The 115,343-nt window shown below is 47.1% G+C and carries 110 protein-coding genes and 1 tRNA gene (2 of these 111 cut by a window edge); 39 read left to right on the top strand and 72 right to left on the bottom strand.

All coding sequences use genetic code 11. From position 1 onward, the window contains the following. The 12 genes from HZF10_RS04830 to hemA all read right to left on the bottom strand — a co-directional run. A protein-coding gene (locus HZF10_RS04830) for a hypothetical protein (protein ID WP_176005053.1) crosses the window boundary here: on the bottom strand, positions 1-230 show its 5' portion. 136 nt of this gene lie to the left of the window's left edge; the window shows 230 of its 366 coding nt (coding positions 1-230); its start codon is at positions 228-230; its stop codon lies beyond the left edge, outside the window. A gap of 151 nt (positions 231-381) precedes the next feature. Continuing rightward, positions 382-759 (bottom strand): c-type cytochrome, encoded by a 378-nt coding sequence (locus tag HZF10_RS04825; protein WP_176005052.1) that lies wholly within the window; start codon positions 757-759, stop codon positions 382-384. 27 nt (positions 760-786) lie between these two features. Next, complete coding sequence (locus HZF10_RS04820; RefSeq protein ID WP_176005051.1) at positions 787-1,257, bottom strand: hypothetical protein; 471 nt, start codon at positions 1,255-1,257, stop codon at positions 787-789. 46 nt (positions 1,258-1,303) lie between these two features. Beyond that, entirely contained in the window at positions 1,304-2,281 is a 978-nt protein-coding gene (hemB, locus tag HZF10_RS04815) for a porphobilinogen synthase (RefSeq protein ID WP_176005050.1), read from the bottom strand. A gap of 31 nt (positions 2,282-2,312) precedes the next feature. After that, positions 2,313-3,218 (bottom strand): oxygen-dependent coproporphyrinogen oxidase, encoded by a 906-nt coding sequence (gene hemF, locus HZF10_RS04810; RefSeq protein WP_176005049.1) that lies wholly within the window; start codon positions 3,216-3,218, stop codon positions 2,313-2,315. 10 nt (positions 3,219-3,228) lie between these two features. Further along, positions 3,229-4,998 (bottom strand): hypothetical protein, encoded by a 1,770-nt coding sequence (locus HZF10_RS04805; RefSeq protein ID WP_176005048.1) that lies wholly within the window; start codon positions 4,996-4,998, stop codon positions 3,229-3,231. Beyond that, positions 4,991-5,542 carry a GNAT family N-acetyltransferase gene (locus HZF10_RS04800; protein WP_176005047.1) on the bottom strand — a complete coding sequence of 184 codons (552 nt, stop codon included), beginning with the start codon at positions 5,540-5,542 and terminating at the stop codon, positions 4,991-4,993. The genes HZF10_RS04805 and HZF10_RS04800 overlap by 8 nt, the downstream gene beginning before the upstream one ends. A 1-nt stretch (position 5,543) precedes the next feature. Beyond that, positions 5,544-5,963, bottom strand: coding sequence for a hypothetical protein (locus tag HZF10_RS04795; protein ID WP_176005046.1), 420 nt, complete (start codon positions 5,961-5,963; stop codon positions 5,544-5,546). 1 nt (position 5,964) lies between these two features. Beyond that, a complete protein-coding gene (gene hemE, locus HZF10_RS04790) occupies positions 5,965-6,990 on the bottom strand; it encodes a uroporphyrinogen decarboxylase (protein WP_176005045.1) in 1,026 nt (341 codons plus the stop codon). Then, complete coding sequence (locus tag HZF10_RS04785) at positions 6,987-7,667, bottom strand: uroporphyrinogen-III synthase (protein WP_176005044.1); 681 nt, start codon at positions 7,665-7,667, stop codon at positions 6,987-6,989. The genes hemE and HZF10_RS04785 overlap by 4 nt, the downstream gene beginning before the upstream one ends. Next, complete coding sequence (hemC, locus tag HZF10_RS04780; protein ID WP_176005043.1) at positions 7,664-8,581, bottom strand: hydroxymethylbilane synthase; 918 nt, start codon at positions 8,579-8,581, stop codon at positions 7,664-7,666. Before hemC ends, HZF10_RS04785 begins: the two co-directional genes overlap by 4 nt. After that, a complete protein-coding gene (gene hemA / locus HZF10_RS04775; RefSeq protein ID WP_176005042.1) occupies positions 8,578-9,834 on the bottom strand; it encodes a glutamyl-tRNA reductase in 1,257 nt (418 codons plus the stop codon). The genes hemC and hemA overlap by 4 nt, the downstream gene beginning before the upstream one ends. Positions 9,835-10,060: 226 nt before the next feature. Here hemA and HZF10_RS04770 point away from each other — a divergent pair, with 226 nt between their 5' ends. The 7 genes from HZF10_RS04770 to HZF10_RS04740 all read left to right on the top strand — a co-directional run bounded on the left by HZF10_RS04770 (position 10,061) and on the right by HZF10_RS04740 (position 16,933). Then, positions 10,061-10,933, top strand: coding sequence for an AraC family transcriptional regulator (locus tag HZF10_RS04770; RefSeq protein WP_176005041.1), 873 nt, complete (start codon positions 10,061-10,063; stop codon positions 10,931-10,933). A gap of 178 nt (positions 10,934-11,111) precedes the next feature. Continuing rightward, entirely contained in the window at positions 11,112-12,143 is a 1,032-nt protein-coding gene (gene hemH, locus HZF10_RS04765; protein WP_176005040.1) for a ferrochelatase, read from the top strand. Then, positions 12,143-13,486 carry an MATE family efflux transporter gene (locus tag HZF10_RS04760; protein WP_176005039.1) on the top strand — a complete coding sequence of 448 codons (1,344 nt, stop codon included), beginning with the start codon at positions 12,143-12,145 and terminating at the stop codon, positions 13,484-13,486. Before hemH ends, HZF10_RS04760 begins: the two co-directional genes overlap by 1 nt. After that, a complete protein-coding gene (locus HZF10_RS04755; RefSeq protein WP_176005038.1) occupies positions 13,473-14,018 on the top strand; it encodes a CopD family protein in 546 nt (181 codons plus the stop codon). Before HZF10_RS04760 ends, HZF10_RS04755 begins: the two co-directional genes overlap by 14 nt. 48 nt (positions 14,019-14,066) lie before the next feature. Beyond that, the gene (locus tag HZF10_RS04750; protein WP_176005360.1) at positions 14,067-15,479 is read left to right on the top strand and encodes an ATP-binding protein; all 1,413 of its coding nucleotides are present in this window, start codon (positions 14,067-14,069) and stop codon (positions 15,477-15,479) included. A 62-nt stretch (positions 15,480-15,541) separates the two neighbouring features. Beyond that, the gene (locus HZF10_RS04745) at positions 15,542-16,324 is read left to right on the top strand and encodes an enoyl-CoA hydratase/isomerase family protein (RefSeq protein ID WP_176005037.1); all 783 of its coding nucleotides are present in this window, start codon (positions 15,542-15,544) and stop codon (positions 16,322-16,324) included. Between the two features lie 18 nt (positions 16,325-16,342). Further along, positions 16,343-16,933 (top strand): hypothetical protein, encoded by a 591-nt coding sequence (locus HZF10_RS04740; RefSeq protein ID WP_176005036.1) that lies wholly within the window; start codon positions 16,343-16,345, stop codon positions 16,931-16,933. A gap of 52 nt (positions 16,934-16,985) precedes the next feature. Here HZF10_RS04740 and HZF10_RS04735 read toward each other — a convergent pair whose 3' ends face one another. Further along, positions 16,986-17,876, bottom strand: a complete 891-nt coding sequence (locus HZF10_RS04735; RefSeq protein WP_176005035.1) for an NAD(P)H-binding protein — start codon at positions 17,874-17,876, stop codon at positions 16,986-16,988. Positions 17,877-17,957: 81 nt separating this feature from the next. On the opposite strand from HZF10_RS04735, the gene HZF10_RS04730 reads away from it, so the two are divergent. Next, positions 17,958-18,398, top strand: a complete 441-nt coding sequence (locus HZF10_RS04730) for a winged helix-turn-helix transcriptional regulator (protein ID WP_176005034.1) — start codon at positions 17,958-17,960, stop codon at positions 18,396-18,398. An 85-nt stretch (positions 18,399-18,483) separates the two neighbouring features. On the opposite strand, the gene HZF10_RS04725 is transcribed toward HZF10_RS04730, so the two are convergent. The 3 genes from HZF10_RS04725 to HZF10_RS04715 are packed head-to-tail and all read right to left on the bottom strand — an operon-like array spanning position 18,484 to position 20,866. Next, positions 18,484-19,131 carry an HD domain-containing protein gene (locus HZF10_RS04725; protein ID WP_176005033.1) on the bottom strand — a complete coding sequence of 216 codons (648 nt, stop codon included), beginning with the start codon at positions 19,129-19,131 and terminating at the stop codon, positions 18,484-18,486. Then, positions 19,131-20,123 (bottom strand): acyl-ACP desaturase, encoded by a 993-nt coding sequence (locus tag HZF10_RS04720; protein ID WP_176005032.1) that lies wholly within the window; start codon positions 20,121-20,123, stop codon positions 19,131-19,133. Before HZF10_RS04720 ends, HZF10_RS04725 begins: the two co-directional genes overlap by 1 nt. Before the next feature lie 11 nt (positions 20,124-20,134). Next, positions 20,135-20,866 carry a lysophospholipid acyltransferase family protein gene (locus HZF10_RS04715; protein ID WP_176005031.1) on the bottom strand — a complete coding sequence of 244 codons (732 nt, stop codon included), beginning with the start codon at positions 20,864-20,866 and terminating at the stop codon, positions 20,135-20,137. A gap of 329 nt (positions 20,867-21,195) precedes the next feature. On the opposite strand from HZF10_RS04715, the gene recA reads away from it, so the two are divergent. From recA to HZF10_RS04695, 4 genes are all read left to right on the top strand, one after another. Further along, a complete protein-coding gene (gene recA, locus HZF10_RS04710; RefSeq protein ID WP_176005030.1) occupies positions 21,196-22,200 on the top strand; it encodes a recombinase RecA in 1,005 nt (334 codons plus the stop codon). Between the two features lie 91 nt (positions 22,201-22,291). Further along, positions 22,292-22,696 carry a hypothetical protein gene (locus tag HZF10_RS04705; protein ID WP_176005029.1) on the top strand — a complete coding sequence of 135 codons (405 nt, stop codon included), beginning with the start codon at positions 22,292-22,294 and terminating at the stop codon, positions 22,694-22,696. 19 nt (positions 22,697-22,715) lie between these two features. After that, the gene (locus HZF10_RS04700; protein ID WP_176005028.1) at positions 22,716-23,264 is read left to right on the top strand and encodes an RNA polymerase sigma factor; all 549 of its coding nucleotides are present in this window, start codon (positions 22,716-22,718) and stop codon (positions 23,262-23,264) included. Beyond that, positions 23,261-24,952, top strand: a complete 1,692-nt coding sequence (locus tag HZF10_RS04695) for an outer membrane beta-barrel protein (protein ID WP_176005027.1) — start codon at positions 23,261-23,263, stop codon at positions 24,950-24,952. The genes HZF10_RS04700 and HZF10_RS04695 overlap by 4 nt, the downstream gene beginning before the upstream one ends. 57 nt (positions 24,953-25,009) lie before the next feature. Here HZF10_RS04695 and HZF10_RS04690 read toward each other — a convergent pair whose 3' ends face one another. Continuing rightward, positions 25,010-25,786: a lysophospholipid acyltransferase family protein gene (locus HZF10_RS04690; protein ID WP_176005026.1), complete on the bottom strand. Its 777-nt coding sequence runs from the start codon at positions 25,784-25,786 to the stop codon at positions 25,010-25,012. A 69-nt stretch (positions 25,787-25,855) separates the two neighbouring features. On the opposite strand from HZF10_RS04690, the gene trpS reads away from it, so the two are divergent. Further along, positions 25,856-26,833 (top strand): tryptophan--tRNA ligase, encoded by a 978-nt coding sequence (gene trpS, locus HZF10_RS04685; RefSeq protein ID WP_176005025.1) that lies wholly within the window; start codon positions 25,856-25,858, stop codon positions 26,831-26,833. On the opposite strand, the gene dprA is transcribed toward trpS, so the two are convergent. Next, the gene (gene dprA, locus HZF10_RS04680) at positions 26,834-27,931 is read right to left on the bottom strand and encodes a DNA-processing protein DprA (protein WP_176005024.1); all 1,098 of its coding nucleotides are present in this window, start codon (positions 27,929-27,931) and stop codon (positions 26,834-26,836) included. Positions 27,932-28,033: 102 nt separating this feature from the next. Between dprA and HZF10_RS04675 the strand changes: the two genes are divergently transcribed. Both HZF10_RS04675 and HZF10_RS04670 read left to right on the top strand, forming a co-directional pair. Beyond that, positions 28,034-28,969, top strand: a complete 936-nt coding sequence (locus HZF10_RS04675) for an HU domain-containing protein (protein ID WP_176005023.1) — start codon at positions 28,034-28,036, stop codon at positions 28,967-28,969. Between the two features lie 63 nt (positions 28,970-29,032). Continuing rightward, complete coding sequence (locus HZF10_RS04670) at positions 29,033-29,545, top strand: acyl-CoA thioesterase (protein ID WP_176005022.1); 513 nt, start codon at positions 29,033-29,035, stop codon at positions 29,543-29,545. Positions 29,546-29,646: 101 nt separating this feature from the next. Here HZF10_RS04670 and HZF10_RS04665 read toward each other — a convergent pair whose 3' ends face one another. The 21 genes from HZF10_RS04665 to HZF10_RS04565 all read right to left on the bottom strand — a co-directional run bounded on the left by HZF10_RS04665 (position 29,647) and on the right by HZF10_RS04565 (position 49,093). Next, entirely contained in the window at positions 29,647-30,906 is a 1,260-nt protein-coding gene (locus HZF10_RS04665; protein ID WP_176005021.1) for a murein hydrolase activator EnvC family protein, read from the bottom strand. A 16-nt stretch (positions 30,907-30,922) separates the two neighbouring features. Continuing rightward, positions 30,923-31,702, bottom strand: a complete 780-nt coding sequence (gene lolB1 / locus HZF10_RS04660) for a lipoprotein insertase outer membrane protein LolB1 (protein WP_176005020.1) — start codon at positions 31,700-31,702, stop codon at positions 30,923-30,925. Beyond that, positions 31,699-33,042 (bottom strand): tetratricopeptide repeat protein, encoded by a 1,344-nt coding sequence (locus HZF10_RS04655; protein WP_176005019.1) that lies wholly within the window; start codon positions 33,040-33,042, stop codon positions 31,699-31,701. The genes lolB1 and HZF10_RS04655 overlap by 4 nt, the downstream gene beginning before the upstream one ends. A gap of 4 nt (positions 33,043-33,046) precedes the next feature. Next, positions 33,047-34,054 carry a sugar phosphate nucleotidyltransferase gene (locus HZF10_RS04650; protein ID WP_176005018.1) on the bottom strand — a complete coding sequence of 336 codons (1,008 nt, stop codon included), beginning with the start codon at positions 34,052-34,054 and terminating at the stop codon, positions 33,047-33,049. Between the two features lie 78 nt (positions 34,055-34,132). Beyond that, entirely contained in the window at positions 34,133-34,516 is a 384-nt protein-coding gene (locus tag HZF10_RS04645; protein ID WP_176005017.1) for a four helix bundle protein, read from the bottom strand. 71 nt (positions 34,517-34,587) lie between these two features. Beyond that, on the bottom strand, positions 34,588-35,022 hold the full coding sequence (gene dut, locus HZF10_RS04640) for a dUTP diphosphatase (protein WP_176005016.1): 435 nt from the start codon (positions 35,020-35,022) through the stop codon (positions 34,588-34,590). A gap of 33 nt (positions 35,023-35,055) precedes the next feature. Beyond that, positions 35,056-36,552, bottom strand: coding sequence for a lipopolysaccharide biosynthesis protein (locus HZF10_RS04635; RefSeq protein WP_317171592.1), 1,497 nt, complete (start codon positions 36,550-36,552; stop codon positions 35,056-35,058). Between the two features lie 96 nt (positions 36,553-36,648). Then, a complete protein-coding gene (locus HZF10_RS04630; RefSeq protein ID WP_176005015.1) occupies positions 36,649-37,089 on the bottom strand; it encodes a hypothetical protein in 441 nt (146 codons plus the stop codon). Between the two features lie 55 nt (positions 37,090-37,144). Continuing rightward, entirely contained in the window at positions 37,145-38,008 is an 864-nt protein-coding gene (gene atpG, locus HZF10_RS04625; RefSeq protein WP_176005014.1) for an ATP synthase F1 subunit gamma, read from the bottom strand. A gap of 74 nt (positions 38,009-38,082) precedes the next feature. Next, positions 38,083-39,660, bottom strand: coding sequence for a F0F1 ATP synthase subunit alpha (gene atpA / locus HZF10_RS04620; protein WP_176005013.1), 1,578 nt, complete (start codon positions 39,658-39,660; stop codon positions 38,083-38,085). Positions 39,661-39,670: 10 nt separating this feature from the next. Beyond that, the gene (locus HZF10_RS04615) at positions 39,671-40,174 is read right to left on the bottom strand and encodes a hypothetical protein (protein ID WP_176005012.1); all 504 of its coding nucleotides are present in this window, start codon (positions 40,172-40,174) and stop codon (positions 39,671-39,673) included. Beyond that, positions 40,174-40,701, bottom strand: a complete 528-nt coding sequence (gene atpH / locus HZF10_RS04610) for an ATP synthase F1 subunit delta (protein WP_176005011.1) — start codon at positions 40,699-40,701, stop codon at positions 40,174-40,176. Before atpH ends, HZF10_RS04615 begins: the two co-directional genes overlap by 1 nt. A gap of 1 nt (position 40,702) precedes the next feature. Next, positions 40,703-41,203, bottom strand: a complete 501-nt coding sequence (locus HZF10_RS04605; protein WP_176005010.1) for a F0F1 ATP synthase subunit B — start codon at positions 41,201-41,203, stop codon at positions 40,703-40,705. An 83-nt stretch (positions 41,204-41,286) separates the two neighbouring features. Beyond that, entirely contained in the window at positions 41,287-41,475 is a 189-nt protein-coding gene (locus tag HZF10_RS04600) for an ATP synthase F0 subunit C (protein ID WP_176005009.1), read from the bottom strand. A 34-nt stretch (positions 41,476-41,509) separates the two neighbouring features. Beyond that, positions 41,510-42,667 carry a F0F1 ATP synthase subunit A gene (gene atpB, locus HZF10_RS04595; RefSeq protein ID WP_176005008.1) on the bottom strand — a complete coding sequence of 386 codons (1,158 nt, stop codon included), beginning with the start codon at positions 42,665-42,667 and terminating at the stop codon, positions 41,510-41,512. Positions 42,668-42,830: 163 nt separating this feature from the next. Beyond that, positions 42,831-43,217, bottom strand: a complete 387-nt coding sequence (locus HZF10_RS04590) for a hypothetical protein (protein ID WP_176005007.1) — start codon at positions 43,215-43,217, stop codon at positions 42,831-42,833. Beyond that, positions 43,207-43,443 (bottom strand): AtpZ/AtpI family protein, encoded by a 237-nt coding sequence (locus HZF10_RS04585; RefSeq protein ID WP_176005006.1) that lies wholly within the window; start codon positions 43,441-43,443, stop codon positions 43,207-43,209. Before HZF10_RS04585 ends, HZF10_RS04590 begins: the two co-directional genes overlap by 11 nt. Continuing rightward, on the bottom strand, positions 43,406-43,816 hold the full coding sequence (locus HZF10_RS04580) for a bactofilin family protein (protein ID WP_176005005.1): 411 nt from the start codon (positions 43,814-43,816) through the stop codon (positions 43,406-43,408). The genes HZF10_RS04585 and HZF10_RS04580 overlap by 38 nt, the downstream gene beginning before the upstream one ends. Continuing rightward, positions 43,816-46,752 (bottom strand): type IX secretion system periplasmic lipoprotein PorW/SprE, encoded by a 2,937-nt coding sequence (porW, locus tag HZF10_RS04575; protein WP_246282473.1) that lies wholly within the window; start codon positions 46,750-46,752, stop codon positions 43,816-43,818. The genes HZF10_RS04580 and porW overlap by 1 nt, the downstream gene beginning before the upstream one ends. 117 nt (positions 46,753-46,869) lie before the next feature. After that, positions 46,870-47,565 carry an ABC transporter ATP-binding protein gene (locus HZF10_RS04570; protein ID WP_176005003.1) on the bottom strand — a complete coding sequence of 232 codons (696 nt, stop codon included), beginning with the start codon at positions 47,563-47,565 and terminating at the stop codon, positions 46,870-46,872. A 61-nt stretch (positions 47,566-47,626) separates the two neighbouring features. Continuing rightward, positions 47,627-49,093, bottom strand: coding sequence for a DUF5687 family protein (locus tag HZF10_RS04565; protein ID WP_176005002.1), 1,467 nt, complete (start codon positions 49,091-49,093; stop codon positions 47,627-47,629). 126 nt (positions 49,094-49,219) lie between these two features. On the opposite strand from HZF10_RS04565, the gene HZF10_RS04560 reads away from it, so the two are divergent. Next, a complete protein-coding gene (locus HZF10_RS04560; RefSeq protein ID WP_176005001.1) occupies positions 49,220-50,275 on the top strand; it encodes a ferredoxin--NADP reductase in 1,056 nt (351 codons plus the stop codon). On the opposite strand, the gene HZF10_RS18130 is transcribed toward HZF10_RS04560, so the two are convergent. The 3 genes from HZF10_RS18130 to HZF10_RS04545 are packed head-to-tail and all read right to left on the bottom strand — an operon-like array spanning position 50,272 to position 52,698. After that, on the bottom strand, positions 50,272-51,051 hold the full coding sequence (locus tag HZF10_RS18130; protein ID WP_306454588.1) for a GNAT family N-acetyltransferase: 780 nt from the start codon (positions 51,049-51,051) through the stop codon (positions 50,272-50,274). The genes HZF10_RS04560 and HZF10_RS18130 overlap by 4 nt on opposite strands. Continuing rightward, complete coding sequence (locus tag HZF10_RS04550) at positions 51,048-52,043, bottom strand: glycosyltransferase family 9 protein (protein WP_176005358.1); 996 nt, start codon at positions 52,041-52,043, stop codon at positions 51,048-51,050. Before HZF10_RS04550 ends, HZF10_RS18130 begins: the two co-directional genes overlap by 4 nt. 49 nt (positions 52,044-52,092) lie before the next feature. Then, the gene (locus tag HZF10_RS04545; protein WP_176005000.1) at positions 52,093-52,698 is read right to left on the bottom strand and encodes a DUF4254 domain-containing protein; all 606 of its coding nucleotides are present in this window, start codon (positions 52,696-52,698) and stop codon (positions 52,093-52,095) included. A 103-nt stretch (positions 52,699-52,801) separates the two neighbouring features. Between HZF10_RS04545 and upp the strand changes: the two genes are divergently transcribed. Next, on the top strand, positions 52,802-53,455 hold the full coding sequence (gene upp / locus HZF10_RS04540) for a uracil phosphoribosyltransferase (protein WP_176004999.1): 654 nt from the start codon (positions 52,802-52,804) through the stop codon (positions 53,453-53,455). Here the strand turns inward: upp and HZF10_RS04535 are convergent. Then, the gene (locus tag HZF10_RS04535; RefSeq protein WP_176004998.1) at positions 53,450-54,379 is read right to left on the bottom strand and encodes a hypothetical protein; all 930 of its coding nucleotides are present in this window, start codon (positions 54,377-54,379) and stop codon (positions 53,450-53,452) included. The two genes, upp and HZF10_RS04535, sit on opposite strands and share 6 nt — an antisense overlap. 49 nt (positions 54,380-54,428) lie before the next feature. Between HZF10_RS04535 and HZF10_RS04530 the strand changes: the two genes are divergently transcribed. Next, complete coding sequence (locus HZF10_RS04530) at positions 54,429-54,653, top strand: DUF6341 family protein (protein WP_176005356.1); 225 nt, start codon at positions 54,429-54,431, stop codon at positions 54,651-54,653. Here the strand turns inward: HZF10_RS04530 and purD are convergent. Next, positions 54,645-55,922: a phosphoribosylamine--glycine ligase gene (gene purD, locus HZF10_RS04525; protein ID WP_176004997.1), complete on the bottom strand. Its 1,278-nt coding sequence runs from the start codon at positions 55,920-55,922 to the stop codon at positions 54,645-54,647. The two genes, HZF10_RS04530 and purD, sit on opposite strands and share 9 nt — an antisense overlap. Positions 55,923-56,052: 130 nt before the next feature. Between purD and HZF10_RS04520 the strand changes: the two genes are divergently transcribed. From HZF10_RS04520 to HZF10_RS04510, 3 genes are read left to right on the top strand one after another with little or no spacing between them, the layout of a single operon-like run. Then, entirely contained in the window at positions 56,053-57,372 is a 1,320-nt protein-coding gene (locus HZF10_RS04520) for a phenylacetate--CoA ligase family protein (RefSeq protein ID WP_176004996.1), read from the top strand. Further along, entirely contained in the window at positions 57,372-58,469 is a 1,098-nt protein-coding gene (gene wecB, locus HZF10_RS04515; protein WP_176004995.1) for a non-hydrolyzing UDP-N-acetylglucosamine 2-epimerase, read from the top strand. The genes HZF10_RS04520 and wecB overlap by 1 nt, the downstream gene beginning before the upstream one ends. Continuing rightward, positions 58,454-59,629 carry a glycosyltransferase family 4 protein gene (locus HZF10_RS04510; RefSeq protein WP_176004994.1) on the top strand — a complete coding sequence of 392 codons (1,176 nt, stop codon included), beginning with the start codon at positions 58,454-58,456 and terminating at the stop codon, positions 59,627-59,629. Before wecB ends, HZF10_RS04510 begins: the two co-directional genes overlap by 16 nt. Here the strand turns inward: HZF10_RS04510 and HZF10_RS04505 are convergent. Genes HZF10_RS04505 through HZF10_RS04490 form a run of 4 tightly spaced genes read right to left on the bottom strand, consistent with a single transcriptional unit; the run spans position 59,626 to position 64,346 of the window. Further along, positions 59,626-60,993: an undecaprenyl-phosphate glucose phosphotransferase gene (locus HZF10_RS04505; RefSeq protein WP_176004993.1), complete on the bottom strand. Its 1,368-nt coding sequence runs from the start codon at positions 60,991-60,993 to the stop codon at positions 59,626-59,628. The two genes, HZF10_RS04510 and HZF10_RS04505, sit on opposite strands and share 4 nt — an antisense overlap. A 1-nt stretch (position 60,994) precedes the next feature. Then, the gene (locus HZF10_RS04500; RefSeq protein WP_176004992.1) at positions 60,995-61,978 is read right to left on the bottom strand and encodes a UDP-glucuronic acid decarboxylase family protein; all 984 of its coding nucleotides are present in this window, start codon (positions 61,976-61,978) and stop codon (positions 60,995-60,997) included. A 3-nt stretch (positions 61,979-61,981) separates the two neighbouring features. Further along, positions 61,982-63,277 carry an O-antigen ligase family protein gene (locus HZF10_RS04495; RefSeq protein ID WP_176004991.1) on the bottom strand — a complete coding sequence of 432 codons (1,296 nt, stop codon included), beginning with the start codon at positions 63,275-63,277 and terminating at the stop codon, positions 61,982-61,984. Continuing rightward, the gene (locus HZF10_RS04490) at positions 63,252-64,346 is read right to left on the bottom strand and encodes a DUF1972 domain-containing protein (protein WP_176004990.1); all 1,095 of its coding nucleotides are present in this window, start codon (positions 64,344-64,346) and stop codon (positions 63,252-63,254) included. Before HZF10_RS04490 ends, HZF10_RS04495 begins: the two co-directional genes overlap by 26 nt. 188 nt (positions 64,347-64,534) lie before the next feature. On the opposite strand from HZF10_RS04490, the gene HZF10_RS04485 reads away from it, so the two are divergent. Together HZF10_RS04485 and HZF10_RS04480 are read left to right on the top strand one after the other, a co-directional pair. Then, complete coding sequence (locus HZF10_RS04485; protein WP_176004989.1) at positions 64,535-65,311, top strand: 2OG-Fe(II) oxygenase; 777 nt, start codon at positions 64,535-64,537, stop codon at positions 65,309-65,311. A gap of 9 nt (positions 65,312-65,320) precedes the next feature. Beyond that, complete coding sequence (locus tag HZF10_RS04480) at positions 65,321-66,484, top strand: glycosyltransferase family 4 protein (protein WP_176004988.1); 1,164 nt, start codon at positions 65,321-65,323, stop codon at positions 66,482-66,484. Here HZF10_RS04480 and HZF10_RS04475 read toward each other — a convergent pair. The 8 genes from HZF10_RS04475 to HZF10_RS04440 form a co-directional block, all read right to left on the bottom strand. Then, the gene (locus tag HZF10_RS04475; RefSeq protein WP_176004987.1) at positions 66,474-67,715 is read right to left on the bottom strand and encodes a hypothetical protein; all 1,242 of its coding nucleotides are present in this window, start codon (positions 67,713-67,715) and stop codon (positions 66,474-66,476) included. The genes HZF10_RS04480 and HZF10_RS04475 overlap by 11 nt on opposite strands. Further along, positions 67,712-68,980, bottom strand: a complete 1,269-nt coding sequence (locus tag HZF10_RS04470) for an oligosaccharide flippase family protein (RefSeq protein ID WP_176004986.1) — start codon at positions 68,978-68,980, stop codon at positions 67,712-67,714. Before HZF10_RS04470 ends, HZF10_RS04475 begins: the two co-directional genes overlap by 4 nt. Before the next feature lie 125 nt (positions 68,981-69,105). After that, positions 69,106-69,648 (bottom strand): hypothetical protein, encoded by a 543-nt coding sequence (locus HZF10_RS04465; RefSeq protein ID WP_176004985.1) that lies wholly within the window; start codon positions 69,646-69,648, stop codon positions 69,106-69,108. An 80-nt stretch (positions 69,649-69,728) separates the two neighbouring features. After that, on the bottom strand, positions 69,729-71,585 hold the full coding sequence (locus tag HZF10_RS04460; protein ID WP_176004984.1) for a glycosyltransferase family 39 protein: 1,857 nt from the start codon (positions 71,583-71,585) through the stop codon (positions 69,729-69,731). A gap of 81 nt (positions 71,586-71,666) precedes the next feature. Next, the gene (rffA, locus tag HZF10_RS04455; RefSeq protein ID WP_176004983.1) at positions 71,667-72,800 is read right to left on the bottom strand and encodes a dTDP-4-amino-4,6-dideoxygalactose transaminase; all 1,134 of its coding nucleotides are present in this window, start codon (positions 72,798-72,800) and stop codon (positions 71,667-71,669) included. Then, positions 72,800-73,432, bottom strand: a complete 633-nt coding sequence (locus HZF10_RS04450; RefSeq protein WP_176004982.1) for an acetyltransferase — start codon at positions 73,430-73,432, stop codon at positions 72,800-72,802. Before HZF10_RS04450 ends, rffA begins: the two co-directional genes overlap by 1 nt. Beyond that, a complete protein-coding gene (locus HZF10_RS04445) occupies positions 73,425-74,351 on the bottom strand; it encodes a glycosyltransferase family 2 protein (RefSeq protein ID WP_217703345.1) in 927 nt (308 codons plus the stop codon). Before HZF10_RS04445 ends, HZF10_RS04450 begins: the two co-directional genes overlap by 8 nt. Then, a complete protein-coding gene (locus HZF10_RS04440) occupies positions 74,348-75,454 on the bottom strand; it encodes an ATP-grasp domain-containing protein (protein WP_176004981.1) in 1,107 nt (368 codons plus the stop codon). The genes HZF10_RS04445 and HZF10_RS04440 overlap by 4 nt, the downstream gene beginning before the upstream one ends. Positions 75,455-75,738: 284 nt before the next feature. On the opposite strand from HZF10_RS04440, the gene HZF10_RS04435 reads away from it, so the two are divergent. Together HZF10_RS04435 and HZF10_RS04430 are read left to right on the top strand one after the other, a co-directional pair. Beyond that, positions 75,739-79,083 (top strand): CotH kinase family protein, encoded by a 3,345-nt coding sequence (locus HZF10_RS04435; protein ID WP_176004980.1) that lies wholly within the window; start codon positions 75,739-75,741, stop codon positions 79,081-79,083. A gap of 165 nt (positions 79,084-79,248) precedes the next feature. Next, positions 79,249-87,537, top strand: a complete 8,289-nt coding sequence (locus HZF10_RS04430; RefSeq protein ID WP_176004979.1) for a putative Ig domain-containing protein — start codon at positions 79,249-79,251, stop codon at positions 87,535-87,537. A gap of 49 nt (positions 87,538-87,586) precedes the next feature. On the opposite strand, the gene rfbD is transcribed toward HZF10_RS04430, so the two are convergent. The 8 genes from rfbD to HZF10_RS04390 form a co-directional block, all read right to left on the bottom strand. Next, positions 87,587-88,432 (bottom strand): dTDP-4-dehydrorhamnose reductase, encoded by an 846-nt coding sequence (gene rfbD, locus HZF10_RS04425; protein ID WP_176004978.1) that lies wholly within the window; start codon positions 88,430-88,432, stop codon positions 87,587-87,589. Next, positions 88,426-88,977 carry a dTDP-4-dehydrorhamnose 3,5-epimerase gene (rfbC, locus tag HZF10_RS04420; protein ID WP_176004977.1) on the bottom strand — a complete coding sequence of 184 codons (552 nt, stop codon included), beginning with the start codon at positions 88,975-88,977 and terminating at the stop codon, positions 88,426-88,428. The genes rfbD and rfbC overlap by 7 nt, the downstream gene beginning before the upstream one ends. Position 88,978: 1 nt before the next feature. Beyond that, positions 88,979-89,839, bottom strand: a complete 861-nt coding sequence (gene rfbA / locus HZF10_RS04415) for a glucose-1-phosphate thymidylyltransferase RfbA (RefSeq protein WP_176004976.1) — start codon at positions 89,837-89,839, stop codon at positions 88,979-88,981. Then, positions 89,839-90,810: a hypothetical protein gene (locus HZF10_RS04410; RefSeq protein WP_176004975.1), complete on the bottom strand. Its 972-nt coding sequence runs from the start codon at positions 90,808-90,810 to the stop codon at positions 89,839-89,841. The genes rfbA and HZF10_RS04410 overlap by 1 nt, the downstream gene beginning before the upstream one ends. A gap of 3 nt (positions 90,811-90,813) precedes the next feature. Beyond that, on the bottom strand, positions 90,814-92,517 hold the full coding sequence (locus tag HZF10_RS04405; RefSeq protein ID WP_176004974.1) for a DUF6909 family protein: 1,704 nt from the start codon (positions 92,515-92,517) through the stop codon (positions 90,814-90,816). Between the two features lie 224 nt (positions 92,518-92,741). After that, the gene (locus HZF10_RS04400; RefSeq protein WP_176004973.1) at positions 92,742-94,226 is read right to left on the bottom strand and encodes a GH3 auxin-responsive promoter family protein; all 1,485 of its coding nucleotides are present in this window, start codon (positions 94,224-94,226) and stop codon (positions 92,742-92,744) included. Between the two features lies 1 nt (position 94,227). Continuing rightward, positions 94,228-94,575 (bottom strand): SdpI family protein, encoded by a 348-nt coding sequence (locus tag HZF10_RS04395; protein WP_176004972.1) that lies wholly within the window; start codon positions 94,573-94,575, stop codon positions 94,228-94,230. Next, positions 94,572-95,438 (bottom strand): M23 family metallopeptidase, encoded by an 867-nt coding sequence (locus HZF10_RS04390; protein ID WP_176004971.1) that lies wholly within the window; start codon positions 95,436-95,438, stop codon positions 94,572-94,574. The genes HZF10_RS04395 and HZF10_RS04390 overlap by 4 nt, the downstream gene beginning before the upstream one ends. Positions 95,439-95,598: 160 nt before the next feature. Between HZF10_RS04390 and tatA the strand changes: the two genes are divergently transcribed. After that, positions 95,599-95,781, top strand: coding sequence for a twin-arginine translocase TatA/TatE family subunit (gene tatA / locus HZF10_RS04385; RefSeq protein ID WP_176004970.1), 183 nt, complete (start codon positions 95,599-95,601; stop codon positions 95,779-95,781). 77 nt (positions 95,782-95,858) lie between these two features. On the opposite strand, the gene HZF10_RS04380 is transcribed toward tatA, so the two are convergent. From HZF10_RS04380 to HZF10_RS04365, 4 genes are all read right to left on the bottom strand, one after another. Beyond that, complete coding sequence (locus HZF10_RS04380; protein WP_176004969.1) at positions 95,859-96,488, bottom strand: TMEM175 family protein; 630 nt, start codon at positions 96,486-96,488, stop codon at positions 95,859-95,861. Between the two features lie 77 nt (positions 96,489-96,565). After that, entirely contained in the window at positions 96,566-98,689 is a 2,124-nt protein-coding gene (locus HZF10_RS04375) for a Tex family protein (protein WP_176004968.1), read from the bottom strand. An 87-nt stretch (positions 98,690-98,776) separates the two neighbouring features. Further along, positions 98,777-99,208: a ribose 5-phosphate isomerase B gene (gene rpiB, locus HZF10_RS04370; protein ID WP_176004967.1), complete on the bottom strand. Its 432-nt coding sequence runs from the start codon at positions 99,206-99,208 to the stop codon at positions 98,777-98,779. A 611-nt stretch (positions 99,209-99,819) separates the two neighbouring features. After that, positions 99,820-100,059, bottom strand: a complete 240-nt coding sequence (locus tag HZF10_RS04365; RefSeq protein WP_176004966.1) for a DUF2007 domain-containing protein — start codon at positions 100,057-100,059, stop codon at positions 99,820-99,822. Positions 100,060-100,206: 147 nt separating this feature from the next. Between HZF10_RS04365 and rnr the strand changes: the two genes are divergently transcribed. From rnr to HZF10_RS04340, 5 genes are all read left to right on the top strand, one after another. Then, a complete protein-coding gene (gene rnr, locus HZF10_RS04360; protein WP_176004965.1) occupies positions 100,207-102,477 on the top strand; it encodes a ribonuclease R in 2,271 nt (756 codons plus the stop codon). Beyond that, on the top strand, positions 102,474-103,139 hold the full coding sequence (locus HZF10_RS04355) for a head GIN domain-containing protein (RefSeq protein ID WP_176004964.1): 666 nt from the start codon (positions 102,474-102,476) through the stop codon (positions 103,137-103,139). Before rnr ends, HZF10_RS04355 begins: the two co-directional genes overlap by 4 nt. 89 nt (positions 103,140-103,228) lie before the next feature. Continuing rightward, a complete protein-coding gene (locus HZF10_RS04350) occupies positions 103,229-103,915 on the top strand; it encodes a LysE family translocator (protein WP_176004963.1) in 687 nt (228 codons plus the stop codon). A gap of 76 nt (positions 103,916-103,991) precedes the next feature. Next, positions 103,992-104,062: transfer RNA gene (locus tag HZF10_RS04345), tRNA-Cys, on the top strand. A 168-nt stretch (positions 104,063-104,230) separates the two neighbouring features. Then, positions 104,231-104,875, top strand: a complete 645-nt coding sequence (locus tag HZF10_RS04340; protein WP_306454587.1) for a phytanoyl-CoA dioxygenase family protein — start codon at positions 104,231-104,233, stop codon at positions 104,873-104,875. On the opposite strand, the gene HZF10_RS04335 is transcribed toward HZF10_RS04340, so the two are convergent. Both HZF10_RS04335 and folB read right to left on the bottom strand, forming a co-directional pair. Further along, complete coding sequence (locus tag HZF10_RS04335; protein ID WP_176004961.1) at positions 104,850-105,461, bottom strand: HD domain-containing protein; 612 nt, start codon at positions 105,459-105,461, stop codon at positions 104,850-104,852. The two genes, HZF10_RS04340 and HZF10_RS04335, sit on opposite strands and share 26 nt — an antisense overlap. After that, positions 105,461-105,820, bottom strand: coding sequence for a dihydroneopterin aldolase (gene folB, locus HZF10_RS04330; protein WP_176004960.1), 360 nt, complete (start codon positions 105,818-105,820; stop codon positions 105,461-105,463). Before folB ends, HZF10_RS04335 begins: the two co-directional genes overlap by 1 nt. A gap of 92 nt (positions 105,821-105,912) precedes the next feature. Here folB and HZF10_RS04325 point away from each other — a divergent pair, with 92 nt between their 5' ends. The 4 genes from HZF10_RS04325 to HZF10_RS04310 all read left to right on the top strand — a co-directional run bounded on the left by HZF10_RS04325 (position 105,913) and on the right by HZF10_RS04310 (position 109,228). Continuing rightward, the gene (locus HZF10_RS04325; protein ID WP_176005354.1) at positions 105,913-108,009 is read left to right on the top strand and encodes a glutamine--tRNA ligase/YqeY domain fusion protein; all 2,097 of its coding nucleotides are present in this window, start codon (positions 105,913-105,915) and stop codon (positions 108,007-108,009) included. A gap of 299 nt (positions 108,010-108,308) precedes the next feature. Continuing rightward, a complete protein-coding gene (locus HZF10_RS04320) occupies positions 108,309-108,635 on the top strand; it encodes a YtxH domain-containing protein (protein WP_176004959.1) in 327 nt (108 codons plus the stop codon). Position 108,636: 1 nt separating this feature from the next. Then, a complete protein-coding gene (locus HZF10_RS04315; protein WP_176004958.1) occupies positions 108,637-108,987 on the top strand; it encodes a phage holin family protein in 351 nt (116 codons plus the stop codon). 1 nt (position 108,988) lies between these two features. Continuing rightward, positions 108,989-109,228, top strand: a complete 240-nt coding sequence (locus HZF10_RS04310) for a DUF6327 family protein (RefSeq protein ID WP_176004957.1) — start codon at positions 108,989-108,991, stop codon at positions 109,226-109,228. A gap of 27 nt (positions 109,229-109,255) precedes the next feature. Here the strand turns inward: HZF10_RS04310 and HZF10_RS04305 are convergent, their stop codons facing one another. Next, positions 109,256-110,239 (bottom strand): SPFH domain-containing protein, encoded by a 984-nt coding sequence (locus HZF10_RS04305; RefSeq protein ID WP_176004956.1) that lies wholly within the window; start codon positions 110,237-110,239, stop codon positions 109,256-109,258. A gap of 71 nt (positions 110,240-110,310) precedes the next feature. On the opposite strand from HZF10_RS04305, the gene HZF10_RS04300 reads away from it, so the two are divergent. From HZF10_RS04300 to HZF10_RS04290, 3 genes are read left to right on the top strand one after another with little or no spacing between them, the layout of a single operon-like run. Further along, positions 110,311-110,952, top strand: a complete 642-nt coding sequence (locus HZF10_RS04300) for an outer membrane beta-barrel protein (RefSeq protein ID WP_176004955.1) — start codon at positions 110,311-110,313, stop codon at positions 110,950-110,952. Beyond that, complete coding sequence (locus HZF10_RS04295) at positions 110,952-111,521, top strand: hypothetical protein (RefSeq protein WP_176004954.1); 570 nt, start codon at positions 110,952-110,954, stop codon at positions 111,519-111,521. The genes HZF10_RS04300 and HZF10_RS04295 overlap by 1 nt, the downstream gene beginning before the upstream one ends. A gap of 1 nt (position 111,522) precedes the next feature. Continuing rightward, entirely contained in the window at positions 111,523-112,095 is a 573-nt protein-coding gene (locus tag HZF10_RS04290; RefSeq protein ID WP_176004953.1) for a hypothetical protein, read from the top strand. A gap of 31 nt (positions 112,096-112,126) precedes the next feature. Here HZF10_RS04290 and gltX read toward each other — a convergent pair whose 3' ends face one another. Continuing rightward, positions 112,127-113,632: a glutamate--tRNA ligase gene (gene gltX, locus HZF10_RS04285; RefSeq protein WP_176004952.1), complete on the bottom strand. Its 1,506-nt coding sequence runs from the start codon at positions 113,630-113,632 to the stop codon at positions 112,127-112,129. A 154-nt stretch (positions 113,633-113,786) separates the two neighbouring features. Here gltX and HZF10_RS04280 point away from each other — a divergent pair, with 154 nt between their 5' ends. Beyond that, positions 113,787-115,343, top strand: partial view of a DUF4175 family protein gene (locus HZF10_RS04280; RefSeq protein ID WP_176004951.1) — the 5' portion only. The gene runs 1,857 nt beyond the window's last position; the window shows 1,557 of its 3,414 coding nt (coding positions 1-1,557); its start codon is at positions 113,787-113,789; its stop codon lies off the right edge, out of view.

Below are 115,343 nucleotides of genomic sequence, written 5' to 3'. Positions count from 1 at the left end.
GTCCAGTTATAATCTGTCGTAAATGTGTCCAAACTTGGGCTTGGTTGTAAGAAATAGGTCGTGCGCTGTTCCATCATGATCAACCTTGGCATTTCTATGCTATCCTTAGATTTCGGGAAAAGCTCACGTGATAAGGCCATTTCGGGAGAAATGAACGACCTGCGTTGTTGTGCGTTCGCGCCGATTGTAACCAGCAACAAACCGACTATGGAAAGTGAAAATAACCGCATGATGAATGATTTCCATAAAGATAGGAAGATTCATCGTAGGAATTTTTAAGAAAATATACAGAAAATCTGTACTTGACAAATTCGTTTTTCGGGTAGGTTTACAGACCTAACAGATTTTGAAAATCTGTTAGGTCATGTAACCTCTAAAAAATCACTTCGAAAAGCTATAGATATACGCTTCCAAAGCCTTCAATTCCTCATCGCTCATACGCTTGGTGATCGCGAAATTCACTTTCATCGCCGGATATTGCGCCGGATCGACGATCGGATCGGCTTTCTCTTTCAAGAATTCGACGATGTTCCCGTTCTTGTCTTTGTAGATTTTACCGATTTCCAAGAGCGACGGCCCGATGATTTTCTGCTCCGGATTATGGCACGAATAGCAGTTTCCTTTGCCGTTGAACAGTTTCTCGCCCAATTCGACAGGCGTTTGTTTTTCTTCGTATTCGAAGCTGTCTTCGGTCGGGGCTTCTTTCGTGGCGCACGAAAACAACAGGCCGAGTAACAGAAAAGTGGATATGGTTTTCATTGTATTGATGCCTTCAAGGCAAACTGATTAATCTTCCGGCTCGAACGTGATGTCGATGCCGTCCACGTTCATTCTTTGTATTGGTTCGTCTTTGGGTAACGATGCCCAGAAATCGATCAGATAGGTTCTGGTTTTACCCGCTTTTAGTACCATCTCGAACTTTTCGACTGTAGTGCTCAACTTCTTGTTCTGCAAAACGGACTCAACTTTGTATCTTTTACCGTCTTTATCTATGAGGAAAATCTGTGTAAAATCGATGATTTCATCCTTGTCCGACTTACTCGAGAATTCCATGGCCACACTTATGAACCTCTTGCCTTTTTCGGCTATGTACATGCGATGGTCGTCCCCATTGCCGTATTGCGTGAACTTGTTGCGTATGACCCTGACGACGGAATATTCGACACCATCGGCATATTCGTGCATCTCGGGTTTCATCTTTTGGGCATCCATGTTAAGTGAAAATCCGAGTAAAAGCAGCAGTAAAATTTCCTTCATGTTTATTTGGTGATTTGGGTGTTTCGATCAGTTTCCAAAACGGAAATCATTTGTTCAACAAAATAGCGGCTTCCTTAGCGAAATACGTCGAAATGATATCGGCACCCGCACGTTTGATCGATGTGAGCTGTTCGATCATCACCTTGTCGTGGTCGATCCAACCTTTTTCGGCCGCGGCTTTCACCATCGCATATTCGCCCGAAACGTTGTAAACCGCGACCGGAACGTGTACCGCATTGCGCACTTCGCGCACGATGTCGAGATACGCGATTCCCGGTTTTACCATGACGATATCGGCTCCTTCCTCGACGTCGTGGAGCGCTTCTTTTATGGCTTCGGTACGGTTACAGAAATCCATCTGGTAGGTTTTTTTGTCTCCGAATCCGGGCGCGGAATCGAGTGCGTCGCGGAACGGCCCATAATGTGAACTCGCATATTTCGCGGCATAACTCATGATCCCGACATTGTGGAAATTGTTTTCTTCAAGCCCTTTTCGGATAGCGAAAACACGCCCGTCCATCATGTCGGAAGGCGCGACGAAATCGGCACCGGCTTCGGCATGTGAAATGCTCATGCGAACCAACGCGTCGACCGTTGCGTCGTTGATGATCTGACCGTTTTCGACGATTCCGTCGTGTCCGTAAATCGAATAAGGGTCGAGCGCGACGTCTGGCATCACGATCATTTCGGGAACGGCCGCCTTGATCGCACGGATGGCTTGTTGCATCAATCCGTCTTTGTTCCAGGCTTCTTTTCCGGTGTTGTCTTTGAGATTGTCCGAAACCTTGACATACAGGTTCACGGCTTTTATTCCGAGTTTCCACAATTCCTGCACTTCTTTGACCGTCAAATCGAGCGAACGACGGTAAATTCCGGGCATTGACGGGATTTCGATTTGGGTGTTCGTGCCTTTGCAGATGAACATCGGGAACATGAAATCGTTGGTCGTCAAAATGGTTTCGCGAACCAGTGAACGAATGGAATCGTTGGTGCGCAATCTTCTATTTCTGTGTATCGGATACATATCTTGAGCAATTATAAACGTTGTGGATAATTTAAGCGAGCCAGTTTTTCGGATTTTCGAGCACCGAAACGAGTTCGGCTTCGGGGCTTCCGGGTTCCGGATGATGGTCGTAAACCCATTGCACATGAGGCGGCAAACTCATCAAAATCGATTCGATGCGCCCGTTTGTCTTGAGCCCGAAAAGCGTGCCTTTGTCGTGCACGAGATTGAACTCGACGTAGCGTCCGCGACGGATTTCCTGCCAAGTGCGGTGTTTTTCCTCGTAAGGCAAATCCTTGCGTTTTTCGACAATCGGAATGTAAGCCGAAGTAAAACTGTTTCCGACTTCGGTCACGAAATCATACCAATCCTGCATCGAACGGGTTTCGGTCGCCTTGAGATAATCGAAAAACAAACCGCCGATGCCGCGCGCTTCGTGTCTGTGCGCGTTCCAGAAATACTCGTCGCATTGTTTTTTGTACTTCGGATAGAAATTTCCGTCGTGCCTTTCGCAAGCGGCTTTCGAGATCTTATGGAAATGGGTCGCGTCTTCCTCGAACAGATAGTAAGGCGTCAAATCCTGTCCGCCGCCGAACCATGAATCGATCACATTTCCGCTTTCGTCGTACATCTCGAAATAACGCCAATTCGCATGGACGGTCGGAACCATAGGCGATTTCGGATGGATGACGAGACTCAATCCGCACGCGAAAAAATCGGCTTCCCCCACGTTGAACAACTGACGCATCGAATCGGGCAATTTCCCGTGGACTGCAGAAATGTTCACGCCGCCTTTTTCGAACACTTCACCATTTTCAATTACGCGTGTGCGTCCGCCGCCGCCTTCGGGTCTTTGCCAATTGTCTTCGCGGAATTTGGCAACGCCGTCGACTTCTTCCAAAGCAGAAACGATGCGGTCTTGGAGGTTTTGGATATAGGCGTAAAATTGATCTTTCATCGGGTTGGTTTTATTTGATTTCCCAAGAATTCCTGAGTTTGTAATCGTTTCGGAGCTTTTCGATTTTTTCCGGTTCGCCAAATACGTAAAACGAATCGTTTCCTCCGGAAATGCTGTAGAATCTGTCTTCGATTTTGGCGTCCGAAGTCAATCTGTCCAACAATTTGTCGAAGGTTTCCATATCGTACCAATCGCCTTGGTCTTGGGTCACGACGATGTAACTTTTCTTTCCGTCGGAAACCAGAAAACGATATTCATAACCTGAACCTTGTCTGTAATTTCCTGCCTGGACATACGATTTGATGCCTTTCAGTTTGCCTTTTGAAATAGCGACGAATTCGGATAAAAGTGTGCTGTAATCATTTGGGATTTCGCTTTCGGCATCGAAAGAAAGACCAATTTTGGCAATTTGCGTAGTGGTTTTTATGTCGTTGATTTGCTCGTCGGGTTCATAAAAGTTGGCTTTTTTGAAATCCTCGATCATTTGCGGTGTGATCGGTGTATCGATAAAGCCGTTTTTGAACAAATAATCACTGTGATCCTGCACCGTTTTCTTGCTGATGGCGAAATCTTCGGACAAATCGCGACGTTTCTTCCCGTCGGGAATCGATTTTAAAACCAGCGCATCGAATTCAACTTGATTTTTGTCTTTAAAGTACGATACGATAGTTAAATTCGAAGCGTATTTCTGATTGAACCAATGCGAAACCAATGCCTGTGCAACCTCTTCGTCGTTTCGCAAAACTTCATCGGAACGGACTTTCTCGAACGCGTCGCCCAATACCATTTTTTTTGACAACAGATCCAGGAAAACAGCCTTTCTTTCGGCTGGCGCCTTGTAATGAAGCGTGTTTATTTGGACTATTGCGGAAATTTCTTGAGGGTCGACGTTGGGCAATTTTTCTATCGCCAAAGCGGAAAAGGTTTTTTCTAAAAAAGCAATGGATCTTTTGTCTCCGTGCGCTACGATGTTCGCAAACAATTCGCTTCTCGCCGCTCTTTCGTCTGCCATGAATTCTCCGATTACCGGATGCGTAATGTCATCGACAGTAATTGGATTTTTGGAGAAATAGGCATAAATCAAGTCGCGTAACTTCTTTTTTTGCTGGTCGTTCCCGTGAACCAGAAACCTATCGGAAGCGCCCCAACCAATCGGCGCGATGCGACCTTGTTCAAGTTCTCGCGCCATATAATCGAACGCGACCTGGCTTTTGGCTTTAGCCAGCCAAGGCATGATCAACCGTGGATTTTGGGAGATGCCCATCCGGATGTTTTCCTCGAACAGCGCGACAAAGCCATCTATATTGTTCTCTCCAAGATACCTGGTGGCCGCAAAATCGACACTGTCGTTAGACACAAGCTTAAAAATGCGCTCTTTGAGTTCGGGCTCCAGATAATGGACAGGTTGGTTGTCGGTGTAATCGTAAGACATTTCTTCAAGGACTTTTGCAATTGCCTCATAGTTGTCATTGCCCAGTATCGTCAGGATTTCAGGAATCGCGGACTTGTCGCCGTTTCGGTATCGTCTGCCCAAAGTATTTTCATCGATAACAGATAAAGTCTTGATTTCGGGTTTTATCGTTTTGTTTCTAGCGGAGATATAACCCGAAACGAATTTGATGTCTTTCGGTTCTTTTACCTCGTAAATTCCCGGCGCAGTTGAGTTCCCAATCGTTTTCCTGATGATTTTCTGCAACGCGATGCTGTCTTTGGCAAGGTTCTGTGAACTTGCTGTCAAAGCGAAAAGCGCCGCGAAAATGATGCAAAAAATCCTATTCATGATCGTATTCCGATTTTAGAAGCCCGAAGTATTTAACGTCTTCGAGTTTTCCTTCGCCATTTTTGAATTCCTGACGCAAAACGCCTTCCTCGACGAAACTGTGTTTGGTTGCGATGCGTTGGCTCGCGTGGTTTACAAGCGAAGTGCAGATAAAAATCTTGTTCATTCCCAATTCGCGGAAACAGAACGAAAGCGTGTTTGAAACGGCTTTTGAAATGATGCCTTTCCGTTCAAAATCCACATCGACGAAATACGCGAGCTCGCACTTCATGATTTTGCGGTCGACGTTTTTGATGCACACGTAACCGATAAGTCGGCCCGTTTCAAGGTTTCGGATGTAGAAATAATAACCGTCTCCGTTTTCTTCCTTGTCGATGTTCTCACCCAAAAATCGGATGGTTTGTTCAAGATTTCGGCAATTGCCGAGCGTTCCCGGAAACGTCTTTTTGATGTGATCTGCGTTGCGTTCGATCAAAGCAAAAAACTCTTCGGCCGAAATATCTTGCAGCCTGTCGGTTTTCCAGTTTTGAAAGATCGCTTCCATGCTATTGTTTCACATAGATGTTTTCGCGTCCAGAACTGTAGATCAATTCATTCTCGGGATAAACCGGGATGAACGACAGTTTTTGGGTCGACGCGCTATCGGTGATTTTGATGCGGAAATATTGGTCGAACGGCCGATTGGATTGCGTACCGGTAGTCATCGTATGCAGAATCTCGTGCTGGCCGTTTTGCACCACTTCGTATACGCCGTTGTAGTTTTCTCCGTCGGCGACGAGCTCCAACTTGTGGTCGTCCTTGAACGTGTAGACTTTGCCGTTCGCGATTTTCTCGACGGAAAGCTTTTCGCCATTATTGCCGCCGTAGCGTTGTTCGGTTTCTTTCCATTGGCCAAGCAACGCTTTTTCTTTCGAATTGCATCCGATGAACAAAACCAACGCGAAAGCCAGAACTGCTATCTTCATTTTACTTTCCATATTCTTTGACCGCGTCGATGAACGCTTTGGCATGATCGACCGGAATGTTGGGCAAAATCCCGTGTCCGAGGTTTACGATGTAATTGTCTTTTCCGAATTCGTCTATCATCTGGTGCACCATTTTCTTGATCGTCGGAATCGGTGACAGCAAACGCGAAGGATCGAAATTCCCTTGAAGCGTGATTTTTCCGCCAGACAAATAACGCGCGTTTCTCGCAGAACACGTCCAATCGACGCCCAATGCAGACGCTTTCGATTTGGCCATGTCGTTCAACGCGAACCAACAGCCTTTTCCGAACACGATGACTTTTGTTTCAGGCGCCAAAGCCTCGACGATCTGGTTGATGTATTGCCACGAAAATTCCTGATAATCGACCGGCGAGAGCATTCCGCCCCACGAATCGAAAATCTGTACGGCGTTTACTCCGGCTTTAACTTTCTCTTTGAGATAGGCGATTGTCGTATCGGTGATTTTTTGCAAAAGCGCGTGTGCGGCTTCGGGTTGCGAAAAGCAGAAACCTTTTGCCGTGTCGAAACTTTTCGAGCCTTTCCCTTCGACGGCGTAGCAGAAAATCGTCCACGGAGAACCCGCGAAACCGATAAGCGGAACCTCATCGTTGAGCATTTCCTTTGTCAATTTGATCGCGTCGAAAACATAACCCAAAGTCTCGTTGACATCGGGAACGATGACTTGTTCGACATCTTTCGCAGAACGGATCGGATTCGGCAAAAACGGCCCGACGCTTTCCTTCATGAGCACCTCGATGTTCATCGCCTGAGGCACGACGAGAATGTCACTGAACAAAATCGCGGCGTCAGGTTTTACGATCCGTATCGGCTGCACCGTGATTTCGGCGGCCAATTCCGGAGTCTGGCAACGCGTGAAAAAATCGTATTTGTCGCGCAACGCACGGAATTCGGGCAAATAGCGCCCGGCTTGGCGCATCATCCACACAGGCGGACGTTCTACGGTTTCGTTGTTCAGGGCACGTAAAAAAAGGTCGTTCTTTATCATATTTCTTGGTTGAAGTGATTGATGCACTTCGCGATTGTACTTTCTATTGTGGGTTGTTTCGAGATTATCATGATCGCAGAAGGATTCGCTCCTTCGACCGCGCTCGCCGTTGTTTTTCCGATACAAAAACAGACTTGGTCGGTCAATTTATTTTTTCGCAGATAGCCCTCGACTGCGCTCGGGCTGAAAAACAAAATCCCGTCTATTTCAGAATTGATTTCAATCGGTGTCAATTCCGTTTCATAGACTTCGATTTCGTTCATTTCGACATCGGCTTCCATGAGCGCCATCGGCAATTCGTTGCGGCGGATGTTTCCCGAAAAGAACGTAAAATTTTCAGTTGCGTAATCCTTTATGATGACGTCCGCGAGTTCCTGTGCGTTGTTCGCGGTTTCCTGGACCGTGAATCCGAGTTCGTCGAGCAAATCGGCGGTTTTCGATCCTACGCAAAACACCGGATTTCGCCTGATGTCCTGAACTTCGGGATGCGTGGCCAATGCTTTCGCGGCATTCTGGCTCGTGACGATCAGGTTTTCGGCAACGTCCGTCAAGCGGAAAGGCAATTCGGTCACGCGGATAAAATCGGCATCAATTATAGAAAATCCCGCATTGAGCAAAAATCGCTTTTGGTCGGATTTGAGCTTTTTCGTTGACAATATGCGGATATCGCGGCTCATTTGTTCAATTCCGAACGGATTTTCGCCATCAGGTCGTCTCCTCCGTTTTTGAGGATTTCGAGCGCACATCCGCGTCCGAAGGTTTTATAATGTGTCGTTTCGGACGTCTTTTCAATCGCAAGTTTTTCTTTTCCGTCAACCGACAAAAGCGCGCCTTCAAATCGGATCTCGTTGTCGATGATTTCGGCGAAAGCCCCGATCGGTGCGGTACATCCGCCTTCGAGCGTTCTCAGGAAATCGCGTTCGATATGCGTGCAGATTTCGGTCTCGAAATGGTTCAGTTTCCCGACGGCTTCGCGGCAAAAATCGTCATTTTCCATAGCCACGACGACCATCGCGCCTTGAGCCGGAGCGGGCAGCATCCAATCCAAATCGATAAAATTTTCGGGTTTTACGCCGATTCTGTCAAGTCCTGCCGAGGCGAAAATCGCTCCGTTCCAATCGTTGTCGGCCAACTTTTGCAGACGCGTGTTCACGTTTCCTCTCAAATCGACGACTTTGTGATGCGGATATCGGTGCAGCCATTGTGCCTGACGACGCAAACTTCCCGATGCGATCGTAGCGTCTTCGTGGTAAAAATCGTTGTTGTGTTTGTAGACGAGAATGTCTTTTTCTGAGGCGCGTTCCAAAACCGCAGCCTGTACGATACCTATCGGAAGCGCGGTCGGCACGTCTTTCATCGAATGTACGGCAATGTCGATTTGGCCGTTGATCATCGCCACGTCTAATGTTTTGGTGAAAATTCCGGTGATGCCGAGTTCGTACAAAGGTTTGTCGAGAATCAGATCGCCTGTAGATTTAACGGCTACGATTTCCGTCTGATAACCTAAATCGTTTAATTTTTTCTCGACCGTATGCGCTTGCCACAAGGCGAGTTGGCTGTCGCGCGTGCCGATTCGTATGACTTTGCTCATTTTACCGGAGTTTCGATCTTGAAGACTTTTTCGATCCATTCGATGCTTTCGTCGACGGGCGTGTTCGTGTCTTTAAGATGGTTGGCAAAATGGGTCGTGATCTTCTGTATGATGCGGTTCGAGATGATTTCGGCCTGCTCTTCGTTGAAATTCGAGAGTTTTTTGCTTTGGAAATCGAGTTCCGAATTCTTGATCTCGTTGAGTTTTTCTTTCAATGCGTTGATTGTCGGGGCGAATTTGCGTTCGTGCGTCCAGGCCGTGAACTCGTGTCTGATTTCCTCGATGATCGCTTCGGCCGCCGGAATGTGTTTCTTGCGGTTTTCAAGTGTATCGTCCGTGATCTGCGACAAATGATCCATGTGGATGAGCGTCACTTCGGGCAATTCGGTGACGTCGTCGGCAACGTTTTTCGGAATCGACAAATCGAGGATCAAAAGCGGTTTCTTGAGGTTCAAAACGGCTTTGTCGATCGTCGGATTCTGCGCTCCGGTGGCCACTACAAGAATGTCGGCTTTTTGCAGTTCGGTGTGCAGTTCGGCGTAATCCTTAACGATCAAATGCAGTTTGGACGCGAGCTTCTCGGCTTTGTCCTTCGTGCGGTTGATCAACGTAATATGCTCGTTCTTGGTATGCTTGACGAGGTTTTCACACGTGTTTCGCCCGATTTTCCCGGTTCCGAAAAGCAAGATGTTCTTATTCTTGATATCGGCCACGTTCTTCATCATGTATTGAACCGACGCAAATGAAACCGAAGTCGCGCCCGATGAAATCTCGGTTTCGTTCTTGATGCGCTTACTCGCCTGGATCACGGCGTTCGTCAATCGTTCCAAAAATGCGTTCGTCAACCCTTTCTTGCGCGATTGGGTAAATCCCGTCTTAAGTTGGCTGATGATTTCGAAATCGCCAAGAATCTGACTATCCAATCCTGTCCCGACGCGGAACATGTGGTGGACGGCCTCGGCGTTTTTATGCACGTAAGACACGCGTTGGAACTCGTCCACGCTGCCTTGGCTGTTATCGATAAGCAATTTGATGAGTTGGTACGGATGTTCGGCGAAACCGTAAATCTCGGTGCGGTTGCACGTCGAAGCCACGACCATCCCGGTTACGCCTTCCATGGCGGCCTGGCTCAAGAGTCGGTCTTTGGCAGTTTCGTCGAGACTGAATTTTCCCCTTATCTCGGCATCGGCTTTTTTGTAGCTCAATCCTACGACATAAAACGTCTGATGCTTCGATGCGTGAATAGTATGCATGTTTGTCCTCAAAATCTGCCACAAAAATATTTCAGAGCATTTGATAAAAATAACGCTCGAAGGACTTTTTGTGTCGCTGTCGGAGATTTTAGGCGCAAAAGGTTCACTCAACGTTATTTTGTGCTAAATTTGCAGCGTTGACGGGCATTCCGAACGATGTTATATAGAATCATTCTAAATAAAATACGCTTCAGATTCCGAAAACCAACTTCAAAAAAATATCGCTATGGGTTCACAGGAAGTCATTAAGATAGAGGACGATTTTTACCTGCTTCGTTTCCAGAACGATGGCACCGAAACGTTTCGCGTCGAACGCCAGATCTCTCAAGGTTTGATCCAATTCCACTACGGATTGAAAGGCAAGGCGAAATTCATTTTCAATCAAGGCACATACGCTTTGGATCTGCGTGAGGAGAAGTCGCTTTTACTTTACAATCCACAAAAGGAATTGCCGCTTAACCTTGAATTGGCGCCGAATTCGTGGGTGATTTCGGTCATCATCTCGATCAAGAAATTCCACGCTTTGTTTTCGTCGGAAGCCGAACACATCCCGTTTTTATCGGCCGGAAACCAGGACAAGAAATATTACAACGAGGCCGACATTTCGCCTTCGATGGCCATCGTGCTCAACCAGCTGTTCCATTTCAACCTGCATCCTTCGATAAAAAATCTCTATTACAAAGGCAAGGCGTACGAACTGCTCAGTTTGTACTTTAACCGAACCGAAGATCCCGATGCCGAACAATGCCCGTTTTTGATCGATGAGGAAAATGTACTCAAAATCCGAAAAGCCAAAGACATCATCATCGCGAATATGGCCGAACCGCCCGGATTGCAGGAACTGGCCGATCAGGTCGGACTTAACCTCAAGAAACTCAAAGTCGGTTTCAAGCAGATTTACGGAGATTCGGTGTATGCGTTTTTGTTCGATTACAAAATGGAATTCGCGCGAAAATTGCTCGAGGACGGAACACACAACGTGAACGAAGCCGGCTTGAAAATCGGGTATTCGACGGCAAGCCATTTCATTTCGGCTTTTCGAAAAAAGTTCGGGACGACGCCGAAGAAATATTTGATGTCAATCAATGTTTCGGCTTAAGACAAAAAGATAATAGACGGATAGATAATAGACTGTTTACGGTTAGTTCAAGATTCGTCTACAATACAAGTAATAAAAACGATAAAAAACTGATGATAATTAGGATGATTTTTTTCGGATGACACAAGAGTGTCTATTATCTATCCGTCTATCATCTATTATCCAAAAATAAATCTTCATGAAAGGAGTGCTCCTTGTCAATCTCGGCTCGCCCGATTCCCCAGATCCAAAAGACGTAAAACCGTATCTCGACGAATTTTTGATGGACAAATACGTGATCGACGTACCATTTTTGCTGCGCGCGTTGCTCGTCCGCGGCATCATTTTGAGAAAACGCCCTGAAGATTCGGGTCACGCGTATTCGAAAATCTGGACCGAAGACGGATCGCCACTGATCGTCATCTCGAAAAAATTCCACGAAAAAGTCAAAGCCAAAACCGAAATTCCGGTCGCGCTTTCGATGCGTTACGGAAAACCGAACATCGAATCGGGATTGAAGGAATTGTCCGATCAGGGCGTGACCGAAGTGTTGCTTTTTCCGCTTTATCCGCAATACGCGATGGCTTCGACGAAAACGATCGAAGTCTTGGCCGAGGAAATCCGCAAGAAAAAATTTCCTCAGATGAAGATTACCGACGTTCCGGCGTTTTACAACCGCGCCGATTATATCAAGAACCTGTCCGACCTCATCAAGAAAAACCTTGAGCATTTCGAATACGACCATTTGCTGTTTTCGTATCACGGCATTCCCGAGCGACACATCCGCAAGACCGACATCACCAAATCGCACTGTAAAATCAATGCGACGTGTTGCGTCACGCCGTCGCCTGCGCATAAATTCTGTTACCGCCACCAATGTTACGAGACGACAAGACTCGTCGTTGAACAGCTTGGAATTCCAGAAGAAAAATATTCGCTCACGTTCCAATCGCGCCTTGCCGGAGACAAGTGGCTTGAACCGTACACCGACATCGAAATCAACAAAATGCCCGAAAAAGGCATCAAGAAACTCGCTGTCGTCACGCCTGCTTTCGTGGCCGATTGCCTCGAGACTTTAGAGGAAATCGCGATGCGCGCCAACGAGGATTTCAAGGAGCACGGAGGCGAGGATTTCCTGGCGATTCCGTGCCTTAACGAAAACGACGATTGGGTTGGAACCGCTTCGAACTGGATCAATTATTGGGCAAAAACCGATAAAATCTTCGCTTGATGGAACAGGCCGCAGAAGACTTCGGCACAGGCGACTTGAAAAAGTTGCTGCTGCGGCAAGCGGTCCCGGCTTCTGTGGGCATTCTTTTCCTGACGGTGAACATGCTCATCGACACGATCCTCGTCGGAAGATGGATCGGATCTATCGCGATTGCGGCTTTAACGGTCGTGACACCGATCATTTTCCTCATGGCTTCGGTCGGATTTGCGATCGGCGTGGGCGGAAGTTCGGTGCTGTCGCGGGCTTTGGGCGCTAAAAATATAGAGAAGGCGAAAAAATCGGTAGCGCACCAAATCGTGATGACGTCGGTTTTGACGATTCTTCTGATGCTCGCCGGACTGCTTTTCACCGATTGGATGCTCAAACTTTTCGGCGCGCAAGGCGATATCGTCTCACCTGCAAAAACATTCTTTTACCCGGTGCTTCTCGCCGGACCTTTGCAAGCTTTGGGCGCGATGGGGAACAGCATCATGCGTGCCGAAGACAAGGCCAGATACGCGATGATCGGCATGATCACGCCATCTGTGATGAACCTGGTTTTCGACGTCGCCTTCATCAAATTCATGGACATGGGCGTGTTCGGAGCGGCACTTGCGACCTCACTTTCGTTCCTCATGGGCTTTCTTTACCTGTTGTGGTATTTCATCTATAAAAGCGACATCAAACTCGAATTCCGTCACTTTTTGCCCGATTGGAAATTGACCGGTGAAATCGGCGCGTTGAGCTTTACTACATTGGCGCGCCAAAGCGTGATCAGCGCGTTGTCGGTGTTGTTGAACCATCAATTGTTCGAACACGGAGGCGAAACTTCGGTGACGGTTTACGGAATCGTCAGCAAAATGCTCATGTTCGCTTTGTTTCCGGTAAACGGCATCATGCAAGGCTTCCAGTCGATTGCGGGATTCAATTTCGGAGCAGAAAAGTACGGGCGCGTCAAGGAAATCGTGAAAATCTCGGTGTGGTCGGCATCGATTCTGGCCATTGTCGTTTATACGCTGATCTTGATTTTCGCCGAACCCATCGCCAAGCTTTTCATAGACGACGCACAAGTCATCGCGCAAACACCGAATGCGCTTCGTTGGGTTTTCGCGGCCTCGCCCGTAATCGCGATCCAATTGATCGGGTCGACGTATTTCCAGGCCGAAGGAAAAGCCGTGAAATCGTTGTTGCTTACGTTGACCAAACAGGGATTTTTCCTGATTCCGCTGATCCTGATTTTGCCCGATAAATTTGGTATTTTTGGAATATGGGTCGCGTTCCCGATCGCCGACGTGCTTGCCACGCTGGTCACCGGAAGCTTCCTGTTTTTCGCCATGAAGAAACTATCCGATGGAAAGCTATAACTACCTCAAATCGCTTCACTTGATATTCGTGATCACTTGGTTCGCGGGACTTTTTTATATCGTAAGATTGTTCGTGTACCAAATCGAAGCCGCATCGAAACCCTCGCCCGAGAAGGAAATCCTGCAAAAGCAGTACAAAATCATGACGTACCGGTTGTGGTATATCATTACGTGGCCGTCGGCAGTTTTGGCGATCTTGTTCGCGATCTCGCTTTTGTACCTGATGCCCGAGTGGCTCAGCCAACCGTGGATGCACGTGAAATTGGGATTCGTGTTTTTACTGATTCTGTACCAGTTGAAATGCCAGCAAATCTTTAGTCAACTGCAACGCGACGAAGTGAAATACACCTCGAATTTCATGCGGTTGTGGAACGAAGGCGCGACGATCATCTTGTTCGCGGTCGTGTTTTTGGTCATCCTCAAAAACGCTTTGGATTGGATTTACGGAGTCGTCGGAATCATCGCGTTTTCGGTTCTGATCATGCTCGGATTCCGCTTCTACAAACGTATCCGCGAGAAAAACAACAGTTAGATGGCCGGAATCTTCAACATATCGCTGCGTATCAGGATTTTCCTGTCGATGATCGTCCTGATCGTGATCGCGTCGGTTTTGTTGGCCACGATTTCGATCATCCAATTCAAGAACGAGGCGAAAGAATACCATCAGGAACGTCTTGAAAACAAGGAAAAGGCGATTACCGAACACATCAATTACGTGTTGTCGACCACGACATATCCGCTTACGACGCGCAATCTTCCGTTGATTTTCAAGGATCGGATCCACGAATTGAGCGACATCCACAACCTCGAGATAAACATTTACGGACTTAACGGAAAACTGCTGATTTCGTCCAAATCGTCGTTTTCGATCGACAGCATACCTCCTCCGGTGCCGCCTTTGGTACTCAAGCTCGTACAATCGTCTATCGAGAAACGCTACGTGAACATCACCAACAAGGACGGCGTAAAGAACCGCTCGTCGTACACCATAATCAAAGACGACAAATTCAAACCGCTCGGGATCTTGAACATCCCGTATGTAGAAGACGACAGTTATTACGAAAGCGAATTGCGCAATTTCCTGCTGCGTCTGAGTCAGGTTTACGGATTTACGCTCGTGATCGGATTCGGGCTTGCGTATTTTCTTTCGACGTATATCACGCAGACGCTCAAGACGATTTCAGACCGCATCAACGAGACGAGTTTCATGCAGAAAAACCAGCGCATTTATCTTAAGGCGAACAGCACCGAAATCGATTCCCTGATAAAAGCCTATAACGCGATGGTCGACGATCTCGAGGAAAGCGCCGTCAAGCTCGCCCAATCGGAACGCGAGGAAGCCTGGCGCGAAATGGCGAAACAGGTCGCGCACGAAATCAAGAACCCGCTTACGCCGATGCGCTTGACGGTGCAGAGTTTCCAGCGCAAATTCGATCCGAACGATCCCGATCTCAAGCAAAAACTCAACGATTACAGTCAGACGTTGATCCAACAGATCGATACGATGAGTGCAGTCGCCTCGGCATTTTCGAACTTCGCGTCTATGCCTGCGCAACAGAACGAGACGCTGAATGTCGTTCAGGTCGTCGAATTGGCGCTCGACATTTTCAACGAGGATTTCATCGCATTCGAAAGTTCGGAAGACGAAATCATTTCGGTGATCGACCGCACGCAGCTCATCCGCATCATCACGAATTTGGTCAAGAACGCGATACAGGCGATTCCGGAACACCGCGAAAACAAACTGGTTTCGGTAAAAGTACAGCGCGAGGACGAAAATGTGATGATTTCTGTACAAGACAACGGATTCGGCATAGAACCGTACAACGCGCCCCACATTTTCGAGCCGAAATTCACGACCAAAACCAGCGGTATGGGACTTGGTCTGGGCATCATCAAAAACATCATAGAGAATTATAAAGGAAGCATTACCTTTGAAACCGAACCCGGAAAAGGCACGGTTTTCACGGTGCGCCTTCCGATAAAGAATTAAATTCCAAAGAGATTCCTCCTTCGTCGGAATCCCCAAAACAAATCATAAAACAACAAATCACTATGTCTTTCGAAAACATATTGGTCGAGAAAAACGACAGGGTCGCAACCGTTACCATCAACCGACCGACCAAACTCAACGCGCTCAACAAAGCGACGATAAAGGAACTCAACGAAGCGTTTACAGAATTGCAATCGGATGATTCAGTGCGCGCGATCATCGTGACCGGAAGCGGCGAAAAAGCGTTCGTGGCCGGAGCCGATATTTCTGAATTCGCCGATTTCGACGACGAACAAGGCGCGGCTTTGGCGGCGACCGGACACGATTTGCTGTTCAATTTCGTAGAGCATCTTTCGAAGCCCGTAATCGCTGCCGTAAACGGATTTGCGCTTGGCGGCGGATTAGAATTGGCGATGTCGTGCCATTTCCGCATCGCATCGGACAACGCCAAAATGGGCTTGCCCGAAGTGACTTTGGGCGTGATTCCGGGTTATGGCGGAACACAGCGTTTGCCACAACTCGTCGGCAAAGGGAAAGCCATGGAAATGATCATGACCGCCGGAATGCTCACGGCCGAAGAAGCGAAAACCTGGGGATTGGTCAATCATGTCGTGCCTCAGGCCGAATTGCTCGGTTTGGCGAATGACCTGGCGCAGAAAATCGCGAAGAATTCACCGGTCGCACTCGCGAAAGCCATAGAAACCGTAAACGCCGGTTTTGATAAGGACGCCGATGGCTTCATGACCGAAATCCGTTCATTCGGATATTGTTTCGGCACCGAAGATTTCAAAGAAGGAACGACGGCTTTCCTTGAAAAACGCAAGCCTGAATTCACCGGACGTTAATCGTTTGAACATGGTCAAATGAAAAAAGCGCTGTTTGTTCTTTTTGTGGGTTTGGGCTTGTCGGCTTTCGCTCAGAAAAAGAGCGAACAGGCTTTGTTTTTCGATCAATTGGTAAAAAGCGGCACCGATGTGACCGTTTATACCGAATCTGTCGAAGAGCATTATCTCAAGGATTTGAAGAAAATGCTCCAAAAACACAAAACCATGACTCGGCCCGACTATGGCGAATGGCATAACTTGAAGACATCTGCACCAAAATCGATTACGCTTTCCAAGTCTGAGATCGATTACGTGATGGTGCAATTGGAAAAGGCGAACAAAAATCCGGGTTGGTCTAAAGGCTTGATCAAGAATTCACGCTTGGTGACTTCGGCAGAAATCGATTCCGTTTTTATGGACCAAAACAAAAGCTGGCCGTATTTCAAAAAGCATTACGGCAAAAGCTTGAGCACTTTTTCAAAACCTGTTTTCTTGAGAAACAATACGTTTTGCATTTTCTACAAAGCCGGAAGCGGCGGAGAACTTAGCGGCGGCGGCGGATTCTCTCTTTACGCCAAGGACAAAGGCGTTTGGAGATTGTATGGCATGTTGACCATGTGGATCAGTTAAAAAACAAAAAGCCCGGAAGTTACCGGGCTTTTTCAATGCATCGAATTTCTATTTATTGATTGTAAACGGGTGAGAAAACCTCTTTCGCGAAATCTTCGAACGAGCGTTTTCCTTTTACGATTTTATCGGGATTCGAATCGGCTTCGGCAAAACCACGACCATCGCGGAACGCTTCTCCCATTTCGATGAACGCTTGGGCCGCGCTTGCAGAAAATCCGTTTTGGAGCAAACCGTTTCGGTAGTCTTCGTTTGAAAACTGTACCCATTGTAAGTCGGGTTTTCCTATCGCATTTCCGAGGATCGAAGCGATCTCTTCGTTGGTTTTTTCGGCGCTTACGATAAAACGCACCAAGTTTCCGGAAACTGGGTTGAGGATTGCATCTGCCGCGACATCGGCAATATCGGCCGGATGCGTAATCAGGAAACGCGTTTCGGGCAAGGTGTTGTCGCCTGCGATTCCCGCGTGTTTGATAAGACCGATTTGGGCGAGATAGTTCGTAAAGAATCCACCGGGACGCAAATAGGTGAAATCGACGTCCTTGAGTTCGGCGTAATGTTTTTCGGCCAAGGCCAGTCCGCTCAAAGGCCCATTGCCCAATGGCAAATGCGCTCCCATACTGCTCAAGGCCACAATTCTTTTCACGCCCGATTGCGCTATGGCATCGGCATAGATTTTTCCGGAATCGGCAATATATCCGACCATGTCCTCGGCTTGGTACGATGGCGGAATCATGAGATAGATCGCGTCGGCGCCCGTAAAAGTCCTGACGAGGAAATCGTGGTCGGCAATATCGCCGATGGCTGGTTTCGCTCCTAACTTCTCGATTTCGGCAACCTTGCCGGAAGACCGGCTGATGACCGTTATGTCGTTTCCTTTTTCTGCCAATTGTTTGACGAGCGGACGACTGATATTTCCCAAAGAACCTGTGATGATGATTTTCATGATAAAGTGTTTTTAAATTCAGGAAACAAAGTTATCTTTGTACTTACTTTTTTACAAGTACTTACCCTAAAGTATGTAGTTATGACGGCGATAAAAGAATCTTCGGTAATTCAGGAAAACAAAGCGGCGGCAATCATCGAATGTCCCGTGACGTATGTGATGGATCGAATCGGCGGATATTGGAAACCGATTATTTTGTTCCAGTTGATGTCGGGTGAAAAACGTTATAATGAAATCAGGAAAGGCATTCCTCCGATTACCGAAAAAATGCTGATCCAAAGCTTGAAGCAACTCGAAGCTGAAGCCTTGGTCATACGCAAAGCACAACCTGTCGTGCCGCCAGTAGTAACTTACAGTTTAAGCGATTCGGGCAGAAGATTGCAGGGAGTACTGCATGCGATGGCCGAATGGGTTATAGAGGAAAGCAAGATCAAAGACATTCCGTTGGGTAAGGAATTAAGCGATTTTCCGGAAGTTGTGGCGCGTTGGGAAAGCCAGCGGGAAACGGGTCAGCCGAGTTGATGCGCTATCGCGCCCACCCATCGCGAAAATACGCCCAAAAACCCAACCTCAATTACAGTAAATCTATACCAAATCCTAAAATCGATTACCTCAACCCTTCCCATTCCGCATAGAACTGCGAAAGGAAACCTTCCATATACCGATGGCGCTCTTCGGCCATCCGCTTTCCGGTTTCGGTATTCATCTTGTCCTTCAACAACAGCAATTTTTCGTAGAAATGGTTCAACGTAGGCGAAACGGAATTTTTGTATTCCTCTTTCGACATGCCCAGATTCGGTTTGATTTGAGGATCGTATAACGGTCGGTTCTTGAATCCGCCGTAATTGAAACAACGCGCGATACCGATGGCGCCAAGTGCATCCAAACGGTCGGCATCTTGCACTACGTCGAGTTCTTTAGAAGAAAACGTCTTTTGGAAATTACCGCCTTTAAACGAAATGTTCTCGATGATGTTGATTACGTGAACGATGGTTTCTTCATCCGCATTTTGGCTTTCGAGGAATTTACGCGCGGTTTTCGGACCAACGGTCTCGTCACCGCCGTTGAATTTGCTGTCGGCGATGTCGTGAAGCAAAGCCCCGAGTTGCACGACTGTCAAATCGCAACGTTCGGATTCGGCAATATGCAATGCATTTTTCCAGACGCGTTCGATATGGAACCAATCGTGTCCGCCTTCAGCGCCTTTCAATTGCTCTTTGACGTAGGTAACTGTATTGGCAATCAGGTTTTCCATCAAACCCCGATGCGAGCCGGTTCAACCCATTTGAAGATGTGCGATTCCGCCGGAATGACGAGCCTTTCCGAAACCCTTGTCATACGCGCCGGCAATTTCATCAGGAAATCGCGTGCTTTTTCGGCTTCATCGGTAAGGTTGGTGATCGAAGCGATGTTCCAACGATCGATGAGCTTCTGCAAAATATCAACGTAATCTGCCGAAGTGTAAACCCCGATGCGCTGAGCGGAATCTGAAAAATGTTCGAAAGCCGCGCTGATCTTCTCTCCCGATTCACGCAGGAACTGGGCCGGCATGACGATCTTGAGCTTCATCATGTGCTGGAAAGCCAACATCATCTCGCTCGGATCGATCTGGAAAATGCGGTTCACGAATTCAGAATACGCATGGTGGTGGCGCATTTCGTCTCCCGCGATCATCTTACACATTTTGGCAAGGTCTTTCGCGCCGTGCTGTTTGGCGATTTGCGAAACGCGGTTGTGGGAAACGTATGTGGCGAGTTCCTGGAAACTCGTGTAGACGAAGTTCTTGTACGGATCGGTGTCGGTGCCGATGTCGAAACCGTCCGACAGCAAATGCTGCGTCGTCATCTCGATCTCGCGCATGTTCACACGCCCCGAAAGGTAAAGGTATTTGTTCAAAAGGTCGCCGTGGCGGTTTTCCTCGGCCGTCCAATGACGTACCCATTTCGACCAACCGTTGGGCTCGATCTGGTCGATGCCTTCTACGGTCATCAGCCAGGATTCGTAAGTCGGGAGCGCCTCTTCGGTAATCATGTCACCGATGAGCACGATCCAGAAATCGTACGGCAAATCTTTCGCGATCTCACGCAATTCCTTCACGTCTTCAAAAAAAGTGTCCTTTTCTGAATTCGGAAGAAAGTCGGTAGGCTGCCAGATTTTCTCGACCGGGATCAAATACTGATCTACAAAACCATCGATTTCTTTCTCGAGGAACTGCATTACTTCCAGACGTACGTTCTTTATTGACATTGCGCGGTATTTTAATATTTGATGGATCCGGTGACGGCTTTTTCGGTATACTCCATGATTTCTTCGAAGGAATGACCCGAAACGGCCATCGGCTCGTGAACCGTGAATTTGAGGTGGTTGCCCAACCCAAGCGGGAAATAGCCGAATTTAGCCATCTTCCAGGAATTGTTGATCGTAAGCGGAACGACATAAGCCGAAGGTGCCGCCTTGCATAATATTTTGAGCCCGGTTTGGGCAAATTCTTTCGGTTTTCCGTTTTTGCTGCGCGTGCCTTCGGGGAAAATCACCGCCGAACGGTTGTGCTGCTCGATATAGTCGCCAAGCCCTTTTATGACCGGAAGCGCCTGTCGCGGGTCTTTCCTGTCGATGAGCACCGATCCGCCGTGGCGTAAATTGAATGACACGCTCGGAATGCCTTTTCCTAATTCCTGCTTACTGACGAATTTCGGATGTACTTTTCTCAAAAACCAAACGATCGAAATGATGTCGTACAGGCTTTGGTGGTTCGAAACGATGATCAGCGGTACGTTGGCCGGAATCTTCTCGCGTCCTTCGAACGTGTAGCGCGTCCCTAGAATATAGGTGCACCAAGTGAGCAGCAGGTTCAGGACATCGACACTTTTCTTGTGTGCCTGATATCCGATCTTAAGGCAAGCCCATTGTACCGGATGAAACACCAGCAGGCAAAGCCCGAAAAAGAAATAATACACGAACGATATCGGATACGAAATGATTTTCTCCATGCCTTAGGTAAATCCCGCCAAAAGTACGCATAAAATATCGTTTTTGCCCATAAGCCCGTAAGGTTTTAGCAAAACTTTTGGCCGAATCAATTTTAACATTATGTGTAGAAAATCTATCGCCGAAAATGAAAAGAAGGGCCTAATTTTAATCTTCCGCGGAACTTGCAAAACAGCCCAATTTTATCCGCCATACAATTGAATATAAGCCATTTGGACCATTGGGTTGTTTTTGCCTTTCTTATGTGGAAAAGTAACGTTCAGGTTGCCATTCACGAAGAGGAAAAAAGACTACATTTACGAAATTTTACTAACGATCAGAAGCCGAAAAAATGAGTTCAGAGAAAGAAGCGAAATTAAAAGCACTACAGTTAACATTAGACAAATTAGATAAGACATACGGCAAAGGAACGGTCATGAAAATGGGCGACAAAGCCGTCGAAGAAGTAGAAGTGATCCCGTCCGGGTCGCTTGGCGTAGACCTTGCACTCGGCGTGAACGGATACCCGAAAGGACGTATCATCGAAATCTACGGACCGGAATCCTCTGGTAAGACGACACTTACTCTGCACGCGATCGCGGAAGCCCAAAAAGCTGGCGGAATCGCAGCGTTCATCGATGCCGAGCACGCTTTCGACAGAAGTTATGCCGAAAAGCTCAACGTGAATATAGAGGAACTTATCATCTCACAGCCTGACAATGGGGAACAAGCTTTGGAAATCGCCGAGAACCTGATTCGTTCGGGAGCGATCGACGTGGTCGTGATCGACTCGGTCGCAGCACTTACGCCAAAAAGCGAGATCGAAGGCGAAATGGGCGAATCCAAAATGGGATTGCACGCGCGTTTGATGTCGCAAGCCTTGAGAAAACTTACGGCAACGATCAGCAAGACGAACTGTACGGTTTTCTTCATCAACCAGTTACGCGAGAAAATCGGGGTTATGTTCGGGAATCCGGAGACGACTACCGGAGGAAACGCGTTGAAATTCTATGCTTCGGTCCGTTTGGACATCCGTCGCCAGTCGCAAATCAAGGATGGCGACAATGTGATCGGAAACCGAACCAAGGTAAAAGTCGTAAAGAATAAAGTGGCGCCTCCGTTCAAGTTTGCCGAATTCGACATCATGTACGGCGAAGGCGTTTCCAAAACAGGCGAAATCCTCGATTTGGCCGTGGAATTTGAAATCGTGAAGAAATCGGGTTCGTGGTTCAGTTACGGCGACACGAAACTCGGGCAAGGGCGCGATGCCGTCAAAGTCATGATAAAAGACAATCCGGAACTCGCCGACGAGCTCGAGCAAAAGATAAAGGCGCTCATAAAAGAGCAAAACAATTAAACCGAAAAGCCCACTGCGGGCTTTTTTTTATTTTTATGACGCAACCTTTTTAAATATCCTGCATCTGATGGAAAGATTAGTAAAAATGAGAATGAAAAAGCTGCTGTTCTTTTTCTTATTGGCAATTACCGTTGTCTCATGTAGTGTCAGTGATGACCCTGGATCGCAAGAGTTCATGCTTCCGGTCGAAGATGCGACAGTGCCCGAGACATTGGTTTTAGGTCAAAATGCAAGCATCCTGGTCAAATACAGAAGACCGACGGATTGCCACATCTTTAACGGATTTTACACGGATTCCGACGGATTTACGCAAACTATTTCCGTTAGGACATTAAAATTCAGCGAGGACAATTGCATGGATGATTCGGCCACCGTTTATGAAGCTCCTTTGAATTTCATACCTGGCATGCCCGGAACATACCATTTCCGATTTTGGACCGGAAACGATTCAAACGGAGCGCCACAATTCCTAGAGTTTGAATCTGTTGTAGAATAACGTTAAAGCTGCCCGTATTTTGAGTTTAGAACAGCTCATAGATGATTGCAGGAATAACGACAGGAAAGCCCAGGAACAATTGTACAAATTGTACAAATCGAAATTGTTCGCGGTTTGCCTCAAGTATTCCAGGAACTACGCCGAGGCGGAAGATAACTTCCAAGACGGGTTCGTGATCATTTTCAATAAGATCGGGCAATACAATTTCAAAGGCTCTTTCGAGGGCTGGATGAAGCGGATCATGGTAAATAACGTACTCCAGCAATACAGGAACGTCACTTACCTGGACATGGTGAACAAGGACATTGCCGATGAAGATGTCGAAGTGGACATAGACGACGAAAACGTCCCGCTCGACTTCCTGATGAAAATCATACAGGAATTACCGGATCGCTACCGGTTGGTATTTAACCTGTATGTAATCGACGGATATCCGCACAAGGAAATAGCGGACATGCTCGAAATCACCATCGGGACATCGAAATCGAACCTGGCGCGTGCCCGTATGATTTTGAAAGAGAAGATTGACCATTATAGCAATACACAAAAATTACCCTCTGCGAAATGAGCGAGAGAAAAAATATCGACCGCCTTTTTCAAGAAAGGTTCAAGGATTTCGAATCTGAACCCTCGGAACAGGCGTGGAAAAATATAGAAGCGAGGCTTGAGGAAAAGAAAGACCGAAAACTGATCCCGTTCTGGTTCAAATATGCCGGAGTGGCTGCGGTTTTGCTCATCGGGTTGTTACTGACGCTCGATAATGGCGACAACAATCCGAAAGTAAACGGCGGAACGCAAGTAGTATCGGCTCCCGACAAAAAAGCCAAAGCCGAAGACAATGACGTCAAAAAACCGACGAATATCGGCAATGAAGATTTCGGAAAACCCGACAACGCCATAACGACCAACGACGCGATCGCTCCAAAAGCAAATAACGCGACCAAGGTCGGAAACGCAAACAAAGCAAACGGCACGTCGGCAGATCCGATGTGGAATCCGAACGGCAGCAGCGCATCCGGAATTCGTCAAAACGACACTGGAATCACGTCTTATCCATCGAAAAAAGCTTCCGATAAGAAGGCTTCGGGACGCATATTAGGCGGAAACGACAAGGTTCTTCCGTCGGTTGAGGAATCGCGCGAACAATACGCATCGGCCACATCGAAAAACCGCAAGGCGAAAAAAGGAAGTAACGCAAAATCGAATAAAACCGATCTGCAATACACAGACGAAAACAATAACGCGAACGAAAGCCAAATTGCCGCTTCTAACGGCAAATCGGGCAAAAATCCGAAAACGAACGACAACCTTAAAAACGAAAATCAAATTGCTGTAAACGAGAACAACCAATCGGGACAACCCGAACAACACAACGAGAAGGAAGTAACTGCAAAAACAACAACTTCGACCCAAGCTATCGCGGCCAAAACCGATGATATAAAAAAGGACTCTACTGGTATTGCTACGGTAGAAGAACCCAATGCACTGGAAGAATTGCTAAAAAATGAAAAAGAAAACAAGTCAGTTACCGAAAACGAACCGAAAATGAATAGGTGGCAAGTCTCACCAAGGGTTGCCCCTATTTATTTAAGTTCAACCTCGAGCGGTTCCCCGATTGATTCCCGTTTCGCGAAAAACGACAAAGATTACAAAACGCAACTTTCTTACGGAGTTGGCGTGGGTTACTCGCTCAACAAAAGGCTCTCGGTACGCGCGGGCGTAAATTCGCTTTCATTCGAATACAACACGAACAATGTCGTGGCCATGCAATCGACCGTAGGAAGGCAACAGCTCGAACACGTGAAACCGACATTGCAAGGAGCGTTCCTGAGGATCGAGAACAAAGACCCGAACGCACCCGTCGAATTAACGAGCAACGGGCTTGTCGCCAAGGAATTCAGCAGCAGCCTGAGCCAAAAGACGGGCTATATCGAAGTTCCCGTGGAATTGAGTTACAAATTGATCGACAAACGCTTCGGAGTCGACGTGATCGGCGGATTCAGTACGTTGTTCCTCAACGAAAACGAAGTGTCGGTCGTTTCTTCGGATAACGAGATACAAGTCGGTAAGGCCGATAACCTCAACGCGACGAGTTTCAGTACCAATATTGGCCTCGGATTGCGCTATAACATCTGGAAAGCTTTGCAGTTCAACGTCGAGCCGATGTTCAAATACCAAATCAATACCTACTCGGAGTCGGGTAATTTCAAGCCGTATTTCTTCGGTTTGTACACAGGCCTGAACTACCGTTTTTAAAGATAATAGTTAGTTGGTTACAATTAAGTTCGTGTTGGTCTTCGCGAAGATCAACCTCTAAAGGGCATCCAGGCCAGGATGCTCTTTTTTATTGTAGCGCAACAGTTCGTGGTAGATGATGCTTCGGGTTTCGTCGCGTAAATCCTTTATGTCCTGTTTGTTTTCGTCCGACCTGTCAACGGTGGGAATTTCATGGTGCATCTTTACGCGCATGCGACCCGGGCTTCCGCTGAAGAAGTTGAACGAAAAACGCTTTTTATTGTCGGGAAACGTAAGCGGAAAAACCGGAATGTCGTGTTCGATCGCCAATCTGAAAGCACCGTCCTTGAACGCATCGAGCAAAACGGATTCATCGTCGGGAACGCCTCCTTCGGGAAAAATACAGATACTCAACCCTTGATTGAGGCGTTTTTGCGCGCGGTCGAAAACTTCCTTGCGGCTTTTCGGGCTGCTTCTGTCGACGAGGATGCACGTGCGTTTATAGAAAAATCCGAACAGCGGTATCTTGACCAGTTCCTTTTTTCCGACGAAAACGAACGGATTTCGGATCACGGCCAACATCAGCATGATATCGGCCATAGACGTGTGATTGGCCACGAACATGTAACTCTTGCCGGGTTCGGGTTCGTCCTCGCGTTCGATTTTGTACCAGAATCCCATTCCGAAAAGTATGAAACGCGCCCAAATACGGGCCAGTACGAAAAAGAACGGATACCATTTTTCCCTACTGATGGAAATGATCAAAAACGGTAAAAACGCGATGATTGGAATGGCCATCAGGATATAAAACCAACTGCGCCAAAGCAGCCAGAAAACGTACTTGAGGATTTTCATATTCCCAAAAATAATCATTCGAGGTCAGATTATGCAAAAGCCTTAACTTTGCAGCCAAAATCAAACAAAATGGCCAAAATCCTTACAGGCATACAAAGTACGGGAACGCCGCATTTGGGCAACCTTTTGGGCGCGATCCTTCCCGCTATAGAATTGTCGAACAAACCAGAGAACGATTCGTTTCTTTTTATCGCCGATCTGCATTCGGCAACCCAGATAAAAGACGGGGAAACCTTGCGCGATAACACCTACAGCACGGCTTCTGCTTGGCTTGCCTGCGGATTGGACATAGACAAAGTGATTTTTTACCGCCAAAGCGACGTGCCTCAAACCACCGAACTTGCGTGGTATTTGAGCTGTTTCTATTCCTACGACAGACTTAAGCTTGCGCATTCCTTTAAGGACAAAAGGTCGCGATTGGAAGATGTGAACGCCGGTTTGTTCACCTATCCGATGCTTATGGCCGCGGACATCCTTTTGTATGATGCCGAACTTGTGCCGGTTGGCAAAGACCAGATTCAGCATTTGGAAATCACGCGCGATGTGGCGGCGAGGTTCAACCACGTGATGGGGGAAACTTTCGTGTTGCCCGATCATTTCACGCACGAAGACACCATGCTCGTTCCGGGTACGAACGGCGGTAAAATGAGCAAGTCGGCCAACAACATCATCAATATCTTTTTGGACGACAAGGCGTTGCGCAAACAGGTTATGTCGATCGAAACCGACAGCACGCCTCTCGAAGCGCCCAAAAATCCGGATACGTGTAAGATTTTCGCAATTTACCAGCTATTGGCGACTGCGGAACAGACCGAAATCCTACGCGAGAAATACAAGAACGTCAATGGCGATTTCGGATATGGCCACGCCAAGCAGATGTTGTTCGAACTGATTACCGAGAAATTCGGGACCATCCGCGAGAAATACAACCATTATATCAACAACCGCGAGGAAGTGGACGCGCTTTTGAAAAAAGGAGCCCAACGTGCCGGATCGATTGCGAACGGTGTTTTAGCACGAGTCCGACACAAGCTCGGCTACGAATAGTCAAATCGCCTCAAAAACCTTCCCAGGAAGCGGACGAATCGCGCTTTTGAGTTCCATCGTGAGCAGCACCGACGATAATCGGTAAACGGAAATACCGCAGTCGGTCGCAATGACATCGAGCGTCTCTTTTCCGTTTTGGACGAGGAAGTCGTAAATGATCTGTTCTTCGTCCGAAAGCGATACGAAAAGTTGTTTCTGTATTGGTTTTGCATCGGTTTTCAAATCCCAATTCATCATATAAATCAAATCTGCCGCGCCTGTCAAAAGATGGGCGCGCTGGGTTTTGATGAGTTTGTTGCAACCTTGGCTGTACACGTCCGAAACGCGACCCGGAACGGCAAACACGTCGCGGTTGTAGTCGTTGGCGAGATTGGCCGTGATCAGCGAACCGCCTTTCTCGGCAGATTCGATGATGATCGTGGCCTCGCTCATACCCGCGACGATGCGGTTGCGACGCACGAAATTCTCTGGCGCGGGATAGGCATTGCTCCAAAATTCCGAAAAAAATCCGCCGTTGGAATTTATGGGTCCGATGTACTTTTTATGGGCTTTCGGATACACCTGTTTGAGTCCGTTCCCGATGACCGCAATGGTCTGAAGATCGTTTTCAAGCGCCGCCTGATGCGCGATGATGTCGATCCCGAGTGCAAATCCGCTTACGATTATCGGATTCAACGGTGCAAGATCGCTTACCAATTTGCGGCAAAATTCATTGCCGTAAGCCGTGGCGTTGCGCGTTCCGACGATACTGATGATTTTCCTGTTCGTGAGATCGATGTTTCCGGTCGAGAAAAGCAACAGCGGACCGTCGACGCAATGTTTGAGCCGTTCGGGATAATCCTCGTCGAGAAAACAGCAGACTTTGATGCCGGAATCGAGAATAATCCTGGCTTCGGCTTCGGCTTTCGCAAAAACCGACTTATCTTTGAATTTCGGGATCAAAGCAGTCCCGATACCCGCTTCCCTGAGATCGCGGCTTCCCGTTTCGAAGATTTCACGCGCAGATTTAAAATGGGACAACAGCTTCTTGGCGATAATGTCGCCCACGCCTTCTACTTTTTGCAAGGCTAATACAGATACTAATTCTTCGTGGCGCATACTAAACAATTGAATCTGAAAAATATAAAATTTCGGTCGGATTGTTAATAAAAATTGTGGATAAAATTTTGACCGCGCGTCTCATTGTATAACTTTGTTTTTATGAAGATTGAACACTACATTTCCCAACTCTTGTATCGTTACCAGTGTGTTACGGTTCCCGGGTTCGGTGCTTTTTTGACGGAATACCAGTCGGCTCAACTGCACGAATCATCGAGCGCGTTCTATCCGCCCAAAAAGTTGGTTTCGTTCAATTCGAACCTTAAGAACAACGACGGCTTGTTGGCGAACCACATCGCGCTGGCCGAGAAATCGTCGTACGAATCGGCCGTCAGCGCTATACAGAATGAGGTTTCCATTTGGAAGAATATTCTTGAAGTGAACGGAAAATTCTCGTTGAAGAATATCGGCGAGCTTTCTTTGAACGCCGAAAACAATGTCGTTTTCAATCCATCCGACCATATAAATTACCTGGTCGAGGCTTTCGGACTCAGTTCTTTTGTTTCACCTGCCGTAAAGCGCGAGGAATACAAAAAAGAAGTCGAAGTCCTCGAAGAGAAGGCTCCTATCGTTTTCACACCAGAAGCGCGCAAGAAACGTCCTTATTTGCGTTATGCTGCCGTTTTCATCATGGCTATGGGATTGAGTGCTTTTGGCGGTTATCATCTTTATAACAACCAGGTTGAGCGCGAAACGTTGATGGTCGAAACACAGGTTCAGAAACAGGTTCAGGACAAAATCCAGGAGGCCACTTTCTTTATAGATGCGCCACTTCCGGCAGTTACTTTGGCCGTCAAGGAAGACAAATTGCGCTACCATGTGGTCGCCGGTGTTTTCAGAAGTGCCGAAAACGCAGACAAAGCCTGCAAACAGCTTCAGGATTTAGGATTCAAATCAAGACGCATCCCACAAAATCGTCACGGGTTGTTTCCTGTGCTTTACGGAAGCTATACTTCCAAAGCGGAAGCGGTAAATTCAATGAACCAAATCAGGCAAAGCCGCGACAGCCAAGCCTGGTTGCTCATAAAAGAACTTTAACATTTATCCCGGCCCGTTCGGGATTTTTTGTGCGCTTGCGTTACCTTTGCAAAAAAACAGCGCATGTTACCAAAACATCCTTCTGAGTCACTCACTACGCTTACCGACCTGGTCTTGCCAAGCGAAACCAATCCGTTGAACAACCTTTTCGGAGGTGAACTTCTTGCCCGCATGGACCGTGCCGCAAGCATTACCGCCAGAAGGCATTCGCGCAGGGTTTGCGTGACGGCTTCGGTGAACCACGTCGCGTTCAACCGTTCCATTCCGTTGGGAAGTGTGGTCACGATCGAATCGAAGGTTTCGAGAAGCTTCAAAAGCTCGATGGAAATCTTTATCGACGTTTGGATCGAAGATCGTGAATCGGGCGTACGCACCAAGGCGAATGAAGCGATTTATACGTTCGTGGCCGTAGACGATACGGGTCGCCCTGTAGAAGTCGCACCAATATTACCAGAAACCGAACTCGAAAAAGAACGCTACGATGCCGCGTTAAGAAGAAAGCAATTGAGCTTGGTTTTGGCGGGTAAAATGAAACCCGATGAGGCTACGGAGTTGAAGGCGCTTTTTAATTCTTGATAAAAAAGAAACCTCAAAGGTTTTTGAAAACCTTTGAGGTTTATAAAAATACGTCTTCCGTATTTCTTGTGTTTACAGAAATCCTGTAAAAAATCTTAAATCTACATACCCGACAACCAACTCTGAGGGTTGTTGTAAACGGTATTCTGCTTGATCAGGAATTTGAGCGTGGTCTTACCCGTATCGCCATTCGTCCTGATTTTCCCGAGATTCTGCTTGATGCGTACTTTATCGCCTTTGCTCACGTTAACCGAACTCAGGTTCTGGTAAATCGTGAAATAATCCCCGTGTTGGATGATCACGGCCTTGTTCACCGGAGAAATCACGATGACGCTGATGACTTCGCCTCCAAAAACAGCACGTGCATTGGCTCCGTCTTCCGTAGTGATTTCGACACCACTGTTGTGAACGATCAGCGATTTGTGCACCGGGTGCGGTTGGTCTCCGTATCCTAAAGATACTACGCCGCGTTCTACCGGCCAAGGCAAACTTCCTTTGTTTGAACGGAAATTGTCGGCTACTATCTTCGCTTCGGGTGTCAAAACGATTTTCGATGGCGATTCGGCTACTTTGGCTTTCACTGCCGATGCTTTTGCCGGACTGGCTTTTGCAGCGGCAAGCGCGGCTTTCCTATTGGCTTCCTCGATCGCTTTCTGGATCAATCGGTCGATCTGGCGGTCGATGTTGCGGCTTTCCTGTTGCTTTTTCTTGATTTCGGCCGCAATCTTTTTCTTGTCTTTCTTGATGGAACTGACCAAAACTTCCTGCTCTTCTTTTTCTTTGAGAAGATCCCTGCGTTCTTTCTCGTTCTCTTTGAGCAGCTTTTGCTTTTCGGCTTTCTTGACCTCAATGGTGTTGTTGTATTGCACCAATTGCTCGGTCTTTTGCTTGATTTCCTCACCTTGCGCCTTGCGGTAACTCGCGTATTGCTTCATGTATTGGGCGCGTTTGTAGGCTTGCAGGAAACTTTGGGACGAAAGCAAAAACATCGCACGGCTTTGAACCGAACGGCTTTTGTACGATTTCAGGATCATCTGTGCGTAATCTTCGCGGATCACGACCAATTCGCGCTTGAGCTTGTTGATCTTGAGTTGCGTCAGATACAAATCGTCATTGAGAAGACGCGTTTGCTTTTCGGTAGTGTTGATCAATTTTTCCTTAAGACGGATTTTGTCTTTTTGGATCTCGATCTGGCTGCTGATCGATTTTTCCTGAGAGCGCATCTTATCGAGCTTTTCCTGATTCTCAAGAATTTCCCTTTGGATTTGCGCCTTGCGTTTCTCAAGCTTTTGCTGATCGGTCTGGGCAAATGCCGCCACCGTCAACAGTAAAAAGAAAAAGCTCGCTATTTGTTTGGTCATGGTGTTTTGTTCGGGATTAATCGAGATTTACGCGCTCGAACCCTTCCGGGACGCTATACGGGAACTGAAGGTTTTCATTGAATGTAGCTGCGTTATATTCGATACTGATGTTCGTTTTCCCTTTTGGCTGTATGGCTTCGAGCAAAATTTTGGCCGGAAGATATGCTTGTTCGAACTTATTGAATCCCGGATAATTGACCTCAAGGCTGCGTTGTTGGGCCGGTTGGCTCACCTGCTCCTTCTTGATCAGGTAATTCTCGGGTTCGAAATAAAAACTTTTGAGCGTACGCGTATCCGAATTATCGGTCAATTTTACCAGATTTCCTTCGACGGAACTCTTGTATTTGCCTTTGTTCAAATCGTCAAGCACACGTCCGATGAGCAAATTCTGCACTTTGTTGTAATCGAGAGACGTGCCCAACCATCGGCTCAAGGCTTCGTAATCGCCTTCGAAATACGTGCTGTTGATTTTCTCGTAATACTTGACCTCGTTAGGCGTAATCAACGCTTTGGCCATCGTGATCCCCAAAAATCGGATGCTCACGAAAATCTGCTTGTCTTTCTCGATGCGGATTTCGGCGTTGATGCTTTGGCTCTGGTTCTCGTCTTTGTATTTGGCCGAAGCCTTGATCGCGAGTGTCCGGAAGTTTTTCGCATCGGCATAATGACCCGAAATCACTTTGGCGACTTCGGCGTCCTCGGGTGCGGCAGGTGTTTTGGTTTCGGCTACCGTGGGTTGTGCGGTCTTGCATCCTACGAACAATACGGCAGATAGTATCAGGGCGTAAATTCTCATTTTTTCTTGTCCAGTAATTTTTCGGCTTTAAGGAAATAGCTCTCTTTTTTCTTTTGGTCGCCCAAACCGTTCCAGGCTTCACCCAATTGGATGTAGAAACTGGTTTCAAGCTGTTTGTCATCTACTACATAATCCAGGCCGATTTCGAGCAAATCCTTGGCTTTTTTGAAATTTTTCTGCTGATTGTAGGCCAATCCCGCGTAATAATAAAATTGCGGTTGCAGCGGATATGACTCGATCATTCCTTCGGCACGCTGGCCCAAAGACACGTAATCGGGCTGTTGCGCATAGGCTTCGAGCACGAGGAAAATCGCTTCCATATCGTTCGGTTCCGATTTCAAATGCTGTTCGTAATATCGCACGGCCTGAGCCCAATTCTTCTTGGCGTGATAGAATTTGCCGATTTCCTTGGCGACTTTCACTTCCTTGTCGTTGTCGAAATAGGAAATGGCTTTTTGCAAATCGGCTTCGTATTCGGGCTTGTCTTTGGCGAAAAGCAAAAACTCGTTCATCACGCGGTGACGGATCTTGTTGTCGATTTTCTTGCTCGCCAAAATCTGGTTCATGGCCTTGACGGCTTTCGGGCCGTCGCCTTTGGTCAGGTGGTATTTGAACAGGCTGATTTGCGCCCAATCCGATCCCGGAACTTCCTTCTCGAGCTTTTGGGCGATGTCGAGCGCTTTGCTGTCCTGATCGGAATCCCAATACAGGAACATTAGCGAAACGTAATTCGATTCGTCTTTAGGATTTAGCTTGATCTTGTCGAGCAGATTCGAAATTTCAGAACCCTGATACTTCGGATTCTTCATGATCGCCGCCTTGTAACTGTCGCGCAAATCGTTCGTACCGACCGTTTCGTTGAGCTCGTTGATGAGTTCGAGCGCCTTGTCGAACTGCTGCGTGTTCATGTAAAGCGAAGTCAGGTCTTCTTTGTATTCGCTTTTGAATTCGACGAGTTTCTTGACGATTACGATGGCTTGGTTGTAATCTTTGGTTTCGTAACACACGTCGTACATCCCGACCCACGCCCATTTGTTAGACGGATCCATTTTGGTGACCTGTTCGAAACTTTCGTAGGCTTTTTTGTAATCTTTCTGCGCCAGGTAATTTTTTCCGAGCTCGAAATATACGACCGGATTATTGGGTTCGAGTTTTTGGCATTTGAGCAAAGCCGTAACCGCTTTGTCGTAGTTCTCGATGCCTTTCTGTTTGAGCGATTCGTAAAAACTGTTGCGGAATTCGCTCGACTCCAAAGCCACATCCTCAGGCTCCTGGATTTGGGCCGAAAGGTTGGTCTGGATTGCAATCCCGATTAAAAGTATATAGGCGAATCGCTTCATTTTCTTATTCCAAAACGGAGTAATCCCCGATGCTGATGCTTTTAAAATTCCCGTCGAAACTCGCATGGTTGCCGATCATGGCATTGTCGAGGTCGGCGTTTTTGATGTGTGCGTGCGTCTGGATCAAACTGTCTTTGATCTTGCTCTCCGTCACGTGGGTCGCTCTTCCTAACGAAACGTTCGGGCCGATAATCGAATTGATCAAAACCACGTCTTTGTCGATGAAACAAGGCGGAATGATCGTAGAATTCTCGATTCTCGCTTCTTTGCTGATCATGTTCTCGCCGTCGTTGTGCAAAAATCCGAGCATTCTCGAATTGGTTTCCACCGTCACGTTCTTGTTGCCGCAATCCATCCATTCGTCTACTTTTCCGGGAACGAAACGCAAGCCTTTCTGCTTCATGTTCTCGAGTCCGTCGGTGAGCTGATATTCGCCTCCTTTGGTGATATCGTTATCCAAAAGGTATTGCAATTCGGCTCTCAACGTTTCACCCGATTTGAAATAATAGATACCGATGATGGCCAAATCCGAAACGAAATCTTTCGGTTTTTCGACGAAATCGGTAATTCTGTCTCCGTCGAGTTTCACAACCCCAAACGCGCTCGGATCTTCTACTTGCTTGACCCAAATCACGCTATCGGCGGTTGTATCTAACGTAAAATCGGCGCGGAATAGTGTATCGGCATACGCCACGACGATCGGTCCGCTCATCGATTCTTTTGCCGACATGATCGCATGAGCCGTTCCCAACGGTTGTTCCTGATAGTAAATCGTGCCTTTCGCTCCGAGTTTTTCGGCAATCGCGACAAGATCTTCTTCTACCTGTGTGCCGAAATCTTTGTGGATGATGAACGCGATCTCGTCTATCTTTTGGTTGATGACGCCCGCAATGTCTTCTACAAGACGATGCACGATAGGTTTACCGGCGATTGGAATCAACGGCTTTGGAATCGTAAGCGTATGTGGACGTAATCTTGAGCCGCGACCGGCCATTGGGACTATTATCTTCATTTTTATTGAACTTCGTTATTCGTTATTCGTTATTCGTTATTCGTTATTCGTTATTCGTTATTCGTTATTCGTTATTCGTTATTCGTTATTCGTATTATCTTTTTTCAGCTTCTCTTTCGAAGTTTGGATGCTTCTAACAAAAATGGAAATCAACTCATTTGCTTCTATTTGTGTTTTCTCCATCATATCATTCGATATGAGATAAAGATTTGCTTTTCTCAATATCTTTAAACAAGACAACGTTTCTCTTAATTCTTTTAAAACGATTGACATCTTGTGTATAAAATCATTTCGAGATTCTGCGCTTTGAGCTTCACTATAGTTCAAAGATGGCGCTGTTCCTGATCGTATAATTTGTCCTGATAAATGATTTCCTGGTTTTGAATTTTCAATCCCTTTTGAGATTTCAATAATCATTACGGCAAAATCTATCAACCTTTCGTGTAAATTAAATTCTCTCATGGCTTATAAAAGTTTTAGATGGCAAATATTTTTGAATGTTGAATAACGATCAACGAATAACGAATTTTGAACTATTTCGTTCCCGTACTCCCAAAACCGCCCGCACCGCGACTCGTTTCGGTCAATTCCGACACTTCAATCCATTCGGCGCGTTCGTGCCTGGCGATGACCAGTTGGGCGATGCGCTCGCCGTTTTCTACGACGAAAGCCTCATTGGATAAATTTACCAAAATTACCCCGATTTCTCCTCGGTAATCGGCATCTATCGTGCCTGGTGAATTGAGTACGGTAACCCCTTTTTTCGCGGCCAATCCTGATCGCGGACGCACCTGAGCTTCGTATCCGATCGGAAGTTCGATGAACAAGCCGGTCTTGACGATGGCCCGTTCAAGCGGGTTTAACGTAATGGGTTCAGTAAGTACCGCGCGCAAATCCATTCCTGCCGAAGCGATTGTTTCGTAGTTGGGAAGCGCATGGCCTGAGTTGTTGATGATCTGTATTTTCATTTGTAATCGGTTCGTATTTGGTTTGGGAATCGCTTAAATCTCCATCCTCTTTGTCCTTGACTTTCGCTTGATGATTTTCTCGAGCGTTTCTTTTTCGCTGTAATAGATGAAGCCCATAAAAATCAACAAAAGCGGTATGTTGACGTAATAATTCTCACGGAAACCGTAAAACGCTATGAACGAAAATCCGATGGAAATACCCAGATAACCCAAGATTTTTTTCATGTCGTACGGGATTTCGTATTGCTTTTGCCCCATGACGTACGAAATGACCATCATCGAGCCGTAAGCCGCGATCGTCGCGATGGCCGAACCCATGTAACCGTCCCCGCTTTTCTTTTGCATGAGCGGGATCAGGATGAAATTGAGCGCCAACGTCACGACCGCGCCGACCAGCGAAATGTAAGCGCCGATGTGCGTCTTGTCGATGAGCTTGTACCAAACCGAAAGGTTCGTGTAAATCCCTAGGAAAAAATTTGCGATGATGATAAGCGGCACGACTTTCATCGCTTCCCAATAACCCGGATTGTCGAGCAGCAAAATTTTGAGCACGTCGGCGAACACGACTACCGAAAGCAAAATGAACGATCCGAAAATCACGAAATACTTGGTGATTACTGCGTAGGTCTGTTTGGCGTTGTCGTTTCCGGAATGGCTAAAAAAGAACGGCTCGATGCCCAACCTGAAAGCGGTCGCGTACAACGTCATGAATAGCGCCAATTTATAACAAGCCGAATAAACACCCACTTGCGCTTTGGCGACATTGGCCGGCAGTAATTTCTCGAGTAGGATCTTGTCGAAATGCTCGTTGATGGCGAACGCGATTCCGGCGAAGAAAATCGGAAGTCCGTATTGCATCATACGCTTCCAAAGTTTCGGGTCGATGTGCCAGTTAATCTTGAAATAATCGGGAGAAAGCACGACGAACGTGAGGAAACTCGCAATCAGGTTCGACATGAAAATATATCCGACCTCGAAATTCGGCACGTATAGGCTGCTGATGAAACTATCGGGATGGTTGTCGGCAAAAACCGGCAACCAAAGCAAACAGATTAGGTTCAATCCGAGGTTGACCGCGACGTTGCCAATCTTGATTGCGGCATACATCATGGGTCGTTGCTGGGCGCGCAGTTTCGAGAATGGGATCACGACAAGCGCATCGAGCACCAAAATCCAAATCGCGTAGGTAATATACGACGCATCGACATTGACCATATGCGCGATGCTGTTGCGGAACAGCAAAGCGGCTCCCAAAAACAGCATGGACGACCAGAAAATAGAAATCGTCGAAGTGGAAACCACATTTTCCTTATCGTGCTCGGAATTGTAAAAGCGGAAGAAACCCGTCTCGAAACCGTATGAAAGCCCTACGTTGAGGAAAATCATCCACGCCATGACGATCGTGACTTCGCCGTATTCGCCTTCGGGCAATTTGTTCGTGTACAAACGCACGAGCAAAAAACTCAGCATGCGCGGTAAAACCGTAGCTAGTCCGTAAATCGCAGTCTGTTTGAAAAGGCTTTTGTACACGTGAGGTAATCGAATTGTCGCTAATAAGCAAAAATAGCCAATTCATGTGGGAAACTTTGTTTTTCGAATGGTCGTTATCACCATTTTAATTAACATTTAAGAGCTTTTGAGATGGGTTTCGATGCTTTTCTGCAGGATTTGCTGTTGCGAACGATAAACGAATTGGAACCAAACAATCAGCAACGGAAAAAGGACTGCCGCAATCCACAGGTTTTTTTCGTCGGATGCAACCGAAGCGACAGCGATTGCGAACCAAATCAAGAACAAAATTGCGATTTCGCCTCTCATGCCGCTGCGCATCTCGACATGGATTTTGTCGTTGGCGTCGCGTAAAATCATCACTTCCGTACCGATCGGATACGATTTGAAACTGTTGATCAATGCGACCCCAAACGAAGCTTTCAATCGGCACTCGATCGCGTATTCATTTTGGCGTCTGGCGTAAAAAGACGCCCCGCCAACGAGTAATTTGTCTTCCAAATCCTCTATGTCGCCTTCGATTTCGAAAGTGCGCCAGACGCTAAAAAAATTCCGCATATCCAAAAATAAAAAAGCCGGACAAAATCCGGCTCTTTTCACTTATGTGTTTTTATTATCCTTTCAAGGCTTCGGCTCCACCAACGATCTCGAGGATTTCGTTCGTAATGGCCGCCTGACGTGCCTTGTTGTAGGTCAATTTCAACTGGTTGCGCAATGCCGTCGCGTTGTCGGTCGCTTTGTGCATGGCCGTCATACGCGCTCCGTGCTCTGATGCGAAAGAGTCGCGAACCGCTTTGTACAATTGCGTCTTGAGCATTTTCGGGATGAGCGTCATCACGATTTCCTCTTTCGATGGTTCGAAGATGTAATCGACGATCTGTTTGTTGTCTGTCGTGGTTGGCGGAACCAACGGCAGGAACTGCTCTTCCTTGATGATTTGCGTCGCAGCGTTCTTGAACTGGTTGTACACGACGATTACCTTGTCGTATTTACCGCTCACGAAAAGCTGGACGATCTCGTCGCTGATCAACGATATGTTCTCGAAAGTCAAGTTGTCGAAAATCGCATTGTTGTTAGAAACCACGTTGCCCGATTTTTTGAGCAAATCATTTCCTTTTTTACCCAGCGTCACATAATGCACGTTCTTTCCGGCGTAAACGCTTTCGGTCAAACGTCTCACTTCTTTGAGCACGTTCGAGTTGAAAGCACCCGCAAGACCACGATTCGAAGTCACGGCTACGATAAGCACGTTCTTCACTTCGCGCTGCGTGGTGAATTCACCACCTGCATCCGTATCGAGCGTAGACGACAAATTCTGGAGCAATTCCGTGAGCTTTTCGGCATACGGACGCATGGCGGTAATCGCATCCTGGGCTTTTTTCAATTTGGCCGCAGATACCATTTTCATCGCCGACGTGATTTGCATCGTCGAGGAAACGGAAGTGATCCGGTTACGTATTTCCTTTAGGTTTGCCATTATAATTTGAAAATTAGATAATTTGAAAATTTGAAAATGACGGTCATTTCCAAATTTTCAAATCTTCAAATTGATTAATTGTATTTTGCTGAAACTTCTTTCGCCGCTTTCTCGATAACGTCTGTGATCTCGTCGGTGAATTTACCGGCTTTCAAAGCGTCAAGAGTGTCGCGGTGCTTGGCGTTCATGTACTCGAGGAAGTCTTTTTCGAATTCCTTCACTTTTTCTACAGGAACGTTACGCAATAGGTTTTTAGAACCTGCGTAGATGATCGCAACTTGGTCTTCAACGGTAAACGGAGAGTTCAGACCTTGCTTGAGGATCTCAACGTTACGCTTACCTTTCTCGATTACGTTCAAAGTAACGGCATCAAGGTCTGAACCGAATTTCGCGAACGCTTCCAATTCACGGAACTGCGCCTGGTCAAGCTTAAGCGTACCGGCAACTTTCTTCATCGACTTGATTTGGGCGTTACCACCAACACGCGATACGGAAATACCTACGTTGATCGCCGGACGTACACCAGAGTTGAACAAGTCAGACTCCAAGAAAATCTGTCCGTCGGTGATCGAGATCACGTTTGTCGGGATATAAGCCGAAACGTCGCCCGCTTGTGTTTCGATGATCGGAAGAGCCGTAAGCGATCCGCCGCCTTTTACAATCGGTTTCAAAGATTCCGGAAGGTCGTTCATGTTCTTGGCGATAGCGTCGTCACCGATCACTTTCGCAGCTCTTTCAAGCAAACGGCTGTGAAGGTAGAAAACGTCTCCAGGATACGCCTCACGTCCCGGTGGACGACGAAGCAACAACGACACCTCACGGTAAGCGACCGCTTGTTTCGACAAATCATCGTATACGATCAAAGCCGGACGGCCCGTGTCGCGGAAGTACTCACCGATAGCAGCACCTGCGAACGGAGCGTAAACCTGCATCGGAGCAGGATCGGAAGCATTGGCAGCAACGATTACCGTATAAGCCATCGCTCCTCTTTCTTCCAACGTTTTTGCGATACCAGCAACAGTCGAAGCTTTTTGTCCGATAGCGACATAGATACAGAATACAGGCTGACCTGCATCGTAGAATTCTTTTTGGTTTAGGATGGTATCCAAACAAACCGTAGATTTTCCGGTTTGACGGTCACCGATCACAAGCTCACGCTGTCCACGTCCAACCGGGATCATCGCGTCTACCGCCTTGATACCTGTTTGAAGCGGCTCGGTTACCGGCTGACGGAAGATTACACCCGGTGCTTTACGCTCAAGTGGCATCTCGTAAAGGTCACCACCGATAGGGCCTTTTCCGTCGATTGGCTGACCAAGCGTGTTCACGACACGGCCAACCATTTGCTCACCCACTTTCAATGAAGCGATGCGCTGTGTTCTTTTTACATCGGAACCTTCTCTGATCCCAGTAGATGGGCCGAGCAATACGACACCAACATTATCTTCTTCAAGGTTCAATACGATTCCTTCCAAACCGTTATCGAACTCTACCAATTCACCATATTGTACGTTTGACAATCCGTAAACGCGGGCGATACCATCACCGACGTTCAAAACGGTTCCCACTTCTTCAAGCGTCGCTCCCGATTCGAAAGCCGAAAGCTGCTTCTTCAATATTGCTGAAATTTCAGCCGGTTTAATTTCCGCCATAACTTTATGTTTATCTACCTATGTTAACTTGAACTCCCGGTTTGCGGGTTTCGTCTTTTATTATTACTGTGTGTGTGTCGGAACCGCTTCTGTTATATTGGTCAGGGAACGGGGTTCCATATTTTTCAACTATCCTGTCTACACGCTCAGGATTCAGCGTTCCGTCTTCGTTTACCGCTTTGCCGACGTAAATCAGACGCATGATCTCTTTTTGGAAATCCTTCATCTCGATCTTTTTGTTCAAGCCGAGGAAAGAGATTTCGTAATACGTGAGCGATCCGTCTTTGTTAGAACTTGTAATCGGCTCGACTCCTTTAAGACGGATGGTCTTGAAGAAAATGATCTCGTCGCCGGCCGCGTTGACCAAAGAACAAGTACTGTCGAAAGTTCCGCATTCGGTGTATTTCAACCATACCGCGTCATCGACAAGGACATCGCCTTTCTTGAGCTTCACTTTTTGTGACATCCCAATCGCCGAAACTACCAGCATGGCTATCAAAAAGATCTTTCTCATTATTGGGTCAATTCTCTTTTAAGAACGTTCAAACGGTTGGCTACCGAAGCATTGTATTGCTTGTCGCCGATGCGAAGGATGAAACCTCCGATGATTTCCGGGTTCACGATATTCTCGATCACGATCTTCTTGTTCGAAAATTCGAGAATCTTGCTCATCACTTTGGCTTCCATTTCTTTGTCGAGTGCGATGGCCGTAGTAACGGTTGCTACCTCAACGCCGTTCATGTCTTCGAAAAGCTTGTTGTATTCTGTAGCGATCGCGCCAAGTATCTCGAAACGCTTATTCTCTTTCAAAAGACGGAACAACCCTTTTGTGATGTTGTGCGCCGCATCGAACACTTCCAAAGTCGCCTTTTCCTTGACTTCATTGCTGATGATCGGACTGTCGAGAAACCCTTTAAGTTCTGCATTCGCTTCAAGGTTTTCGGCAATGTGCGCCATGTCATTGTTCACTTCGGAAGCGACTCCGCGTGAATGCGCCATATCTAAAATCGCTTTCGCGTAACGGATAGCAGCTCTAGACATATTAGTTCAGTTTAGCGTCGGCCAACATCTTGTCGACCAATTTGATTTGTGATTCTTTGTTCGAAAGCTCTTCTTTCAAAAGCTTCTCGGCGATTTCCAAAGAAAGTGAAGAAACCTGCGCTTTCATTTCGGCCATCGCTGCGTTTTTCTCGGCGTTGATCGCGGCTTTTGCCTGTTCGATCATCTTCGCGCCTTCGGTAGCGGCATCGGCTTTAGCGTCGGCGATCATTTTTTCTTTGATCTCACGAGCTTCCTTAAGCATCGCATCGCGCTCCATACGGGCTTGTTGCAAAGTCTCTTCGTTTTTGGCTTGAAGGGCAACCATTTCCTCGCGCGCTTTCTCGGCAGAAGACAAGGCGTTGCGGATTCCTTCTTCGCGGTTGTTTACCGAATCCAGGATCGGCTTCCAGGCAAACTTGCGCAACAAAAGGATAAGGCCGATGAAAATGAGCATCTGCCAAAAGAACAAACCTAATTCGAACTGATTAACTAATTTTTCCATTTTCGGAATATATATGTTTTAAATTTTAATCTTTAATAGAAAGTCAGTTACAACCAACCGTTGCAACTGACCTCTGTTCTTCATTACGCGAAAAGAGCCGCGAAACCAATACCTTCGATAAGCGCTGCTGCGATCAACATAGCTGTCTGGATTTTTCCAGAAGCTTCAGGTTGACGAGAGATCGCGTCCATCGCTGAACCACCGATTCTACCGATACCAAGACCGGCTCCGATTACGATCAGACCAGCACCTACAATAGTTGGAATTTGCATGATAAATATATTTAAGATTAAACAGTATTTCTAATTAGTGATGTGCGTCGTCATGGTGATGTTCTTCTACGGCCATACCGAAGTACAAGGCAGAAAGCATCGTGAAAATATACGCCTGAAGGAACGCTACCAAAATCTCGAGGATCGAAAGCACGAAGGCCAATCCGAAAGAAAGGGAGCTTCCCAACCAGCTCTTGAAAATAAACATCAAACCGATGATGCTCATCAATACTATGTGACCTGCCAACATGTTCGCATAAAGACGGATCATCAATGAAAAAGGCTTAATGATAGCACCAAGCAATTCGATTGGCGCCAATACGATACGCATCGGTTTCGGAACGCCCGGCATCCAGAACATATGCGCCCAATAATCTTTTTTCGCAGTTAATGTCGTAATCAAAAAAGTCAGGATAGCAAGTGAGAACGTAATGGCGATGTTACCGGTAACGTTGATTCCCAGCGGTGTCAATCCGAAAAGGTTCAGGAACAGGATAAAGAAGAAAATCGTAAGCAAATAGCCCATGTATTTTCTGTGGTATTTCACTCCGATGTTCGGAATCGCGATCTCGTCGCGGATGAACACGACAAGCGGTTCGAAGAAACGTCCGATACCTGTGGCGATACCGTTGTTTTTCCCGTATGATTTAGCCAGGCTAGTGAACAACCAGAACATAAGGATCGCGGCGATCAAGATAGAAAGCACGCTTTTCGTGATGGAAAGGTCGAGCGGGTGGATGTTCGTAGTGTGGCCTTTTTCGTCGTGTGTAAAAGTGCCTTGTGCGTCTGTGCGGTATACTTTTCCGTCGTGATGGTTGATGGCATAGTATTTTCCGTTCGATTCGGCTACAGATTCTCCGTGGTTGAATTTAGAAGACGAGAAAACATGGAAACCTTCGTCTACCAAAATCACCGGAAGCGGGAATCCGAAATGCGTTCCGGCCTCTTCGTCAGAGAACAAAGTAAAGTCGTGCGAATCTAAAACGTGGTGATTGATAAAAGCCTTGATTTTGCCTTTGGCATCTGTAGGTTCAGCGTGGGCCTCGTGGCTTTCGGCTTCGGTCGCCGTAGCGTGCGCTTCCTCGGTAGAAGCTGCTGTGGCGTGCTCCTCATGCTGGGCGATTCCGGCAAAAGAGAGAGCGGTGATGAACAAACTGGCAATGATTGTGAGCGATTTACGTGAAAACACCATAATATAAATAAGCTTGAAAGCTGTTTTTAAATTTGGCGCAAAGGTACATTTAAAATCGGAAAGTAAAAGGACGTAATTCGCTAAATTTTACTGAATTTGAAGATAATTACGAAATCGATTTCAAAAAGCCGACTTAAACGCGCAAAATCACATGCTTAAAGTGTCAATCGCGATTGAGCATTCTGCTCGCGGTTATGGTTTCAAAAGCCAAAAACAACGCAAAAATCACAAAGAAATTGATTTTTTCGATTTTTAGGTCGTGGGCAAGCACAGGTCGCAACAAAAAGTAAGCGAACACCATTTTGGCCGAAGTAATGATCAGGAACGTATACCCGACGTTGTCCTTATTGCGTTTTTCGACGATGATCAAAACCAAAAGGATGATGACCGACGCTATTAAAAAGTACGCATACAATTCCAACGGCGCATATACAAAAGCGTCCGTACCGACATTAAAAAGGTGTAATATGAGTGCATGAAGTGCGGCGGCCAAAATCGAGATTCCGACGATTTCGACGATAGGACGCCAACGTCCGAAACTATTCATCATCCGATTTATTGATTTCCTGTACCTGACGGTTTACGTTATAAATGGCAACCGCCACACCGGCGATGACGAGGGTTTTGACGTAGATGTTGTTCTCGTTAGGATATTTCTCGTCAAGCCATTTCCCCGCATACGCAAAAACGAACACGATCACACCCATCTGGATCGGGATGTTGATAAGCGCAAGCCACTTATTCCCCTTTTTCTTGCGGTTCGGATCGCTGCTCATAAACGGGTAGGTTTTTGGGTTGCGGACGCATTTCGCAAGACGCGCTGAAACCTGCTCCGGGTTCTACCGAAAGCTTGGCGCAGATCACATGTCCGTGTATGTTGGCTTTGGCTTTGACGTTAAGCATCTCGGCCACCTGGATTTTCCCTTCGAACTTGCCTTCGATGTCGGCGTTCTTACAAACGATGTCGCCTTGTACCGCACCCGCCGGACCGATCACGATCTTTCCGCTGCATTGCAAATTGCCGATGAGTTTCCCATCTAGGCGCAAATCGGCTTGGGAAATGATGTCGCCTTTGATCGCCGTCCCTTCGACGATCCTGTTGGTTTTCCCCAAAAGGTCGGTATAGGATTTCGGGCTTTTGTCGAACATTACTTTCTAGGCTGTTGTTGTGTAGGTTGTTGGGTCGTTGCTTTCGGATTCGTCGAATTCATTCCCGGAGGCATGTTGTTTTGCTTCGGATCGTCCGAATCCTGTGGCGGCCTTCCGATCGTCGGCGGCTGGTTGCCTTGTTGCTGGGTTTGCGCCGGACGTTGTTTCGGGATGCGCGCACCGCGAGGCGTCTGGTTCTTTTTCGGCTCGTCTACCGGTTTCAATGCCGGAGCGGCGCGTTTTTCGGCAGGCTTGTGCGGATCGGCCAAGTATTCCTCAAGGTTTTTCTTGATCTGCACGATTCCGTAGTTGTCGCTTGAAATCACGATCGGCGCATCTGGCACTTTGTATTCCTTGAATTCCTTGAGTACAGATGCGATTCCTTCGGCTCCTTGTTCGGTCTTGATGCCGTGAAGCACGACGAAATTCATGTCCATCGTATAAATGTCGAGCGATTGCGTAAGCTGGTCGGCCGTTCTTTCGGAAATGAACTTCTTGAGTTTTTCCTGAAGCGACTTGATGTTCTTGGCTTGCGGATCTGGAGCGCGATACAGGATTTTCCAGCTCTTCGGTTCTTTTTCGTTGAACTGAAGGTTTTCCATCATGACCACGTCGCGTCCGAGCAAGGTTTCGGCTTCTTTACCTTCGGCCTGGTTCGGATACGTAAGCGCCACATAATTGAGTGCTTTCTTATATTCTTCAAGGCCTTTGAGTTTCCCGATGTTGCGCGCCTTGAGCATCTCGAATTTCGGAAGCATTTCCTCGCCCGTATATTGGTCGATGGCTTCCTCGATCTTGGTCATCACTTCTTTATACTCGCCATCTTGGTACAGTTTGTACAATTTGTTGAACGAAGCGGTCGGCGTGAGCGCGGCGTCTCCGGTCATTTCGGCATTGCTCAAAATCTGGGCGTAACGCGAATCCGGATACTGGCTGATGATGTCTTGTTTGATCACGGCAGCCTTATCCTTATCGATGATCTCGTAAATCTTGTACAGGTTGTATTGTGCCGGAAGGATCAAACGTTCTTCGGGGCTGTTCATCAACAGTTTCTCGAGCTTGTCGGCAGCGCGCTGGTATTCCTTGAACTTCTCCTTATAAATGACGCCAAGCTGATAATACGCGAAGTTGCGTTCTTTGGCCAAACTGTCGATTACGGTTTTCGAGGTCGGAAGCTGGCTGATGTAAAAATCTGTGGTATACTTCGCCTCGGCTTGTTGCTCCGCAATTCTTTGGGCTTGTTTTTCTTCTTCGGTCATTTCGGACTCGTCTTTCTCTTCGGGCTTGTCGGCATTCGACGGTTTCGAGAAACGCCAATTTTCCTGATAGGTGCGGTTGCCCCAATTCTTCCGGAATTCCGATTTCCCGAAAGCCACCGTCGTGGAATTATAGAAGTAGAAATCACCCGGTTTTGAGTTTTTCGGAGCCTGAGTCGTCGTTTGCCCTGCATTGGCCGCATTGTCCTTTTGGGCAGCAATCGCGGACGACTTCCTCGAAGCGCCTTTCACATCGCTATCGTTCGAAGCTACGTCGTTCCCGCTGGCCTGGGCAAGTGCTTCGGCTTTTTCTTTTTCCTTTTCGGCGGCGATGCGTTTGGCCTCGTCCTGTTTTTTGAGTTTGTCGATATACGCTTGATAGTAGGCGATTTGGCCTTCCTTAGACATCGAATACACGTTGATGATGCTGTCGTTGGTTTGGGCGATGCCTTCGTACTTGATCACATCGTCCAAATTCATGCGCTTCTTCTCGATCAGACGGTATTCGCGGGTTCTCGGTTTGAGGTGCACGAGCGTACTGTCGTAATACATTCCCGCCGTAACGTATTTGGCCTCGTTGAAATAAATTTCGGCCATGTTGCGGTAGTTCGATGCGTTCAAATAGGCGTCTTTTGGTTCGGCGTCGAGCGATTTGTTATAATATTTAAGGGCTTGCTCGGGTTTTTTGCGCTTGTCGTAAAACAACGCCATCTGATGGTTGAGCACATCGAGATACGGACGGTTCTCACGATCCTTAAGCAATTTGTTGTATTTCTCGATGAAAGAAAGTGTATCGCCTTTCTCGTAATCGAATTGAGCCGCCTGTCGACCGTGCGCCTGAAGCGTATACATGCGTGGCGAACTGCGCTTCATGTCGATCACCTGTTGGTAATACGTCCAAGCGCTGTCTTTTTGTCCGGCTTCGTCGAACAATTGCCCGATGATGAAACGGTAGCGCGCCTCTTCCTCGTCATGTCTCGTATTCTTTAGCGCGATCTTCAAACGCGAAACGGCGCTGTCTTTCTGTTTGGTGTTGATGAACGCCTGTGCCAATGTCGCATTCGCATCGGAATAGACTTGTCGGTCGAGCTTCACTTTTTCGTCGGCAAGTAATTTGGAAAGGTTCGTGATGGCGAGCTGATCGTTCTCCAAACGCATATTCGTCTTTTCACGCCATACTTTGGCTTCGTAAATACGGCTGCTTTTCGGGTATTTGTACAATACATAGTTGAACGCTTCCAACGCCGGAATGTAACGCTTGTCGTAATAACGCGCTTTCCCGAGCAAAATATGGGCTTCGTCTATCTGATAGTTGACTTCGGTACCGCCGATATTCATCGAATGTTTTTGGATGGCTTTCGTGGCTTTTTCCTCGGCACGTTGGAAATTCGGGTTTTTTTGCTGGTCTTTCGGGCCTGTAGGTTGGCCGCCCATGGTAGGTTGCTCGACCTCGGGCTGCATGCGTTCTACGGGAAGGATTTCCCAAAAATTGTCGCCATAAGTCGTGCGCAGGTCGGTCATTCCGGCCTCGAGCGCCATATCGCCGTTGTAAAGGATGTTGTATTTCGTGCTCAACGCGTGCGAATTGCGCGCAAGAAAAGTATCGCGTTTGGTCGAACAAGCCACGAGCAAGGCGATAAAGCCGAAAATCGATACGATTCGGAATATATTGGTTTTCAAGACGGTCACCGTTTTATGCATTAACTGCCGAATGGCGTTTTTAGTATATAAACGGGTAAAAATAGGGTTTTAATCGATACGGCAATTTAGGCGTTTGCGTTTTTTGACACCCAAAAATCAAACCGCGAAGAATTCCTCGAGTTCCTTAAGGGTTTCGGGCGAAGTTTGGATGTCCTTGACGATCTGGCCTTTCTGCAACGCGACGATTCGGTTACAAACCTCGACCGTATGCGCCAAATCATGGCTCGAAACAAGGATCGTCACATTCGGGTCGTCGGCGAGTTCCTTGATGATTTTCTTGAGACGGTTCACGGTCGTCGGGTCGAGGTTCGCGAACGGTTCGTCGAGGATAATGACTTCGGGTTTGCCGATAAGCGTGGCGATGATGCCCACTTTTTTCATGTTTCCCTTAGACAGATCGCGCAGGTATTTCTTGCTGTTGAGAATTTCTCCGTTAAAGAATTCCTCGTGTTTGGACAACAGCGCATCGACGTCTGCCTTGTTTTGCTTGCGAAGGTCGCCGATGAAATAGAAGTATTCTTCGGCCGTCAGATATCCGATAAGAAAACTCTCGTCGAGAAATGCCGCCGTGTGAGGTTTCCACGCTTCACTCGTATTGACTTGTACGCTTTTGTTTAAGATGTGCCCGCTCGTCGGTTCGATAAGGTCGAGCAAAAGGCTGAAGAACGTCGTCTTTCCGGCGCCGTTGTTGCCTACTAACCCGAAGCTTTCCCCGCTTGGGATATACAGGTCGGATATGTTCAAAACGGTCGTGCCGTTGTATTGTTTTGAAAGTTGGGATACGTTTATCATGATTGTCGTTGACAGATGGTTTTTAATTGTTGATTCGTTGATTGAATACGGATTGTAAGGCTTACGTTCCTTTATAAGCCGCGATCGTCTTGTATTTCTCGGTGCGGTAAATGCGCTCGATGACCGTGAACATCTTGTTGCGGAACGCGAATCCGGCAAGGCCTGCGCCAGCCACCAAAATAAACCCGAGTTCGGCGCTGTACGTGTAGAATCCTAACGCGTAAAGCAACATAGGCACGAGAAGTTTCGGCACGGTAATAAGAAGTGTCCTGACGTTGAAAGCCTGTTTGTTGCCGAACGCCTGTTTGCCCGAAGTCAAATCGATAGGTGTCTTGACGAAAGCGCCTCCGAGCAATACCAAATGCGAATTGACGCCTATGTTGTAAATCGCGCCTACGACGATCAGCATGTAAATTTTCCATCCGAAAACCAGGTAAAAAGACGCGAGAATCGTCGAAATCACGGTCGCGATCACCATAAGCCACCATTTCGAGGCGAGATAATCTTTGTATTTGATGTTCTGGCTCATCATCAGCGGATAATACGAACTGTCCCAACTCGGTACGAACTGACCGAACGTGAACAGGAATCCGCCCGAGACGAAAATGCCCGCAAAAACCTGCCACATGGGCGCGCGGTATTGTTCGATGGCGTTGGTGTAGAACAGCAATCCGTAGAAAATGAAAATGACGCTCATCACGACGGTAGTACGCGAACGTTTGTTGCGCTTGAGCAATCGGATGTCGTTCTTGAGGAACACGCCCATTTCGCCGAACTGGTCGAGCCAGCCAAAGTTTTCGGTTTTGGCGATGTCATTTTTCTTGGCGAGTCCGGTGTCAAGATACAACCTGTTGCGGTAATATTTGAAAACGAACCAATACAGCAACGCCAAAAATACGAGCGCGAAAATCACGCCGATCGGTGTCTCGTAAAACGCCGAGAACACCATTTGCGTATAAACCGTCACATCGTACCAATCGTAATACCAACACAAGGCCGCAGCCAATACGATACCCACGACAGGATAGAAAACCGCATCCTTATTATTGATCAAAAGGTTGATGAAATTATCGGCGAGCAAAATAGCGGCAATCGAAAAATGCCACATCAGTACATTTATAGGCGAGTGACCATTGATAAGCAGCGCTACCGTAAACGGTATGAGCCAGAACAAATGGATCGCGTTGAAAAACGAAATGACGCTTTTTCCGATCGCGAAATGTACGACCGTATTGCGTTTCACATTCAAAATCAACAACGGCTTGATGTTCATCACGGGCATTTTCTGCATGAAGTAGCGGATCGTCAAATCGAATACCATATAAAAAATCAGGTATTTGTTGACGACCTCGAGCGGATTCAGGCCTTGTTCCTTGAGTATCGGATACATCGCAAAACCCAGCATGCAGAACATGAAAGCATAAAAAGTCGCTACGATACCCAGAATGATTTTGATGGCGAGATTCGCGCCAAGTGCCGAAGACCTGAAGAACGCTTTGGTCTCGAGCATAAAGAAATGTTTGAACATGGATACCTTTTTAGGATAGGAGCATAAAAATACTCAAATGTTACGTGATTTTCGAATTGATTTACAATCGTTCGCGCCAAACCCGAAACAAGACCTGTTTTTTGTAATTTTGCAAAAATTTTAAGCATGTCAACCACGTTCTACAAGCTCAATATAAAAGATGTGACACGAGAAACGCCCGAAGCCATTTCTGTAGCTTTCCGCGTTCCCGACCAACTTCGCGACTATTACAAATTCATCGCCGGACAATATCTTACGCTGAAACTCACTTTGGACGGAGAAGAAATCCGACGCGCCTACTCGATCTGTTCCGCTCCCGGAAGCGACGAATTGCGCATCGCGATAAAATCGGTGAAGTCGGGCTTGTTCTCGGCTTTTGCCAATGCGCAATTGAGAGAAGGCGACACGATGGAAGTCGGTTTGCCCGAGGGAACGTTCACTTTCGAACCCGACGCGTCGCGCAGAAAGAACTATGCAGCTTTTGCGGCCGGAAGCGGGATCACGCCCGTCATGGCAATCATCCAAAGCGTATTGCAAGGCGAACCCAACAGCACTTTCGTATTGGTTTACGGCAACAAAACGCCCGACCAGACAATCTTCCACAACAAAATCCACGAGCTCGAACAACAATATACCGGTAGATTCTTCGTACATTTCGTATACAGCCAGGCCAAGGTCGAGCACCAGATTTTCGGAAGGATCGAGCGTTCTACCGTCAATTACATCATCAACAATAAATATAAGGAAGTCGATTTCGACAAGTTTTGGCTTTGCGGACCCGAAGAGATGATCATGACCGTGAGTTCGGTTCTTAAGGAGCATAATATCAAGGAGAAAGACATCCGCTTCGAGCTTTTCGTTCCGCCTAAATCAGAAAAACAACTTGCGACGCCAGTGGAAGGACATACCAAAATCACCGTGATGGTCGACGACGAGGAAACGACTTTCGAGATGTCGAAGAAACAGACATTGCTCGAGGCCGCACTCAAGCAAGGCATAGACGCTCCGTATTCGTGCCAGGGCGGAATTTGCTCAAGCTGTATGGCGCGCGTCACGAAAGGTTCGGCCGAAATGGTCAAGAACGCGATCCTGACCGACGGCGAAATAGCACAAGGTCTCGTGTTGACGTGCCAGGCGCACCCAACTTCCGAAGAGATTTACGTAGATTACGACGACGTCTAAAAAACCTTGACCATTTTGATGTTGGCGCGTTCGTAAAGCCCCGATTCCAGTTCGGTTTCCACAAATCCGAACTTGCGGTACAAATGGATCGCCGGCGTCAATTTCGTATTCGAATACAAAACGAGCTTGGGAATCCCGAGCTCTTTTGCTTTATTGAAGCATTGTTTGATCAGCATATTGCCGATACCGAAACCGTGGAAATTCTCTGAAACCGCCATTTTCCCTAACTCGAAATCACCGTCGGCTTTTTTGAGAAGCGACACCGTTGCGACGATCTGTTCACGAAAACGCACGAACCACACGAATCCGCCTTTATCGAGGATGTGTTCTTTAGGATTGGCGAGTGACTTCGCATCTCCGGGTTCGACTTTGAAGTACTTTTCGAGCCATTCGTAATTCAACGATTTGATATACGGCTTGAGCTCTTCGGAATAGTCGAGAAGTTCGATGCGGTCGCCTTGGGCTTTGGGTTCGGAAATGACTAAAAACGTAAGGTCATCGTTCGATTTATTTTTGATCCTGTGCCAGGTTTTGACTGGAATGTGAAGACTTTCATTTGCATTAACCGTAACGGTTTCATCCTCGATTTCAAAATTCGCCACGCCCGACAAAATATAGAAAACCTGTTGGCTTTTGGAATGGTAATGCAAAACTTCAGCCGTTTGCGGCGGCATCTTCTCACTGATCACGCTAAGCGATTCCGACTTGAGCAAATGCCAGCCGTCGCAATCGTCGCCCCATTTATAGTGTTCAGAATTGGCGACCGATTTTTTCATGCGATGACGGAATTTATTTTTTCGACGACCGTTTCTGGAGAAATCGTACGCATCGCGTCCTGGTAACCTTCGACGATCTTGTTTCCGTAAACCGAAGTCGGCAACAGCGGGAATTTTTCCCTGTCGGACACAATCAAATTCGAGTCGGGCTGGTTGAAAGGTGCAAAACCCGCAAACGGATGCGTCGCGCCCCAAAGCGTGACGGCGGGAATCCCGAACATCGCGGCCATGTGGGCGTTTCCGGAATCCATACTGAGCATCACGTCGAGGTTCGCGATAAGGTTGAGTTCTTGCGAAAGTTTGAGTTTTCCGGCAATCACGATCACGTTTTGACTGTCGGATTTTAGCGATTCCAGCGTTTTGATTTCATCGGTTCCGGCTCCGAAAAGGAAGATTTTGTTATCGGTGTTTTCGGATAGTTTCGAGACGACTTCGGCCATCAGATCGAGCGGATATTGTTTGCCCTGATGTGCGGCGAACGGTGCGATCCCGATCCATTTTGACGCTTTTTCGCCTGTTATCGCTTTCACTTCCGAAGCCAATTCGGGTGTTTTCGGAAATTCCGGATTGGACAAATCCATCGGAAAACCAAGTTCGCGGAACACGTCGGCATAACGCTCGAAAGTAGACTTGAGCGGTTTGAAAATCTTGTTTTCGGCTCGTGTGAGCGCTTTCTTTTCGGCCCGTCCTTTATCGATTTTGGCCACGGGTTTTCCGCTTCCGACAAAAAACGAACGCACGATCTTGGAACGCAACACATTGTGAAGGTCGGCCAAAGCGTCGACTTTGCGTTTTTTAAGATCCGAATACAATCGGGCGAGTCCCAAAATGCCTTTGTGTCGGCCTTTGAGATCGACGGCGAAGAATTCCACGTTCGGGATTCCGTCGAAAAAAGGTGCAAGGAACGCACGCGAAACCATCGTGATCTTCACTTCAGGATGCTGTTTCACCAAAGCGCGTAAAACAGGAACCGTCATCGCGACGTCGCCCATGGCGCTAAGTCGGATGACGGCTATATGTGCAAGCGGCTTGGGCAAGCGATTATTTCTTGTTTTGGTACAACACCGGATTGAGTTCCTCGTCGTTGTACATTTTCATCTGTTTGTAGACTTTCATGAACTTGTCGCCGTTCTCGATGTCGGTCAGAAGATCGTCGATCGCCGTAGACAAATCCGAACGTTGCTCGAGCAAGATGTTGAGTTTGGCCTGACACGCGTCGCGGTGTGCCTGGGTCGCTTCTACACGTGTGGCTTCCTCGTTCATGTGATAGATTTTCAATGCCAAAATCGACAGGCGGTCAAATGCCCAGGCCGGAGATTCGGAGTTGATTTTCGCGTTGTCCTTCACTTTCACGTTCGAAAACTTCTTGAGGAAATAGCTGTCGATATATTCTACCATGTCGGTGCGTTCCTGGTTCGAGGCGTCGATTCTTCTCTTCAGGGTCAAAGCGGCAACCGGATCGATTTGCGGATCGCGGATGATGTCTTCAAAATGCCATTGCACCGTGTCGATCCAATTCTTGAAATACAGCAAGTGCTCGAATTGGTCCTTGGTATACGGATTGGCGATCGGTTGGTCGACATTGTCGAATTTATGATAGTCGTTGATGCTTTGCTCAAAAACCGAATAAGCTAATTTTGCGAACATAAAAGAGAATTAAAGTACAAAGATATACCTTTACTGTATCAAACCTCAAAGGTTTTGAAAACCTTTGAGGTTTTACACAAAGCACCTTATTAAACACCATCGCATGCACGTTCGCTACCTTTCCGAAAACCACAGCATACTCAGTCATTTTTTAGCGCAAATCAGAAACGTCGACGTACAGAAAGACAGCATGCGTTTCCGTCGCAACATCGAAAGGATTGGCGAAATCATGGCGTACGAAATCAGCAAGGAACTCGAATACAAAACCATCGAAATCAAAACGCCTCTGGCCACGAAAAAGACGGCCGAGATCGAGACGCCTATCGTGCTTTGTTCGGTACTTCGTGCCGGATTGCCGCTTCACATCGGATTCCTGAATTACTTCGACGATGCGCAGAACGGATTCATTTCGGCCTATCGCCACCATTACAAGAACGATGACGATTTCGAGATAAAAGTCGAATACCGCGCGATGCCGTCGATTGAAGGCAAAACGTTGGTGATCGTCGACCCGATGCTTGCGACAGGCCAATCTTTGGCGGCCGTTCTTGAAATTTTGCTCCAATCGGAAACACCGGCCCAAGTGCATATCGCAGCCGTAATCGCGGCTCCAGAAGGCATTGCATTGTTAGAAGAAAAACTTCCTGAAAACTTTTATTTGTGGATTGCGGCCCAGGACGAGAGACTCAACGAAAAAAACTACATCGTTCCGGGTTTGGGCGATGCCGGAGATTTGGCGTACGGCCCGAAATTATAACTGCATAAAAAAGCTCACGATGGCCAAAACGGCCGTCAAACCTACCATCAGTTCGCGTTTGAGTTCGCTGCTTGTCGTCTCGACGATCGTCGACGCCATGATGGCCAAAGGCGCGAACGTATACATCAGGACTTCGTTGCTTTTGTGGGGCGAAATGATGAAAACGGCCAATCCGATAAAGAAAGCCGAAATCACTTTTTTGTAAGACGACTGCAGGATCAAAGGACGAGAGGAAAGCGTCATCAGAGTCACGACGAGGTAATACACGACGACGGGCGCGAAAATCGACAAGGCCAGGTTTTGCTTGGTATCGGTAAAATAATCGATGCTCACGTCTATCGGAATGTTCGACATCACGAATGCAATGCGCGTCTCATCGAAAATAAAAGCGAAAAGGAAAAAAAGTACGATCGCCGCGATAAACGCGATGAACGGCAAAATCCAATTTCGGAAGTCGCGAGACACGTGGAAAAGTATCGAAATGAACACCAAAGCGATGAACAAAATGCTCCAAAAGTGGAAAATCGCGGCGAGGAAAATCCAAAGCGACGCATCGAAAATCTTTTCTTTGGGCGCCTTCAAAGACTGAAGCGAAATGAGTCGCCTGAGCGCCAAAAGCACCAGAAAGTTTGACACCATCAAGTTAAAATTGTCGAACGCGTACGGAAAAAACAGCACGAACAAAAAGTAAAACAGGATCGCATACGAGTTGTCGCGGCTCATCCCGTTTTTCTTCACGATGAAATTCAAGATGAACAACGAGCTGAAAACCAGACTGAAAAGAAACACTTTTTCGACAATCCCGATCGCGTCGTTGCCTTTTGCCGAACCCGAAAATTGGAACAGCAGGTAAAATACCGCCACGATCACGATAAGCACCGTGTAATTAAATGGCGTAGATTTTCTGAAAAGGCTTGCTATCATGCGTGGATTTTATACTTTTGTAAAGCAAATTTAATACTTGTTCACAATGATGAGAGCATTTTTCGAAGCTATCCAGTGGTTATTCGTTGATTTCCTTTTCAAGCCGCTTGACTGGATAAGAGCGTTGGAACTTCAAACTTGGTTCGGAGCCAACCTTATCAACTGGGTTTTCATGATCATTTGCGCCGGATTCACGTATTACTGGATCAAGCAGATCGGACTTACCAAAGAAGCAGACGTTCAGGATACCACGGCCCACTCGTTCCTAGGCTAGGTCGAAACCGATATCCTTGCGATAATACATCGTATCAAAGTGTAGTTTTTCTATATTTTGATACGATTTTTTTATGGCCTCTTTGTAATCGTTCCCGTACGAAGTAACCGCGATCACACGACCTCCGTTCGACAACACATTGCCCGCTTCGTCGAGTTTCGTGCCCGCGTGGAATACGATCGAGCCGTCTACCTCATCCAAACCTGAAATCAATTTGCCTTTTTCGTAATCTTCGGGATATCCACCCGAAACTACCATTACGGTCGTAGCCGCGCGATGGTCGATTTCCAAAGCCACTTCGTCGAGACGTTCGTTCCAGACGGCGAAAAACAATTCCACCAAGTCTGACTTTAAGCGCGGAATCACCACTTCGGTTTCCGGATCGCCCATGCGCACGTTGTATTCGATGACCATAGGATCGTCTCCAACCTTGATCAATCCGATAAAAACGAAGCCTTTGTATTCGATGCCGTCTTTGTGCAATCCGTCGACCGTCGGTTTTACGATGCGCGTCTCGATTTTTTGCATGAAATCGTGGTCGGCGAACGGAACCGGGGAAACCGCACCCATTCCGCCTGTATTCAATCCGGTGTCGCCTTCTCCGATTCGCTTGTAATCTTTTGCCGTCGGAAGGATTTTGTAGCTTTTTCCGTCGGTCAATACGAAGCACGAAAGTTCGATGCCGTCCAAAAATTCTTCGATCACGACTTTTGCCGATGCCGATCCGAATTTCTGTCCGACGAGCATGTTGCGCAACTCGGTTTTGGCTTCTTCGAGATCCTCGATAATGAGCACGCCTTTTCCCGCGGCCAAACCATCGGCCTTCAAAACATATGGCGGATTCAGGGTTTCAAGGAATTTGCAGCCTTTTTCGACGGTTTCGGCCGTGAAGCTGTCATACGCCGCCGTCGGGATTTTATGCTTGATCAGGAACTCTTTCGCGAATTCCTTGCTGCCTTCGAGCGTCGCGCCCAATTTTGAAGGGCCGATCACGGGAATCCCGGCCAAATCTTCATCGGCTTTAAAGAAGTCGTAAATTCCGGCCACGAGCGGATCTTCTGGGCCGACGACGACCATCTCGACGTTCTTGTCCAAAACCAATTGCTTGACCGCCGCGAAATCGACCGGAGAAATGTTCACGTTCGTCGCGATTTGCGCCGTTCCCGCATTTCCGGGTGCGACCAAAAGGTTGGAACACAATGGGCTTTTTAGCAGTTTCCAGGCAAGAGCGTGTTCGCGTCCGCCCGATCCGAGGAGAAGAATCGTCATAATCAGTTGTGTGTTTTAGAAGCCGCAAAAATACTTGGTTTTGGCGGGAAAGACAATATTTGCGCGTCTTGATTTCAATTATTTGCGGATGGCGCCGATTCCGCTTATTTTTACCAAAATTTGACCGCCCGTGCCCGGAATTTTCGATTTATCGTTACAACTCAACGGATTCCCATTGAAATGGGCCAGGCTCGAGCTTCAAAAAATCCTGGCCGTTCCCGATTCCGATTACGAGGCTTTCGTCGAAAAACGCAAAAAGGACATCGTCGATTTCCACCTCAAGCACAATGCGTTTTATCGTGAACTCGCATCAGGATCGGCTTTCGAAAATTGGAACGATTTGCCCGTGATGCGCAAACAGGATTTCCAACGTCCGCTTTCGCAACGGCTTTCGGAATGTTACCGCGAATCGATGGTGTTCGTCAACAAAACCTCGGGATCGAGCGGAAACCCGATGACGTTCGCCAAAGACAAGGCGTGCCATGCTTTGATCTGGGCCAACATCCAAAGGCGTTTCGGTTGGTACGGCATCGACTTCAACAAATCGTGGCAGGCGCGTTTTTACGGACGTTCGCTCGATGTGATGGCGTCGAAAAAACTCCAATTCAAGGATTATTTGAGCAAGCGCCACCGTTTCGATATTTTCGATCTGTCGGATGACGCTCTCGAGAAAATCGTCGCAAAATTCCGAAAGACACGCTTCGAATACATAAACGGTTACACGAGCAATATCGTATTGCTGGCGAAATACCTCAGGAAAAACGACCTCATCCTCAAGCAAATCTGCCCGACGCTCAACGTGTGCATCACGACTTCGGAAATGCTGTTCGAAGACGACAGGAAATTGCTCGAAACCCAACTTGGTGTTCCCGTGGCCAACGAATACGGCGCATCCGAACTCGAAGTTATCGCTTTTGAAAATCCCCAAGGCGAATGGCTGGTCAATTCCGAAACGATTTTCGTGGAAATCCTCGACGACCACGACAACCCGCTTCCGTACGGGAAAGAAGGCCGAATTGTCGTGACGAGCCTCGACAACCGCGCGCATCCGTTTATTCGGTACGATGTGGGCGATTTTGGGATTTTGGACGAAAAAAGCACGGCCAAGAAACCCATCCTCAAAAAACTCGTCGGGCGTACCAGCGATTTCGCGATTTTGCCAAGCGGAAAAAAACCGGCCGGCATGACGTTCTATTCGCTTACCAAAAAATTGTTCGAAGACGACGGAAATGTCAAAGAATTCGTGGTGCGTCAAACCCAATCGGATACTTTTGAAATCGATTATGCAAGCGATAACCCACTAACTCCACAAGAAGAAAACCGCATGGCCAACATCATGACCGATTATCTCGAACCCGGATTGCGCTTCGTCTTCATCAGGAAACCGATGCTCGAACGCACCGCTTCTGGCAAACTCAAACAGTTCACCTCGCAAATACAACAAGACTGATGCAAATCACGATAGTCGCCGGAGCACGGCCCAATTTCATCAAGATCGCCCCGATCATCAAGGCGATCGAAAACCGTCAAAAGTCGGGAGCCGATCTTTCGTATCGATTGGTGCATACGGGCCAGCATTACGACAAGAACCTCAGCGATACGTTTTTCGAGGAGTTAAACATCCCGCATCCGCACGCGAACCTCGAAGTCAAAAGCGGGTCGCAAGCCGTTCAGACCGCGGCCATCATGGTGGCTTTTGAACAGGAATTGCTGCAAAATCCGACCGATCTGGTTTTGGTCGTAGGCGACGTGAATTCGACGATGGCCTGTGCGATCGTCACCAAGAAACTCAACATCAAAGTCACGCATGTCGAGGCCGGAATCCGATCGGGAGACTGGACGATGCCCGAGGAAATCAACCGCATCGTGACCGATTCGATTACCGATCATTTCTTTACGACTTCGGCTTCCGCTTCTGAAAATCTGCTCAAATATGGTGCGAGTCCAAACAAAGTCCATTTCGTCGGAAACGTGATGATCGATACGCTGACGCAAAATTTACCGCGCATAAAACAACCTGATTTCTGGAACGAGTTCGGATTGGAAAACGGTAACTATATCGTTTTGACTTTGCACCGTCCGTCGAATGTGGACGAAGAAAAATCGCTGCAAAACCTGCTGCTTGGAATCGATAAACTGGCCGGAGACAAAAAAGTCGTTTTTCCGGTGCATCCTCGCACGAAAGCGATTCTCGGCGACGCCAAACTCGACTTCAAGAATATCGTTTACGCCGAACCGCAAGGGTATCTCGCGTTCATGTACCTGATCAAAAACAGTTTTGCCGTGATAACCGATTCGGGCGGGATTTCCGAGGAAACGACCGTTCTAGGAATCCCGTGCTTTACGATGCGGGAAAACACCGAACGTCCTGAAACACAAACGATAGGAACGAATACGTTGGTCGGGATTTCTGTCGAAAACCTCAAAAAACACTTTACGGATTTTCTTCAAAACGGATTGCGAGAACACGGCATTCCCGAGCTTTGGGATGGAAAAGCGTCCGAGAGAATCGTTGATATTTTACTTTCGGAATGGAAGAAATCCTGATCGTTTCCAATTATTATCCGCCCGAGAAAGGCGCGGCGGCGAACCGCATCGAACAGATGGCGCTCAAGCTGTCGCAGCATTATGAAGTATCGGTGATATGTCCGCTCGGGAATTATCCCGAAGGACGGCTTTTCGAGCAATACCGCGGTAAATTCTCGGTCACGGAAAACCAGAAAAACGTAATCGTAAAACGGCTTTGGATTTATCCGAGCAACAGTAAAAATATCGCCAAACGACTGCTTTCGATACAATCTTTCTCGTCGGTTTTGTTCTTGCGGCTGCTTTTCGGGCAACTTCCGAAAAAAGTCATCGTGCAATCGCCGCCTTTGCTTTTGTCGTTCATTGCGGTTCTGGCCCTGAAAATCCGCGGACGCAAGATCATTTTGAACGTTTCCGATCTGTGGCCGATGGCGGCACTCGAATTGAAAGTGATGCGTCACGGCTCGTTTTCGCACAAATTCGCGTTGTTTCTCGAGCGTTTCATTTACAGGAATGCGGATGTGGTTTTGGGCCAATCCGAAGAAATATTGACACATGTTCGCGAGATCGTTGCGAACAAACACGCACATCTGTATCGCAATTTTCCCGATCATACAGAGGCATTCCAATTCCGCGAAAGCGACGGCAAAATCAAACTTTTTTACGCCGGATTGCTTGGCGTAGCCCAAGGCGTGCTCGAGTCTTGCCAGAAAATGGATCTGGCCGGTACGAACATCGAATTCCACATTTTCGGGGACGGAGCCGAGAAATCGGATATCGAGAAATACATCGCGAACCATCCGGAAAAGAACATCGTTTTTCACGGGATGGTCGACCGAAAAGTGTTGCACAAAAAGCTCGAGGAATTCGACATCGCTTATGTTCCGCTTGCTACGAGAATTTACGGTTCGGTGCCTTCGAAGATTTTCGAATACGGCGCTTTGGGCATGCCGATACTGTATTTTGGCGGTGGCGAAGGCGAAGATATCGTGCGCGAAAACGATTTGGGCTGGGTCGCTTCGGTAGAGAATTTCGAAGAGCTTAACGCCGTTCTGAAAGTGATTTCGGATAACGGAAAATCGGGTTTAAGCCCAATGAAACTGCGTGTTCTCGAAACGGCAAAGCGTCGTTTCAATTTGGATTCCCAATTGCAGAAATTGATTTCGGAAGGCGTTTTCTAGTACGCTTTTTCTTCTCCTTTGAAGATGTTGATCACCGTTTGCAGGATGATCTTGATGTCGAGCAGGAACGACCAATTCTCGATGTAGAACACGTCGAATTTGATGCGGTTGATCATGTCTTCGTCGGTCTCGATTTCGCCACGGAAACCGCGAACTTGCGCCAATCCTGTGATTCCGGGCTTTACATAGTGACGCACCATGTATTTCTTGATGCGTGTCCCGTAAGACTTATTCTGCGACCACAAGTGCGGACGCGGTCCGACGACAGACATATCGCCCGCCAAAACATTGAGGAACTGCGGAAGTTCGTCAATGCTTGTCTTGCGCATGATACGCCCGATTTTGGTAACACGCGGATCGTTTTTCGAGGCTTCTTTCTCGGTCGTCAAATTGATTTTCATCGAACGGAACTTGTAGCAGAAAAATTCCTGCTCATCAAGCCCTGGGCGGCCTTGCTTGAAGAAAACCGGTCCTTTGGATTCGAGCTTGATGATGACCGCTAAAATCGGGACCAGCCACGACAACACGCCCACGATGATAATCAGTGAAAAAACGATGTCGAAAACGCGCTTGAAACCTTTTACAATCGGTTCGTGCAACAATGTTCGCTGAAGCGAAAGCACCGGAAAGAATCCGTAGTAATCAATCTTGAGGTTCTTGGCGAAAATCTCTTTGGTATCGGGGATGAATTTGATGCTTTTCTTGTGGTCGTCGGCGAATTCGACAAGATCCTTGAGCTGTTCGTTCGAAATCTCGTTGAGCGAACAATAGATTTCGTCGACTCGGTTGGCCACGACGAATTCCTTGATCGTGTCGAGTTTTCCTTTTACGTTCTCGTTCGATTTCTTGTCGGAAAAGAAACCCAGGAAGCGATAACCGAAATCGGTGCGTTCCTCGAAAAGTTGCTTGAGGCGGATGGCTTCGGGCGTATATCCGATAATTACGGCGTTCCTGAAGTTGCTTCCGGTGATGATGCGGTATTTCTTGAGATAGTAGAACAACAGCCATTTGCAGATCGTGATCAGCAACATCGACAGGCTCACGTAAAGCGCGATGGCTTTTCCGCTGAAAATCGTCTCTTTCGAAAACGGGAAAAACGCGATCACCAAAAGCAGGAACAAGATGCCTTGACGCACGAGTTTCGACAAGATCTCGACGGGCATCGTAAAACGGTAAACCCCGTAAAACTTGATCAAAAACGCGATCGAGATCCAAACCAGGTTTTGGTACGGAATGTAATAGTGGAAATCGAGATTAAGGTCGCGGAAAAAATAAAACGGCAACGCATTGATGACCAACAAATCGATCATAATACTGATCGGCCTGATGTATTTGGAATATCTGCCCGTTTGAACTCCCGTCATATCAATGAATGTAACCCGTAAAATCTTTGTGTTCTTCCTTGAGAAGCTCTTCTGAAGAAAGCGATTTGAAATATTCGTATGTAAGCTTCATGCCTTCGGAACGCGACACTTTCGGCTCCCAACCCAAAATGTCTTTTGCCTTGCTGATATCGGGTTGACGCTGCAAAGGATCGTTGACCGGAAGCGGCCTGTAAACCACTTTTTGATCGGTTCCCGTAAGTTTTATGATCTCTTCGGCGAAATCCTTGATCGTGATTTCGTCGGGATTGCCAATGTTTATGGGCAACACGTAATCGGAATGTAGCAAACGGTAAATACCTTCCACCTGATCGTCTACATAACAGAACGAACGCGTCTGCATGCCGTCGCCGAAAATCGTGAGGTCTTCGCCGCGCAAAGCCTGTCCGATAAAAGCTGGAATCACACGCCCGTCGTTCAAACGCATTCTTGGTCCGTAGGTGTTGAAAATACGAACAATGCGTGTTTCTACGCCGTGAAACGTATGGTAAGCCATCGTGATCGATTCCTGAAAACGCTTGGCTTCGTCGTACACGCCTCTCGGCCCGATCGTATTCACGTTGCCGTAATATTCTTCGGTTTGCGGATGCACGAGCGGATCGCCGTATACTTCGGATGTCGAAGCGATCAAAATCCTGGCTTTCTTGACGCGCGCCAAACCGAGCAGGTTGTGTGTGCCGAGTGATCCGACTTTGAGCGTCTGGATCGGAATTTTGAGATAATCGATAGGACTCGCCGGGGAAGCGAAGTGAAGAATATAGTCCAATCGCCCCGGAACGTGCACGAATTTGGTAATATCGTGATGGTAGAATTCGAAATTCTTGTGGCTGAAAAGATGCTCGATATTTTTAAGATCGCCTGTTATCAGGTTATCCATGCCGATGACGTAATATCCCGCGGCAATAAACCGGTCACATAAATGCGAGCCCAAAAAGCCCGCGGCGCCGGTTATCAATATTCTTTTCATAGACTACTCTTTTTTCACAGCCACGGCAACAGTACCTGCATTGAGCAGGCAATACATGGCGGTGAAAAACATCACGCCGCGTTGCCGCAATAAAAATGACTCCGTCAAAAATAAACTTATCATAAGAACTGCAAAAGAAATATGGGTAAAATCTTTGTTCCGGATGCCTTTTTTGAAGGTTATGAAAAGCATGGCAACCAATAGCAGAAACCCAAAAATCCCGAGTTCCGAGAAGTTCTGGACGTATTGGTTATGGAAGTTTTTGCCCTGATAGCCTTTCCTGATGCCGTCTCCGTCGAACAAATTATATTGCCTGGCCTTATCTCCTATGCGCCTGAACGACGCGTTGAGTCCGTATCCTTGCAGATATTTGCCATCTTCGTGCAGTAATTCGATAAAAATGCGGAATTGATAGACGCGGAAAGCCGTGCCTGGAAAATAATCGTTCTGGTTGAAATGCGTTTGATTCCAAGCTTGGCTCACGCTTACGTTGTAAACCGCGCCAAGGGTATCGTCCTTTCGCGTTCCTTCGGTGGCGACACTTTTGATTTCTTGAAGAAACCTGTCGCTGATGTTAGAGAAAAACAATACCGGCAATACTCCGAAAAGGAACAGAAATCCGAAACCGATGAACTTGACCTTTAACGTGATTCCCGAAAAGAAAACGAAATACACCAACGTCAGCAATCCAAAAACGACAATCACATTCTTTGATGAAAGCAATACAACGAGCAACGCCAAAACACTCATCGCTAACCAATCGGACCTCTTTTTACCCGTTTTCGGCAACAACGCGAAAAAGGCCGTCGCCACATAAATGGATACGTGGATGGCGTTGATTTCTTCGGTGACCAATTCGTGGTAAAAGAAAACGCCCGTGTCGCCGGTCCGGAAATATTGCCAGGTGGCACGCAGTAAATAAAACACGCAAACCAGCGCCATCCCATAGGCATACTTGGTCAGGGCCGATTGTTTCTGTTGTTTGTCAAGTCCCGGAAAAAACATACAGCACACGGGAATGGCAAGCAAATAGATTTCTCGCGGAAGCGCTTTTAACGAACGCGGCAAATCGATACTCCAAATCAGCGAAGCAGCCATGAGCAAAAACAGCGCGACGGGTAAAAGCAAGGTTGTCGAAGCACGGAAAAAGCGATGTTGCCTAAAATAGAATAGGCTCGCCAACGCGAACAGGATCAACGCGATGTTGCCCATTCCAAGCGAAAACGGCACCGAAAGCAGCAAAAAAGAAAAAAAGAAGGTCAGCGGATGCCCATCATTTGGCCGCCATAACTTTTTCAAAAAGTCCGAGATATTCACCATTTATTTTTTCCCAGTTGTAGTCGTTTACGATGGCTTCATAGTTTTGGGCAACCTTTTGCAAGTTATCGCTTTTTTTGACAGTCGGAAGCAATTCGGCAACTTGCTTGGCCGATGTGAAATAAAATGCGTTTTCCTTGAGGATGCCACGGTTGAAATCGTTGCTGTGAGCGGCGATCAGCGCTTGGGACGCCATGGCTTCGAGCAACGACGGATTGGTTCCGCCTACGGTATGTCCGTGAAAATAAAGGTTGCTGAAATACCTGAGGCTGTTCAGGTCGGTCAAGTTGTAAATACCGCCCGTGAACCGGATGTTGGCGTAATTCGCGAATTTCGATTTGAGGTATTCCCCGTATTTGGTCATGTGGTTGCCCACGACGAGAATCGTTTTCTTGTCGGTCGATTGCGCTACGCCTTCCAAAACCATGTCGAGATTGTTCTCGGGTTCGAACCGCGCCATGATCATATTGTACTGGCCAGGTTCTACGTCGTATTTGGCCGGAATAGCCGCATCGGGTGAATTGAACGGATGTGCACCATAAGCGATGAACGTCGAATCTTTTCCGTATTTTCTTTTGAGGTACGATTGGATTCCGAGAGAATCAGACACCAGATGGTCGCTGCTCACCGCTGCCAAACGCTCGGCGAATTTGAGGAATTGTCGTACCGGACGCGAATACTTGGTGCGCTTCCATTCCAAACCGTCCATATTGGTAATGATGACCGGCTTTTTGGGCAACAGGAAAAACCACACCGAATTGCTTGTGTAGCCAAGTTGCAGGATGATGTCGAACTCTCTCGTGCGCGCGTCCATGATGCAATTGTAGTCGTAAATGAACTGGCCGAAAGTGCCCATCTTGTGCTCGGGATCGTTGCAATGTAAAATGTGGACGCCTTTGAACGTCTTTTCCTGATGCGGATGGTTATGAGAATTGTACACGTACACTTCATGGCCTTTCTCTACGAGGTACACGGCGAAAAATTCGGCAAACTGCTCAAAACCACCGTAGTGGTTCGGGATTCCGCGTGTTCCGAGAATGGCTATTTTCATAATTCCTTTTTTGCAAGCGGTGCAAAAATAACATCTTTTGCCAATCAAAAAAGCGGTGATTTAGTATTTGTAAAAAAACATGAGTCTTGCTTAACCGTTTGACAATACGGCCATAGTGTTAAATGATATTTATCAGCTTTGCGTTGGCTATTAATTGCTACTTTTGCCTAAATCAGTTACTTCAGAATATGATCCGATTTGACTACTTAGAGCAAAATCTCGAAAACCTACGCATACAATATCTTACCGCCCAACCTTTCCCGCATCTTGTCATAGACGAGTTCTGCGAGACCGAAAAACTGGAGCGCGCCTATGCCCACATCCCGGAATTGAACAACAAGAGCCGCGACTACGCTTTTGCGAACAATAAATTCGAAAAATCGAACTACAAGGAAATCTGTCCGGAGCTCAAGGAATTTTACGATGACCTTTCTTCGGAACGCTTCAACAAAATCTTGAGTTTCATCACGGCCAAAAAGACGTTCGTTGATCCGAAAAACTTCGGAGGCGGCCTTCATCAAGGCAAGAAGAACAGCTTTTTGGATATGCACCTCGATTTCAATTATCATCCGCTGCACAAAAACTGGTACCGCGAACTCAACCTTTTGCTGTATCTGAACAAAGATTGGAAGCCCGAATACAAAGGCGGTCTTAGGATCAAGGATTTGCGCACGAACGAGGAAGCCGAGATCGACGTGCCGTTCAACCGCATGATCATCCAGCAATGTGCGCCGTATTCGCTTCACGGATACGACATGACGAATTTCCCCGAAGGACGTTATCGCACTTCAATCGCGACTTATGCATACCAAGTGCACGAACGTCTCATCGAAACGCCAAGGACTACCGACTGGTTTCCGAAAGACGACGCTTCGTTCCTAAAGAAACAATTGGCCAAAAACTACAATTTCCTCGTGCAGACCAAGAACAAATTCTTCGGAAGCGCCACGGCCAAAAACCAATAGCGCCGTGCTATGAAAAACGTACTTATCGTTAATCAATCTGCGGAGCTTTACGGCGCAGACAAAGCGTTGCTAGAACTTATCGAACATTATCCCGACGGGTATAATCCGATTGTCGTGCTGCATCAGGACGGTCCACTTAAAAACAGGCTGGAATCGCTTGGTGTTCAAGTCATAAGGAGTTCGGTCGTCAAAGTAAAACGCGGTGTGCTTACACCCAAGTTTTTCCTTAAGCTCCCTTTTGACGTTTTCACCTCTATCAGAAAAATCCGCAAGGAACTCAACGGAAAAGAAATACACCTGGTACACTCAAACGCGATTTCGGTTTTCATCGGTGCGTTTTATAGCTTTATCTTCCGTCGCAAACATTTGTGGCACGTGCACGAAATAATTGAGCATCCGAAAATGCTGGCCTACTTTTATCCGAAAATAGTATCGCTGTTTTCTACGCACATCCTATTCAATTCAAATGCGACCTCGCTGCAATTCCAAAAGATGAAGAAAGGCCTGGAACGCAAATCGACCATTGTCCACAACGGCCAGAATCGCGTGCAGCCTATATCATCTGCCGAAGAAATACGTTCGATCCGCACCGACCTGTTCCGAATGAAGGATCCGAATCATTTGGTCATCGGATTGGTAGGACGCGTGAGCCGTCTTAAAGGGCAAGGCGTATTGCTTAAGGCTTTCGTACAATTATGCCAGAAATACGATTCCATTCATTTGGTTTATGTGGGATCGGCACCCGACGGACAGGAACAGTTCCTTGAAAATCTCCATCATAAAATAGAAGCCGCCCAATTAGAGGCAAAAGTGACCGTTGTAGACTTCCAGGAAAATATCTGGCCTGTTTATGATGCGCTCGATATTGCGGTCGTACCGTCTACAGAACCGGAATCTTTCGGTCTCGTGGCTACCGAGGCTATGTTGTCGCGAAAACCCGTCGTGGCGTCGCGGCTGGGAGGACTTCAGGAAATAATCGTCGAGGGTCACACCGGTTTTCTTGTCATGCCGAAAAATGCTACCGAACTTGCCGAAAAACTCGAAACCTTTATCGCACATCCTGAAAAGATCCGCGAATTCGGTGAAAACGGCTACGAAGTGGTGATCAAGAATTTCTCTACCGAAAAGTACATCGGCGGCGTGAAAGACGAATACGAAAAGCTTACGCCTTAACTTGTAGGGCTTTTTTAATCGTTTCTTTGTGGTATATCAGAAATCCGATAAGGATGGATTTGGTGTCGACTTTGAAGTAGAGTCCCATAAATACCCAATTGGAGAGGATCAGGAAGACGGCCGACGCAATCAACAATTGGTTAATGCTCCGGATTTGCAGATTCTCTGATTTTCCTTGCCTGAACAGCATCCAAATAAAGACGAACAAAAGAAACACACCGACGAGCCCCGATTTGAGCAATATCGTCATGTAAGAATTGTGCAACGCCGGCAGATATCGTATGAACTCAAGGTCGTTTGTCCACAGCTTCCTTCCCAAATCGACATGCGATCCGAGACCTTTTCCGAAAATTATCGATCCGGTTCCGCTGCGCGAGACTTGCCTTACCGTTATGATGTTCTCGAAAGAGCGGTAATTGTCGTTAAAATCTTTCCAATCGTCTTTGTTGATTTTGGTTTTGAACGGTTCTATAGGCGCAATTTTGACTTTGTAAAGAAACGCCTCAAACCCCGTTGCACCACGACGCGGATTGCTGTTATAGATGATCGCATAGCCCACAATCCCGATTGCCATTGTCACCAAAATGGCCTGTAACGCCCGTTTTGTAAGTACCAAATAACCCGATAAGGCCATGATCAGTATTCCGAAAAGAATGAAATCGGTACGCGCCAGATAAAGGAAACCCGAAATGGTCATGACCAAAATCATCAGCCATCTGGTACGCGTCGGAAATTCTACGTTGAATCTTTTGCAATAGATGAGCATCGCTAGCGCATACATTTCGAAATCGTTGAAATATCCGGCGTGCAAGCGCAACTCGTGCATGTCGCGAATGTGCATGAAAAGCACCGCGAACGCTGCAATGGCCAAGTGCAGAATAGCGAGGATATATCCGGTATTGATGATGAGACGCGCAGGTTTTTCGCCTTCCATTCCTCGACAAAGCTGATAGCCTAACAGCAATCCGATGATCGGTTTCAATAAATAGGTGATGTCGCGAATAATGTCGTAAGGCGTGTAATCGTTGAACAAACCAGAAAAAAACGCGATCAGCAAAATCAGGACGGGCGTAGAAATCAACTTGAGGATTCGCAACGAATATCGCTTCTGCAAGGTGACCAATGCCGCGATCGACCATACCCCGAAAGTCAATTCGTAGTTGTTCAAAGTAGGCACGACGACGCACGCAATAAACAGGATTATCCTAAATGAATTCCTAGTTGCACTCATGAATGTGCTTGGGGTTTGAATTGATTTTTCAGTGTCAGCCAAATTAATACAATCAGGATCATTTCACTTATGATTAGAGATGAAATAAGTCCGTTAAGCGCAAACGACCAAAACAAGAAGGTCATCAGCAGCAAATTGAGCACGACGGTCACGAACGTGAGCCTGATGTATAATTCCTTTTTCCCGAGACTCAACATAAGCTGTTCAAGCGAATAGGAACACGCAATCAGCATGGGTATGAGCAGCCCGAGCCGTAAAGCGTCCGAGAGGGCATGGGTATTCTGCTCGCTGACTTTGAAAAAATGCAGGATTTCGGATGGAAAAAGGAAAATACCGAACACCAGAACGAAGACCAATGCAAGGTTGAAACCGCTGACTTGCTTCCAATATCGAAAACCTTGTGCGCGATCTTGAAAAATCTCAAAACACAACTTCGGATAGAAATACCGGAAAAACATCTGCAGATACGACCTGAAAGGCAGTATGATTTGCTCTATAATCTTGAATTGGCCACCGACGGCAAAACCGCCGAGCAAAGTAATGACGATAATCGGGGAGTAATTTTTGACCGACAGGAACATCTGTGAGAGAAGGAAACGGAAATTGTCCGAAAGGAAATCGGCTATATCGCGTCGGCGAACGTCGGCGAACTTGAAACCGAACAATTTACTGCAATACAGGAAACCCGCCAGATACGGGAAAAACATACCTAAACCCCACCATAAATTCACATATATGTAGTCGCCGGCTCCCGATACGAAATACAGCACTCCGAAAAGATAGATCGCCTTGGAGATTACCGTAAGCGCGGTTATCAAACGAAATCTCTCGATTCCCTGTAAAAACCAGATCGGACTGATCGCCTGGGCGACAAGAATCGGTGATGCGTATAGGTAGAGCTTGCGTTCGGCACTGAAAGCGGGTAAAACGCCAAAAACCAAAAAACCCATCGCCAAAACTCCTAAAAGCAGCAATAACCTTGCGCTGTAAGCGGTCGCAAAAATCTGTGATAATTTGGCGTGGGAATCACGGTTCACCGCGACTTCTTTTACGCCGATCATGTCTGAACCGTAGTCGATGATCACGATAAGAAAAAATGAAATAGCCAATGCCACGCCGACCTTTCCGTAAGCCGCTTCTCCGCAAACCGCTACTATATGAGGCACGGCAAGCAACGGAACGACAAGATTGATCACCTGGCCGACACCGTAGATAACCAGGTTCGTGTTCTTTGCGGCAAGGTTGTGTATTCGGGATTTCAGCATGCGTAATGATTAGACGTACAAGTCGGCTCTTTTTTGCACCAAGCGGAGACGTGTAAAACGATCCGGCCTGGAAATTCCCTGTTAAGAGTAATTGCCAGGCCGGTTGAACGTTGGTCAAAAAAGCATTACTTTCCTTTTACCAACGCTTCTATTTTCTCTGATAATACCACTTGAGGGTAGAACATTGGGCCTGTATACACATCGCCTCCCTTTATAGGGATGATAAGCGACTTCTCGGCATCGATTTTCGTACATTTCTCATTCGGGTAGAAGTAGCTGAAGAACTCCGCCCCATTGGCGACGATCTTTCCGTTCATATAATCGATTTCGAAGGAATTCATCTTAATGTCTTCCTGTTGTTTGTTCACGCCGAAATCAAGTCTCATGTGTGTCGGGATAACGTCTTCAGGAAGTTTGAATACGATGTCTTGTGCCGCTTCGTTTCCTTTGAACTCGACCCAAACAGATTTCTGCTCTGTAAAATTGATCGTTCCGTCTTCTGTGTAGAAAAGATGGAAACTGTCGTCCTTTTTCGCGACCACATTGATCTTGACCTCAAAATCTTTTGGCGCTTCCTCGACTGGAGCCGCAACCGCATCAGACTTAGGTTCTTCTTTACAAGAGAAGAGTGTAACCAAAACTAAAAGAGCTAAAATTTTCGATTTCATGTTTTTATCTTATGATGTGCAAAATTAGAAAAATTCGAATTTCTTTTACAATAATTATGTCCAAATTAAAACGGCAGGCATCATTGCTTGATTTCCAGTACACTGTCGGTTATTTTGAGGCCTTTTTTACCTGTTGCCGAATCGGTCATCAAAATCGCGACGCGGTAGCTGCCCGGTTTAAGGTCGCTTTTCAGGATTTTGGCCGAAAAGCCCGAATTGTCTAGATTGAAGCCAGCTCCTCTTGCTTGGGTAACGTCTGCGCGCTGTACTTTTTCCATGTTGAAAAGCTTACCCCTGTTGCCCATCAGGACTATGATCTCGATTTTGGTATTTTCGGTTCCTTGGCCAGGGAAATAGGCCCATCCGAAGATTTTCAGGCCGGTTTCATCTTCTTGGTAAATGTCGAACGTAGACACGAAATCGTCTCCCGAAACAGGCTTCGAAAGGTCATATCCGGCAAGGCTTACGATTTGCTTGGCATCTGCCTTAAGGATGTAATGCTTGGCCCAGCCTTGGAATCCTTCGAAATTGTTCTCCAAAAAGAAATTCGCATCGAGGAATGCCGCCGTTTCGGGTGACGCCTGGAATTGCTTGTCGTGCGCATCGACATACCAGAACGCCTTGACCTTTGAAGGATCGTTACGCATCTCATTGACCAAAACATCCAAAGAAGCTGTTTCATTCAACGGATAATTCGCGTCTTTTTTCAGGAAGAAATAATTGAACCAATACTTCAACGACGTATAGACAGGCTCTCTTTTGGCATTGTTCTTCATGACGAATTCGGATGCCTCCCGAAACTGCGAATTGTGCACGTTCAGGTAAAAGCGCTTGAATACGAACAGGTTCATGAGCATGAAGCAAAGAACGGTCGTTATCATTCCCGCTCTAACCACCTGGTTTTTGATAAGCGAAAGCGCATGAGCCAAAATCAATAAAATTACTGGGAGAACGCTTACGAAATAACGCGTGATCATAAGCGATGTATCGGTAAACGACTTGACCGTGAGTATGACCACGAGCACGACCATCCAACTTAACAACACCGCAAACGCGAAAACCTTGGGGCGCTCGAGTATGTCTTTGTACGTGAATTTGCCTTCCTGCCTAAAAACGTCGAACAGGAAATAAAAGAACAGCGGAAGGAAAATGAAAGCCGTGAATCTCGTGTTGCCCAAGAAATCGTCGAGCACGTAGGCGATGGAATCGTTGGTCGCCGCTACGATCCAACCCGATTTGAATCCGAAAAGTGTCATCAACTTGGCGATGTTCGGGATAAAAAGAAGTACGGCTATCGCACCAACGATAAGACTGTTCACAATAAAATTGCGCCTTATGTCTTTCGGGCACATTACGATAAATAACAATATCAGCAAGGCTTGCGAGAACAGATTGATGAATCCGAAAAAATTTAAGTTGAGCAACAGTCCCGCAGAAAGCCCGTAAAAGATGGCGTTTCTTGTGGAATTGTTTCGCAAAAAGTTCGACATGGCCCAAAACGAAAGCACTACCGCAAAAAAGTACAACGAATACGGCCTGGCGTCTTGAGAGATATAAATGCAGTAATCACTTACGGCAACAAGCCCGGCGGCTATCAATCCGGTATTTTTGCCATACAGTGATTTGCCAAGCCTGTACACGATATAGCTTCCGGCAACTCCGGCCAACGCCGATACGATACGCGCCACGAGTATATGATGCCCGAAAATCGCGAACAGCACTTTCATCGCCAAAAAGTAGATGTACGGAAATCCTTCCCTAAGGTTTATTTCGGCAATCGTGGTCGCGAAAGGCAGTTTGGGATCGGACACGTTCAACGTGTAAATCTCATCCATCCAAGGGCTTTGGGAACCTAAGTGAGCGAATCGCAAAAGTGCGGCTACGACCAAAATAAGGGTTAGGATATAATGCTGCTTCAGGTAGGCAATGATTCTCATCGGATACTGATTGTTGTTTTATCTGGTTGGTAAAAGGCTGTGTTTTGCGTTTTCAGGCACTATACAAGTTCGGCCGCAAAATCAGCTATATTCATACGTTAGGAGCTTGTCTGTCACTTGCTGCGGTTCCAACTCATAATACATCGGCAAACGCACCAAACAATCGGCGAACCTGTCGCTTTCCGTAAGCACTCGCGAGTCGTGGAACGGTTCGAAAAATTGGCTCGAATGCAGGCTGATGTAATGAAAAACCGGATGAACACCTTTGTCGCGCAACTGCGCAATAAGGCGCGAACGCTGTTGTATGTTTTGGCATACCAGGTAGAACATATGCCCGTTGTTGGTCGCATATTCGGGTAGCTGTGGCAATTCTATTTTGTGCTCGGCCGCCCAATCCTTGAGGGCTTCGCGGTAAAACAGCCAATGCGATTTGCGCTTTTCCTGTATTTTTTCGAGGTTTTCGAGTTGGGCCCATAGAAACGCGGCAATAATTTCGGACGGCAGGAAAGAGCTTCCTATATCGACCCATCCGTATTTGTCTACGTCGCCGCGGAAAAAAGCCGAACGGTTCGTGCCTTTTTCCCAAATGATTTCGGCCCTTTCTATAAAGCGTGCGTCGTTTATGGCCAACATTCCGCCTTCGCCCGAGATGATGTTTTTGGTCTCGTGGAATGAAAAAGCGGCCAAATGCCCGATTGAACCTAACGCGCGTTTTTTGCCGTCGCGTCCGGTGTAATAACTGTCGATTGCTTGGGCTGCATCTTCGACTACGAAAATCTGGTGTTTTTCGGCAATGTCCATGATCGCGTCCATGTTGCAGGCCACACCGGCATAATGAACCGGTACGATGGCTTTCGTTCTTGGTGTAATCAACGATTCGAGCGTTTCCTCGTCTATATTCGGATGGTCTTTTCTGCTGTCGGCAAACACGATTTTGGCACCGCGCAATACGAAGGCATTGGCCGTAGAAACGAACGTGAACGAGGGCATGATCACTTCATCTCCGGGTTGGATGTCGAGCAAAATGGCCGCCATTTCAAGCGCATCGGTACACGAAGTCGCGAGCAGGCATTTTTTGAACCCGAAGTTTTTTTCGAAGAATTCTTGGCATTTTTGGGTGTATTTGCCGTTTCCCGAAATCTTTCCCGATTTGACGGCGTCCTCTATATATTGTGTCTCCTTGCCCGTGAGGAAAGGCTTGTTGAATGGAATCATTATGCTATTTTTTTTGCGGGTTGCCCAATGTAAAGTCCGCTTTCAGGCGTGTCTTTCACAAAAAGGGTACAAGCGCCCGAAGACGTGCCCGAATTTATCGAAATATTATCTTTTACCGTCGTATTGATGCCCAAAAAACAACCGTCGCCTACAGAGACGAATCCGGCCAACGCGACACGCGGCGCCAAGAACGAATGTGCGCCTACCGAACAATCGTGAGAAACAGTACAATTGAGGTTGAGTAGCGCATTTTCGGCAATTTTGACGTTCGCGTCTATGCAGCAGCCCGGATACAGCACACTTCCGGGCGCGATCGTTGCCGTCGGATCTACCCAACTCGTGGCATGGATGAGTTTGCCAAACGGGATTTCGGCGTAAAAACGCTCATAAAAATCACGGCGCGCCTGCATATGGTTGTAGCCGATGCCGATGAGCAACTCATGGAACGCTCCTTGTGCGAAACAGTTGGCGATCTGATCGGTCTTGCCAAGAATTTCATTGCTGTTGCGATGGGTTTCGGATGTGAGGTCGTCGAAAAAAACCACCTTGTCATACTGTTTTCCTGAAAGCGCGAAATGCGCCAATTGCTGGCCCAAATGTCCTGATCCGATGATGCCCAATATCTTACTCATATATTTTTTTGACTATCGTGTTTGGCCTGCCTTGTACTTGCTTGAAAATCTTGTAGATGTAAATGCCGATAATCCCCAAAAAAGTCGAAATCACACCGAGCATCAATACATTAATGGCGATAATAGAGGTCCAACCCAACTGTACTTCATCGCCGTACATTATTTTTTTTCCGCCCAGGTAGAGCAAAAACAAAATGCTTCCGACAGAAATCAGCAATCCGATGTAAAACAACCATTCAAGCGGTTTTCCCGAAAACGAAGTCACGGCCTGCAACATTAGCTCGAGCCTTCGCCCGATTGAATACGTACTCGCGCCTTCACGTTGTCCTTTTTTTACCGGCACGCCTTTTTGATCGAAACCTACCCAGTGCATCATACCGCCTATGAATACATTGGCATCGCGCAGCTTGAGCAGCTCTTCTACGTATTGGCGTGTCATGAGCCGTTCGGTAAGGATGTTGTGCGGGATTTTGGTGTCCGACATTTTATTGATCATGTTCCAAAACAAATTACCCGAGAATTTCTCGAGAAATCCTCCCTTGCGTGTTTCCTGATATCCGTAAACCACGTCGAGCTCAGGATTGGCACGAAATTCCCCGTAATACTCGACCAAAACCGAAGGCGGGGTTTCCAAATCGTTGTCAATCAAAAAAACATAATCGCCCGAAGCGTACGAAAGCCCGGCCTGAATCGCATAATGATGACCGAAATTGCGTGAAAGGTCGAGCAGTTTTATCTGCGGCCAGTCTTTTTTGCGCTCCAACAGATAATCCAGCGAGTCGTCTGGCGATCCGTCGTTCACAAAAACGAGTTCGTACTCTTCAAAACTTGTCTCGTTTATGGCCGCGAGCATTTGGTCCAGAAATGATTCCAGAAAACGTCTTGACCTGTATAATGTGGAAACAACCGATAATTTCATGGCAATTCTATTCGCTCTGCAGCTTGATAAATTAAATATCCAGACCTGTCGTTACTACTTTTTAGGTTTTTGAGTTCTTGGTTTTGTACGGCTTTTTCGACCTCGAATGCGTTCGGACGTTCAAAATAAGGAATCAAATTACGTGTTTCCTCGCTAAGGAAATATACACCGGAATACGCGCGGTCGCGGAATTGAGGTTCGTGGAATTCCCCAAGCGCGATCTCGACGACACCTTTAACGTAATCGTAACCCGTAGAAAGTTGAACCAGATGCGAACCTATAAAATCGCCGCCCATACGAGCACCAACTTCAATAGCATATACTTTGCCGTTTTCGGTGATCTTGAACTCGGAATGCGCCGCACCGTATGCTATTTCGAGGGCGTCGAGCGCTTTTAAGGTTTCAGCCTCGATTTTCTCAAGTATCGACGACGGAAAACTAGACGGTTCGTGATGCGCCAACTCTACGAAATGCGGCGCTCCGGTGGTAATCTTGTCGGTGATTGCCAGAATGCGGTGCTTGCCTTGCCAGGAAACGCTTTCGACGCTTACTTCGCGACCCGATATGAATTCCTCTATTATGGCTTGTTTCGAAAAAGATTCGGATATGGCATAAGCAATGGCCTGGTCCAGTCCTTCGTCATTGGTGAGTTTGGTCACGCCACGGCTTCCGGAACGGTCGGTAGGTTTGACGATTATCGGAAAATCCAACGCGTCACGATAATCGGACGGAGCTTGTACTTTATAGAATTTCGGAATTTGAACTTTTCCGTCGAACGCCTGGCGCATCGCTTCCTTATCGGTAGACAACCATGCACTTTTTTGGCTGTTTACGCAAAGTCCCATTTTCTCTCCTACGAACGAAATGGTCGGTACCGGCATGTCGCTGGCGATCGTACAGATACCGTCTATACCTATTTCGAGACATTGTTCGAGTATCTGTTCTTTTTCCAAAACCGAGATTGGATAGAAAAAATCGGCCTTGCCTTTACAAACAGCACCCTCGGGCCAGGCAAAACAATGCGTTTGGATGCCCATTTCCGAGGCTTTCAAAACCAAAGGAAGTTGTAGGTAACTGGCTCCAATAATCGCTAATTTCTTCATTTCGTCTAGAAAGCTACGCGGCCCATCCTGTTGCCGAATCGCTGTAAAACTATCTCATTTTTTTCGTTTATCAATACACGTGCGTACATTTTGGCGCATTTGAAACAATTTGATAAAACCGATTCACTATAGACCCAAATCCGCCACCGGAGTTGTCACGTAGATTAGGATTTCCTTAAAATCTGCATTTGAAACGGATATTTCTGCTTTATATCGACAAAAAGAATACCCTAACTCATTGTTGCGCTAATTTCACGGCCTTAAAAATCAAACTGTTGAAAGTCATGAAAAAAATTACCCCATTTTTCATTGGTCTGTTCCTTTTATTGGGTGCATCGACTTTTGCCCAAAACCTGGTAATCAATGAAATCTTGACCTCGAACACCTTGACAAACGTCGATGAGGACGGCGATTATCAAGACTGGGTCGAGCTTTACAACGGCACGGCGGCGGCCATCAACCTCAACGGTTACGGCCTTACCGACGACGCTACCCAACCTTTCAAATGGGTTTTCCCGGCCCAGATCATCGGGCCCGGCCAATATCTGATCATTTATTGTTCCGACAAAAACCGCACGGTCGTCAATGAACCGCTTCACACGAACTGGAAAATCAGTTCTGCGGGCGAAGCGATTACCTTGACAAATGCGGCCAGCGTTATGGTCGACCAGGTTCCGGCAACGGCGATTCCTTCGGACATTTCTTTCGGAAGATTGCCAAACGGAAGCGGGCCTTTCGTATTCTTCAGTGCCGTGACGCCAGCTGCGCAAAACGGTGCGGTCGGATATAACGAAATCCTGAATCCGCCTGCATTTTCACAGAACGGAGGATTTTTCACCTCGGCCTTCAACCTCACGCTTTCGACGACGACGCCTGGAGCAACGATCATTTATACGCTCGACGGAAGCGAACCCGATCCGGCCAACCTCGCCGGAACGACGTACCAATACAAAAACCAATATCCTTGGCATCCGGGTGATCCGGAAGGGCCGTTTTTGACCAAAAGCTTCAACAGCTTGACGTATTCGGGACCGATCAGCATCGTGGATCGCACGTCTCAACCCAACGACATCTCGATGATCTCGACCACGTATTTCGATCCGTTTTATTTACCGGACAACAACATTTTCAAAGGCACGGTCGTTCGCGCCAAGGTTGTCAAAGCCGGAGCGCTTTCGAGCAAGACCACTTCGCAGTCATATTTCGTGACGCCTTTGGGAAGCAGCCGTTTTTCTTTGCCGGTCGTTTCGTTGAGCATCAGCGAGAATGTACTTTTCGATTACAACGACGGAATTTATGTACCCGGCGTCGATTTCGACCAATGGAGAATCGACAACCCGGATCTTGAACCGGAAGGACAAGAAGATTTAGGAAACTATTACCGTCGCGGCGAACAATACGAACGCGAGGCCAACATGAGCTATTTCGTGAACGGAACGGAAGTCATCAACCAAAACGTAGGGCTTCGTTTGCACGGCGGTTCATCGCGCGATTGGCAGAACAAGTCGTTCAACATTTATTCGCGTGCCGAATACGGAGACGAGACCATGGATTACGGTTTCTTCCCGAACCAACCTACCGATTTCGAGCGTTTGATCTTGCGCAATTCCGGAGCCGATTTTTACGAGACCTTGTTCCGCGATGCGCTCAACATGCGTCTTTTGAAACAATCGCACGTGCTCACGAAAGGTTACCAGCCGACAATCACGTTCATGAACGGCGAATATTGGGGAATCCTTTCTTTGAGCGACAAGTTCGACAACAATTACTTCAAGCGCGTTTTCGACATCGATGACGTGGACGTTCTTGAAAGCGAGGCGCAGATCGAAGAAGGCGACGACGACGATTACAATGCGATGATCGATTATATCGAGACGCATCCGCTATCGGTACAAGCCAACTACGATTATATCTTGACGCAGTTGGATTACCAGAACTTCGCCGATTATTTCATCCACAACATTTACTTCGACAACATCGACTGGCCGGGCAACAACATCGTTTTCTGGAGAGAAAAAGTCGACGCACCGAATGCCGAGTATCCGCACGACGGACGTTGGAGATGGCTCGCCCACGACATGGACGCGACGTTCTCTACCAACAACGAAAACATCAACCACAACGCTCTTGCCGCCGCTACCGCAACCAACGGACCTGAGTGGCCAAACCCGGCCTGGAGTACATTCCTTTTGAGAAAAATGCTTGAGAATCCCGGTTTTAAAAACTATTTCATCAACCGTTTTGCCGATAAGATCAACACGTCGTATTCTACCGCTTTCGTGAATTCGACGATGGACGAGATGAAAGCCGTGATCATGCCCGAACTCAACGAGCAAATGGATCGCTGGACAGCTCCGGTAGACATCAACGATTTCAACTACTATTACGGATACCAACAGGATTTCGCGACGCAACGTCCGGCTTTCCAGAGAAACCACATCCGCTCGAAATTCACGATCGCTTCGAACATCAACGCGACGCTGGACGTTTCGGACGTGAGCCACGGTTACATCAAGATGAATACGATCGACATCAAACTCGGAACCGACAACATCGCCGCGAATCCATATCCTTGGACTGGCGTTTACTTCTCGGGCATTCCGGTGACCTTGAAAGCGATCGCGAACGACGGTTTCGTATTCGACCACTGGGAAGGCGCTTCTATTGCGACTACTGATGAGATCACGCTTACGATGTCGGCCGCATTTTCTGTAAAAGCCGTTTTCGTACCGACAAACACGAATTCGAGCGAGCCGATCTATTTCTGGTACATGGGAACATCGATCCCGAACGATACGCCGCTTACGTCTTTGAACTCTTCGTTCGAAGTTCCGGCTACCGACGCGGTAATCCAATATACATCGTGCTTGCCAGGTTATCCGTATACTTCGGGCGATCCGTTGTTCCAGCACGCGTCTATGGAAAGAAGAAACAGCCCGACTTCGATCAACTACATTCCGGAGGCCAACGGTGGTGCGGCTTACCTGGCCAGTGCAATGCGCGGCATCCAAATCAAGGAGCCGTTGCAGAACGCCGGAAACGAGAACATCATGGTGTTCGCTTTCACGACCGTGGGTTACGAGGACATCAAATTCTCTTTCGCCGCGAAAAACGAATTGACCAACGCACAGAATATCGTAATCGATTATTCTACGGTTGCAGGAACACCTAGCTGGACGACCGCGGGATTGGCTTCTTCGGTGTATCCGTTGACATCCGATTTCGCTTTGTTCAACGTCGATTTCTCTTCGATCACGGCTGCCGACAACAATGCGAACTTCAAGATCCGCGTGCGTTTCACGGGAACCGGCGACATGACCGTCGATGCCGGAAACCGCATCACGTTCAACAATATCGCGGTTCACGGAACGTCGCTGCTTTCTGTACCTTCGGTTCCCGTAGAAAACAGATTCCTCGTGTATCCGAACCCTACAAGCGGTATCGTGAACGTCGCGAATTTGGGAGCTGACGCAATGTATTCGTTGTTCGCAATCGATGGGAAACTGGTCAAGAAAGGCAAAATCGACGCTTCGAACCAGATCAGCCTCGACGGATTGACTTCAGGATTGTACTTGTTGCAACTCGAGTCTGACGGAAGGACCGAAACCAAGAAAATCGCCAAGCAATAATTACATACTAGATTGAAATAAAAGGAGATAGCGTTTTGTTGTCTCCTTTTTTGTTTTCAGACAACTCTTAAAACGTGCAGTTCGTCGAAAATTTTGGTTATTTAAAACGAGAAAATCCTGACAACCCGACAAAGCATATATATTTGTCGCATAAACAGGTAGCACATGAAAAAAATTACCCCTGCGCTGATTTTATTGGCGTTTTTTGCTTTTTGTACCCAAGCCAAATCCCAGATCGTCATCAATGAAATCGTGACTTCAAACACATCCTTGAATGTAGACGAAGACGGAGAATACCAGGATTGGGTGGAACTTTTCAACAACGGTCCTGGCGCTGTAAACCTCAACGGATATGGGCTTACGGACGATCCGACCCAACCGTTCAAATGGGTATTTCCCAATGTTACAGTAAACTCGGGCCAGTATTTGCTGATTTACTGTTCAGACAAGAACCGCACCGTCGTCGGACAACCGTTGCATACGAATTGGAAGATCAGCTCTTCGGGCGAAAACATCGTGCTTACCAATGCTGCGAGCGTGACCGTCGATCAGGTTCCGGCTACCGTCATACAACAAAATTTCTCATTGGGTCGCTTTCCTAACGGAACAGGACCTTTTCTTTTTTTCGACGACGTGACGCCGAACGCACAAAACGCGGCTGTCGCTTACACCGGCCTTTTGAGCGCTCCTGTTTTCTCTCAACAAGGCGGGTTTTCTACCGCGGCATTCAACCTTACGCTTTCCACTACCGATCCCGGAGCCACTATTTTGTATACGCTCGACGGTTCTGAACCCAGCGAAGCCAACATCGGCGGACAGACATACACGTATCGCAATTCGTACAATGAATCGGGCTTCCAAACCCCGGGGCCGTTGTTGACGAATTCTTATGAGACGCTGACCTACAACACGCCGATCAATATCGTGGACCGAACGCCTCAACCGAATAAATTGGCGGCGATTTCTTCGACGTATCACTTCGATCCGTCGTTTTACATTCCGGACAATCCGCTTTTCAAAGGCACTGTCGTTCGCGCAAAAGTGGTCAAACCGGGTGCTTTGGCCAGTCCGACGATTTCCCAGACGTATTTCGTGACACCTCAGGGCGCGAGTAAATTCAGCATTCCGGTTGTTTCGCTTTCGTTTACCGAATCGATTTTCTACGACTACAACGACGGTATGTTCGTCGCCGGAGTTGATTTCGACGATTGGAGAGCCGCGAATCCTGGCGTTCATCCAGGAAGCCTTCGCGTCGGGAATTATTACAGAAGCGGAGAGGAAACCGAGCGCCGCGCGAACCTGAGCTATTATGTGAATGGAACACAGGTTTTGACGCAAGACGTCGGAATCCGTATCCGAGGCGGTTCGACGAGAAAATACGAGAACAAATCGCTCAATATTTATGCGCGAGGCGAATACGGAGACGACGACATGGATTACCAGTTCTTCTCGAATTTGCCTTACCAGAGTTACGAGCGTTTGACGCTTTCGACTTCAGGCAACGATTTCCGCAATACGATGTTCCGCGACGCGCTTGTACAAAACATCTGTAAAGAGCAACATTGCGAAAACGAAAATTACCAGCCGACGATCGTTTTCGTAGACGGTGAATATTGGGGAATCATGAACCTGCGCGAGAAATACGACAACAATTATTTCAAGCAGGTTTACGGTTTTGACGATGTGGATCTGATTGAAAACGACGGAGATGCCGAAGAAGGAGACGACGACAAATACGACGAAGTCACCGCTTACATGCAAGGCCACAACCTTTCGAACCAAGCCGATTACGACCATGTGGTCACACAGCTCGATCCCGAAAGTTTCGCCGATTATTACATCGCGAATATCTTTTTCGACAATTCGGATTGGCCCGGAAACAACCAGCAATTCTGGAGAAAGCGCACGAGCCAGTACGAACCGACGGCCGATTATGGTGCAGACGGACGTTTCCGTTGGGTTTTCCACGATATGGACGACACGTTCTCTTTCGGAACGGACGATTACAACCACAACAATTTGCAGATCGCGACTTCGATCGGTCCTGTAAATCCCGATTGGTCGACGCTTTGGCTCAGAAGAATGTTGCAGAACGAAGGTTTCAAGAACTATTTCATCAACCGTTTCGCGGACATGATGAACAGTCACTATCTGCCTGCGAACGTCATTGCGAAACTCAACGCGATGAAGGACGGGATTTTCGCTGAACTTCCGGCGCATACGCAACGTTGGAGCGCGTTCGACATGGGCGATTTCGACTGGTACATGAATTATGAGACGGATTTCGCGAACCAGCGTCCGGCTTTTCAGCGCAACCACATCCGCAACAAATTCAGCATCGCGAATAATATCACGGCGACTTTGAACGTGTCGGACAACGACCACGGCTATATCAAAATCAATACTTTGGAACTGCAACCGGGCTTGCCTGGCGTTTCGGCTACTCCTTTCCCTTGGAGCGGCATTTATTTCTCGAACATTCCGGTAAAGCTTACGGCGATCGCAAAACCGGGTTATGTTTTCAGCCATTGGACGGGCGTTTCTACGGCGACTACTGCCGAAATCACCGTGACTTCTGCGGCCAATTTCAACGCGACCGCGGTTTTCGTTCCTGAAGGATTCGCTGTAGAGCAAAGTGTTCCCGTGTATTTCTGGATGATGAACACGGCCATCCCGAACGATACGCCGCTTACGTCTTTGAATTCGTCTTACGAAGTTTTGCCGAACACGACTATCAGTTATTCGTCTTCGCTTGCGGGTTATCCGTTCACGTCGGCGAATCCGCTTTGGAGACACGGCTCGATGGAAAGACGCAACATGCCGACGCCGATCAACTATCGTCCGGAAACCAACAGCAACGTCGCTTATGCGCCGGGCATTATGCGCGGTTTACAGATTACGCAACCGTTCCAGAACAACGGATTGGAAAATACGATGGTGTTCAACCTTCCGACGACAGGCTACAAGGAAATCAAGTTCTCTTTTGCCGCAATGGACGAAGGTGCCGCAACGGGCATCGCAATCGACTACGCCACGAATGCGGGCGCTCCGACTTGGATCACGACGGGAATTACTTCTGCCTTGGCGCTGACGACGGGAACATATCAACTGTTCGAAACCGATTTCTCGGCAATTACGGCCGCGAACGACAACGCCAATTTCAAAGTCCGTTTGCGTTTTACAGGCCCGAATATGACGGCCGATACGGGCGCTCGCGTCACGTTCAACAATATCGCGATGGATGCGGTGAAAATGCCGCTTACCTACCCAAGCCCGAACACGTTTGTCGTGGGAACGCCGATTACGCCTTTGACTCCGGCGACGACCGCGACCGCGACGAGTTTCAGCATTTCGGGAACGCTTCCGTCAGGTTTGTCTTTCGATACGACTACGGGCGTGATTTCGGGAACGCCGACCGGGGTTTCTCCGACGACGACCTATACCGTTACCGCTACAAATGCGGGCGGAAGTACGACTTTCGATGTGGTGATTACCGTGAATCCGGCTGCTCCGTCAGACTTGAGCTATCCGAGCCCGATCACGTTCTACACGGGAACGACGATCACGCCATTGATGCCGACCGTGACCGGAAGCGTGACTTCATACAGCTTCAACGATTTGCCTTTGGGGCTTTTCTATGACCCGAACAACGGCCAGATCGTCGGAACGCCGGTTGTGGCGACACCGACCACAACCTATACGGTAACGGCCACGAATGCTGGCGGAAGCACCACGTTCGGTTGGGTGGTTACCGTAGAAGATCCGGCACCGACCACATTGAGCTACGATACGCCAGTAGTCCTTTCCGTAGGCCAATCTTCCGTTTATATCGAACCGACTGCGAACGACGCGGGCACGACGGCCAACTTTACTGTTTCGCCTGCACTTCCTGCCGGTTTATCGATTGCGCCGAATGCAGGGGTAATTTACGGCTCGCCTACTGTTGCGACGCCTACTGCAGTTTATACGATTACGGCGACCAATCCGAACGGAAGCATCATGTTCGATATCACGATTACCGTTAACGATGTCGCTCCGTCGGCTTTGAGTTACAACACGCCGAATGTGTTCACCGTCGGCACTGCGATTTCCGATTTGAATCCGACCGTGACCGGAAGCGTGGATTCGTACAGCATTTCTTCAACATTGCCTGCCGGATTTTCTTTCGATACGACGACAGGTGTGATTTCGGGTACGCCGACTGCTATTTCGGCCGCGACGACTTATACCGTGACCGCTACCAATTCTGGCGGAAGCGTGACTTTCGACATCAGCATTGCGGTCAACGAGGCGACTCCGTCAGGTTTGAGTTACAACACACCGAATGTGTTCACCGTCGGTACTTTGATTTCCGATTTGAATCCGACCGTAAGCGGAAACGTGGATTCGTACAGCATTTCCCAAACTTTGCCTGCCGGACTTTCTTTCGACACGACAACGGGTGTGATTTCAGGAACGCCGACTGTTTCTTCGTCTACGACTTTGTATACCATAACGGCCACGAACACAAGCGGCAGCACGACTTTCGATTTGTTGATTGCTGTGCTTGATCAAGTGCCGGCCAACCTCAGCTATCCGACTCCGAATGTATTTACCGTCGGTTCGGCCATTACCGCTTTGAACCCGACCGTTACCGGAAACGTGATGTTCTATTCGGTTTCGCCCGATTTGCCCGATGGCCTTTCGATCGATAATACGACCGGATCGATTTCGGGTACGCCGACAACCGTTACCGCTACGGCGCTTTATACCGTGACTGCATCGAATTCTGGCGGAAGCACTTCGTTCGATATTAGCATTACAGTGAACGACATCGCGCCGTCTGCATTGAGCTATAACACGCCGAACGTATTTACTGTCGGAACAGCAATTTCTGCTTTGAATCCGACGGTGACCGGAAACGTGACGTCTTATGCGATTTCGCCTTCACTTCCGACCGGATTGTCGTTCAACACGGCAACGGGTGTGATTTCGGGTACGCCGACTGCCATTTCCGCCACAGCGACTTATACCGTAACGGCTACGAATTCGGGTGGAAATACGACTTTCGACATCAGCATTACGGTCAACGACATCGCGCCTTCTGCATTGAGTTATACTACGCCAAACGTGTTTACTGTCGGAACGGCAATTTCTGCCTTGAATCCGACGGTGACCGGAAACGTGATTTCGTATTCAATTGCTCCGACTCTTCCTGCAGGACTTTCTTTAGATACGACCACAGGTGTAATTTCAGGTACACCTACAGTCGTTTCGGCTACGGCAATTTATACCGTGACGGCAACCAATTCAGGAGGAAACACGACTTTCGATGTCAGCATTACGGTTAACGATGTAGCTCCGTCTGCATTGAGTTACAATACGCCGAACGTTTTCACAGTAGGTTCTGTGATTACCGCTTTGAACCCTACCGTGACGGGAAGCGTCGATTCGTACAGCGTTTCGCCCGCTTTGCCTGCGGGACTTTCTTTGGACACGACCACAGGTGTGATTTCGGGTACACCGACTGTGGTTTCCGCCACAGCGACATACACCGTAACGGCCACTAACGAAAGCGGAAACGTTTCTTTTGGCGTGGCGATCACCGTAAATCCTGCGGCTCCGTCTAACCTCAGCTATAACACGCCGAACGTTTATACGGTCGGAATCGGTATTGCACCGCTATTGCCTACCGTGACCGGAACCGTGACGTCTTATTCGATTACGCCAGGACTTCCTTCGGGGTTGACTTTCAATACGACGACGGGTGTGATTTCGGGAACGCCTTTTGTCGCTTCCGCTACGACGACGTATACCGTGACGGCTACAAACGCCGGCGGAAGCACTACGTTCGATGTGGTGATTACCGTCAACATGCCTGCACCGGGTTCGTTGAGTTATCCGTCGCCTAACGTGTATACCGTCGGTACGGCGATTTCGCCTTTGTTCCCGGCCATTATCGGCTTTGTGACGAGCTTCTCGGTTTCGCCTGCTTTGCCTGCCGGACTTACTTTGGATCCTACTTTCGGGATCATTTCTGGAACACCGACGACGGTTACGGCAACGGCAACATATACGGTAACGGCCACGAATTTGAGCGGCAGTTCTACTTTTGGTGTCGTGATTACCGTAAACGATGTGGCGCCTACAGCCTTGAGTTATGCTTCGCCGAACATCTTTACCGTTGGTCAAGCCATTACAGACCTTACGCCAACCGTTACCGGAAACGTGGTTTCGTTTAGCGTTTCTCCGACATTGCCTTCCGGATTGTCTATAAATCCTACAACAGGTATCATTTCGGGAACGCCGACGGCTGTTTCGGCTACGGCGACTTATACCGTGACGGCCACGAACTCTGGTGGAAGCACTTCGTTTGGAGTGGTCATCACCGTGAACGACATAGCGCCATCGGCTTTGAGTTACAACACGCCGAACGTTTTTACCGTAGGAACGGCGATAGTGGCATTGAATCCGACGGTTACCGGAAACGTGACGTCTTATTCGGTTTCGCCTTCGCTTCCGGCAGGATTGTCTTTAGACACGACAACCGGTGTGATTTCGGGAACGCCGACGGCTGTTTCGGCTACGGCATCTTATACCGTGACGGCCACGAATTCGGGTGGAAGCACGACGTTCGACGTGACGATTATCGTAAACCAAGCGGCTCCTTCGGCTTTGAGCTACAACTCGCCGAATACGTTTACCGTCGGTACGGCGATTTCGGCTTTGACACCGACCGTGACCGGAACTGTAGTTTCGTATTCCATTTCACCGGCTTTGCCTACGGGACTTTCATTTGACACGACAACAGGTGTGATTTCTGGAACGCCGACATCGGCATCCGCAACCAATACTTATACGGTTACTGCGACAAACTCGGGCGGAAGCATCACTTTTGATGTCGTGATTACCGTAAACCCGTCCGCTCCTGGAACTTTGAGTTATACATCTCCGAACGTGTATACCGTCGGAACGGGCATTACGCCTTTGTTCCCGGCCATCATCGGATTCGTGACGAGTTTCTCGGTTTCACCGGCTTTGCCTGCGGGACTTAGCTTAGATCCGATATTCGGTATCATTTCGGGAACGCCGACCATGGTTACGGCCACGGCCACTTATACGGTTACGGCTTCCAATTCGGGCGGCAGCACTTCGTTTGGAGTCGTGATCACCGTAAATGCCGTAGCGCCGTCTGCGTTGAGTTACAACACGCCAAACGTATTTACGGTTGGTTCGACGATTTCGGCCTTGAACCCGACCGTTACCGGAAGCGTGGTTTCATACGTCATTTCACCCGCTTTGCCTGTCGGACTTTCGTTCGATACGACAACTGGAATCATCTCTGGAACGCCTACGGCAATCGCTTCTACGGCAACATATACCGTTACTGCGACCAATTCAGGTGGCAGCACTTCATTTGGAGTCGTGATCACCGTGAACGATACGGCACCTATTTTCTTGAGTTATCCGTCGCCTAACATCTTTACGGTCGGATCAGCGATTTCGGTTTTGACGCCTGTGGTTACCGGAAACGTGATTTCGTATTCGGTTTCGCCTGCTTTGCCTGCCGGACTTTCTATCGATACTGCGACAGGTGAGATTTCGGGAACGCCGACATCGGCATCCGCAACAGCGTCATACACCGTCACGGCGACAAATTCTGGAGGAAGTACCACTTTTGATGTGGTGATTACGGTCAACCTAGCGGCTCCATCCGGTTTGAGCTACGCATCTCCAAACGTATTTACTGTCGGACAGACGATTACTGATTTGAACCCGACCGTAACCGGAAGCGTGACCACATATACCGTCGCTCCATCGTTGCCTGCAGGACTTTCGATTGATGCGTCAACCGGTGTGATTTCAGGAACGCCTACGGCAGTAACGGCCATTGCCGGATATACGGTGACGGCGACGAACTCTACAGGAAACGTTACGTTCGACGTCGTGATTACGGTCAACGAACTTGCGCCTTCCGCGTTGAGTTATCCGACGCCATTGGTGTTTACGCAAAATACCGCGATTGCAACCGTTTCGCCTACCGTTTCGGGCAATGTGAACACATACAGTATTTCGCCTGGACTTCCTGCGGGATTGTCATTCGATCCGGCAACGGGTGAGATTTCTGGAACGCCAACCGAAGAGACGGCCACGGCAACTTATACCGTGACAGCGACCAATTCTGCGGGAAGCGTGACTTTCGAAATCACGATTACGGTCGAGCCGGAACTTGGTGTCGGCAATCCTCGCGATCTGGTGTTCTCTGTGTATCCGAACCCGTTCGTAGACGCCGTGACCGTTAACGGAATCGGCACAAACGCCAGTTTCATGCTGCATTCCATAGAAGGAAAACTGATCCAATCCGGAAAAGTGGAAGGCGAGATTATCCGCTTCCGCGAACTTCCGCAAGGAGTTTACATCCTTCAGGTGGAAAGCGACGGAAAAACGGGAATCCGCAAAATAGTTCGCAAATAACCATTTGGGACCACAAAAAAAGGAGAGCATTGCTCTCCTTTTTTATGTCTTATTTTTTTATCGCTTCGGCAAGCGCTTGTTGCCATGGCCGGATTTGTAATCCGAAGACGGAGCGGATGCGCGATTTATCCAAAACACTATACGATGGCCGTTTGGCCGGTGTCGGGAAAGCCGAAGTCGGGATCGCGTTGAGTTTTATGGTCGACGACGACAATGAGAAGATCTCCTTTGCGAAATCGTACCAGCTCGCGATGCCTTCGTTGCTGAAGTTGTAAATACCGTAAATGGCCTTTTCGGAAAGTATAATGTGGATCAAGGCATGTGCCAAGTCGACCGCGTAAGTCGGCGTGCCGATCTGGTCGTTGACCACATTGACCTCATCGCGTTCCTTGGCCAGTCGCAACATCGTCTTCATGAAATTATGCCCGAATTCGGAATACACCCAAGAGGTACGCACGATAAAATGGCGTGGCAGGATTTTCTGGATCTCTAATTCTCCGTCGCGTTTGGTGAGGCCGTAAACGCCAGTAGGATGGGTTTCCTGTTCCTCGGAATACGGTATTTTTGATTCGCCGTCGAAAACAAAATCGGTAGAAATATGGATCAGCGTACAGTCTTTTTCGAGACATACCGAAGCCAGGTTCGCCGCTCCGGCCACGTTTATCGCATATGCTTTTTCGGGCTCGCTTTCCGCCTTATCAACAGCCGTGTAAGCCGCCGCGTTTATGCAGAAATGAGGTTTGACCTCATCGAAAAGCAAACGGATTTTTGAAAGGTCGGTAATGTCGCCTTGAGAGGAATCGGCAAAATGGAAATCGATTTGCGTATAGGAAGACCGCACCGATTTCAATGCCTGTCCCAATTGTCCCGATGCGCCTGTGACGAGCACTACCATACTTTTCGCGCTTGGTTGAAGGTAGGAAGATGGGTGTCTTTTTCAGAGATCGTCATTTCCGATTCGGGAAAATTCCAATCGATTGCAAGTTCCGGATCGTTGTAAATGATACCGCCTTCGGATTCCTTGCTATAGAAATTGTCGCATTTGTAAAAGAAAACGGCCGATTCGCTCAAGACCAAAAAGCCGTGAGCGAAACCTCTCGGGATAAAAAACTGCTTTTGGTTGTCGCCCGACAGCAATAGCGAAACATGTTGTCCGTAAGTGGGCGATTTGGGCCTGATGTCTACCGCAACGTCCAAAACCTCTCCTTTAAGCACGCGAACGAGCTTTGCTTGGGCAAATTCCCCAACCTGGTAATGCAAACCCCTTAAAACGCCTCGTGACGAAACCGATTGGTTGTCTTGCACGAAATGCGTCGGTTGGCCCGTTCCTTGGGCAAACGTCCTTTCGTTGAAACTTTCCATAAAAGAACCACGCTCGTCGCCGATGATAGTCGGTTCGAGGATGAAACAACCTTCGAGTTTTGTTGGTATGAATTTCATGCTATCCGATTAATCCCATCAAATGTGTGCCGTAGCCGCTTTTGAGTAATGGTTCGGCCAAAACTTTCAATTGATCGGGCGTAATGAAGCCCATTTCGAAAGCGGCTTCTTCGATGGAGCCGATTTTGAGTCCTTGCCTTTCCTCGATTACCTGTACGAATTGTGACGCCTGCATAAGCGAATTGAACGTTCCCGTGTCAAGCCAGGCCGTACCTCTGTCGAGTATGCTTACCTTGAGCTTGCCGCGTTGCAGATATTCTTTGTTGACGTCGGTAATCTCGAGTTCGCCGCGCGGAGAAGGTTTGATATTGGCCGCGATGTCGACCACGTCGTTGTCGTAGAAATAAATTCCGGGAACGGCATAGTTCGATTTTGGATGGATCGGTTTCTCTTCAATCGAAAGTACGTTTCCGTCCGTATCGAAATCGACGACGCCGTATCGTTCGGGATCGTGCACGTGATAGGCATAAATTACGCCTCCGTCCGGGTTGTTGTTCGATTGCAGCAAGCCCGACAATCCGGTTCCGTAAAATATGTTATCGCCCAGAATCAGGGCTACTTTGTCGCTTCCGATGAATTCCTTGCCGATGATGAACGCCTCTGCCAAACCGTTCGGGTTTTCCTGCACGGCATATTCGAATCGGCAGCCCAGTTTCGATCCGTCGCCCAAAAGTTGTCGGAACAACGGTAAATCGTGGGGTGTCGAAATGATCAGTATTTCACGGATTCCCGACCAAATCAACGTCGAAAGCGGATAATAAATCATCGGCTTGTCGTAAATCGGCATGAGTTGCTTGCTTACGGCAAGTGTAAGCGGATGGAGCCTGGTGCCGGAACCTCCGGCGAGAATAATACCTTTCATTACGCTTGCTTTTTTTCTTTGGCCGCTTGTTTTTTGTAGAAGGCGATAAAGAGTTTTACCAGCACAAAAAGCCCGATGAACAGAATCGGCAAAAACAGTTTCATTTTGCCGTTTGTGACCTCGGTGTTTTCGATATTCACATCTTGGCTTTGCTCTTTGACGATTTTGTCGTAATTGACTTGGGCGACACGCAAATCGCCTTGCTCGCGGACAAGTTTGTCCTTACTGTCGATGACGTCGTTGAGTTGTGTATTCTGGTTGATGTACACCTGTCCCGAAGCTTGATTGTTTGAGCCGAGTTGGTCCAGGATTCCGTCGATTTGCGCGATTATGCGATCGTTGGCAACCATCTTGATCTTGAGGTTTTTCTGGTATTCCACTTGCAGTTTCGCATAGTAAGCACTATTATTCAGATACTTAAGTATCGGTTGAATTGTAGTTGCATCGGTTGCGATATCTTTCGTACGCAAATAAATCATATGCGACGGATAGTTCTTGGACGTTGCCGGTTCCTTGATGATTTTGTCGATGCTTCCATCTTCGGCCATCACTTTCAAAAGTTCGAAGTTGTATTCGCTTTGGTTGGCGAAAGGATAAACGTCGACGATTGGTTTGATGTCGATCTTGAGCAGTTTTTTCGGATATTTGAGCCCCACGACATTCTTTAGATAAGCCGTGTCCCCTTTTTCGATTTTTGACTCGAGCAGATTGATTTTTCCATACAGGTAATCGACACTGCCGAAATTGGGTTGGACCTTAAGCTCATGATCGTACGTCTTTTGCGTACGGTCGAGATAAAAACCAAGCCCGATTCCCACGACTAGCAAAACCGAGATAATGATGATATTTTTGATGAAAAACTGCAACATCCTGAAAAGTTTGGTGTTCAAACCGTCGAGAGCATTACCCATTTTTTGTTTTAACGCATCAAGATCGATTTCCTGATCGTCGGTAAATTTTTTGTCTTTCATCGTTTATTTGACGTTTAATATCTGTTCCAGAATTTTAATGGTAATCAAGTAAGTAGGTTTCACACCGGTCGTGCCAAGACCGCCAGATGCAAGCGTGCTTCCGGTTTCGAGCGGGTTGTCCGAAGCGTAATACGCATAGCGCACTTTCACATCCGGGTTGATGCTCTTTCGGATTTTAGATGCCGATTGGATCGCTTTCTGGTAATACGCGCCTTCCATTTCAAGACCGATGACGCCCCAAGTCGATTTGTTGAAAAAAGTAAGCAGGTCGCGGTTCTGGAGCGACGTTCCCAAAACGGTTACCATCGGACCGGCGTAAACCGGGATGCCGTTGCCTTCCAGAAGTTCGGCCGTGAGCTCGTTTTCGAACGGATAGTTGTCGCCCGTTCCTTCGTTGATGTGGGCAGACGGGATCATAATGTCGCCTTTGTCGCCTTCCAAAATCCCGGCTTTTCCCATAATGGAAACCGAAACGACGTTCAAAAGCGTGCGGTTTTTCCCTTCGGAATACGGCTTCAGAAGTTCGTCGATCGTTTCGTAAGCCTGTTCGCCGAACGCGTAGTCCATGACGATGATTACGGGTTTTTCAGCCGAAGTGTTTGCTTTAGGGAATGCCGATTTGTTCCAATCGATCTTTTCCGTATCGAAAATCTGTACGTCTATATTCGTTCCCGACGTGTCCGGAAGCGAAATCATGCCGTGTTCCGTCGCGAATTTCTCGACGGGTTTGCGAAGTGCGTCCGCGCCTGATTTGCTGAGTTCTTCGTAAATCGCGTAATCGGCTTTGTCCTTGTCCCGAAACTTCGGGATGGTTTTGAGCACGTGTTCCGCGAAAAGCGAATTCATGACCGAGTGCATGTTGGCCGAAATGATATGGATCGGACGGTCGATCAAACCGTTTTCCTTAAGTACAGATTTGATGTTGTTGGCCCAAATCTCGCCGTGGATGTGATGCCCGAGGCGTTCGCGCAAAATCGGGCTGAAAGAGATCGTGCGTTTGTTGTTCTCTACCAATTCCTCTATCGCGAGTTTGCCGAGCCAATAGATCACGTGTATGAAACGGTCCGGGTTTTCGGCCGTCGCGAAATTGTCGTAAACATCGAGGATTTCAGAAAAAGAACGACCCAAAACGTTGGCCGCGTGCGACATTGCCTGTTCGCGTTCTTCCAGTGTCAGGGTTTCGCCGTTTCCTACGACTTCGCCGAGTTTTTGCCAATCGCGCGAGACTTCGCCCGTATTTTCATCGAGCAGGACGCGTGCCTTGATCTTGTGCGATTCGATGAACAGGAACGTGAGGTGCGTCAGGATATCGTAAATATCCGAACGGCCACGCGTGATCTCGACGTTCATCTGCTCGTCGTCTATGCGATAACAATTGCGCTTTCTCTTTGGCGGGACGATCGCTTTGAAATGCGATTTCGAGTAGCCTTCATCAGAAGTCAAGTTGATGAACCGGCACTGCTCGATCCCGACCGGAAGTCGTTCGATCACGTACAAAAGTCCGTTCAATTCTACTTTTTCGGTGGCGATGCTTCCGTAAATTTCGGGACGCAACGCCAATAAAGCCTCTCTTAATGTTTCCCCTGACACGCCCATCGGTTTGTAGAAACCGCGGTTGAACAAATGGCGCATCGTGATGTAAAGGCGTTCCACAGCCGCCGAAGATTCCTGGGCGCGCGTGCGAACGATATTTTTAAGTTCTTTCATCCAATAAAATTCTCACTTGGTGCAAATGTAGGGTTTTTGCAGTTTAATTGGTTAGGGTAAGGTTAAGTGGGAAGGGTTTGTAGTAGCGTTTTGGGGAATTTAAGATAATGTACATTTTATCTGTAATGGATTGGGTTGGAATTGCGGTAAATTGTGGGTGGGCGGTGGTGGTAATTTTATGACCGCGGATTTGCGACAATTCTACCGTTACGGTTGATCCAATCTCAGGATTTCAGCTCATCCGCGATTTTACGGTCGTTCGAAAGACGCGGCAACTTATTCTGCCCGCCGAGTTTGCCGATGGACTTCATATAGTTATCGAATCCCGATTTCGGCACTTTGGTAATCACGACCTTGCGCAGCACGTTGCCCGCAATCAAATCGTCGTAATATACGTTCTGTTTGCGCATCGCGTCGTCTATTTTTTCTGAAAAACCTTGTAAATCAGTCGGTTCGTTCTCGAATTCGATAAACCATTCGTGATACGGCAAACCGTGTTCGGGATTGATTTGGGGCGCGACGGTAAATTCGTTGACACGCACGTTCGTGTCTTGCATCGCTTCCTTGAGCGCTTCCTCGACTTCCTTTCCGATCACATGTTCGCCAAAAGCCGAGATGTAATGTTTGATGCGGCCCGAAACGATCACGCGATACGGTTTGGTCGAAGTGAACTGGATCGTATCGCCAATATTATACGCCCAAAGCCCAGCGTTGGTTGATAAAATCAACACGTAATTGATTCCTATTTCGACTTCGCCGATGGTATAACGACGCGGGTTGTCCTCAAAGAATTCATTGGCTTTGACGAATTCGTAGAAAATACCCGAATTCAAAAGCAGCAACATGCCTTTTTCGGCCTGCGAATCCTGATACGCGAAAAAGCCTTCGGACGCCGGAAAAAGCTCGATCGAATCGACTTTCCGTCCGATCAGGTCCTCGAATTTGGCGCGGTACGGTTCGTAATTCACGCCTCCGTAAATGAACAGGTTGAAGTTCTTGAAAACTTCCCCGACGGGTTTTCCCGCCTTTTCCCTGAGTTTTTCGAAATACATCTGAACCCAACTCGGGATGCCCGAAATCACAGACATGTCTTCGTTTATCGTCTCTTCTACGATCGCATCGACCTTGGTTTCCCAATCGTCTATGATGTTGGTTTCCCAGCTCGGCATGCGGTTGCGTTGCAGGTATTTCGGCACATAATGCGCGACGATTCCCGACAAACGGCCGAGTTTAACCCCGTTTTTTTCATCGAGTTCGGGGCTTCCCTGAAGGAAAATCATTTTGCCGTCCACGAAATCGGAATTGCGCGTTTCGTGTATATAATGCAGAATCGCATCGCGCGCGGCTTCGATATGATACGGCATCGATTCTTTGGTCAGCGGGATGTATTTGGCGCCCGAAGTCGTGCCCGAAGTTTTCGCGAAATACAACGGTTTGCCTGGCCAAAGCACGTTTTCCTTTCCTTTTACGACCTCATCTACATACGATTTGAGCTGTTCGTAATCGCGGATCGGAACGCGTCTGGCAAAATCCTCGAACGATTTTATGTCGGTGAAATTATGGTCGCGTCCAAAATCGGTATTCACGGCTTTTTCGATAAGTTCGCGAAAGACTTTCTGTTGGGTTTCAACAGGATTTTGTGCCCATTTTTGGGTTTTGGCGTAGATATAATCGGCAAAAAGCTTGGCCGCGAACGATTTGAACGACATATTAATTCGGGAATTTCTTTTTCAGAGCAGATTCGGTTCTAAAAATCATGTAAACGCAACTCGCGAGCAGCAATCCGATGCCGATGAGCACGCTTGCGGTTTCGGTAAAGTCGGCATAATCCAAAGCAATCGAAACCAAAATGAGGAAAAGTCCCGCTTCGATCATTCTCCAAGCCGAAAATTTCTGGGAAAAGTCCCATCTGTCCTGGGATTTTTTAGAGGTGTTGGTTCGATATCCGTAGAAATCGTTGATTTTTTTCGGCGGAAAAACCAGCATGAACGCGGCCGCAACCACGAACACGATGCCGCACAGAATACAAACGAAACCATCCATTATGTTTTCCATCATTCAAAAGATATGAATTGTTCGGGATCGATCGGATAACCGTCTTTCCAAAGTTCGAAATGCAGATGGATTCCGGTCGATTCCTGTCCGGTCGAACCCGCGAGCGCCACGACTTCTCCGGTTTTGACGACATCGCCTTCTTCCACAGTCATTTCGGCCGCGTGTTTGTAAACCGAAATGAATCCGTTGTTGTGACGCACGATCACGCAATTCCCGTTCGACGGCGTCCATTCGGCGAAAATCACGTTCCCGTTGAGAACGGCTTTTATCGGCGTGTTTTTGGGAACGGCGATATCGACCGCGTAATGTTTTTGCCTTGCGTTGAACTTATCGGTCACGCTGCCTTTTACGGGCGCAAAAAGCACGACGCTCGTCTTTGGGGTCGCTTTTTCGAACAAGTTGTATTTGTCTTCCTTGGCGACCTCATCGCGCAGTTGGTTTTCTTCTTCGGATGCGGTGATCTGGCCTTCGGGTATTTCCATTCCGGCGGCGATGATCGAATCTTTAGAAAGCTTGGCATAATCCAAATCGCCTGTCAAAATGCGTTTTATCGATCGGATATAAGCCTCGTTCTTGGTAAGCGCAACTTGCAATGAATCGGATTTGAGCGCGAGTTCGGTCGCGTTTTTCTTGAGTTCGGAAGATGCGTAACCCGGAATATACTCGCGCAAAGGCGTAAAAGCGATGATATACGTCGTCACGAAAATGATCGCGACCGCACCAATCGTGGCCACGACGAAAACGTTCATAAGCGTGAGCCGCAACGAGAAAATCTCCTCGAACGTGTCTTCGTTCAAAATGACCAAACGGTTTTTGGTGAAGAGTTTTTTGGCGATTTTTTTGCGTTTGTGCCGTTTTTGAGCCATGTCGTCGCTTTGTACAAATATAGGAAAACCAAGGCCTTTGTTATTCCGTAAATAAAGAGACCGGCAATCCTAAATATTTGCCAAAAGCTTAAATGGGCGAATGCATTTTTCGACTATCTTTGCCGTTATATTTCAATTGCTTCGGCTTAAACACAATACCATGGGAAAATTTGGAGTAACAGAATGGATTTTGATCATTGCGGTAATCCTTTTGCTTTTTGGAGGCAAGAAGATTCCGGAATTAATGAAAGGATTGGGTTCCGGCGTTAAGGAATTCAAAAATGCAGCTAAAGACGACTCTCCAGCCGAAAAGAAAAAAGAAGAGACTAAAAGCGAAGAATAATAGGATCCCGGTTTAGGCCGGGATTTTTTTATGGGAAACCCAAAGGTTTTGAAAACCTTTGAGGTTTATAATTTACACTATCCGTCGCGACGGATTTTTTTGTGCTCTTTCAAATAGTAGAATCTCGCGAAAATTATCGTCGGGAATTTCGTGAAAAGAATAACGAACGCCAATACCGGAAAGAAAAACGACACCGCCACGCCGATAGCCGAATTGATCATGTCGAGATTGCAATATACCGTGAAGCGCTTGCTTAATTCGGGATCAAGCTCTTCTTCCTTTCGAAAACCAGGTTGTTTTTCGGTGTAATCCCAAATCAAATTCTGGAATGTCGCAATCAATAGGATGTTCGAACTATAGGCGAAAATAGCGGCTTCATCGTGTAAAAATTCACTTACCAACGAAGTCGTGAACGGCAAAATCGCGATGAATAGCAGCCACATGATATTGATCCACAACAGTCGTTCGTCTATTTTCTTGATGTACGAAAAAAACGAATGATGCACTTTCCAAAAATTCGCGATGTTGAAAAAAGACAGGAAGAACGTCAATAAATGCTTCCATTGGCCAAACAGATCGTGAAATGTCAAATGCCCGCTCGGCGTGGAATCAATCTTGATATCGAGCACCAAAAGCGTAATCGCGATGGCAACGATCGCATCGCAAAAGAAAACCAAGCGTTCGAGTTGGAGGTTTTTTTCGGGCATGGTTAAAATTAGGAAAATCCGGATTTGAAAACAGATTTTCAATCATTGGATTCAATTCCCGACGTCAAGAAACGATTTTAGATAACCATCGTCAATTGTATCCGTTTCCTGTCTTCATCGACCTCAACGACTTTTACTTGCACATGCTGATGCAGTTTCACGACTTCATTCACATCCGACACGAAACCATCTTTCAATTGGGAAATATGCACAAGGCCGCTTTCCTTGATCCCGATGTCGACGAAACACCCGAAATTGGTGATGTTGTTCACGATTCCGGGCAAAACCATTCCCGAACGCAAATCCTTGATCGATTTCACGGTCGAATCGAATTCGAACACCTTAGCGGCTTTTCTCGGGTCGAGTCCCGGTTTTTCAAGCTCTTTTATGATGTCTTTCAAACCCAATATTCCGATTTGTCCGGTCACGTAATTTTCGGGCTTTATCAACGCTGTTTTCTCTTTGTTGGCGACGAGTTCCGAAACCGAAATCTTCAAATCCTTCGCCATTTTTTCAACGATCGGATAGGCCTCTGGATGCACAGCCGAATTATCGAGCGGGTTTTTTGCGCCTGAAATCCTTACGAAAGCCGCGCCTTGCTGGAATGCTTTTTCACCCAAACGAGGCACTTTCTTGAGTTCCTTGCGGTCTTGGAACGGCCCATTTTCGGATCGGTAATTCACGATGTTCTCGGCGAGCTTCTCCCCGATTCCGCTCACGTAAGAAAGCAGCGATTTGCTCGCCGTATTGAGATTGATCCCGACGGAATTCACGCATCTCACGACAACGGTATCCAATTCTTCCTTGAGTTTGGTCTGGTCTACGTCGTGTTGGTACTGGCCTACGCCGATCGCTTTCGGGTCGATTTTTACCAATTCGGCCAACGGATCCGAAAGTCGTCTTCCGATGGAAACCGCACCGCGAACCGTCACATCGTAACTCGGGAATTCGTCCCTTGCGATTTTCGATGCCGAATACACCGACGCGCCGGCCTCGCTGACCACAAAAACCTGGATCGGTTTGTCGAACGCTATCTTTTTGATGAAGAATTCGGTTTCGCGCGACGCCGTTCCGTTTCCGATCGAAATCGCGTCGACCTTATAAGCATTCACCATCGAACGGATTTTTTTCATCGCGATCGCCGTGTCGTTTTGGGGCGCATGCGGAAAAATCGTCTCATTGTACAAAAGGTCACCTTTCTCGTCGAGGCACACGACTTTACATCCGCTTTTAAAACCCGGATCGATCGCCAGGATTCGTTTTTCTCCCAAAGGCGGCGCAAGCAGCAACTGCCCCAGATTCGTAGCGAAAACGCCTATCGAATTCGCATCGGCTTTGGCTTTGGCTTCCGATAAAGCTTCGTTGGAAATGGCCGGTTCGAGCAAACGTTTGTAACTGTCGGAAATGGCTTTTTCGAGATGGATTGCGGTATCGCGGTTGTTTTTTATGATCGAATTTTCCATCATGTCGAGCGCTTCGTCCTTGTCTATGTCGACGCTGAGTTTGATGAAGCCTTCGTTTTCAGCGCGCAACATCGCAAGCAAGCGATGAGCCGGCGCTTTGGCCAAATTTTCCTTCCAGTCGAAATACTGGCTGAATTTCCTCGCGGCTTCGTCGTCTTTTTTGGTTTTGACGACTTTGGTCGAAATCTCTGCTTTGCGTTGAAAAATACGTCTCAACGTTTTCCGGATGTAGATATTCTCACTTACCCACTCGGCTATGATGTCGCGCGCACCTTGCAAAGCCTCGTCTTCGTTGGTTACATTTTTATTGAGGTATTTCGAGGCGATATAATCGACGTCGTCCGTGTTTTGTGCCATGATGATCTTGGCAAGCGGTTCGAGCCCGTTCTCGCGAGCGGTATCGGCTTTGGTTTTTTTCTTCTTTTTGAACGGCAGATAGTAATCTTCCAACTCATTCAAATCGAAGCTCGACTCGATTTTTTTGGCAAGTTCGGGCGTCATCGCATTTTGTTCGGTAATCGATTTGACGATGGCTTCCTTCCTTTTCACGATTGCTTCGTACGAGGTATTGGCTTTGGCGATATTTTCGATCACGACCTCATCCAAATTTCCGGTCATGTCTTTCCTATAGCGCGAAATGAACGGGATCGTGCAGTCTTCAGACAAAAGTTGGACGACATTCTGGATGCTTTTGGCCGCAGCCGAAACGTGTTGGGAAATGAATTCGATGTTGGTCATAATACTAAATAAGAAGCCACGAATTTCACGAATAAACACCAATAATTTGTGTCCTTCGTGAAATTCGCGGCTAAATTTTCTAAGCTTTTAAACGCAGGCTATTTTGTTGACACGGTTGGCGTGACGCCCGCCTTCGAAATCGGTCGCGATGAAATGCTCTACCATTTCAACGGCTTGAGGAACCGAGGTGTAGCGCGCCGGTACAGACAAAATGTTGGCGTCGTTATGGCGTCGGCACAAATCGGCGATCTCTTTTGTCCAGCAAACGGCGGCGCGAACGTTCTTGTGTTGGTTGGCCGACATGGCGATTCCGTTGCCGGTTCCGCAGATCACGATCCCGAAATCGGCTTTGCCTTCGCTTACGTCTTGTGCTACGGGATGGCCGAAATCCGGATAATCGACACTGTCCGTAGAATCTGTGCCGTAATTCGTTACTTCGTGCCCGAGCGCCTTTAGTTTTTCGACGATGGCTTTTTTATAGTCGGGACCTGCATGGTCGTTTCCGATGGAGATTTTCATTTTATATAGGTTGTTTCGTGCTGCAAAGATACTTTTAAATGCGGATTGTTCGGTTTAGCGAAAGATCGGATTGCGAAAATCAACATCGAAAATCGCATTGTTAATCCAAATCCGTAACACACTCATTTTCAGATAACCTTAAATTAACATCGATTGTTAAAAACAAAACAGAAGAATTTTAGAAATTTTTTGAGGATGTATCTAAATTTTTACAATCAAAAACCTACAGGAAAAATCCAAATGAAGTTTCGGGAAATTTTGGAAAAGTTTTCAAGGCCAAAGCGACGGATATCAACAACATCCGACAATGTGAATTATCGACATCCGAATGCGATTTTCGATTGTCAACAACTGTTGATCAAAATCTAAAAAACTTTCAAAATGAGCGAATTGGATGTCAAATACTATGTTAACAAATTGTTACAACAAAGTAAAACTAAGTTTCAAAATCGTCACTTGAAAATTTATTCCACCAATTAACATCCCATAATAACCATCAAAAATATTTTTAAAAATCCCTCCTTTTATTTTTTGTTTTTAAGTGTTGTGGAAAACTTTCGGGATTTGAGCAAAACGCTGATTGGTAATTAGTGAAAGGAAGGTTTGAGTTTTCAGACGATGCGAAGCGAATGCCCGCCTTTGAGTTCTTCGAGGATGTTGTTGACGATGTCGGAATCGTTCGGATGGATCTTGAGTTTGATTCCGCCCAACGCCAGAGAATAAAAAGGTACGACCGAAGCCGTGGCCTCGTTCTCGAAAAAATACGTGACGCCTTCCTGATCGAGCCTGTGTTTGAGGATTTCGATCTCGTGCGTATACTGGAAAACGGCGATGACGATGAAATTTTCCATAATGGGTGTTTTTGGGCTTCCTTAAAGTTACGAAGTTTTAGATTTGGCCATGTGGTTTTAAAAAGTTATATTTTATTTAAAAGAATTCCCGAGTTCGGGTTTAACGAATCGGTATTTCGTAATTTCCCCTAATATTTTAAGACACCAATGAGTAAAAAACACTATAAACCGGGAAAGGGAAAACCCAAGGATTTTTCGAACAAGATCCTGAAAATCCTTGCCCGAAATTCAAATAAAGCATTCAATTACAAACAAATAGCGGCTATTTTAGAAGTAGACGATACCAAAAGCAGGAATGAGATCATCCGTGACCTAAAGCTGCTCGCCGCCCAAAAGAAAGTAGTGGAATCGGAACCTGGAAAGTATTTGGTCAAGGCCATCAGCCAGGATTATTACGAAGGAAAAATCGATATGACCAGCCGCAAGACGGCTTTTTTCATTTGCGACGAGTTCGAAGAAGATGTCTTTATTCCTACAAACAACCTCAACCGAGCCTTAGACGGCGATACGGTGCAGGTGTATGTGTACAACCGCAGAAAGGGCAAACGCCCCGAAGGTGAAGTCGTCGAGATCGTCGAACGCGCCAAGACGCAATTCGTAGGCGTGATCGACATCCAGAAGAATTTCGCTTTCGTTTCTACGGCGAACCCGAAAATGTATACCGATATCTTCATCCCCAAAGAAAAATGGGGCGAAGCTGAAAACGGTGACGTCGTGCTTGTAGAAATTGAAGATTGGCCTAAGCGCGCCGATTCTCCTTTCGGTTCGGTGATCAAAGTACTCGGGAAACCGGGCGAACACGACACCGAAATCCATGCGATTTTGGCCGAATACGGATTGCCGTACGAATTTCCGATCGAAGTCGAAGTGTACGCACAAAAACTCGATACTTCGATCCAGCAACAAGAAATAGACAAACGCCGCGACATGCGTCAAACATTGACGTTTACGATCGATCCGCGTGATGCGAAAGATTTCGACGATGCGCTGTCGTTCAAAAAACTGGATAACGGCAATTTCGAAATCGGTATCCATATCGCCGATGTTTCGCATTATGTGCAGGAAGGAACGATTCTCGACGATGAAGCCTACAACCGTGCGACTTCGGTTTATTTGGTCGATCGTGTCGTACCGATGTTGCCCGAAGTCTTGTCGAATTTTGCGTGTTCGCTTCGTCCGCATGAGGAGAAATATACGTTCTCGGCCATTTTCGAGCTCGATAACAAAGCGAATCTGGTCAACCAATGGTTCGGGCGCACCGTGATCTATTCGGACCAGAGATTCGCTTATGAAGAAGCGCAACATATCATCGAAACCAAAAAGCCTTCGATTCCCGAACACATTTCGCTTACAGGCCAAGCGTATGAAGCGCCTGCCGATGTGACCGAAGCGGTTCTCAAACTTGACGAGCTCGCCAAAATCATGCGTCGCAAACGATTGGCCGACGGAGCAATTTCGTTCGATAAAGTCGAAGTCAAATTCAAACTCAACGAAGAAGACGAGCCGGTTGGCGTGTATTTCAAAGAGGCGAAAGATTCGAATCACCTGATCGAGGAATTCATGCTTTTGGCGAACAAGAAAGTCGCAGAATTCATCGGAAAACAAAAGAAGACTTTTATTTATCGCATCCACGACGAACCGAACGAAGACAAATTGATCGGGCTTCAAGGTGTGATTTCGCGGTTCGGTTACAGCATCGATTTCCGCAGCAAGCAGCATATTTCGAAATCGCTCAACAAGCTTTTGGAAGACGTGCACGGCAAAAAGGAACAGAACATGGTCGATACGCTTACGATCCGAAGCATGAGCAAGGCTAAATATTCGGTCCATAACGTAGGCCATTACGGGCTTGCGTTCGATTATTATTCGCATTTCACCTCGCCTATCCGACGTTATCCCGACGTGATGGCGCACCGATTGCTGGAATATTACCTCGACGGCGGAAAATCGGTATCCGAAGAAGTGTACGAAGAAAAATGCGAGCATTCGTCGAACATGGAAAACCTGGCCACGAATGCCGAACGCGACTCGGTGAAATACATGCAGGTAAAATACATGGCTGATCATCAGGATCAGGATTTCCTCGGTGTGATTTCGGGCGTTACCGAATGGGGAATCTACGTCGAAATCGTCGAGAACAAATGTGAGGGAATGTGCCGCATCCGTGAAATCAAGGACGATTATTACACGTTCGACGACAAGCAATACGCGCTAGTCGGAGCCGTTTCAGAAAATACGATCCAACTTGGCGATGAAGTATACGTAAAGGTCAAGAACGCCGATTTGGTCAAGAAACAGCTCGATTACCATTACCTCGGAAAAAAAGAGGATTACGAAGCGGCGAAATCCCAGGCCGACGCGAATTCGGCAGCAAAATCACAAAAGAAAAAGAAGAAAAACAACAACGACGAACAATGAAAAAAATAGTTTTATTCCTTACGCTTGCAGCCTTTCAATCTGGATTTTCCCAAGTCACTAAAGACCCGGGCGATTTTGACAAAGTGAAAGTGTTCGATAGGATTTCGGCAGAACTCGTCCCATCGGACGTAAACAAAGTCGAAATCACCGGAAAACGCAGCAAGGAAGTCATCGTAGTCAATAAAAACGGCGAGCTCAAATTGGGAATGCCGGCTACGAAACTGTTGCAAGGCGAAGAAATCGAGGCCAAAATCTATTACAAGGAAATCAAGAGCGTCGATGCGAGCGAAGGTGCGTACATCGGCAGCGGAAAGCCCGTCAATTCTGCAAAACTCGACGTTACTGCAAAAGAAGGAGCCGAAATAAAACTCGAGCTCGACGTAGAGATCTTGAAAGTGAAATCGGTGACGGGAGCGACGATCCGTCTGGAAGGTAAAGCGTCCGATCAGGAAATATCGATCGGAACCGGCGGCATCGTCGAAGCCAAAAACCTCATTACCGAAAGAACCGATGTGAGCATCAACGCAGGCGGTGAAGCCGAAGTCAACGCTTCGAAATACGTAAAGGCAAGAACCAAGGCCGGTGGCGAAATCACGATTCACGGAAATCCGCAGACAACCGACAAAAAATCGATTTTGGGCGGAACGATTACCGAGGAGTAGTTTTGGATTACCTCATCAAGAAATTACCCAAAAATTAACAAATTTGGATTTTCAGATTATATTTGTGTTAACGCATTTATAAGCCATACATGTTTGAAGATATTTTAACGGCCATTCCTCTTGGATTTTTCCTGAGTTTCATGATAGGCCCGGTTTTTTTCGTGCTTCTTGAAACCAGCGTCGTTAAAGGATTCCGCGCTGCGTTGTCGTTCGATGTAGGGGTTATCATAGCCGATATCGTATTTATCCTAATCGCGTATTTTTCGAGCTACAGGCTTCTCAATGCCATCAAGGACGATCCGGCACTTTTCATTTTCGGAGGGTTGGTCATGCTCACGTATGGCATCATCAGTTTGATAAAACACAAGAAACCCAAAAAGAATATCGACCCCGAAGATCCGGCAGAACTTGCAAAAAACAATTATTTCACGCTTGCGGTAAAAGGTTTTTTCCTGAATTTCATCAATATCGGCGTGTTGGGATTTTGGTTGGCGATCATCATCACGATCGGTCCTCAATTGCAATTGCAACCTTCCAGGATGCTTACGTTTTTCGCTTCGGTCATCCTGAGTTATTTCATCGTCGACATCTTCAAGATTTTGCTGGCCAAGCAGTTGAGACGTTATCTGAACCCGCACAACATCTTGATGATCAAGAAAGCGATCAGTGTCGTTTTGATCATTTCGGGCGTATTCTTATTGGTGCAAGGATTGTTTCCGAAAGAGCGCAAAATGGTCGACAAAGCCTTGGAAAAGCTAGAACATCGCAACGAATAAGCTTATTCGGCATTTTTTAAACCGAAACTTTCAAACTTTAAAAGATTTGGTTACATTTGCCGACCTGATTACAAATGGCGTCGTGGCCGAGTGGCTAGGCAGGGCTCTGCAAAAGCTCGTACAGCGGTTCGAATCCGCTCGATGCCTCTAAAACCTCTGAAGTTTTGCTTCGGAGGTTTTTGTTTTTATGAGGTTTCGTACTTTTATAGGAACTTCAATTTTATGGATTTCGAACGTTTCAGGCACGAGATTTTTTCCAACGGAATTACGATAATAAACGATGTTTTTTCTGAAATTGAATCAGATGAGATATTGTTGAAAATAGCTTCCGCCGATGATGCGAAACTTACATTCAGACGCTCCGCAGGACTTTTCGCCATCCGACAATTCTTAAAAGAAATCCCCGAAGTTGCAACTTCCATCTTTACCCAAAAGATGTTGATATTAATCGAAAACATCTTCGGAAACGGCTATTTCGTAACCAAATCGATCTACTTCGACAAACCCGAACAATCGAACTGGTTTGTGGCATATCATCAGGATTTGACGATTTCTGTCAAAGAAAAAATCGATACGCAAGGTTTTGGTCCGTGGACGGTAAAACAAAACCAATTCGCCGTTCAGCCGCCAATCGAAATCCTTGAAGATAATTTTACAATCCGAATCCATCTCGATGATACGACCTTTGAAAACGGAGCATTAAAAGTTATAGAAAACTCGCATTGCAAAGGAATTTATCGTGCGGAAACCATAGATTGGAATCTTGAGAAAGAAACGATTTGCGAAGTCAAAAAAGGCGGCATCATGATTATGCGACCGCTACTTTTACACGCGTCCGACAGAACGACAAACGACAACAAACGCCGCGTGATCCATATAGAATTCGGGAAACAAGAGCTTCCGAACGGTTTGCAATGGAGCGAAAAAATGGAGTTTACAAAAGGTCAGATTCCCGTTTAAGATTGCTCCTCGCCTGCTCTTCAAACCTTTCAAAAAACCAATCCGTTTTAAACATTCTTGGCATTCCTAAAAAGTGTTGGAGTACTTTTTTGCGTCCGGGATTGTACATGAAATCCGGATAGATTTTGTATTCTTTTCTCACGTTTTTGGCGTAAGTGAAGTAGGTTTCCCAATCACTTCCTAAAATCGACAAATCCGCGTCAGTAAAGAGATTTATATCAGAGTCGGAGCAGAAATTATGCGCTTTCGTAGCGAGAATCATCGCATGGCATTGCTCGATTTTCTCGATTGGGTACTTAATTTCGGAAAGACGTTTTGCTGCGAGATCAGCACTGTTTTCCTCATTGGTTTTGCCTGTGGCTTTGTAGACGATGTCGTGGTAGAAAAGACAAAACAACGTCGTTTCCCAATCCGAGATTTTACTTTTGATTTCGGACAAGGTTTTCAACAGATGCTCGAGATGTGACAAATCGTGGTAAAAACGTCCTTTTTTCGAATGCGATTTCTCGATTTCAGACCACAATTCCGTCTGTTTTTCTTCGGAACAAAATGGTTTCGTGAGGACGAAAAATGTCTCGCGCAGCATCAGCTTCTGTATTCTTCCATCACGATCGTCACGGCTTCGACATCGCCACCGATCGGCGGATTGATTTTGGAAACCGAGATCAAAATCCTTGAAACTTCAGGGATTTCACCAAAAACACGGACGATGATGCGGTGCGCGACGTGTTCCAAAAGTTTGGAAGCGATGTGCATTTCCTCTACAACGATGCGGTTCAAAAGCACATAATCTACCGTGTCTTTGAGATGGTCGCTTTCTGCGGCCTTGCGCAAATCGGTCTTGATTTCGAGGTCTACGGTGTATTCAGAGCCGATTTTGGTTTCTTCGGGCAAACAGCCGTGGTACGAAAAGGTACGTATGTTTTTGAGTTTGATGATTCCCATGTGTTTTTTACGGTTTATTAAATAACATCGGTGATGTTATAAAATGATATTTCATCCAAAATTACGGTTAACTTTGCAGCTTTCCATACAGAATTATGTCAGAAGAAAAATCCCTCAATTTTATTGAGCAGATCATAGAAGAAGATTTGAAGAACGGCATGCCGCACAGTGGTTTGCGCTTCCGTTTTCCGCCTGAACCGAACGGATATCTACACATCGGGCACGCGAGTTCGATCGCTTTGAACTTCGGTCTTGGCGAATCCTACAACGCGCCCGTGAATTTGCGTTTCGACGATACGAATCCCGAAAAAGAAGAACAGGAATATGTAGACGCGATCAAACGCGACATCGAATGGCTCGGTTACAAATGGGCCGATGAACGTTACGCATCCGATTATTTCCAGCAATTATACGATTGGACAATCGAGCTTATCAAGAAAGGAAAAGCGTATGTAGACAGCCAGTCTTCAGAAGAAATTGCGGTCCAGAAAGGTACGCCGACGCAGCCTGGAACCGATTCTCCGTATAGAAATCGTTCGGTTGAGGAAAATCTCGACTTGTTCGAACGCATGAAAAAAGGAGAGTTTCCAGACGGAACGCATATCGTCCGCGCCAAAATAGACATGGCTTCGACCAATATGTTGATGCGCGATCCTTTGATGTACAGGATTATGCATAAGCATCACCACAGGACGGGAGATGATTGGTGCATTTACCCGATGTACGATTGGGCGCACGGCGAATCCGATTACCTTGAACAGATTTCACATTCGCTTTGTACGCTCGAATTTTTGCCGCACCGCGAATTGTACGATTGGTTTTTGGATCAGATTTTCGACGATAAGAAACTGCGTCCGAAACAACGCGAATTCGCTCGTAGAAACCTAAGCCACACGGTTGTAAGTAAGAGGAAATTGCTGCAATTGGTCAACCAGAATTTCGTTTCGGGTTGGGACGATCCGCGTATGTCGACGATTTCAGGTCTTCGCAGACGTGGCTTCACTCCTGCTTCACTTCGTAATTTTGCGAACGATACCGGGATAGCAAAAAGGGATAATCTTATCGATGTTTCAAGGCTTGAAGCTGCGATTCGTGAAGATTTGAACAAGATTGCGCCTCGCGTCATGGGAGTCATCGATCCGGTGAAATTGGTCATCACGAATTATCCCGAGGGAAAAGAAGAATGGCTTGAAGCCGAAAATAACCAGGAAGATGAAAACGCCGGTTTCCGTAAAGTCCCATTTTCAAAGGAATTATGGATTGAACGTGAAGATTTTATGGAAGACGCACCGCCAAAATTCTTCCGACTTTCGATTGACAGAGAAGTCCGTTTGAAGAACGCTTACATCATAAAAGGTGAAAAAGTGGTCAAGGATTCCAACGGAAATATCACCGAAATCCATGCGACTTACGACGTCGAGTCGTTGTCCGGAAGCGGAACCGAGGCCAGCCAACGCAAGGTTTCCGGAACACTTCATTGGGTTAGCGCCGCTCATGCTTTGGAGGCTGAAGTCCGTTTGTACGACCGCCTTTTCACAGACGAATCTCCTGACACGCACAAAGGGAAAGATTTCCTTGAATTCGTGAATCCTGAGTCGTTGAAAGTAGTGACAGGTTATGTCGAACCAAGTTTGGCAACTGCGAAAGTTGAAGATAAATTCCAGTTTCAGCGCATCGGTTATTTCACTGTAGATAAGGATTCTACGTCTGATAAACTGGTTTTCAACAAGACCGTCGGACTTAAGGACGCTTGGGAAGAAAAGGGTAAAAAAGAAGAGAATGCCGTCAATAATTCGCTCAAGGAAATCAACCGATTTTTCAAGGCGAATACCGATGAGGAACGTGCGAACATCGAAAAATCCATTTCCGAAAACATCAAGTCGCTCGAGAATTTCAGCCTGATCCAAAATTCGTTCCGTAAAAATGTGACGAACAACAAGAGTTCGCTCCTATTCGCGAACTGGCTTTTGAAATATTCCGACAAAATCCAACTTTCGGCCATCGAAGAAGAAATCGTCGAGAAATTTTACGGCATGTCACTTAAAAGCGAATCGCCATTTGTGCGTGAGGAAATTTTGCATCATCTCAAAAACAAATCTGAAGTCGTATCGATTTTTGCCGACGAAATTTCGAAGTTGAAATCATCCGAAAAAAACGAAAGAGTTTTACAATTACTTTCTGAATTTTAATAGAATCTGATAATAATAGATTTCACAAATAGAAGCCGACTTGTTTGAGTCGGCTTTTTCTATTATTTAAAATATCAATCATAAATAAAATTCTAATCGATAATAACTTAAAAAATCGACTTCCATATTTTGAATCTGTCGCATTTTAAAAAACAACCAACCCGTTCCGACGTTTTTGGAAATATTTTCCCGCAAATCGCCTTATTTCGATTTTTGCTTCAGTTAGCTCGTTTTAACGACGCCTTAACGACCAAATGTTAAAAAATGGCTACCTTTAAGCAAATCGAAAATCAAACGACATGTCAAATTCATCTAAAGCGGCAGTTGCACTTTTGGTAGGTGTCGCCATCGGAGCCGGACTCGGAATTTTGTTCGCTCCCGATGAAGGTTCCAAAACACGAAAAAAACTCAAAGACGGTTTCGACGAAAAAAAGGACGAGCTCAAGAAAAAATTCGATGACCTCTCCTCTAGCCTGAAATCGAAACTCGAAACTTCTGAAGCGGATATCAAATCCGCATTTGAAGATGTTGCTGAAAATGCCGACGAAAAATCGAACGAAATCATCGACAGTCTCGAAAAGAAACTGGCAGATTTGAAAGCGGCCGCGGCCAAAATGCGCAGTTGATATGGCTCTCGAAGATCTAAAGGAAAACGCAGAAGACTTAAAAGAAAACGTCAAAGGATTTATAGATAGTAACATAGCGTACTATAAACTTTGGTTTTTCAAGGTCGCGATGAAGTCGACTACGATGCTGCTCAAGCTGTTGCTGATCGCGATTTTCCTGACTTTGGTATTGGTTTTCCTTTCGGTTGCGGCGGCAATAGCCATCGGATATGCGCTCGACAATTTGGCTTACGGTTTTTTGATCGTCGGTGGATTTTATATTATCCTAAGTGTCATCGTCTACAACATCAAAGACAAAATCGTCGAAGGCCCGATTTTGGAGAAATTCTCAGAATTCTTTTTCAACGAGTGATATGGAAAAAAAGCGCTATTCATCGTATGCACAAATCGAGCAAGACCTAGAAATACTCAAGGTTGAAAAGGAATTGTATTATCAGCGGTTGCTTCAAACGTTCGACAATACAAAGGACAATCTCGATCCCAAAAAAATGTTCGGTGGCATTCCAGATGTTGCCATCGATATGGTAAGCGGATTGGCCGGACCATTGAAAGGCATGCTCATCAACTTCGTTCTCAAGAAGATATTCAAATAAAAAAGAGGCCCGAAAGCCTCTTTCTTTTTATACGATAATGTCTGGATTTTCAGGACTTTCCGGTCGATTTTTCCTAACTACCGAAGGTTTTCCTTTGGTTTCTATCTGATGTTTTTTCATCGCCTCTCCTACCTGGTTTGAAGCAGCGAAAGAAACGACCATGTTGTTGAGCATGTCGTTGGCGGCCTGTGGCGTATTCGGAAGCAATATCAAGTTCGAATTCGTATCGGCTCCGATGGCTTGCAACGTGTCGTAATGTTGGGTCACGACGATCAAAGCCGAGGCTTCTTGCGAATTGATTCCGACCTTGTTCAAAACTTCTACAGATTCAACCAAACCTCTCGCGATTTCGCGTCTTTGGTCGGCAATACCTTGACCTTGAAGACGTTTGCTTTCTGCTTCCGCTTTTGCTTTGGCGACGATTCGGATACGTGCCGATTCCGCTTCGAACTCGGTGGCCGTTTTTTCACGGTCCGCCGCGTTGATTCGGTTCATGGCATTTTTCACTTGAATGTCCGGATCGATATCGGTAACCAACGTGTTGATGATGTCGTACCCGTAAGTCGTCATCGCTTCGTTAAGCTCGCGTTTTACGGCGATCGCGATATCGTCCTTGCGCTCGAAGACGTCGTCGAGGATCAGTTTCGGAACTTCGGCACGCACCACATCGAACACATAAGCGGTAATCTGATCGTGCGGATATTCGAGTTTATAGAACGCATCGTACACTTTTTCCTGGATTACTTTAAATTGGACAGAAACCTTGATCTTGACGAACACGTTGTCTTTCGTCTTGGTCTCGATGACCACGTCAAGTTGTTGGATCTTAAGGTTTACGCGGCCTGCAATCCTGTCGATGATCGGGATTTTAAGTTGAAGGCCCGAGTTTCTCACGCTTTGGAAACGTCCGAAACGCTCGATGATAATGGCGCTTTGCTGCTTGACCGTGAAAAAGCACGACAGGAAAATAAAAAGTGCCAGCACTAGGAATACAATAGACGGGATGTTCATGATGTTATTATGGTTTGTTATCAGGTTAAATTACGAAAAATACTTTAGGTTTGTCTTTCCAATAAAACGATATGAAAAAGTACATTCTAGGTGCTGTAATGTTGGCATCTTTTGCTGTTTCGGCCCAGTATAACTACCGGGATTCGAACATGATCGGCCTGTTTGGCGGAATCAACCAAACCGATCTGAACACGAGCGATTTCGACACCAAAGCCGGAACCGGTTGGAACGTTGGTCTTTCGGTTCGCGGCAACTTCTACAATGATTTCGATATGGTATACGCCATGCAGTTCAGCGAGAACAAGTTTTCCGTTCCGACAATGAGCCCGACTACATTTCAGGCCGAGGATGTCGATTATAAAGTGCAGAACGTGAAGATCATGCTCACGCCGAGTTACAACATCGTCTATAACTATTTGAGCATCGAAGCCGGACCGGTTCTGCAGATCAACGGCAAGCTTAAATATTCGTCGGAGTACGAAAACAATGTGATCAACGGCACGACTGCGACCGTAAAAGATCTTGAAGAAGTGAGCACATTCAACATTTTAGGCGCTGTCGGTCTAACGGCCGGTGTGCGCCATGCGCGACTAAACGTGATGTACCAGTACGGGTTCAACAACTTTCTTGGTTCTGTGCCAGAAGGTCCGTTCGGGAAAAGCGTAAAAGGAAATCTGGGTATCATAACAGGTAACGTAATTTTCTATTTCTGATGAAAAAGCTGGTTTTCATTGCATTGGCGATCACTTCAACGGCTTTTGGCCAACAGGTCATCGTCAAGAAGGATGGAAGCAAATTAGTTGCGGCCGACGTCAACGTGCATTCGTCCAAAAGGCAAATCGAGTTCAAAGCCAACGGTAAAGAAGACAAAATAGCGTTTTCGGAATTGGATTCGGCCGTCATCGACAAAAAAGTCCTCAAGCGGTTCGATATCGGCAATAAAGCCCGATTGTATTATGTACTCGCTTCGTCCAAAGGCAAAAGTTTGGGCGTGATCAGCAGCAAACGCAATAGGGATAGAGGCGGATTCAGCTCTGTAGTCACGCTTTACGAAGTGGTCGTGATAGAAAACGGAAAGATTCTGCAGGAACTCAAATTCACCCAAAGCAAAACCCAGGACGAAGTGCGGAAACGCAAAGAATTTTACGATATCGCGAACCGTTATTTCGGAGATTGCGACGGATTCATCAAGCGTTTGATGCTGTTTGACAACGGAACCGATCCCGATAATTTGATTCTTCTGAATTATCTCGATAATCCCGAAAAGATTTCTTGCAAATAGTATGAAAGCATTTTTTATCGCATTGTGTTTTAGTTCCTTGGGAATATCTGCACAGGATCTTCAAAGTGAAACACCGTCATTCGTTATAGAAAAGAAGGACGGAACGATAATCGAGGCAAAGAACATCACAATCAATTTCTCTAGAAAATTTGTTGAATATGTGTTGCCAAACGAAAGTAAACTACATTTTTTCTTCTTCGACCAATTGAAAGAAGTGAATGCCGGTATGTCTCTTTTGAGGATTTATGGCTGGCGTAAGGGGTATTTTATCAAGGTTGAAAGTGATTCAAAGATACTGGCAACGGTGCCGCTCGGAGATTACAGAATGGTGCAGGGCGTGAAGGTCTTTATCCTCGACAAGGAAGGAAAAATACTTGAGGAATTTGAGGTTGAAGGAGGCGACAAGAAAAAGGACATCGAGAGAAGAGCCGCGCTCAAGGAAAGCCTTAAACGAAATTTTTCGGACTGTCCGAAATTTTTGGGATACCTTTCCAATTTCGATTATGCTACCGACACTTCACACAAACAGCTTTGGAACTATATCTGTATGACCCAATTACAAGATTGTAATTAATAAAAAAGCTCCTTTTACGGGAGCTTTTCTTTTATAAGTTGGCGATGGCACGCTTTATTCGCGATACGGTTTCCTCTTTGCCGATGATTTCGATGATATCGAACAAATGCGGGCCTTTTAAGGCGCCTACAACGCTTAAACGCAGCGGTTGCATGACTTTGCCCATGCCGATCTCGTTTTTGGCCATCCAGTCCTTTACGATTGTTTCTACGTTCGAAGAAGTGAAATCTTCGATGTCTTCGAGCAATTGGAACAGATCACTCATCAAACCTGGCGTATCTTCTTTCCAGTTTTTGGATGCTTTTTCGTCGTAAATCGTTGGCGCTTCAAAGAAATAGTCGGATAATTCCCAGAATTCAGAAACGAAATGAGCGCGTTCTTTGATCAGCGAAACGATTCTGACGAGTTTGCTTTCATCGATTGAAATTCCTTTTTCGGTTAGAGTAGGAGCGAACAATCCGGCCAATTCCTCATCTGATTTCCTGACGAGATATTGATGGTTGAACCATTTGTTCTTCTCGGGATCGAACTTCGCGCCGGCTTTGTGTACGCGGTTCAAATCGAAGCTTTGCGCCAATTCGTCTAGAGAGAAAAGCTCCTTGTCGGTACCGTCGTTCCAGCCCAAGAGCGCGAGGAAGTTGACTACCGCTTCGGGGAAGAAACCTTTTTCACGATATCCCGACGAGATGCCTTCCTCGGTTTTCCATTCCAAAGGAAACACCGGGAATCCCATTTTGTCGCCGTCGCGTTTCGATAGTTTGCCGTTTCCGATAGGTTTCAAGATCAACGGCAAGTGCGCGAATTCCGGAGCTTCCCAACCGAACGCGCGATACAAAAGCACGTGGAGCGGTAGTGAAGGCAACCATTCCTCACCGCGGATCACATGAGACGTTTCCATCAAATGGTCGTCTACGATGTTGGCCAAATGGTATGTCGGCATGCCGTCGCTTTTGAACAAAACCTTATCGTCGAGCAGGTTCGTATCGAACTTGATGTCGCCTCGGATGATGTCTTTCAAATGCAACGTCTCATCGACAGGCGTCTTGAAACGGATCACGTAATCTTCTCCGGCCGCAATCCTCTGCAAAACATTTTCGGCCGGATTCGTCAACGAATTGTCGAGTTTTTCACGGTTATGATGGTTGTAGATGAACGTTTTGCCTTGAGCTTCGTGCTCTTTTCTATGTGCGTCCAAAGTTTCTGCTGTGTCGAAAGCGATATAAGCGTTACCCGATGCGATCAGTCTGTCTGCATATTCCTTATACAAATGTTTGCGCTCGCTTTGGCGGTAAGGTGCGAATTTCTCGTTTTTCCCTACGGTTTCGGAAGGCGATATCCCAAGCCATTCCAAAGCTTCGAAAATGTATTCTTCGGCTCCTGGAACGAATCGGTTTTGGTCGGTATCCTCGATTCTCAGATAAAAAACGCCTCCGTGTTTCTTGGCGAACAGATAGTTGAAAAGCGCTGTCCTGACGCCGCCTATGTGAAGCGGTCCGGTCGGGCTTGGTGCAAAACGCACGCGAACTGGTCTTGACATTGTTGAAAAATTTGATGCAAAGATAGGATTTGTCGAAAGTCAAAAGTCGAAAGTAGAACGAAAATGACACGGTTATCAACAATTGCAGTCGCACAATTAACGTTTTGTTGACAGCCAAAATTGTTACTTTTATCGGTTATAGAAACCATCAGCATTGAAAACGACGAATCTCATTTACGAAAAGCTAGAGGCTTTTATCAGGAAATACTATACGAACGAGTTGATTCGCGGAAGTCTGTTCTTCGTCGGGCTCGGATTGCTGTACTTCTTGTTCACGCTTTCGATCGAATATTTCTTGTGGCTCAAGCCGTCGGCGAGGACATTTTTGTTCTGGGCTTTCGTTTTGGTCGAGTTGTTCCTGTTGGGAAGATTCATCCTGTGGCCGATTTCGAAACTTTTCAAATTGCAGAAAGGCATCGGATATGAAGAAGCGTCTAAAATCATCGGAAACCATTTTTCTGAAGTAAGTGACAAACTCACGAACTTTCTGCAGCTTTCGTCGGATAAAAACCAGTCGGAACTATTATTGGCGTCAATTGAACAAAAGGCAAATACGTTGCAACCCGTTCCATTCGGGAACGCGATCAACTTCAAGAAGAACCGAAAGTTCCTTCCTTTGGCGTTGCTTCCAATCTTGTTCGTGGCTTTCTTTTACATTTCCGGAAACGATGAATTCCTGTCGCAAAGCTTGAACCGCGTCGTGAATTACAAACAGCAATTCCTTCCGCCTGCACCTTTTAAATTCGTGGTGCTCAACGACAAGTTGCAAACGGAACAGAACCAGGATTTTATCTTTCGCGTGAAGACAGAAGGTAAGGTCGTTCCAGAAAACGCAATGATTTTCATAGGCGACGAAAGTTATTATATGGAATCGGAAAAAGCCGGAGAATTCCAATTCAGGATGGCCAAACCGGCCTCGAATCTTGAGTTTCACGTGGAAGCCAATACGGTGCGTTCAAACGATTACGAATTGGCGGTGATTACCGTACCGTCGATCGCGAATTTCGAGATGCAGTTGAATTTCCCGTCATATTTGGGTAAACACGCCGAAGTCATCAAAGGAACCGGAAACGCGATTGTTCCCGAAGGCACGCGCGTGACGTGGAAAATGAATACCCAGGCGACGCAAAATGTAGATTGGAAAGATGGCGTCAATAATTTTCCGTTCGTCAAATCGGATAATCAATTCATGCTTTCAAAAAATATTTCACAAAATACAGATTATCAAATACTTACATCTAACAGTAAAATTTCGAACTACGAAAAGCTCAATTATCGCATTTCCGTTGTCAAAGATCAATATCCGACAATTACCGTTGGTAATGCGCCCGATAGCCTGAAGGTAGAGAAGAATTATATTTTGGGTCAAGTGTCCGATGATTACGGGCTTTCGAAGTTGCAGGTCGTGTATTATCCGAAGGGAAATCCAGCCGCTGCCAAACGTGGAACAATTGCCGTAAAGCGCGATGTGTTCGATCAGTTCGTTTTTGCGTTTCCGTCTACGTTGCCGGTAGAGCAGGGCGTTTCGTACGAATACTATTTTGAGGTTTTCGACAATGATGCGCCTCACGGTTACAAGAGCAGCAAATCTTCGGTTTTTGCGGACAGGATTTCGACCGAGCAAGAAAAGGAAGATCAAATCCTTCAAGAACAGAACAGCAACATCAACAGTCTCGAGAAGTCGCTCAGGAATCAGGAGAAACAAATGTCT

Origin of the sequence: Flavobacterium agri (genome assembly GCF_013401995.1) — a bacterium.
GTDB classification, from domain to species: Bacteria; Bacteroidota; Bacteroidia; order Flavobacteriales; family Flavobacteriaceae; genus Flavobacterium; species Flavobacterium agri.
This window is presented reverse-complemented; position numbering and strand designations above follow the sequence as displayed.

Coding starts and splice junctions, on each gene's coding strand:
- HZF10_RS04825 (WP_176005052.1), bottom strand. CDS start 759: ATGAAAACCATATCCACTTTTCTGTTACTCGGCCTGTTGTTTTCGTGC.
- HZF10_RS04820 (WP_176005051.1), bottom strand. CDS start 1,257: ATGAAGGAAATTTTACTGCTGCTTTTACTCGGATTTTCACTTAACATG.
- hemB (WP_176005050.1), bottom strand. CDS start 2,281: ATGTATCCGATACACAGAAATAGAAGATTGCGCACCAACGATTCCATT.
- hemF (WP_176005049.1), bottom strand. CDS start 3,218: ATGAAAGATCAATTTTACGCCTATATCCAAAACCTCCAAGACCGCATC.
- HZF10_RS04805 (WP_176005048.1), bottom strand. CDS start 4,998: ATGAATAGGATTTTTTGCATCATTTTCGCGGCGCTTTTCGCTTTGACA.
- HZF10_RS04800 (WP_176005047.1), bottom strand. CDS start 5,542: ATGGAAGCGATCTTTCAAAACTGGAAAACCGACAGGCTGCAAGATATT.
- HZF10_RS04795 (WP_176005046.1), bottom strand. CDS start 5,963: ATGAAGATAGCAGTTCTGGCTTTCGCGTTGGTTTTGTTCATCGGATGC.
- hemE (WP_176005045.1), bottom strand. CDS start 6,990: ATGATAAAGAACGACCTTTTTTTACGTGCCCTGAACAACGAAACCGTA.
- HZF10_RS04785 (WP_176005044.1), bottom strand. CDS start 7,667: ATGAGCCGCGATATCCGCATATTGTCAACGAAAAAGCTCAAATCCGAC.
- hemC (WP_176005043.1), bottom strand. CDS start 8,581: ATGAGCAAAGTCATACGAATCGGCACGCGCGACAGCCAACTCGCCTTG.
- hemA (WP_176005042.1), bottom strand. CDS start 9,834: ATGCATACTATTCACGCATCGAAGCATCAGACGTTTTATGTCGTAGGA.
- HZF10_RS04770 (WP_176005041.1), top strand. CDS start 10,061: ATGGGTTCACAGGAAGTCATTAAGATAGAGGACGATTTTTACCTGCTT.
- hemH (WP_176005040.1), top strand. CDS start 11,112: ATGAAAGGAGTGCTCCTTGTCAATCTCGGCTCGCCCGATTCCCCAGAT.
- HZF10_RS04760 (WP_176005039.1), top strand. CDS start 12,143: ATGGAACAGGCCGCAGAAGACTTCGGCACAGGCGACTTGAAAAAGTTG.
- HZF10_RS04755 (WP_176005038.1), top strand. CDS start 13,473: ATGGAAAGCTATAACTACCTCAAATCGCTTCACTTGATATTCGTGATC.
- HZF10_RS04750 (WP_176005360.1), top strand. CDS start 14,067: ATGATCGTCCTGATCGTGATCGCGTCGGTTTTGTTGGCCACGATTTCG.
- HZF10_RS04745 (WP_176005037.1), top strand. CDS start 15,542: ATGTCTTTCGAAAACATATTGGTCGAGAAAAACGACAGGGTCGCAACC.
- HZF10_RS04740 (WP_176005036.1), top strand. CDS start 16,343: ATGAAAAAAGCGCTGTTTGTTCTTTTTGTGGGTTTGGGCTTGTCGGCT.
- HZF10_RS04735 (WP_176005035.1), bottom strand. CDS start 17,876: ATGAAAATCATCATCACAGGTTCTTTGGGAAATATCAGTCGTCCGCTC.
- HZF10_RS04730 (WP_176005034.1), top strand. CDS start 17,958: ATGACGGCGATAAAAGAATCTTCGGTAATTCAGGAAAACAAAGCGGCG.
- HZF10_RS04725 (WP_176005033.1), bottom strand. CDS start 19,131: ATGGAAAACCTGATTGCCAATACAGTTACCTACGTCAAAGAGCAATTG.
- HZF10_RS04720 (WP_176005032.1), bottom strand. CDS start 20,123: ATGTCAATAAAGAACGTACGTCTGGAAGTAATGCAGTTCCTCGAGAAA.
- HZF10_RS04715 (WP_176005031.1), bottom strand. CDS start 20,866: ATGGAGAAAATCATTTCGTATCCGATATCGTTCGTGTATTATTTCTTT.
- recA (WP_176005030.1), top strand. CDS start 21,196: ATGAGTTCAGAGAAAGAAGCGAAATTAAAAGCACTACAGTTAACATTA.
- HZF10_RS04705 (WP_176005029.1), top strand. CDS start 22,292: ATGAAAAAGCTGCTGTTCTTTTTCTTATTGGCAATTACCGTTGTCTCA.
- HZF10_RS04695 (WP_176005027.1), top strand. CDS start 23,261: ATGAGCGAGAGAAAAAATATCGACCGCCTTTTTCAAGAAAGGTTCAAG.
- HZF10_RS04690 (WP_176005026.1), bottom strand. CDS start 25,786: ATGAAAATCCTCAAGTACGTTTTCTGGCTGCTTTGGCGCAGTTGGTTT.
- trpS (WP_176005025.1), top strand. CDS start 25,856: ATGGCCAAAATCCTTACAGGCATACAAAGTACGGGAACGCCGCATTTG.
- dprA (WP_176005024.1), bottom strand. CDS start 27,931: ATGCGCCACGAAGAATTAGTATCTGTATTAGCCTTGCAAAAAGTAGAA.
- HZF10_RS04675 (WP_176005023.1), top strand. CDS start 28,034: ATGAAGATTGAACACTACATTTCCCAACTCTTGTATCGTTACCAGTGT.
- HZF10_RS04670 (WP_176005022.1), top strand. CDS start 29,033: ATGTTACCAAAACATCCTTCTGAGTCACTCACTACGCTTACCGACCTG.
- HZF10_RS04665 (WP_176005021.1), bottom strand. CDS start 30,906: ATGACCAAACAAATAGCGAGCTTTTTCTTTTTACTGTTGACGGTGGCG.
- lolB1 (WP_176005020.1), bottom strand. CDS start 31,702: ATGAGAATTTACGCCCTGATACTATCTGCCGTATTGTTCGTAGGATGC.
- HZF10_RS04655 (WP_176005019.1), bottom strand. CDS start 33,042: ATGAAGCGATTCGCCTATATACTTTTAATCGGGATTGCAATCCAGACC.
- HZF10_RS04650 (WP_176005018.1), bottom strand. CDS start 34,054: ATGAAGATAATAGTCCCAATGGCCGGTCGCGGCTCAAGATTACGTCCA.
- HZF10_RS04645 (WP_176005017.1), bottom strand. CDS start 34,516: ATGAGAGAATTTAATTTACACGAAAGGTTGATAGATTTTGCCGTAATG.
- dut (WP_176005016.1), bottom strand. CDS start 35,022: ATGAAAATACAGATCATCAACAACTCAGGCCATGCGCTTCCCAACTAC.
- HZF10_RS04630 (WP_176005015.1), bottom strand. CDS start 37,089: ATGCGGAATTTTTTTAGCGTCTGGCGCACTTTCGAAATCGAAGGCGAC.
- atpG (WP_176005014.1), bottom strand. CDS start 38,008: ATGGCAAACCTAAAGGAAATACGTAACCGGATCACTTCCGTTTCCTCG.
- atpA (WP_176005013.1), bottom strand. CDS start 39,660: ATGGCGGAAATTAAACCGGCTGAAATTTCAGCAATATTGAAGAAGCAG.
- HZF10_RS04615 (WP_176005012.1), bottom strand. CDS start 40,174: ATGAGAAAGATCTTTTTGATAGCCATGCTGGTAGTTTCGGCGATTGGG.
- atpH (WP_176005011.1), bottom strand. CDS start 40,701: ATGTCTAGAGCTGCTATCCGTTACGCGAAAGCGATTTTAGATATGGCG.
- HZF10_RS04605 (WP_176005010.1), bottom strand. CDS start 41,203: ATGGAAAAATTAGTTAATCAGTTCGAATTAGGTTTGTTCTTTTGGCAG.
- HZF10_RS04600 (WP_176005009.1), bottom strand. CDS start 41,475: ATGCAAATTCCAACTATTGTAGGTGCTGGTCTGATCGTAATCGGAGCC.
- atpB (WP_176005008.1), bottom strand. CDS start 42,667: ATGGTGTTTTCACGTAAATCGCTCACAATCATTGCCAGTTTGTTCATC.
- HZF10_RS04590 (WP_176005007.1), bottom strand. CDS start 43,217: ATGATGAATAGTTTCGGACGTTGGCGTCCTATCGTCGAAATCGTCGGA.
- HZF10_RS04585 (WP_176005006.1), bottom strand. CDS start 43,443: ATGAGCAGCGATCCGAACCGCAAGAAAAAGGGGAATAAGTGGCTTGCG.
- HZF10_RS04580 (WP_176005005.1), bottom strand. CDS start 43,816: ATGTTCGACAAAAGCCCGAAATCCTATACCGACCTTTTGGGGAAAACC.
- HZF10_RS04570 (WP_176005003.1), bottom strand. CDS start 47,565: ATGATAAACGTATCCCAACTTTCAAAACAATACAACGGCACGACCGTT.
- HZF10_RS04565 (WP_176005002.1), bottom strand. CDS start 49,093: ATGTTCAAACATTTCTTTATGCTCGAGACCAAAGCGTTCTTCAGGTCT.
- HZF10_RS04560 (WP_176005001.1), top strand. CDS start 49,220: ATGTCAACCACGTTCTACAAGCTCAATATAAAAGATGTGACACGAGAA.
- HZF10_RS18130 (WP_306454588.1), bottom strand. CDS start 51,051: ATGAAAAAATCGGTCGCCAATTCTGAACACTATAAATGGGGCGACGAT.
- HZF10_RS04550 (WP_176005358.1), bottom strand. CDS start 52,043: ATGGGCGACGTCGCGATGACGGTTCCTGTTTTACGCGCTTTGGTGAAA.
- HZF10_RS04545 (WP_176005000.1), bottom strand. CDS start 52,698: ATGTTCGCAAAATTAGCTTATTCGGTTTTTGAGCAAAGCATCAACGAC.
- upp (WP_176004999.1), top strand. CDS start 52,802: ATGCACGTTCGCTACCTTTCCGAAAACCACAGCATACTCAGTCATTTT.
- HZF10_RS04535 (WP_176004998.1), bottom strand. CDS start 54,379: ATGATAGCAAGCCTTTTCAGAAAATCTACGCCATTTAATTACACGGTG.
- HZF10_RS04530 (WP_176005356.1), top strand. CDS start 54,429: ATGAGAGCATTTTTCGAAGCTATCCAGTGGTTATTCGTTGATTTCCTT.
- purD (WP_176004997.1), bottom strand. CDS start 55,922: ATGACGATTCTTCTCCTCGGATCGGGCGGACGCGAACACGCTCTTGCC.
- wecB (WP_176004995.1), top strand. CDS start 57,372: ATGCAAATCACGATAGTCGCCGGAGCACGGCCCAATTTCATCAAGATC.
- HZF10_RS04510 (WP_176004994.1), top strand. CDS start 58,454: ATGGAAGAAATCCTGATCGTTTCCAATTATTATCCGCCCGAGAAAGGC.
- HZF10_RS04505 (WP_176004993.1), bottom strand. CDS start 60,993: ATGACGGGAGTTCAAACGGGCAGATATTCCAAATACATCAGGCCGATC.
- HZF10_RS04500 (WP_176004992.1), bottom strand. CDS start 61,978: ATGAAAAGAATATTGATAACCGGCGCCGCGGGCTTTTTGGGCTCGCAT.
- HZF10_RS04490 (WP_176004990.1), bottom strand. CDS start 64,346: ATGAAAATAGCCATTCTCGGAACACGCGGAATCCCGAACCACTACGGT.
- HZF10_RS04485 (WP_176004989.1), top strand. CDS start 64,535: ATGATCCGATTTGACTACTTAGAGCAAAATCTCGAAAACCTACGCATA.
- HZF10_RS04480 (WP_176004988.1), top strand. CDS start 65,321: ATGAAAAACGTACTTATCGTTAATCAATCTGCGGAGCTTTACGGCGCA.
- HZF10_RS04475 (WP_176004987.1), bottom strand. CDS start 67,715: ATGAGTGCAACTAGGAATTCATTTAGGATAATCCTGTTTATTGCGTGC.
- HZF10_RS04470 (WP_176004986.1), bottom strand. CDS start 68,980: ATGCTGAAATCCCGAATACACAACCTTGCCGCAAAGAACACGAACCTG.
- HZF10_RS04465 (WP_176004985.1), bottom strand. CDS start 69,648: ATGAAATCGAAAATTTTAGCTCTTTTAGTTTTGGTTACACTCTTCTCT.
- HZF10_RS04460 (WP_176004984.1), bottom strand. CDS start 71,585: ATGAGAATCATTGCCTACCTGAAGCAGCATTATATCCTAACCCTTATT.
- rffA (WP_176004983.1), bottom strand. CDS start 72,800: ATGATTCCATTCAACAAGCCTTTCCTCACGGGCAAGGAGACACAATAT.
- HZF10_RS04450 (WP_176004982.1), bottom strand. CDS start 73,432: ATGAGTAAGATATTGGGCATCATCGGATCAGGACATTTGGGCCAGCAA.
- HZF10_RS04445 (WP_217703345.1), bottom strand. CDS start 74,351: ATGAAATTATCGGTTGTTTCCACATTATACAGGTCAAGACGTTTTCTG.
- HZF10_RS04440 (WP_176004981.1), bottom strand. CDS start 75,454: ATGAAGAAATTAGCGATTATTGGAGCCAGTTACCTACAACTTCCTTTG.
- HZF10_RS04435 (WP_176004980.1), top strand. CDS start 75,739: ATGAAAAAAATTACCCCATTTTTCATTGGTCTGTTCCTTTTATTGGGT.
- HZF10_RS04430 (WP_176004979.1), top strand. CDS start 79,249: ATGAAAAAAATTACCCCTGCGCTGATTTTATTGGCGTTTTTTGCTTTT.
- rfbD (WP_176004978.1), bottom strand. CDS start 88,432: ATGGTAGTGCTCGTCACAGGCGCATCGGGACAATTGGGACAGGCATTG.
- rfbC (WP_176004977.1), bottom strand. CDS start 88,977: ATGAAATTCATACCAACAAAACTCGAAGGTTGTTTCATCCTCGAACCG.
- rfbA (WP_176004976.1), bottom strand. CDS start 89,839: ATGAAAGGTATTATTCTCGCCGGAGGTTCCGGCACCAGGCTCCATCCG.
- HZF10_RS04410 (WP_176004975.1), bottom strand. CDS start 90,810: ATGAAAGACAAAAAATTTACCGACGATCAGGAAATCGATCTTGATGCG.
- HZF10_RS04405 (WP_176004974.1), bottom strand. CDS start 92,517: ATGAAAGAACTTAAAAATATCGTTCGCACGCGCGCCCAGGAATCTTCG.
- HZF10_RS04400 (WP_176004973.1), bottom strand. CDS start 94,226: ATGTCGTTCAAATCGTTCGCGGCCAAGCTTTTTGCCGATTATATCTAC.
- HZF10_RS04395 (WP_176004972.1), bottom strand. CDS start 94,575: ATGATGGAAAACATAATGGATGGTTTCGTTTGTATTCTGTGCGGCATC.
- HZF10_RS04390 (WP_176004971.1), bottom strand. CDS start 95,438: ATGGCTCAAAAACGGCACAAACGCAAAAAAATCGCCAAAAAACTCTTC.
- tatA (WP_176004970.1), top strand. CDS start 95,599: ATGGGAAAATTTGGAGTAACAGAATGGATTTTGATCATTGCGGTAATC.
- HZF10_RS04380 (WP_176004969.1), bottom strand. CDS start 96,488: ATGCCCGAAAAAAACCTCCAACTCGAACGCTTGGTTTTCTTTTGCGAT.
- HZF10_RS04375 (WP_176004968.1), bottom strand. CDS start 98,689: ATGACCAACATCGAATTCATTTCCCAACACGTTTCGGCTGCGGCCAAA.
- rpiB (WP_176004967.1), bottom strand. CDS start 99,208: ATGAAAATCTCCATCGGAAACGACCATGCAGGTCCCGACTATAAAAAA.
- HZF10_RS04365 (WP_176004966.1), bottom strand. CDS start 100,059: ATGGAAAATTTCATCGTCATCGCCGTTTTCCAGTATACGCACGAGATC.
- rnr (WP_176004965.1), top strand. CDS start 100,207: ATGAGTAAAAAACACTATAAACCGGGAAAGGGAAAACCCAAGGATTTT.
- HZF10_RS04355 (WP_176004964.1), top strand. CDS start 102,474: ATGAAAAAAATAGTTTTATTCCTTACGCTTGCAGCCTTTCAATCTGGA.
- HZF10_RS04350 (WP_176004963.1), top strand. CDS start 103,229: ATGTTTGAAGATATTTTAACGGCCATTCCTCTTGGATTTTTCCTGAGT.
- HZF10_RS04335 (WP_176004961.1), bottom strand. CDS start 105,461: ATGCTGCGCGAGACATTTTTCGTCCTCACGAAACCATTTTGTTCCGAA.
- folB (WP_176004960.1), bottom strand. CDS start 105,820: ATGGGAATCATCAAACTCAAAAACATACGTACCTTTTCGTACCACGGC.
- HZF10_RS04320 (WP_176004959.1), top strand. CDS start 108,309: ATGTCAAATTCATCTAAAGCGGCAGTTGCACTTTTGGTAGGTGTCGCC.
- HZF10_RS04315 (WP_176004958.1), top strand. CDS start 108,637: ATGGCTCTCGAAGATCTAAAGGAAAACGCAGAAGACTTAAAAGAAAAC.
- HZF10_RS04310 (WP_176004957.1), top strand. CDS start 108,989: ATGGAAAAAAAGCGCTATTCATCGTATGCACAAATCGAGCAAGACCTA.
- HZF10_RS04305 (WP_176004956.1), bottom strand. CDS start 110,239: ATGAACATCCCGTCTATTGTATTCCTAGTGCTGGCACTTTTTATTTTC.
- HZF10_RS04300 (WP_176004955.1), top strand. CDS start 110,311: ATGAAAAAGTACATTCTAGGTGCTGTAATGTTGGCATCTTTTGCTGTT.
- HZF10_RS04295 (WP_176004954.1), top strand. CDS start 110,952: ATGAAAAAGCTGGTTTTCATTGCATTGGCGATCACTTCAACGGCTTTT.
- HZF10_RS04290 (WP_176004953.1), top strand. CDS start 111,523: ATGAAAGCATTTTTTATCGCATTGTGTTTTAGTTCCTTGGGAATATCT.
- gltX (WP_176004952.1), bottom strand. CDS start 113,632: ATGTCAAGACCAGTTCGCGTGCGTTTTGCACCAAGCCCGACCGGACCG.